Genomic DNA, 113760 nt, shown 5'->3' with positions numbered 1-113760 from the left:
GATGCAGGGCATCATGGCCTATCTGCGCCAGAACCCGGAACAGGGCCGCGCGATCATGCGCGAGAACAAGAGCTACGTCTTCTTCCGCGAGCTGACCGGCGCGGGGCCGCTGGGCGCGATGGGCTATCCGGTGACCGGGCGCGGCAGCGTCGCGGCCGACCCGAAGTTCGTGCCGATGGGCGCCCCCGTCTTCCTCTCGATGGACCGGCAGGACGCGACCGGCATCTGGGTCAATCAGGACACCGGCGGCGCGATCAAGGGCAGTAACCGCTTCGACACCTTCTGGGGCGCGGGCGACGATGCGCGCGCGATCGCCGGCGGCATGTCGGCGCGCGGCACCGCCTGGTTGCTGTTGCCCAGGGGAACGCTCGCGCGCCACGGCGCGGACTGACCGATGAACAGACCGCCGCGAACGATGACGCCCGAGGAACGGGCGCTGTGGGCGCGCGTGATCGCCACGGTGACGCCGATTGCGCGCGAGCCGGTCTCGGCCAAGGCGCCGCCGCCCAGGGCGCCCGTGCCGGCGGCTTCCGAACCCGCGCCGGTCGCGCGCGTGAAGGGGCGTGTGCCGCCCTCGCCGTCGCCGAGGCCCAGACCCGCTCCTCCCCCCGCCGATACGCTCGACGCAAGCTGGGACCGCCGGCTGAGTCGGGGACTCGTCGCGCCGGAAAGCGCGATCGACCTGCACGGGCACACGCTTGCCAGTGCGCATGCGCGGCTCGACCGCGGCCTGGAGGGGGCGATCGCGCGCGGCGACCGGGTGCTGCTGCTGATCACCGGCAAGCCGCCGCGGCCCGAATCGGAGCGGCCGCATGCGCGCGGCGCGATCCGCGCGGCGGTGGGCGACTGGCTGGCGGCATCGCGGCATGGCGACCGGATCGCGGCCGTGCGGGGCGCGCATCCGCGGCATGGCGGGCAGGGGGCACTCTACATTGTCCTGAAGCGTCAAAGGCCCGTCCCGGCGCAGAAATCTTAACCCTTTCGGACCTATATCGGCCCCTCGTCCGCAACCGGTCGGTAATCTTGGGGGACCACGCAGCCGCGATGAACGGGTTTTCGCTCAAAAATCGCGCGATCGTATTTGCGATCTGCGCCGGAGCGTTCGTGTTCATCCTCGCGCTCGCAGCCACCTCGCGCGGGCATTTCGACACCGAGAACGCCGGGCGCGCGCTGATCGCGGCGATCATCTGCGCAGCGATGTGCTGGGCCTATGCCGAGCGGACCATCGCCTCCACCGCGGCGGCGATCGATGCCGCGATCGAGCGCCTGGCAAGCGCCGCGAACGGCGACCTGCAGAGCGAGATTCCCTCCGAAGTGGCGGAATGCGTGCCGCCGCTCGCCGAGGCCATGGACGCGCTGTTCCGCCAGCTCCACTCGAACCTGGAGAGCGTGCAGCGGCTGGCGCTGTTCGATCCGGTCACCGCCTTGCCGAACCGCATCCACTTCCGCCGCAGCTGCGAGCGCGTGCTGACCGAGCTTCCGCCCGAGACGATGGCGGCGCTGTTCTTCATCGATCTCGACCGGTTCAAGGCGGTCAACGACACGCTCGGCCATGCGATGGGCGACCAATTGCTGGGCATGGTCGCCAACCGGCTGCGCGCCGTGGCCGACCGGTTCACGGTGGAGGGCGAGCTGCGTCAGCCGCTGATCGGCCGACTGTCCGGAGACGAGTTCACGATCTTCTTCCCGGCGATCGCCAATATGCGCGATGCCGACCGGATCGGCCGCGGGATCCTGTTCGCGCTGTCCGAGCCGTTCGACCTTGCCGATCAGGAAGTGAGCATTGGCGCGTCGGTGGGCATTGCGATGCGGCCCGAGCACGGGACGACGCTGACCGATCTGATGCGCGCGGCGGACGCCGCCATGTATCACGCCAAGGGCAATGGCCGCGGCCGCGCGGAGCATTTCTCCGATCAGCTCGCGACCGAGATCGCCGAGCGCGCCCAGCTGGAGACCGATCTGCGCGGGGCAGTGGAGCGGGATCAGTTCGCGCTGGTCTATCAGCCCCAGATCAGCGCCGGCGACGGCCGGATCGTCGCTGCCGAGGCGCTGTTGCGCTGGAAGCACCCCGAGCGCGGCCTGTGCCTGCCCGGCAGCTTCATCGGCCGCGCCGAGGAAACCGGCCTGATCGTCGAGATCGGCGAATGGGTGGTGGAGAATGTCGCCAACACCATCGCCCGCTGGGGCAAGCTGGGCGTCGAGCAGCGCATGGCGGTCAATATCAGCCCGCGCCAGCTCGACCATGCCGCCTTCTTCCGCCGGCTGCGCGATGCGATGCAGGCCGCGGGCGCACCCGCGCGATTGCTGGAGCTGGAGATCACCGAGACGCTGGCGATGCACTGCTCGCGCGAGGTGATCGACGCGATCGCCGCGCTGCGTGCCGATGGCGCGAGCATCGCGATCGACGATTTCGGGACGGGCTATTCCAACCTTGCTCGGCTGCGCGACCTGCCGCTCGACCGCGTCAAGCTCGACCGCAGCCTGGTCGAGAATGTCGCAACCGACGCCGAGGCGCGGACCATCGCGCAGGCGGTGATCGGCCTGCTCCACGGCATCGGTTGCGAGGTGGTCGCCGAGGGGATCGAGACTCAGGGCCAGCTCGACGTGCTGCGCGTGATCGGTTGCGACGTGCTGCAGGGCTATGTCATCGCCCAGCCGATGACCGAGGACGACTTCATCGCCTGGGCACGGCAAGCGCCCCGCCTCGAGGCGAGGATCGCCGGCTAGGCGTAAACCCGCCGCAACAGATTTTCGTAGATCGCCGTCAGCCGGTGCAGGTCGTCCAGCGCGACCGCCTCGTCCAGCTTGTGCATCGTCGCGTTGAGCAGGCCGAACTCGACCACCGGGCAGATGCGCGAGAGGAAGCGCGCGTCGGAAGTGCCGCCGCTGGTCGACAGTTCGGGGCGGATGCCGGTCTCGGCCTCGATGGCGTCGCTGACCAGCGCCGACAGCGTGCCGGGCTCGGTCAGGAACGCCTCGCCATAGACGCGGCCGCGGACGATGGCGGCGGGGGCGTGGACATGGGCGATGCGCTCGATCCGCTCGATCAGCGCGTTGCCGCGATGCCGGTCGTTGAAGCGGATCGAGATGCGCGCGGCCGCCTTGCCGGGAATGACGTTGGTGGCCGGGTTGCCCACGGCCAGATCGATCACCTCGATGTTCGAGGGCTGGAACCAGTCGGTGCCATCGTCGAGCACGATCGCGTCGATCTCGGCCAGCGCGCGGACGAGGCGCGGCACCGGATTGTCGGCAAGGTGGGGGTAGGCGACATGGCCCTGCCGCCCCGGGACCTCGATATCGATCACGGTCGATCCGCGGCGCCCGATCTTGATCGTATCGCCGAGCCGGTGCGCGGAAGTGGGTTCGCCGACCAGGCACATGTCCGGGGTCAGGCCGGCCGCGGCCATCCGCTCCATCAATGCGAGCGTGCCGTAGGTCGCCGGGCCTTCCTCGTCGCCGGTGATGATCAGGCTGAGGGTGCCGGTGGCGGGAAGCGCGGCCACCGCCGCGGTGAAGGCGGCGATCGCCCCCTTCATGTCCACCGCGCCCCGCCCGTAAAGCAGGTCGCCGCGCACCTCCGGCTCGAACGCGTCCGAGGTCCAGCCCTCGCCCGGCGGCACCACATCGAGATGGCCGGCAAAGGCGAAATGCGGGCCGGGGCCAGCGGTGCGAACGGCGAGCAGATTCTCGACCGGGCCGTCGGGCGCCTCGCCCGCGACGAAGCGGTCGACGGCGAAGCCGAGGGGCAGAAGCGCGGTTTCGAGCACGTCGAACACCGACCCCCGCGCAGGCGTGATACTGGGCGCGGCGATCAGGGCCTTGGTGAGTTCGACGACGTCGGGCAAGATGGCCTCCAATCTTTGGAGGCTCCATTGCCCAAGCTCTATCTCGACACAATCCCGCAGATCAATGCGACCGGCTATCCGCCCGAATATGCCGGGGTGGTGCAGGAGCGCTGGTATCGGCGGCTGGCACCCGCGGCGGGCCTGAGCGACTTCGGCGCGAGCCATGTGGTGCTCAAGCCCGGCGCCTGGTCAGCGCAGCGCCACTGGCACGCAGGCGAGGACGAGCTGGTGGTGATGATCGCGGGCGAGGCGGTGCTGGTGGACGACGATGGCGAGACGCCGCTGCGCGCGGGCGACGTCGCGGCTTTTCCGATGAACGACGGCAACGGCCATGTGCTGCAGAATCGCGGCGATGCCGATTGCGTCTATGTCGCGATCGGCAAGCCGTCGGTCACCGACTGCCATTATCCCGATATCGACCTGCACCTGTTCCCGGGCGAGGGCTTCCGGCGCAAGGACGGGAGCGCGTTCTAGGCGCCGTTCGGCGTCTGCTCGAACTGCTCCAGCACCCATTCCTCCTCCTGCGCCGCCGCGATCCAGTCCTGCATGAAGGGGTGCTGAAGCACCGCGGTCATATAGGCCGGGGCGAAGCGAGCGACCGGGAGCGAATAGGTGACGAAGCGCGTGACGACCGGCGCGAACATCACGTCCGCCGCGCCGAACTGGCCGAACAGGAACTCGCCCTCGCCGCCGAAGCGCGCGCGGGCCTGCGCCCATAGCTCCATGATGCGCTGGATGTCCTGCATCACATCGTCGTCGGGGGTCTTGGGCTCATAGACCTGGCGGATGTTCATGCTGTGCTTGCGGCGCAGCGCAGCGAAGCCCGAATGCATCTCCGCCGCCATCGAGCGCGCCATCGCGCGCGCCGCGGGATCGGCGGGCCAGAATTTGTCGCCGCCCGACTTCTCGTTGAGATACTCGACGATGGCGAGGCTGTCCCATACCACCGCGTCGCCGTCCCACAGGATCGGCACCTTGCCCGAGGAGGGCGCGAACTCGTCGCCCTCGCGGCGCTTGTCCCAATCCTGGTCATAGAGCGGGACCACCACTTCCTCAAACGGCAGGCCCGAAAGCTTGCAGGCGAGCCAGCCGCGCATGGACCAGGAGGAATAGGCCTTGTTGCCGATGATGAGCTTGAGCATGGCCGGGGGATAGCGGCGGGGCGGGGCCGGGGCAACGCTGTTGGATGTTCCGGACAGGTGCGGCATGGCCGCGGATAATAAGAACGCGTCCGGACGGGTGTCCGGACGCGTTCCGCTCAACCGCTCAGGGCGGCAGGATTCAGTTCGTCGTCGTTGCGGCCGGCGCGACTTCCACGGCTGGGGCGGCGGGCGGCGGGGCGGCGGGCGCTGCCACGACGGGCAGCACGATCGGGATCGCGGCGGTGGTATGGACCTTGAGCTCGCGACCCTGCTCGACCACCGCGCTGCGGCCGGTGACGAACAGGCCGCCGATCACGCCGGCGGCAGCCACAGCGCCGACCGCCGCGCCGGTGTTGCCGCTGCCCTCCTGCCGGAACTCGCCCGAGACGGGGACGCGCTGTCCCTCCAGCTCGAGGCTGTGGAACGAATAGGTCATCTTGGCGCTCTTGCCGAACGCGCCCTTGCCGGTGCGCCAGGTGACGACCCCGTTGGCAGGCGTTCCCTTGCGGATCACCACCATGTTGCCGAGCATCACGTCCTGCGCCACCGAGGCGACGAACAGATCGCCTTCGCGCGCCTTCTTCGAGTTGAGCTCGGCGTTCATCTTGAGGACGATCTCGGTGTTGGCGGGCAACACCGCGTCGGCGGCAACGGTCGGCGTGGCGGCGACAACGCCGACTGGCCAGGTGAGCGTGACGGTCTTGATCGCATCCTTGGGCGCGGTGACGCTGGCCACGGCCTCGGCCACCTTTACCGCCTCCTTGTCGGGCTTCTTGTCCTTGGCGATCGCCGGCGCGGCGATAATAACGAACGCAGCCGCAGTCGCGGCCCAAAATGCCTTCTTCATGAAATACCCCCTCCGAATCGCCTCCCCCCGGAGGCGATGGAGAAACTATTGTTCGCGTTAACTATGCGGGCAACACTATTCTGCGCGTGATGCGAGACTAGACGCTGACCGCCTCAAGAACCGCGGCGCGCAGCTCGGCGATTCCGTCCGCCTTCTCGCTTGAGGTTGCGAGGATGTCGGGATGCGCGGCGGGGCGCTTGCGTGCTTCGGCGATCGTGCGCTCGGTGACTTCGGCAAGCTCGGCCGGCTTGATCTTGTCGGCCTTGGTCAGGACGATGCGGTAGCTCACCGCCGCCGCGTCGAGCATGTCCAGGATATCGCGATCGACCTCCTTGATGCCGTGGCGGCTGTCGATCAGCACCAGCACGCGCTTGAGCACGTCACGCCCGCGCAGATAGTCGTTGACCAGGAAGCGCCACTTCTTGACGATGTCCTTGGGCGCCTTGGCGAAGCCGTAGCCGGGCATGTCGACCAGCCGGAACCTGAGCGGATCGCCGACATCGAAGAAGTTCAGCTCCTGCGTCCGCCCCGGCGTGTTCGAGGTGCGGGCAAGGCCGTTGCGGCCGGTCAGGGCGTTGAGCAGCGACGACTTGCCGACATTCGATCGGCCCGCGAACGCAACTTCCGGCACCGTGGGATCGGGCAGGAAGTGAAGCGCGGGCGCGGATTTCAGGAACGCGACCGGGCCGGCGAAGGTCTTTCGCGCGGCCTCGATCGTTTCGGGATCGAACTGCGTCACTTCTTCCCCGGTTTCGCCGGTGCCGCGACCACCGGTTCCTTGAGCGCCGGGTGGCGCATGTAGAGGAACTTCTGCTGCGCGATGGTGAGCAGGTTCGAGGTGATCCAGTAGATCTGGAGACCCGCCGCGAACGGCGCCATCACGAACATCAGCACCCAGGGCATGATCGCGAAGACCTGCTTCTGCATGTCGTCCATCGGCGCCGGGTTGAGCTTGAACTGCGCCCACATCGACAGGCCGAGCAGGATCGGCAGCACGCCGATCGCCAGGAATGCCGGCGGGTTGAAGTCGAGCAGCCCGAACAGGTTGAGGATGTGCAGCGGGTCGGGCGCCGACAGATCCTTGATCCACAGGACGAAGGGCTGGTGGCGCATCTCGATCGAAAGCATCAGCACCTTGTACAGCGCGTAGAGGATCGGAATCTGGAGCAGGGTAGGGAGGCAGCCCGCGAGCGGGTTCACCTTCTCGTCCTTGTAGAGCTTCATGATCTCCTGCTGCTGGCGCGGCTTGTCGTCCTTGTAGCGCTCCTGGATCGCCTTCATCTTTGGCTGGAGCGCGCGCATCGACGCCATCGAGGCGAACTGGCGCTGCGCGATCGGGAAGAGCAGCAGGCGGACGGTGAGCGTCAGCAGGATGATCGCCACGCCGAAATTCTCCACCATCCGGAACAGCCAGTGGAGGTAGTGGAAGATCGGCTTCTCGAAGATTTCGAACCAGCCCCAGTCGATCGCCTTGCCGAACTGGCGGATTCCGCCCTTTTCCTCATAATCGTCGAGCAGGTTGATGTCCTTGGCGCCCGCAAAGAAACGCGAAGTCTGAGTCACCATCTGTCCTGGGCCGAGCTGGCGTGCGGTGGCCGGCTCGAACTGCGCCTGGGTCGCGGTGCCGCCGGCCGGGCGGAATTTGAGACTCGTCGCCATCCCCTGATCGGGAATCAGCGCGGTCAGCCAGTAAATGTCGGTATAGCCGATCCAGCTCCCGCCGGCCGCGTCGAACTTCTGCTCGCCTTCCTCCGTTACGGTGCTGTAGTTGACGTCGTAATTGACCTTGCCGGGATAGGCGGCGACCGGGCCGGCATGGATCGTCCAGGTGTCGTGGTCCTTGCCCGGGCCGTAGCGGTAGAGATAGCCGTAGCCCGCGACGCTGATCGGCTTCTCGCCCAGGTTCGCGACGCGCTGGCGGACGGTGAACATATAGCCCTCGTCCACCGACAGCTCGATGATGAAGCGCTGCGTGCCGTTGCTGGTGGTGAGCCTGACCGGCGTGGTCGGGGTCAGCTTGGTGCCGCTGGCGGTCCACACCGCGTCGGCGGCGGGAGCGGTTAGGCCGGTGCCCGACCAGCCGAAGCCCGCGAAATAGGCGTCCTGCGTGCCGGAAGGCGAGAGCAGGCGGATCGGCGGGCTGTCCTTGGCGATCGTCTCCTTGTGCTTGACCAGCACCAGATCGTCGATACGCGCGCCCTTGAGATTGATCGATCCGCGCACGGTCGGGGTCTCGATCTGCACGCGCGGGGTCTCGGCGATCACCAGCTTGCGGTCGCGGATCGCAGTCGGGGTGTCCGCCGCGGGATCGGCGCCGGGGTTGGCGACGACCTCGGTCTTGCCGCCCTTGATCTCGGTGACCGGCGGATTGGCGGTCGGGAACAGCCAGCCGGTGACCATCGGCCAGCCGAACAGCAGCAGCGCGGCGAGCACGGCGAAGAGCAGGAAATTCTTCTGGTCGTCTTTCACGTCAGTCCCCGGTTCAGGAAATCAGGGCACGGGATCATAGCCGTGCCCACCCCACGGATGGCAGCGAAGGATGCGCCGGAGCGCGAGCCATCCGCCCTTGAGCGCGCCATAGCGGGAGAGTGCCTCGATTGCATAGGCCGAACAGCTCGGCGCATAGCGGCAGCTGGGCGGAAGGATGCGCGACGGGCCGATCTGCCAGCCGCGGGCGATCAGGATGAGGGCGCGGGCGATCATGTGCAGCCCCTTCCCAACCCGACTCCGTCATTCCCGCCCTTCGACTGCCTGCAAGGCAGGCGCTCAGGATTAACTTCGGCCAATGGCCGAAGGCGGGAATCCATTGCTGCTGCCGGTGCGGCCCTTGCGAGAAGCCAGCCGGAATGGATCCCCGCCTGCGCGGGGATGACGGCTGTTGGAGTGGAATGTGGAGTGGAATGATGGCACGTCGTCATCGCCGCACCTTCGCCAAAGCCTTGGTGAGGTCGGCCTTGAGCGCCGCGAAATCGCGTTCGATGCCCAAGTTGCGGCCGATCAGCACATGATCTGCGCCTGCGATGCCCTCGGCGGGCAGGATCGCGCGCGCGAGCTCGCGGAAACGGCGCTTCATGCGATTGCGCACGACCGCGTTGCCGACCTTCCTGGATACGGTGATGCCGATTCGCATGAGCGTGTCGCCGTCCGCGCGATCGCGGACGAGCAGCACGAATCCCGGTGTCGGAGCGCGCTTCCCCGCATTGGCCGCGAGATAGTCGCGGCGCTGCGTGATGCGCGTCAGGCTTACGCCGACAGCTTGTTGCGGCCGCGGGCGCGACGGGCGCGAATCACCTTGCGGCCGCCCGGAGTCGCCATGCGCGCGCGGAAGCCGTGCCGGCGCGCTCGCACCAGGTTGCTCGGCTGAAAGGTCCGCTTCATCGCTCATTCCCTGAAATCTAGAAACTAAAAGGGCCGCCACAGGGGCGACCGCGTGTGCAGGGCCGTTAGCCAAAGGTGCAGGCAAAGTCAATTCGCAGCCAGCTCTTTCGCGCGCTGGCGGCGCCTTTTGGCGCTGGCGCGGATCAGGATGCGGTCGATAAAGGCGCCGACGCGCGGCCAGCGCGCCTTCCACCGCACGAACCGGTGCCGTGCCCAGCGCGAATTGCGCAAGATCAGCACGATCCCCAACGCCGCGACCAGCGTACCGCCCGGGCCGGGCAGCGGAGAGATGAGGGGCGCCACCACGCAGAACAGCAACACGCCCGTTACCAGCAGGGCGATTCGCACGATCGGATGCGGTTTGCGGCGCATAGCCAGGAGGTGGGGGCGTGTGTTGCTGATACAAGACGCGAGTGCGATGAACCGTTGCACCCTTGTTGTTACGGCACCGGCGCGCTCCCCCGCCCGGCCACCCGTATGATACTGCCGTTGGGTGGCGGGGTGGGGAGTGGGCCGGCGCCGTGTTTGAAAACGCTCTTCCGCGTTTTCAAACTAGCGCTAGAGTGCGAACAAATGGGGGGCATATGGTCGCGAGCGTATCCACGGTTGCGTATCTCGGACTGGAAGCGCGCGCCGTCGAGGTGCAGTGCAACCTCGTTCCCGGCCTGCCCAATTTCGTCGTGGTCGGCCTGCCCGACAAGGCCGTGGCGGAGAGCCGCGAGCGCGTGCGCGCGGCGATGGCGGCGATCGGGCTGGCGCTGCCGCCCAAGCGGGTGATCCTCAACCTCTCGCCCGCCGACCTGCCCAAGGAAGGGTCGCATTTCGACCTGCCGATCGCGCTGGCGCTGCTCGGCGCGATGGGCGTGGTCGATGCCGAGGCGCTGAGCGAGCATGTCTTCGTCGGCGAGCTGAGTCTCGACGGGCGGATCGCGCCGTCGCCGGGCGTGCTGCTCGCGGCGCTGCACGCGGCGGAAATGGGGAAGGGGCTGGTGTGCCCGGTCGCGCAGGGGCCGGAAGCAGCCTGGGCCGGGACGACGGGCGTGATCGCCGCGCCCGACCTGATCGGCCTGATCAATCACTTCAAGGGGCAGCAGCTGCTCGGCGCGCCGCAGGCGGGCGAGGCCGAGGAGGTGCTGCACGGCCCGGACCTGCGCCAGGTGAAGGGGCAGGAGACCGCCAAGCGCGCGCTTGAGATCGCCGCGGCGGGCGGGCACAACCTGCTGATGGTGGGGCCGCCCGGCGCAGGCAAGTCGCTGATGGCGAGCTGCCTGCCGGGCATCCTCCCGCCGCTCAACGCCGCCGAGGCGCTCGAGGTGTCGATGGTCGCCAGCGTCGCGGGGACGCTGCAGGGCGGCAAGCTCACGCGGATGCGTCCGTTCCGCTCGCCGCATCACTCGGCGTCGATGGCCGCGCTCACCGGTGGCGGGCTCAAGGTCAAGCCGGGCGAGGTCAGCATGGCGCATCTCGGCGTGCTGTTCCTCGACGAATTGCCGGAATTCCAGCGCGCGGTGCTCGATTCGCTGCGCCAGCCGCTGGAGAGCGGGACCGTCAGCGTCGCGCGGGCCAACGCGCACGTCACCTTTCCCGCGCGCGTCCAGCTGGTCGCGGCGATGAACCCGTGCCGCTGCGGCCATCTCGGCGATCCCGCCTTGGCGTGCGCCCGTGCCCCCAAATGCGCCGCCGATTATCAGGCGAAGGTCTCGGGACCGTTGCTCGACCGAATCGACCTTCACGTAGACGTGCAGCCGGTCACCGCCGCGGACCTGGTGCTGCCGCCGCCTGCCGAAGGATCGGCCGAAGTCGCGGCACGCGTCGCGGCGGCACGCAGGGTGCAGGCGGCGCGCTACAACGGATCGGGCACCCGCACCAATGCCGAGGCGGACGGCCCGCTGCTCGATGCCGCGGCGACCCCCGACGAGCCGGGCCGCAAGCTGCTGGCGCAGGCGGCGGAGGCGATGCGGATGTCGGCGCGCGGCTATACCCGTGTGCTGCGCGTCGCGCGGACGATTGCCGACCTGGCCGGCAACGAGACGGTGGGGCGCATTCACGTCGCCGAGGCGTTGAGTTACCGTCGCCAGGTGCCGCGTTCCTAGGCGGCCGCACAAAAGGGGGCGTGATGCGCTGGGCGCTTTTGCCGTATCGACGCTATTTCGAGTTTCGAGGGCGTTCGCGCCGCATCGAATTCTGGGCATTCTTCCTGTGGTGGCTGATCGCCTCGATCGTGCTCCGGCTGATCGAAGGCCTGTTCGGCCTCGACGCACTGGCAGCGGGCTTGCTTCTCATATTGCTGTTCATGCTGGGCAGCTTTATCCCCGGGCTGGCGGTGACGGTTCGCCGCCTGCACGATGCGAATCGCACCGGCTGGTGGGCGCTGCTTCCGTTCACCACCTTCTTCCTCGCGTTCGCCGCGGTGGCCTTTGGCGTCGAGGAAGACGAAAGGGTGTCGATCACGATCGGGACTGCGGTGGTGTTGTGCCCCCTCGCGCTGCTGGTCATGCTGGCATGGAAGGGAACGCGGGGGCCGAACCGCTTCGGCGAGGACCCCGACAATCCCGACATCGATCTGGAAGCGGTGTTCGGCTAGCCGCTATTCCGCAGCCACTGTCACGGGCCGCGCCCGCCGCGTCGGCCTGGGCCTGGGCCGCTTGAACCAAAAGGTCCACACGGCGAAGCTGCCGAGCATCGCGAGGACCAAGCCGGACGCGGCGATGGCGAGCTTCCACAGGATGCCGCCCACCTTGCCCGCATGGAGCGGATAGAGCGCGTTGTAGGCGCGGATGCCCGCCGGCATCGCCTGAACGTTGCGCGTATCGACCAGCGCGCCGTTCTCGGGCCGGAACCAGACGAGCGTGCGGCCATTGGGCAGCCATTCGGGCGGTTGCCGCAAGCGCATCTGGATCAGCCCGCCGGGCTTGCGCGGCAGCGAGACGAGGCGGATCTCGGCGCCGGGATAGCGCGCGCGGGCAGCGGTGAACATCGCCGCCCAATCCAGATCGGGGGACAGCGCGCCGCCCTCCACCTTGGGCGGCACGAACGGCGCGGACAGTGCATCGCCGCCCTGGCCGGGGACGAACAGCGCGTTGGTGATGGGTTTCAGCACCATCAGCATACCCGTCGCCATCGACAGGAACAGCAGCGGCGCGAAGACCACGCCGATGTCGCGATGATGGGTGACGATCGCCGGGCGGCTCAGGCGCTTGGGGAACAGTCGGAACTTGAAGGTCTTGCGCAGCCGCCACCACAGGATCGCGCCGGTGACGACGAATAGCAGGCCGATCAGCGCGACGATGCCAGCGACGGTCTCCCCCGCATCGCCGAAGAACAGGTGATGGTGGAAATCGAACAGCCACAGCTCGACCCGGTCCCATTTGCCGCCCCATTCCGCGACGATTCGGCCTGACTGGTCGGCATAGGCGCCCGCGCCCTCGCCGAGCGACAGGCGGGCGAGGCCGAAGTCGTGCGTCGGGAAGAGGATCGATTGCGGCGGGCCGCCCGGCGCGGCCATCGCAGCGTTGATTTGCGCTACCAGCGCCGGGATGTCCTGGTGCTGCGCATCGCCTGCACCGGGCAGCCAGGCCAGCCACCACGTCTTGAACGCGAGGATCGCGCCGGTAAGGCCGAGCAGCCCGAGCACCAGCCCGATGATCCCGCCCGTCCAGCGGTGGAGAAGGTCGATCCACTTCATAGCCGCGGCAGTCCTCAGAAGCGATAGTCCCAGCCGAGCGTAAAGGTCCGCCCGCGACCCGCGAACACCGCATAGACATCGGTCGGCAGGCGCGTGTCGCTCGAATAGTCGATATATTGCTTGTTGAAGAGGTTCTGCACGCTGAGGCGCAGGCCGCCGAGACCGGTATCGTAGCGCACGGTGGCGTCGGTGACGTTGTAGCCGCCGAAATTGTTGCGCTGATCCGGGCGCGGCTTGCCGGCGTCCGCGCTGAAGGTGCGTGCCAGATAGAATTGCGACTGCACCAGCATCGACAGCGGGCCGCGATCGAAGCTAGCCGTCAGGTTCAGGCGATCGGGCGAGATGTTCACGCCGTCGAGGTCGGTGTCGACGATCCCGTCGGGCGCGTTGCGATTGGCGTCGCTGTCGAACCGGCCCTTGATGTGCGCATAGCCGATGCCGAGCTTCAGCCCCTCGATCGGCGTCGCGACGCGCAGGTTGAGCTCGAGTCCTTCGAGCTCGATGCGCAGCCGCTGGACGTCGAAGATGCGGTCAACGCCCTGCACCAGCAGCTGGCCCTTGTCGCTCGACGACCAGAAATAGGTGGCGCTGGCGTCGAGCGGGCCGCGCTTCACCTCGATTCCGATCTCGCGGTTGTTGGAGACGATCGGCTCAATATCGAGGAAATTGTCGAGGTCGATGTTCGGGGTGCCGATCGCACGGGTGATGCGGCCGACATCGGGAACCGTGTAACCTTCGGCATAGCTCGCATAGGCGCGGATGCCGGGCAGCGGCTCGACGATCGCGCCGCCGTTGAAGAGGACATCCTCGAAGGTCGGCTTGCCGCCGCCGACATCGACGCCGCCATAGGTGGAGGGGCCGCATGGCGTGACCGGCGCGGCGGGCGGGGTAGTGCAGGCGACGAAGGTGGTCGACGCGATCGAATGATAATCGCCGATCTTGATCTGCACATTCTCCCAGCGCGCGCCGCCCGCAAGGCGGACCAGGCCATCGAACAGCTTGAGGTTGAGCTGGCCGAAGGGCGCGAGGCTGCGGAAGTCGGTCGGCGGCACATAGGTGCGGTCGGTTGCGATCAGCCTCTGCTCGGTGCGATCCCACAGCGCATCGAACCCGATCGTCGCAGTCAGCGCCTCGAACCCCGGGACCGCGCGCTCGTAGCTCAGCTTGGCGCCGATCTTGCGCGAGCGGTTCTCGGTCTGGTCGAACAGCGTGCCGATCGGGGCGATCGCCGGGTCTTGCTGGCTGATCTGCGGATTGACGTCGGCGCCGAACGTGTCGCGCGTGCGGCTGACGAAGACCTGACTGACGAAGTTGCCGCCCCACAAATCGCTGTCGGTGAGCGACAGCGCCGCGCTTTCGGCGAGGTTGGCGGCGGGCTTGAGCGGTGGCGTGCCGCGCTTCGCGCTGGTCGGCACATCGGTGAGCTGGCTGCCGAGCGGGCGGCGGACGCCGGGCACGGGCACGTAGCGGTGGTTGCTCTCGATATCGAAGCGCGAGAGGATCAGGTCGAGCCGTGCCGTATCCGACAGCGCATAGCCGAAGCGCCCGAACAGCGATAGCGCCTCGGAATCCATCGTCTCGCCCTGGGTCAGGTTGTTGCCGACCGGGCGGCCCTCGGCATCGTAATAGAGGCCGCGATCCTCATAGGCCGCGCCGATCGATGCATCGAACCGTCCCGCCTTGTACTGGACCAGGCCCGCCAGCTTGCCGCCGAAGCCTTCGTCATCGAAGTCGTTGCTCGCCGTGCCCTGCACCAGCACGCGGCCCGACAGGCCCTCGCGCTTCGGCGCACCCAGCGTCACCTGATTGACGATGCCGCCGGTGCCGCCGATGCCCTGCAACGCGTTCGAGCCGTAGATCAGCTCGACCCGGTCGACGAAGAAGCCGTCGATGGTGAACCCGTCGCGGCTGCCGTCGCGCAGCGGTGTCGACTGGGGGATGCCGTTGATCGCATAGAGCGGCGAGCGACCGCGCAGCGTCTCGCCCGCGCCCGACAGCTTCTGGCGGGTGGGGGAGAAGGAGGGGGTGAGCGTAGCCACCGCATCGGTGACCGAGCCGGAGATCGCGATCTGCTGGTCGAGCGTCTCCTTGTCGATCACGTCGATCGTCAACGGCAGCGCGTTGGGCGGCAGCACGGTGCGCGCCGCGGTGATGACCACCTGGCCCTCGTCCTCCGCGTCGCCCGGTGCCGCAGCTTCGGTAGTAGCCGCGGTCTCATTGGCATGCGCGACGGTAGGCGCGAGCCAGACCAGCGCGACGAGGGGTAACGACGAACGCAGACGGATCATTGGAGTCTCCCTTTGCTGCGCCCGCTAACAGCGAAAGGAAGGTAATGCAAACTAGTCGCATTAACTGCGTTGGACCGGTCCGGTATTCCAGCACGATGGGCCAGCAGATCGAAGCGGCCGCCGCCCGCCCATTGGACGACGGCCGATATCGCGCAGTGTGGATTAGAACCGGCGCGTATAGACCCAGTCGAACGCGGTGTAGTTGCCCTGACCGTCGGTGACCGTGATCGGGATGATCTCGGGGCCGTAGCCGATCGAATAGATGGTGGTCACCGAGTCGCCGACCCCACTCACGCCTGGTCCCCAGGAGACGGAATAGATCGTCAGCTGATCGCCATCGGCATCGGTGCACCATTCATCGACGTAGAAGCCGACATCGGCATACATGCCGGTGTTGGTCTGCGGATCCTCGAACGAGCCGCTGCAGACCGGTGCCTCATTGGCGCTGGCGGCTGCGGGCACGAATGCGGCAAACGAAGCTGCCGCGGCGGCGAGAACAGAAACTGCTTTGCGCATCTGATCACCTCTCCTGTTTTCGGTCGATTTGACCCAGGCGAAGGTGAGCGGTGCTTAAAACAGATGCAATCCATTTTACGGGATTGAGTCCCATATAATGAGTCAATTGGCCATTAGCTTAGTGTGGGAGGACGCTTTGCGATGCGCGGGATCGGACGCTGCAAGGTAGATCACCCAAGAAAAAGCCGCCGCCCGGGCTTCCGGGCGGCGGCTCATTTCACTCAGCGCGACCGCTGAAACGGAGCGATTACTCGCTCTCGTTCAGGTAATCGCCTGCGGCCTCGTCGCTGCCGTCTCCCGAGACTTCGACCTTCTCCAGTGCGTCGCTGGTGGCCATCGCCTCGATCGGGTCCTGCGCCAGCTCGGCTGCATGCTCCTCGGCGGCCGAGCTCGGCGCGATGAGGGCTTCCTGCAGCTTGCGCTGCTGCGCACGGAGCGCGGCGTCGCGGCTGGTGGCCGCGATGCGCATCCGGTTCATACCCGCGCCGGTGCCGGCGGGGATGAGACGGCCCACGATCACGTTCTCCTTGAGACCGATCAGGGTATCTTGCTTACCCTGCACGGCGGCTTCGGTGAGAACTCGCGTGGTCTCCTGGAACGACGCCGCCGAGATGAAGCTGCGGGTCTGCAGCGACGCCTTGGTGATGCCGAGCAGGATCGGCTTGCCCTGTGCGGGGGCCTGGCCGGGCTCGAGCTTGGCATTGGTCTCGTCCATCTCGTCGCGGTCCACCTGCTCGCCGGGGAGCAGGGTGGTGTCGCCGGCGTCGGTGATCTCGACCTTCTGCAGCATCTGGCGAACGATCACCTCGATGTGCTTGTCGTTGATCTTCACGCCCTGGAGTCGATAGACTTCCTGGATCTCCGACACGAGATATTCCGCGAGCGGCTCGATGCCGAGCACCTCGAGGATGTCGTGCGGATCGGGCGAGCCGCCGATCAGGTTGTCGCCACGCTTGACGTAGTCGCCTTCCTGAACGTCGATCACCTTCGACTTGGGCACCAGATACTCGACGACCTCGCCGCCATCCTCGGGCTGGATGCCGATCTTGCGCTTCGCCTTATAGTCCTTGCCGAACACGACGCGGCCCGAGACCTTCGCGATGATCGCGTTCTCCTTGGGCTTGCGTGCCTCGAACAGCTCGGCGACGCGCGGCAGACCGCCGGTGATATCGCGGGTCTTGGCGCTCTCGCGGCTGACACGCGCCAGGACGTCGCCGCCCTGAACCACCGCGCCGTCCTCGACCGAGATCACCGCACCCGGCGCCAGCATGTAGCGCGCAGCCTCACCCTCGCTGTCCCCGGTCAGGGTCAGGCGCGGACGCAGGTCTTCCTTCTTGGCTGCAGCGCCGCGGTTCTCGATGACGACGCGCTGGGCGATGCCCGTCGCTTCGTCGACCTGCTCGGTCAGCGTCTTGCCGTCGATCAGGTCCTGATACTTCACGACACCGCCGGTTTCCGTGATCACCGGCATGGTGAACGGATCCCACTCGGCCATACGGTCGCCCTTGGTGACGACATGGCCGTCGTCGAACATCACGTATGCACCGTACGGGATGCGATGCACCGCAAGCTCGCGGCCGTCCATGTCGAGGATCGCCAGCTCGGCCGAGCGCGAGGTGACCACGCGGCGGCCACGCTGATCGACGATGATGCGGACGTCGCGGAACTCGACCTTGCCGTCCACAGGGGCTTCGAGGTTCGACTGCTCGTTGAGCTGCGCCGCGCCGCCGATGTGGAAGGTACGCATGGTGAGCTGCGTGCCCGGCTCGCCGATCGACTGCGCCGCGATCACGCCGACCGCCTCGCCGATGTTCACCGGCGTACCGCGGGCGAGGTCACGCCCGTAGCACTTGGCGCATACGCCGATCTTGGCCTCGCACACCAGCGGGCTGCGGATCTTCATGCCTTGGATGCCCAGCGCCTCGATCTGCGTGATCATCGCCTCGTCGAGCAGCGTGCCGACCGGGATCGCCACCTCGCCCGTCTTGGGATCGACCACGTCCTCGGCCGTGGTGCGGCCCAGGATGCGCTCGCCTAGCGACGCGATGGTCGAGCCGCCCTGCACGATCGCCTTCATCTCCAGCGCGCGCTCGGTGCCGCAATCCTCCTCCATGACGACGCAGTCCTGCGACACGTCGACGAGGCGGCGGGTCAGATAACCCGAGTTCGCGGTCTTCAACGCCGTGTCCGCGAGACCCTTGCGGGCGCCGTGGGTCGAGTTGAAGTATTCAAGGACGGTCAGGCCTTCCTTGAAGTTCGAGATGATCGGCGTCTCGATGATCTCGCCCGACGGCTTGGCCATCAGGCCGCGCATGCCGGCAAGCTGCTTGATCTGCGCTGCCGAGCCACGCGCACCCGAGTGCGCCATCATGTAGATCGCGTTGGCGGGCTTCTCACGGCCGGTCTCGGGGTCCTTCTTGACCGCCTTGATCTCGTCCATCATCGCAGCCGCCACCTGGTCGCCGCAACGGCTCCAGGCGTCGATCACCTTGTTGTACTTCTCCTGCTGCGTGATCAGGCCGTCCTGATACTGCTGCTCATAATCCTTCACGAGCGCGCGGGTCTCGTCGACCATCGCTTCCTTGGCGCCCGGAATGATCATGTCGTCCTTGCCGAACGAGATGCCCGCCTTGAACGCGTGGCGGAAGCCGAGCGCCATGATCGCGTCGGCGAACAGCACGGTCTCCTTCTGGCCGGTGTGGCGATAGACCTCGTCGATCACGTCGCCCACGTCCTTCTTGGTGAGCAGGCGGTTGACGACGTCGAACGGCACCTTGTGGCTCTTGGGCAAGCACTCGCCGAGCAGCATGCGGCCCGGCGTGGTCTCGAAGCGCTTCATATAGGTGTTGCCGTCCTCGTCCGTCTGCGGGACGCGGCTGACGATCTTCGAGTGCAGCGTCACGGCACCGGCGAACAGCGCCTGATGCACCTCGGCCATGTCGCCCAGGATCATGCCTTCACCCGGCTCGTTCTCCTTCTCCATCGAGATGTAGTAGAGACCGAGGACCATGTCCTGCGAGGGCACGATGATCGGCTTGCCGTTGGCGGGGGACAGGATGTTGTTGGTCGACATCATCAGGACGCGCGCTTCCAGCTGCGCTTCAAGCGACAGCGGGACGTGCACGGCCATCTGGTCGCCGTCGAAGTCGGCGTTGAACGCCGAGCAGACCAGCGGGTGGAGCTGGATCGCCTTGCCCTCGATCAGCACCGGCTCGAACGCCTGGATGCCCAGGCGGTGGAGCGTCGGCGCGCGGTTGAGGAGGACCGGGTGCTCGCGAATGACTTCGTCCAGGATGTCCCAGACTTCCTTGCGCTCCTTCTCGACCCACTTCTTCGCCTGCTTGAGGGTCATCGACAGACCCTTGGCGTCGAGGCGGGCGTAGATGAACGGCTTGAACAGCTCGAGCGCCATCTTCTTGGGCAAGCCGCACTGGTGCAGCTTGAGCTCCGGACCGGTCACGATGACCGAGCGGCCCGAATAATCGACGCGCTTGCCGAGCAGGTTCTGACGGAAGCGGCCCTGCTTGCCCTTGAGCATGTCGGACAGCGACTTGAGCGGCCGCTTGTTGGCGCCGGTGATCGTGCGGCCGCGGCGGCCATTGTCGAACAATGCGTCGACGGCTTCCTGCAGCATGCGCTTCTCGTTGCGGACGATGATGTCCGGCGCGCGCAGCTCCATCAGGCGCTTCAGGCGGTTGTTGCGGTTGATCACGCGGCGGTACAGATCGTTCAGATCCGAAGTCGCGAAGCGGCCGCCGTCCAGCGGCACCAGCGGGCGCAGCTCGGGCGGAATGACCGGAACGACGTCGAGGATCATCCACTCCGGGCGGTTGCCGGATTCGATGAACGATTCCACGACCTTGAGGCGCTTGATGATCTTCTTGGGCTTCAGCTCCGACTTGGTCGTCGCCAGCTCTTCCAGAAGCTCCTTGCGCTCACCCTCGAGGTCGAGGTCCATGAGCATGATCTTGACCGCCTCGGCGCCGATGCCGGCCGAGAAGGCGTCCTCGCCATATTCGTCCTGCGCGTCGAGCAGCTCGTCCTCGGTGAGGAGCTGGAACTTCTCGAGCGGGGTGAGGCCGGGCTCGGTGACGATGTAGCTCTCGAAGTACAGCACGCGCTCGAGCTGCTTGAGCTGCATGTCGAGCAGCAGGCCGATGCGCGAGGGCAGCGACTTCAGGAACCAGATGTGCGCGACCGGGGCGGCGAGCTCGATATGGCCCATGCGCTCGCGGCGGACCTTCGAGACGGTGACCTCGACGCCGCACTTCTCGCAGACGATGCCTTTGTATTTCATGCGCTTGTACTTGCCGCACAGGCACTCGTAATCCTTGATCGGACCGAAGATGCGCGCGCAGAACAGGCCGTCACGTTCGGGCTTGAACGTGCGGTAGTTGATCGTCTCGGGCTTCTTGATCTCGCCGAACGACCACGAGCGGATGCGGTCAGGCGACGCAATGCCGATCTGGATCTGGTCGAAGGTCTCCGGTTTGGCGACCGGGTTCGCGAAGTTGGTCAGTTCGTTCATTCTCTGTGTCCCTCTGGAGGGTCAAATTCGTCGGGCGGGGAGGGGACGGAGCACTGTGATGTCAACACAGCGCTCCGTAGCACCCGTTACTCCGCCGCCTCGGCCAGGTCGTCGCCGTCCTCGATCTCGTCGAGATTCTTGAGCTCGACGTTGAGGCCCAGCGAGCGCATTTCCTTGACGAGAACGTTGAAGCTCTCCGGAATGCCGGCCTCGAACGTGTCGTCGCCCTTGACGATCGCCTCATAGACCTTGGTGCGGCCGACCACGTCGTCGGACTTCACCGTCAGCATTTCCTGCAGCGTGTACGCCGCGCCATAGGCCTGGAGCGCCCAGACCTCCATTTCACCAAAGCGCTGGCCGCCGAACTGCGCCTTGCCGCCCAGCGGCTGCTGGGTGACGAGCGAGTAGGGGCCGATCGAACGCGCGTGGATCTTGTCGTCGACCAGGTGGTGGAGCTTCAGCATGTAGATGATGCCCACCGTGACCTTGCGGTCGAACGCATCGCCCGTGCGGCCGTCGAACAGCACCGACTGACCCGAGGTGTCGAGGCCAGCCAGCTCCAGCATCGCCGACACGTCGCTCTCGCGCGCGCCGTCGAACACCGGGGTGCCCATCGGGATGCCCGTGCGGACATTCTCGATCAGCTCGGCGACCTGCTCGCCGCTGCGCGCCTTGATCTCCTCGGCATAGTGATCGCCATAGATCTCGACGAGGCGATCCTTGACCGCGGCCGGCATCTCGCCCGCCTTGGCGTCCGGATTGTTCTCGCGCCACTCTTCGAGCTGCGCGGCGACCTGCATGCCGAGGTTGCGCGCGGCCCAGCCGAGATGCGTCTCGAAGATCTGCCCGACATTCATGCGCGAGGGCACGCCCAGCGGGTTGAGCACGAGATCGACCGGCGTGCCGTCCTCGAGGAACGGCATGTCCTCGACCGGGAGGATGCGCGAGATGACGCCCTTGTTGCCGTGACGGCCGGCCATCTTGTCGCCCGGCTGCAGCTTGCGCTTCACCGCGACGAAGACCTTGACCATCTTGAGCACGCCCGGGGGCAGCTCGTCGCCGCGCTCGAGCTTCTCGCGGCGGTCCTCGAACTTGTCCTTGATGCGCTTCACGGCCTCGTCATACTGGCCCTTCACCGCTTCGAGGTCGCCCTGGACCTTGTCGTCCTGCACCGCGAACTTCCACCATTCGTGGCGGTCGACGCTGTCGAGCAGATCCTCGTCGATCACCGAGCCCTTCTTGAGGCCCTTGGGCGTGCCGGTCGCGGTCTGGCCGAGCAGCATCTCGCGCAGGCGCGACCAGGTCGCGCGGTTGAGGATGTTGCGCTCGTCGTCCGAGTCCTTCTTCAGGCGCTCGATCTCCTCGCGTTCGATCGCCATCGCGCGCTCGTCCTTGTCGATGCCGTGACGATTGAAGACGCGAACGTCAACGATCGTACCCGACACGCCCGGGGGCAGGCGGAGCGAGGTGTCACGCACGTCGCTGGCCTTCTCGCCGAAGATGGCGCGGAGCAGCTTCTCTTCCGGCGTCATCGGGCTTTCGCCCTTCGGCGTGATCTTGCCGACCAGGATGTCGCCTGGCTCCACTTCGGCGCCGATGTACACGATGCCCGCCTCGTCGAGGTTGCGCAGCGCTTCCTCGCCGACGTTGGGGATGTCGCGGGTGATGTCCTCGGGCCCGAGCTTGGTGTCGCGGGCCATCACCTCGAACTCGTCGATATGGATCGACGTGAACACGTCGTCCTTCACGATCCGCTCGCTGATGAGGATCGAGTCCTCATAGTTGTAGCCGTTCCAGGGCATGAACGCGACGAGCGCATTGCGGCCCAGCGCCAGCTCGCCGAACTCGGTCGACGGGCCGTCGGCGATCACGTCGCCCACGTTGACGACGTCACCCACCTTCACCAGCGGACGCTGGTTGATGCAAGTGGACTGGTTGGAACGCTCGAACTTCATCAGCGTGTAGATGTCGACGCCGCTCTCCTCCGCCGACACCTCGCCGGTGGCGCGGATCACGATGCGCGACGCGTCGACCTGATCGACGATGCCGGCGCGCTTGGCAGCGATCGCGGCACCTGAGTCACGCGCGACGGTCTCTTCCATGCCGGTGCCGACGAACGGCGCTTCCGCCTTCACCAGCGGGACGGCCTGGCGCTGCATGTTCGAGCCCATCAGCGCGCGGTTGGCGTCGTCATTCTCCAGGAACGGGATCAGCGACGCGGCGACCGAGACGAGCTGCTTGGGCGAAACGTCCATCAGCGTGATCTGGTCGGGCAGCGCCATCAGGAACTCGCCCGCCTGACGCGCCGAGACCAGTTCCTCGGTGAAGCGGTTGTCGCCATCGACCTCGGCCGAAGCCTGGGCGATGGTGTGCTTGGCCTCTTCCATCGCCGACAGATAGACGACCTCGTTGGTCACCTTGCCGTCGATCACCTTGCGGTACGGCGTCTCGATGAAGCCGTACTTGTTGACGCGCGAGAACGACGCCAGCGAGTTGATCAGACCGATATTCGGGCCTTCCGGCGTCTCGATCGGGCAGATGCGGCCATAATGGGTCGGGTGAACGTCGCGGACCTCGAAGCCGGCGCGCTCACGGGTGAGGCCGCCCGGCCCGAGCGCCGACACGCGGCGCTTGTGGGTGACTTCCGAAAGCGGGTTGGTCTGGTCCATGAACTGCGAGAGCTGCGACGAGCCGAAGAACTCGCGCACCGCGGCGACCGCAGGCTTCGCATTGATCAGGTCGTTCGGCATCACGGTGGACACGTCGACCGAGCTCATGCGCTCCTTCACGGCGCGCTCCATGCGGAGCAAGCCGACGCGATACTGGTTCTCGAGCAGTTCGCCCACCGAACGCACGCGGCGGTTGCCGAGATTGTCGATGTCATCGACCTCGCCCTTGCCGTCCTTGAGGTCGACCAGCGTCTTGACCACGGCGAGGATGTCCTCGGTGCGCAGCGTCGTCACCGTGTCCTCGGCGTCGAGGTCGAGGCGCATGTTGAGCTTGACGCGGCCCACGGCCGACAGGTCGTAGCGCTCCGGATCGAAGAACAGGCCGCCGAACAGCGACTCCGCGGTCTCCAGCGTCGGCGGCTCGCCCGGGCGCATGACGCGGTAGATGTCGGACAGCGCCTGCTCGCGCTCCTCGGCCTTGTCAGCCTTGAGCGTGTTGCGGATCCACGGACCTGTCGAGACATGGTCGATGTCGAGCAGCTCGATGCGCTCGATGCCCGCCTTGTCGAGCTTCTCGAGGTTTTCGGCCGACACTTCGTCGCCCGCCTCGATATAGATCTCGCCGGTCGACTCGTTGATCAGGTCGAACGCGCTGTAGCGGCCGAAGATCTCCTCGGTCGGGATCAGCAGCGTCTCAAGGCCGTCCTTCTGCGCCTTGTTGGCGGCGCGCGGCGAGATCTTCTGGCTGGCCGGGAACACCACTTCGCCGGTCTTGGCGTCGATGATGTCGAACGCCGGCTTGGCGCCGCGCCAGTTCTCGGGCTGGAAGGGGATCTGCCAGCCGTTCGGACCGCGCACGAAGGTGACGGTGTTGTAGAAGTGGTTGAGGATCTCTTCGCTGTTCAGGCCCAGGGCGTAGAGCAGCGAGGTCACCGGCAGCTTGCGCTTGCGGTCAATGCGGACGTTGACGATGTCCTTGGCGTCGAACTCGAAGTCGAGCCACGAGCCGCGATACGGGATCACGCGCGCCGCGAAGAGGTACTTGCCCGAAGCGTGGGTCTTGCCGCGGTCATGGTCGAACAGCACGCCCGGCGAACGGTGCATCTGGCTGACGATGACGCGCTCGGTGCCGTTGATGAAGAAGGTGCCGTTGCCCGTCATCAAGGGCATGTCGCCCATGTAGACGTCCTGCTCCTTGATATCGAGCACCGACCGGGCTTCCGTATCGGGATCGACCTCGAACACGATCAGGCGAAGGGTCACGCGCATCGGCGCGGCATAGGTGATGCCGCGCTGGCGGCATTCCTCGACGTCGAACTTGGGCGGCTCGAGCTCATAGGTGACGAAATCGAGCTCGGCGGTGCCAGCGAAGTCGCGGATCGGGAACACGCTGCGCAGCGTCTTCTCGAGGCCCGACACATAGCCGATCGAAGGATCGGACCGGAGGAACTGCTCGTAGGATTCGCGCTGAACCTCGATCAGGTTCGGCATCTGCACCACTTCGTGGATGTCGCCGAACACCTTGCGGATGCGGCGCTTTGCGGTGCCGCCTTCGATCGCCTTGGTTGCCATGGGTGTATTTTGCCTCGTCAGCCTGAAAATCGTCCCGGTATCCGCCGGTGCAGGCACGCGGACAGACGCCAAAAGGGCCGAGCAACTTCCTCCTCGAAAAAGAAGAAAAGCTCAGCCTCTCAAGCGTCTATGATCCCCGGCGGCCAATTCGTCCGATGCGCTGCGCGACGGCACATCATTTCCCGACCGATCAGGGGAAGGGGAGATATAGGAAAGCGAGCGGGCGCTGTCAAACGCCCGCCTTGATCGTTGAGCCGACAAAGGCGAGGATATCGTCGCGCACCCGCTCGTGATGCGTGGCGAACAGGCCGTGTGGCGCGCCCTCATAGACACGGAGGCTGGCGCCGCGAATGCCGGCAGCAGTCGGACGGCCGGTGATGTCGATCGGGGCGGAGGCGTCCTTGGTGCCGTGGATCACCAGCGTCGGCTTGTCGACGCGGGCGAGCGCGGGGCGCAGATCGGTACCGATCAACGCGCGGTTGCACTCGATCGCCGCGGGCAGCCAGGTGTTCAGCATCATCACCTTCATCGCGTCCATCGTCTCGACCGAGGTTTCGGGAGTGAAGAACGGCGCCTTGTTCGCCTCGATCCATTTGGGAAAGTCCCTGCGCCATTCCGCCCGGATCGCTTCGTAGAACGCTTCGGGGGCGCCCACCGCGTTGTCGGTTGTCTTGAGCAGGAAGGGGGCGACCGGGGCAAGCAGCACGATCCGGGCGATGCGGGCGGTGCCGTGCCGCTGGGCGTAGCGCAGGATCTCCGCAGCGCCCATCGAATGGCCGACCAGGATGACGTCGCGCCGGTCGCCGATCACCGCGGCAAGATCGTCGGCGAGCGTGTCCATGTCATAGCCCGAAGGGGGCGCATCGGAACGGCCATGACCCCGGCGGTCGAAGCCGATGCACTCGAAGCCGCGCTCGGCGAAATCGAGGAACAACCGGCTCCACATCGTGCTGTCGAGCGCCCAGCTGTGCGTGAAGACGATCGGCCGGCCCCGGCCCCAGCGGCGGATCGCCAGCCGGGTGCCGTCACGCGCGGCGACATGAGCCGGAGCGCGCGCCTGCGCCGCACGCGCCTCGGCAGGGGCGGCGAGGGTGGTGGCGATCGTTCCGGCGGTGAGTGCGAGCAAGAGATTGCGGCGGTGCATCTGGGCCTCCTTGGTTGCGGGAGATCGGATAGGAGCAGCCGGCGCAGCAGGCGATTACGTCGGAGGTAAAGGCGGTTGCCCGCAACGCCCGCATCGTCTAGCGACGCAGCCTCGCGACGGGCCCCTGTGGCGAAATGGTAGACGCAGTCGACTCAAAATCGACCGCCGAAAGGCATGCTGGTTCGAGTCCGGCCAGGGGCACCAAGGCAAGAGGGCCGGCGGTCACCCACCGGCCCTTTCGCTTCTCAGCCCGCGACGGGGCCGGCATAGGGGCGGCGGGCGTAATAGCCGAACCCCGCGATGATCGCGTAGCAGACCGCAGGCAGGATCAGCGCCAGCCCGAGGCTGCCCGTCGCATCTGCCAGCGCGCCCGTTGCCAGCGGCACCACAGCGCCGCCGAAGATCGCAATATTGATGATTCCCGATCCATCCGCTGCACGGCCGCCCAGCTTCTCGCACGCCAGGCTGAAGATCGTCGGGAACATGATCGAGTTCATCAGGCCGATGGCGAGCAGGCTGTAGCCAGAGACGCTGCCGGCCGTGTTGGTCGAGATCAGGATCAGCGCGACCGCGCCGATAGCGACGAAGGCGAGCAACTTGCCAGGGCTGACCACCCGCATCAGGCCCGAGCCGATGAAACGGCCCACCATCGCGCCGCCCCAATAGAAGCCGATCAGCTTCCCTGCGGCCTGCTCCTCAAGCCCCATCACGCCGGGCTGCATAAGGTAATTGACGATCAGCGAGCCGATCGAGACTTCCGCGCCGACATAGAGGAAGATGCAAAGCGCGCCGAAACCGAAACGCTTGCGCCCGAGCAGGTCGAGGCCAGCAAGCCCGGTGCTCGCCTCGTGCCTCTCCCCCTTGAGACGATTGCGGAACAGCCAGACGACTCCGGCCACGATTGCCAGGGCTGCCGCGATTCCGAGATAGCCGTGCATGATCGCCTTGCTCTCGGCAACGCGATAGGCTTCGAGCGCGGGGCCGGAAAGCTGATCGGCCGTGACCGTTGCGAGGCTGCCGAGGATCAGGATCGAACCGACAATCGGGAAGACGGTAGTGCCCAACGAGTTGAAAGCCTGGGCGAACGTCAGGCGGCTGTGTGTCGTCTCGGGCTTGCCAAGCAGCGAGATCAGCGGGTTGGCGACGACCTGGACGATCACCACGCCGCTCGCCAGCACGAACAGGGCGAAGAGGAACAGGCCGTAGGTGGCATTCTGCGACGCAGGAATGAACAGCAGGCAGCCCACCATCATCGTCAGCAACCCTGCCACCGCGCCGCGCATGTAGCCGAGCTTCTTGACCAGTTTCGCGCCGGGAATGCCGATCACCAGATAAGCGGTGAAGAAGCAGAACTGCACCAGCATCGCCTGGGTGTAGTTAAGCGTGAACAGCTCCTTGAGCTTGGGGATGATCACGTCGTTGAGCGAGGTGATGCCCCCGAAGATGAAGAACAGCGCGAAGACGAAGACCTGGAGGTCAGGAGCGTTGATGCCCTGGGCGGTTCCCTCGCCGGGTGCCGGGTCGGTCGAGCTCAATTGTGTGACGGGTGCGGCCAACGCCCCTCTCCTGTGATAACGTTGTCAATTGCGCGACACATACCGCGCACATGGCGAAAGGCGAACTGAAAATGCCGCCAACGATGCGTGATAGCGATAAAATGGTGCCGGGCTGCAGAACTGAATGCGGCGCCGAGCGGGCGGAAACCTGCGTCGCAAGGAAGCGCTGGATCCTCCCTTCGGGCGAGGGTCGGGAGACTTAGCGCTCCCGCGCTGCTGTCGTGCGGATCTCGTCGATCGGGCTCAGCAGATAGGCGGCGAGCGAGCGGCGGCCGGTGCGGATGTCGGCGGTGACCGCCATGCCGGGGGTGAGCGGGACCTTCGCTCCATCTCGCAGGATCGTCGCCCGGTCCAGCACGACCCGCGCGGTGTAGATCAGTCCGCGTTTCTCGTCCTGCACCGCGTCCGAGCTGACCTGCTCGAGCCTGCCCGGCACGGTGCCGTAGCGCGTGAAGGGGAAGGCCTCGACCTTGAGCGCGACCGGCTGGCCGGCGCCGACGAAGCCAACATCCTTGTTGGCGATCGCTACCTCTGCGACCAGCTCCCCGCGCGCGGGGACGATGACCATGATGGGCCTGGCCGCCTCGACCACGCCGCCGACGGTGTGGACGGCCAGTTGCGTGACCGTGCCGTCGACGGGGCTGACAAGGCGCTGGAGGCTGCCGCGCTTCACCGCCTTGGTCAGTTCCTCCCTGCGGAGCCGCGCGTCGCTCTCGGCCTTGGCGAGATCGGCGAGGAGGCGCGCGCGCGCTTCGGCGGCGGACTGGCTGGAATTGCCGCCGGCCACGGCAATCTGCGCTTCGGCCTTGCGCGCCGTGGCGAGCGCGGCGTCGCGATCGCGCGCCGCGGCGAGGCGTTGGCGGCGCATCTCGATCACACGCAGTTTCGAGACATAGCCTTTCTCGAGCAGCTTCTCGTTGGCGGCGATCTGCTCGTCGAGCAAGGGCAGCGTCTCGTTGAGCTTGGCCGCCTGGATCTGCGCCTCGGCACGGGCGGCGCGGGCGGAATCGGTGTCGGCGGCACGCGTCTGGGTGCCGGCCCTGATCTCGGCAAGCTGGGCGCGGGCGAGCGCGATCTGGGTGGCGACGACGTCCGCGCCGGTGCCCGCCGGCGGGTTGAAGTGCAGGCCCTGGCCGTCGAGCGCGGAGAGGATCGCACGCAAGCGTGCGGCGTCGAGCGCAGCGGTCTCCAGCGCCTTGCGAGCTTGCGCCGTGTCGGCATCGGAGACGGTGGGATCGAGCTCGACCAGAGGCTGGCCAGCACGGACGCTCTGGCCGTCGCGGACCAGTATGGCGTGGACGATCCCCGCCGCGCCAGGCTGGATCAGCTTGACGTCGTCGGCGGGGACGAGCTTGCCCGGCGCCGAAGCGACGACGTCGACCCGGCCAAGGACGAGCCAGAGCAGCGCGGCTGCGAGCAGGCCCAGCAACAGCCAGGTTGTGACCCGCGCGGTCGGCGATACCGGGCGCTCGACGACTTCGAGCGCGGCGGGAAGGAAATCGGTCTCCTCGGTGCGCAGAGCCGTGCGGGCTCGGGCGCGCTCATTGTCGAGCGCGTCGCGGATTGCGGTCCAGTGATGGGTAAGCGCGTTCATACCACTGCCCCCGTCTGGGCGCCGATCTGGCGGCGGTGGAGCGCGGCGTAGCGGCCGCCGAGATGGAGCAGCTCGTCATGCGTGCCGCTCTCGACGATATGGCCCCTGTCCATCGTCAGGATGCGGTCACACTGGCGGATCGCCGAGAGGCGGTGGGCGATGATCAGCACCGTGCGGCCCGCGGCGATCGCCTTCAGATTGCGCTGGACGATCTCCTCGCTCTCGGCATCCAGCGCGCTGGTCGCCTCGTCGAGGATCAGGATGCGCGGGTTGGCGATCAGCGCGCGGGCGATGGCGAGGCGCTGGCGCTGGCCGCCCGAGAAATTGACGCCGCGCTCCTCGACGATCGTGTCATAGCCTTGCGGAAGCGCGAGGATGAAATCGTGCGCGCCGGCCAGCCGCGCGGCGGTCATCACCCGCTCGATCGGCATGGCCGGATCGGAGAGCGCGATATTCTCGCGGATCGAGCGATTGAACAGAATATTCTCCTGCAGCACCACGCCGATCTGGCGCCGCAGCCAGGCGGGATCGATCTGCGCCAGATCGACTCCGTCGACCAGCACCCGGCCGCTTGCCGGAAGATAGAGCCGCTGGAGCAGCTTGGTCAGCGTCGACTTGCCAGAGCCCGAGGCGCCGGCGATGCCGAGCGTGGTGCCGGCGGGCAGATCGAGGCTGATCTCGTCGAGCGTCCAGGGACCGTCGGCGGCATAGCGGAAGCGGACATTCTCGAAGCGGACATGGCCGGCAAGCGCGGGCAGCGCGGTGCGCGATCCCGCGCCGGGCTCGGCGCTCGCATTGAGGATGTCGCCCATCCGCTGGACCGAGAGGCGGACCTGCTGGAAGTCCTGCCAGAGCTGCGCCATGCGGATCACCGGGCCTGAGACGCGTTGGGCGAACATGTTGAACGCGACCAGCCCGCCGATGGTCAGTGCGCCCGCGATCACTTGTTGCGCGCCGAAGAACAGAATCGCGGCGAGGCTCAGCTTGGAGATGAGCTGGACCGCCTGGCTGCCCGAATTGCCGAGGTTGATCACGCGCTGGTTGGCGGCGCTGTAGGCGGCGAGCTGGCGCTCCCAGCGTTCCTGCCATTGCGGCTCGACCGCGGCGGCCTTGAGCGTCTGTATGCCCGAGACGCTCTCGACCAGCAGCGCATTGTTGGCGGCGCCGCGCGCGAACTTCTCGTCGAGCCGGCGGCGAAGCGGCCCGGTGACGAGCAGCGAGACGATCACATAGGCAGGGAGCGTCAGGGCGACGATGACGAAGAGGAGTGGCGAATAGAGCCACATCGCCACCAGGAAGACGATCGTGAACAACGGGTCGACCAGCACGGTGAGCGAGGCATTGGTCATGAACTCGCGCACCGTTTCCAGCTCGCGGACGCGGGTGACGGTGTCGCCGACGCGGCGGTTCTCGAAATAGGCGAGCGGCAGGCGGAGCAGGTGGCGGAAGAGGCGGCTGCCCAGCTCGACGTCCAGTTTCTGGCTGGTCTCCGAATAGAGCCGGGTGCGCAGCCAGCCGAACGCGACTTCCCAGAGCGAGACGATCACCAGCCCGATACTGAGCACCTGGAGCGTGGCGAGGCTGTTGTGTGCGAGCACCTTGTCGACGACGTTCTGGAAGAAGAGTGGTGCGGCCAGGCCGAGCAGGTTGAGCGCCAGGGTGATCAGCAGCACTTCGCCGATCAGTCTGCGATATTTGACGATTTGCGGGACGAACCAGGTGAAGTCGAAGCGCTGGGCGGCGACCTGCGCGGATTCGCGGGTGGTGACGAGGAGGAGGCGGCCGTTCCAGCGCGCGTCGAGCGCGGCACGGTCCCAGCGTTCGATTGCGGCGCCCGGGCGCTGGACCGCGACCGCGTCCTCGCCGACCCGGCCGATCACGAACCAGCCCTCCGCCCCGCTCGCCAGCACGGGCATGGGCAGGCGGCGGAGGCGCTCGAAATCGCCAGTGGTGGCGCGGGCCCGGACGCCTTCCATGCGCTTTGCCAGGCGAAGCAGGTCGCCGGTGCCGATGGGTTCGGCATGACCCAGCGCATGCCGCAACTCGGCCGGATCGGCGGCGACGTGGTGCATCGCGAGAATCAGCGCGAAGGCGGCGAGCCCGTTGTCCTCCGGCTGTGGGGCGGGGTCGAAGGACAGGCCCTGCTTCACGGATCCCTCCTCTGGATAGGGGCTCAGCCGTCGGCCATCTGCGGCGTACGGCGGGCCAGGGCCGTCGCAAACGCCTCGGCACGGCTGGTCGCACGCAGCAGCCCCGAATAGTCGCCCGTCCACTGGTCGGCGAAGCCGGCGACCTTGCCGTAACTGTTGTCGAGCAGCACGTGCGGGATATCGAGCAGCAGCGAGAGGATGTGCGCGTGCAGCCGGTCGGTGACGACCAGCTCGCCCGAGGACAGCATTGCGAGGCCACGCTGGAAACGCCATTCGGCGAGGCGGCGCTGGCGCGCGGCGCGCTGCGCCATCGGATCCCGGATGAAGAGCTTCCCAAGCTTCAATGAGACGCGAAGCTTGCGCTTCTGGGCGGGATCCTCCTCCAGCCAGTCGTCGGCCACCACGCCGGCGGGCAGCGCGGCATCGTCGGCGGCGCGCTCGTGATCGGTGCGCAGTAGCGCGAAGACCGGGACGGCGGCAGGGCCGCGCTGCTGGCGGCCGAGCATCAGCGCCGCGTCGGGGCAGAGGTGGATCGGGCAGTCGAAATGCGCCTGCGCGAAGGCGAGCGACCGCGCGTCGCGGACCAGCAGGGTAAACCGGCCGTGGTCGCGGATCGCCCCGGCCATCTCCTGCGCGGCGGCGGGATCGGCATAGTGGATCGACTCCGGCATCTGGACGATCGGCCGGTCGCGATGCGCACGCAGCAGGTGCAGGCGGAACGCTTCGTGCTTGGGCCAGAGCGTGCCCATATTGCCGCCGCCATGGATCAGGATCGGGCCGCCGCCGATCGCCGCGCGGCAGGCCGCATCGTCGAAATCGGCGATCGCGGAATAATAGGAGGGGAGCCGCCCGCGCCGGCGCAGATAGGCCATCTCGCCGAGCCAGATCGCGGAGTCGCCGACATTGGAGTGATCGGGAAAATCGACCAGGGCGAGCTTGCCCGGGGGCAGCACGCCGTCGAGCACTTGCGCGAAACGCTGGGCGAGTTCGCCGACAAGCTGATCTGCGGTCTTGATGGTCATATCCGGCCCTTTCTGAGGCGTCTGGACAGGGTCAGGAGGCGGCCGCGCCACGGCCGCGAGATGGCGAGCAGCAGAACGGCGTAGAGCAGCCCGCCGAGCGCGGTGAGCAGGAGCAGCAGGCTCCAGCCCGAAAGACGGGTGTCGAGCAGCCGCATCGTGATCGCCAGCGTCACGCCCATCAAGGTTGAGGCGATCAGCGGTGCGCCGACCGCGCGCCAGGTATCGGCCGGGCGGATGCCCGAGGCGCGGCGGAGCAGCAGTATCTGCATCGGCAGGGTGAGGTACGCGCGGCCGACATAGGAGATGGCGACAGCGAGCAGGCCATAGGGTAGCGCCGCCAGTGTCAGGATCACGCCCAGGATCAGCTGCGTCGTCGACAGTGACATCAGGCTGCGCGAGGCGCCAAGCACGCTCAGTGAGGGCGAGGCGAAGAAGTTGAGCGTGAAGGGCACCGCCATGAACGCGAAGATCTGGGCGAGTTGCCCGGCCTCGCCCCATTTCGCGCCGAACACGGTGGGGATCGCGACCGGCGCCAGCGCGCCGAAGCCGACCAGCGCGGGGAAGGAGATAGCCGAGGCCTGGGCGATCATCCAGCGATAGGCGTGGCGCAGTTCGGCCGGATCGTCCTTGACGCGCGCCAGCGTCTGCACTGCGACCTGGGTGAAGGGCTGGATCGCGCCGCGGCCGATCAGCTCGACGGTGCGCCAGGCGGTGCGATAGACGCCGACGGCGGCCAGGCCGATGCCCGCGCCGATCGCCATCTCCTGCACGCGCACGGTCGCGAGGAAGACGAGTTGGACATAGATCAGGCTGGCGTTGAGCATCAGGTTTTCGCGCAGGATCGGGAGTTCGAACTTCCAGCCCGGTCTCCAGTCATAGGAGGCGCGCGAGAGGAATGCGCCGACGATCTCGGTGACGAGGCGCTGGATGACCAGACTCCACAGGCCGAGTCCGGCGAACGCCGCGACCACCGCGCAGGTGCCGCCGATCAGCCCGCCGGCCACCGAACGCAGCGCAGTCGTGCGGTGGCCGAATTCGCGCAGGCGCAGGGCAAGATGGGTGCCGCCGAAGGACGAGATCGGCAGCACCAGGCTCATCACCGCGAGCGGCAGGGCGATGTCCGGCGCGCCCATCAGATCGGCGATCGGCTGGGCGAGTGCAGCGATGAGCGCGGCGGAGAGGAAGGAGAAGCCCTGCTGCGAGCGATAGATGGTGTCGAGAAAGGCAGGGGTGAGCGCGCGCTGCCGGGCGATCGTCTGGACGAGGCCAGCGGTGGAGACGATGCGGAAGGCCTCGGCGGTGACCGCCATCACCGCGAAGGCGCCGATGTCCGCGCGCGTGAGCAGGCGCGCAAGGATGACGAAGACGATGAAGGAGAAGAGCTGGTCCGACAGGAAGCGCATGATCGTCCAGCCGATCGAGCTGCGGCTGCGCGCGCGCAGGCCGTCATCGAAGCGCGCGGGAGGCTCAGCGTTCAAGCAGGCGCCTCGCTTTCAGCATCCGCATCCGCGTGCGCTCGACCTGGCGCCAGGCCCTTTGCCGCAGCGAATGGTAGAGCGGATCGCTCTTGGGCGCGAAGCGGGCGGCGCCGATGTCCGATGCGACCGCCGCCTCCAGGATCGGCGCGGGATAGAGGGCGAGATTGGGCAGGCCGTGTGCCCAGGAGCGGTCCATCTCGTCGTCGATCGGGCGGCGGACGCTGGCGCAATGCGCGGCCAGCCGGCGCGCGCCTTCCAGCGTGATCGCATAGCCCTGGGTGCCGTAGGCGGGGCCGACCAGTTCGACGATCGTGCGTGAATGCTGAAGGAAATCGCGCCGCACCACGCGCTGCCAGGTGGGCCGCTTGGCGTAGAGGCGGAGATAGTCGATGCCGAGCGCGTGGAGATCGGCGCGGGCGAGCGGCTCAAGATAGGCCCAGTCGACCACCGTGTCGTCCTCGAGCACGATCGCCTGAGGAATGCCGCGCGCGACGAGGTCCTGCCAGATCGAGAAATGGCTGGCATAGCAGCCGATCTCGCCCCGGGTCATCGGCCGGCCCTTGTTCCGGCGGATCGCCGGCTCGTCGAGCGTCATGCCCGGCGCGGGGGCGGTGCACGCATCGAAGAAGCGCCAGGCGAGCGACGTGCCCGCCGCACGCGCGGCAAAGGCGGCGCGGCGCGCCTCGGCAGTTTCGAGCGACACCACCAGAATCTCGGCGGCGGCGCCCATTTCGGGCAGAGACTCACCCATACGCACACGCCTCCTGCTCATAGTCGCTGCAGTGCTTTTGCAGTGCAGCAATCTGAATCCTCCGGCGCGATCCTTGGTAGCGGCCAAAGCTGGGAGAACGAAGGCATCGGCTGCTCCGGTCGTCGGAGCAAAGGGGCAATTCAGCGTTCGCAGGCGCGGCATAAGGTTGACCCGGGCGTCGCCGCGGGCTGTCTGGCAACGACTGCACCGAACAGGCGTATCTATGTTTCAAGCAGCTGTCGTCATACCCGTGTGGAACGGAGAAGCGGTGATCGCCCGCTGCCTGGACGCGATTGCCCGGCAGACTCTGCCGCGCGATGCGTTCCAGATCATCGTCGTCGATAATGGGTCAAGCGACTCCACTGCCGAGATCGTGCGCAGCTATCCTGGCGTCGAGCTGCTGGCGGAGAAGCGGCCCGGCTCCTATGCCGCGCGCAACCTGGGGATCGGGCGCGTCCAGGCACCGGTCACGGCCTTCACCGATGCCGATTGCGCGCCCGCGCCCGACTGGCTCGAGCAGGTGCTGCGCGCGGCGGCGGCGAATCCAGGCTTCGGCGTACTCGCCGGCAAGATCGAGCTGTTCGACGAGATCGCGCAGGAGCGCGAGGTGTTCGGCGATTACGAGCGGCTGTTCAGCTTCCCCCAGGCACATGCCGCGCGCGGCAATTGCGCCACCGCCAATTGGGCGAGCCGGACGGCGCTGCTCCGTGCGCTGGGCGGGTTCGACGCGGCGCTCAAGTCCGGCGGCGACCGACAGATGGCGTTGCGCATCCGCGATGCCGGGCACCCGCTTGTCTATGTGCCCGAGATGGTCGTGCGCCATCCGGTGCGCGCGAGCCGGGCCGAGCTGGTGCGCAAGCGCCAGCGGCTGAGCGGCGGGCGCTGGGACCGTACCGCCCGCCGGCCGCGGCTGGCGCATGTGCTGGGCATCACTGCGATCGACACGGTCCGGCGGCTGCGCCGGGCGGCGATCTCGCGCGAGCTCTCGCTGCAGCGGCGGCTGGCGGTGATGCTGCTGACTCTCGAGCTCGCCGGGGTGGCGGTGCGCGAATTCCTTCATCTCGCCGGGGGGCGAAAGGCAGCAAGGGACTGATGACCACGCCTCGCTTCTCCGTGGTGATGCCGCTCTACAACAAGGCCGGGCATGTCCGCGCGGCAATCGAGAGCGTGCTCGCCCAGACGATGCCCGCGCACGAGATTCTGGTGATCGACAATCGCTCGACCGATGGCGGGCGCGAGCTGGTGGCAGGGATCGGGCACGAGCGGATTAAGCTGCTCGACCTGCCGACGCCGGGGCCGGGCGGCTATGCCGGGCGCAACCTCGGCATCCGTTCGGCAAATGGCGACTGGATCGCGTTCCTCGACGCGGACGACCTGTGGTCGCCCGGGCATCTCGCGGTGCTGGCCCGGGGCATCGCCGCCGATCCCGGAGTGCGTGCGGCGGCGACGCGGTTCGACCATGTCTTTGCTGACCGCAGCCAGAAGCAGCGGATCGCGCGGGCACTGGAGCAGCCGGTCACGCTGGGCCTCGCCGGGTTTCTGGAGGCCTGGCTCGCGGTACGGGAATGCCCGATGTGGACGGGCGCGATCGCGATACGGCGCGACACGCTGTTCGAGGCCGGACTGTTTCCCGAAGGCAAGGCGGTGCGCGGCGGCGACAAGGATCTGTGGCTGCGCGTGATGGGGCAGGGGCAGCTGCGCTATGATCCTGGGGTCACGGCGGTGTTCCACCGCGACTCCGAGAACAAGGTCAGCAAGTCGACCAGCACGCTGGGACTGCCGTGCTTGGTCGATACCGCGCGCGGGATGATGGCTGGCGCGAGCCCGCGCGAGGCGGCGCTGTTGCGGCGGCTGGTGAACCAGGAGATCGCCCATTATGCGCGCTACGCGATGAAGCATCCGGGGCGGACGGCGATCCGGCTGGGCGACGTCTATCTGCCCGAAGGGGTCGGCACCGCGGCGCTGCTGCTAGCTGCCAAGCTGGTACCCGCCTCGCTGCGACAATCCGGTCATGCCCTGCGCAACCGGCTGCTCGCCCGCGCGTGAGGCTGGCTCGCAACCTGGGTTACCTGCTGATCGGCGGGGGATGTCTGGCCGCGTGGCTGGCACTTGCGGGCGCATGGGTGCCGCCGCTCGACGCTCTGGCATCGTTCCTGCCCGTGTTCGGCATGGCGATCCTGCTGGGATTGCCGCTCGCGTGGCGACAGGGCCGCTGGATGATCGCCGCCGCGCTGCTCGGCCTCGTCCCGGTGGCGTTGCGGGTGGTGCCCGAGCTGATCCGCGACGTGCCGATGGCGCGTTCGGGGACGGCACAGGTGCGCGTGCTCACCCACAATGTCTGGCAGCGCGACGACAGCCCGGCCGATACCGCGCAAGCAATCCTCGACGCCCGGCCCGATATAGTGACGCTCCAGGAGGTGGACGGCAGCTTCCGGCCGATGCTGGCGGCGCTGCGCCAGCATTTCGCCCATGGCACCGCCTGCCCCCCCGGCTGCGACCTCGCCATCTTCTCGCGCTGGCCGATCACCAACAGCGACTATTTCCTGAAGGACCGTGCTGGCCGCAAGTTCGGCCCGCCCATGCTCTGGGCGCGGATCGCCGGTCCGGATCAGCGGCCCTTCACCGTGATGACGCTCCACTATCCGCGGCCCACCTCGCGCGATCAGGCGTTGCGCCGGCGGGCCGTGGCGCAGGCGCTGGCACGGATCGATCGCGGCCCGCTCATCGTTGCAGGCGACATGAATCTCACGCCCTGGGCTGCAGCGATGAACGCGCAGGACCGCGCGCTCGCGCCGCTCGCGCGCATGACGCGCGCGCTTCCGAGCTGGCCGCGGGCGGTTCCCTTCCTGCCGATCGACCAGCTCTATGCGGGACCGGACTGGGGGCTGGTGGCGGCGAGCCAGCTGCCGGCGACCGGATCGGATCATCGTCCGCTGCTCGTTACGCTGGCGCGCCGGTGAGGCAGGCAGCGTTCCTCGCGCTGCTCGGCAGCTGCGCGTTCGCAGCGCCTGCGCTCGCGCAGCAATCGGATGCGACCGACGGACTCGGCTCGGTAGAAAGCGAGAACCCCTTCGGGCGCGATCGCAACGTCAGCGTGCTCGAGCGCCGCCGGCCCGACTATGCGCCTGAGCCGGTCCGCATCGGCACGATCGAGCTGATGCCACGGATGGCGGTCGGCGCAGGCTATGACGACAATCTCTACGCCCAGCCCGACGACAGGATCGGCGACGCTTACCTTCGCATCCGCCCCAAAATCTCGCTGGTGCGGCCCTCACCCAATCTGAAGCTCTCGCTCGATGGCGAGCTGGACCTGCTACGCTATGCCGGCCGCACGAGCGAGAATGCGACCCAATATGCGCTGAACGCGGGTGCGCTCTACACGATCAGCAAATCGGACACGCTCAACCTCAGCGTGCGCAACGGGCGCTACAGCCAGGAACGCGTCTCGCCCGATTCGCCCACCCAGGCATCGCGGCCGATCCGTTTCACGCTGAGCGAGGGGACGGCGACCTATACCCATGTCTTCAACCGGTTGCGGGTGCGCGGCGTGCTCAATGTCGAGAACCGCAACTATGCCGACAGCGTGACGCCGGGCGGCGCCCCGATCGACCAGGATTTCCGCGACCACACCACCTATACCGGCACCGCGATCGGCGAGTATGCGCTGAGCCCCAGCATCGCGCTGTTCGTGGCGGGATCGCTCAACCGGCGAGACTATCGCGAACGGGCAGGGCCGGTGCCGGCGCGCGATTCGAGCGGGTTCGAGCTGGCGGGCGGGGCGAGCTTCGAGCTGGGGCGCAAGGCGCGCGGCGCGCTGCGGCTCGGCTATCTCCGCCAGGACTACAAGCCGGCGGCTTTCGAGGACGTCTCCGGCTTCCTGGTGCGCGGCGAGCTCGCCTATTTCCTGACGCCGCTGGTGACGATCACCGGCACGATCGGCCGGGGCATCCGCGAGACCGGAGTCAACGGCGCGACCGGCTATCTGGCCACCAACATGACGTTGCGCGCGGACTATGAGCTGCTGCGCAACCTGATCCTGGGCGTTGGCGGCGAGCTGGAGAAGCGCGACTTCAACAATATCGACCGGCGGGACGATCGCTGGACCTGGCGCGCCAGCGGCTCCTACCTGTTGAGCAAGCGGATGGCGCTGCGGCTCGACCTGCAGCGGCGCACCCAGTCGAGTTGGGGGGCGACGGCGGGGCGGCGCTTTGCCGACAATCGGATTTCGGTGGGGGTGACCTTTTCAGGCCTATGACGGGAGCCTTGCCATGCCTACGCTCTATATCTCGCCGACCGGCAGCGGCTCGGGCGACGGCTCGAGCGCCGCGAATGCCGCCACATTGGAGGATCTGCCGCAGCTGATCGCGGCGGCGGGGCCGGGCGGGCAGGTGCTGCTGCTCGCCGACCAGGGAGCCTATGCCGCGCCGACCGGGGCGCTGGCGCTCGTCTCGGGCGGAACCGCGAGCGCACCGGTGACGATCCGCGGGGTCGACAGCGCGGGCAATGCGATGGCGGCGACGATCGCCGGCACGCGGCTTGAGCCGTTCGATCCGGCCGCTCCATCGGGCGAGGAAGTGTTCCGGCTGCTCGGCGGCGCGAACAATCTGCGCTTCAGCGACCTCGCCTTCCAGAATGTCGGCACGGCCTTCCGCGTCGGGGCGGACGTGAGCAACCTGGCGATCGAGCATGTCGACGCCACCAACGTCTCCCGCTTCTTCGACAATATGGTCTCGGGCGCCAATGCCAGCGCGACGATCTCCGGGCTGACCATCCGTGACGTCGCGGTGAATGGCTATTCCAAGGGCGCGATCCGTATCCAGTATGACAGCAACAATGTGCTGATCGAGGATGTGCGCGGCGACAGCCAGTTCCAGGACGGCGACAATTTCGCGATCGGCGTCCACATCACCGGCACCGCGCACGATGTGACGATCGATCGCGTCGCCATGCGCAACGCGCTCGACACGGTGAACGACTATCGCAACGGGGACGGCTTCGCGACCGAGCGCGGCACTTACAACATCACGCTGCGGAACGTGATCGCCACGGGCAACAGCGATGGCGGGCTCGACCTCAAGAGCGACAATATCGTCGTCGATGGCGCGATCGTCTCGGGCAACGGCCGCAACATCCGGCTGTGGGGCACGGGCGCGCAGCTCAGCAACATCGTCAGCCTTGACGCGGGTGCGCCGCTGGCGGGCGGCAATCGCGAGCATATCTGGCTGGCTGAAGGTGCAAGCGCGACGATCGACGGGGCGTTCTTCTCCGACCCCGGCTCGCCGACGCTGTTCAACCTCGCCGAGAGGAACGGCACGCTGACGGTGCGCGACTATGGCCTCGCCACCGGTGCCGGCACGGTGACGTCGAAGAAGGGCTCGGGATCGGTGCTGGTCCTGGACGGGCAGCGCGTGGTGGTCACGGCGGGGACGGCGGGAGACGATCTGATCGGCGGAACGGCGGGCGCGGATGCGCTGCTGGGCGGGGCAGGCAATGACATGCTGGTCGGCAATGCCGGCGATGATGCGCTGTCCGGCGGTGCGGGCGCGGACATATTGGTCGGTGGCGCCGGGCGCGACCTGCTCAGCTATGCGGGCAGCGCGGCCGCGGTGCAGGTCGATCTGACACGGCTCACCGCCAGCGGCGGCGATGCCGGGGGCGACCTGTTCGACGGATTTGAGGATGTCGAGGGCTCCGCCTTCGCCGACACGCTGGCAGGCGACGCCGGCGCGAACCGGCTGTTCGGCGGAAACGGTGACGACGTGCTTTCGGGCGGCGGCGGGGACGACCTGCTCGATGGCGGCGCGGGCGCGGACCAGCTCGATGGAGGGGCCGGGATCGACCGGGTGGATTATGGCAGCAGCGGCGCGGGTGTGGTGGTCGACCTGGCCGATGGCGCGGCGAGTGGCGGCGAAGCGGCGGGTGACCGGCTGGTCGGGATCGAGGCGGTGGATGGGTCGACCTTTGCCGATACGCTCGCCGGCAGCGAAGGTGCGGACTGGATCGGCGGCGGTGCGGGCGACGACCGGATCGACGGACGGGGGGGAGACGATCTCCTCGTGGGCGGGGCAGGTGCCGACACGCTGATCGGCGGCGGCGGGTTCGACAGCGCCGACTATTCGGGCAGCGGCGGCGCGGTCACGATCGATCTCGTCGCGGGCACTGGCAGCGGCGGTGACGCTCAGGGCGACCGCCTTGAGGGGGTCGAGCGGCTGATCGGCTCGAGCTTTGGCGATGCGCTGACCGGCGACGGCTTCGACAATGTGCTGGTGGGCGGCGCGGGTGCAGACCGGTTGACCGGTGGTGCCGGGGTCGACGCCGCCGATTACTCGGCAAGCGGCGCAGCGGTGAACGCGGTGCTCGGCGCTACCGGCAGCGGCGGCGACGCCCAGGGCGACGTGCTGTCGGGGATCGAGAATCTCGTCGGCTCGGGTTTCGGCGATGTGCTGGTCGGCGATGGCGCGGCCAATGCGCTGTCGGGCGGCGGTGGTGACGACCGGCTGGCCGGCAGGGGCGGGGCGGACCGGCTCGACGGTGGAGCCGGTATCGACATCGCCGACTTCGCGACCAGCGCGAGCATGGTGACGGCGGACCTTGCGGCGGGCACGGCGTCGGGCGGGGTGAGCCTCGTCGCGATCGAGGGCCTGATCGGCTCGGCGTTCGACGATGTGCTGAACGGGGATGCGGGCGGCAACCGGCTGGTCGGCGGCAAGGGGGCGGACCTCATCAATGGGCGCGATGGCCTCGATACCGCCGACTATTCGGGTTCGACGGCGGCAGTGCAGGTCGATCTTGCCCTGTCGGTGCAGGGCGGCGGCGATGCTGCGGGGGACCGGCTGACGGGCATCGAGGCGCTGGTCGGCTCGGCCTTTGACGATGTGCTGGCCGGGGTGGGCGAGGCCGAAGCGCTGTATGGCGGCACGGGCGCGGACCGGCTCGAAGGGCGCGGCGGCGACGATCTGCTCCAGGGCGGCGCGGGCGCCGATGTGCTGATCGGCGGGGACGGCATCGATACGGTCGACTACAGCGCCAATGCAGGTGCGATCTCGATCAACCTCCAGACGGGTGCGAGCAGCGGCGGCGATGCCGGGGGCGACCGGTTCGACGGGATCGAGCGCTTCATCGGCACCGGCTTCGCCGATACGATCATCGGCGACGGGGCAGACCAGATATTGGTCGGCGGCGCGGCGGGCGACCGGCTGGATGGTGCCGGCGGCTTCGACATCGCGGTCTATGCGGGCAGCGCCGCGGGCGTGAAGATCAACCTGGCGACCAATGCCCTGTCGGGCGGCGATGCGCAGGGCGATAGCCTTGCTGGGATCGAGGGGCTCGTGGGCAGTGCCTTCGCCGACACGCTGACGGGTGATGCGAACGCCAACCGGATCGAGGGCGGCGCGGGCAATGATACGCTCGACGGCGGCGCGGGCGCGGATGTGATGATCGGCGGCGGCGACGACGACTCCTATGTGGTCGACAATGCCGGCGACCAGGTGATCGAGACGGTCGGCGGCGGGCTCGATATCGTGCGCACCAGCCTGTCCTCGCTGACGCTCGCCGACGGGGTCGAGGACTTGAGCTACACAGGCGGCGGCGGCTTTGCGGGGACCGGCAATGCGCTCGACAACAGCCTCTATGGCAAAGCGCTGAATGACGCGCTCTACGGGCTCGACGGCGACGACAAGCTGGTCGGCGGCGCCGGCGCTGACCTGCTCGACGGCGGCGCGGGGCGCGACCAGGTCGATTACACCAAGTCCGCCGCGATCACCGTGAACCTTGCCACCAATGTCAATCGCGGCGGCGAAGCCGAAGGAGACCGGCTGGTCGGCATCGAGACCGTGATCGGTTCCAACTATGCCGACAGCATCACCGGCAGCGACGATCCGCTGGCCGGCGACACGCTCTATGGGCGGGGCGGCGACGACGTGCTGGCCGGCGGCGCGGGCGACGACCAGCTTGACGGCGGCAGCGGCAACGACGTGCTGCGCGGTGGCGCCGGCAACGATCTCTATGTCGTCTATGAGGCCGGCGATCAGGTGATCGAGGCGGCGGGGGAGGGGCGCGACCGCATCCGCACCGCTGCGAGCAGCTACACGCTCGGCGCCAATGTCGAGGAGCTGGTCTATACCGGGACGATCGGAGCGACGATGACCGGCAATGCGCTGGACAATTTCATCGTCGGCAGCGGTGGTGAGGACCGGCTGGCCGGGGGAGAGGGCGCAGACGTGCTGCGCGGCGGGGCGGGCGGCGATGTGCTCGACGGCGGCGCGGGATCGGACACCGCGGAATATGCCGGATCGCTCGGCGGCGTGCTGGTCAATTTGCGTAGCCAGACTGCGACTGGTGGCGATGCCATGGGCGACAGGCTGGTGAGCATCGAGAATGCGCAGGGCTCGGCTTATGCTGATGTGCTGCTGGGCAGCGCCGGGGCCAATGTGCTGACCGGCGGCGAAGGCGACGATGTGCTCTCGGGCGACGACGGCAACGACACGCTGCGCGGCGGTATCGGCGTCGACCGGCTCGATGGCGGCAAGAACGAGGATGCGCTTTACGGCGAGGACGGCGACGACACGCTATACGGCGGGCAGCAGACCGACCGGCTATATGGCGGCGCGGGCAAAGATCTTCTGGTTGGCGATACCGAATGGATCTCGTCGCTCGCCGCCAGGGACACGCTGGATGGCGGCGACGGCGATGACGTGCTGATCGGCGACGGGATGAGCATGACGGCGAACGGAGTCGGTGGCGCCGACACGCTGATCGGCGGGCTCGGTAACGACGTGCTGCATGGCGACGCCATGACGATGGCGGCCGGTGCGCGCGGCGGCAATGACAAGCTGACCGGCGGCGGCGGGAGCGACCGCTTCGTCTTCACCCGGGGATCGGGAGCCGACGAGATCACCGATTTCACGCGCGGCGGCGTCGAGGCTGACCGGATCGACCTCAGCGCCTTCGACGTCGCCTATGAGGCGCTACGCTTCACCACGAGCAGCGCGGGCGTGACGATCCAGCTCGGCGGCGCCGACACGATCTTCGTGCGTGGCGTCACGTCGCTGGATCAGAACGACTTCGTTTTCGGCTGATCCTGGACCCAGCCGTGCAGCGCGCCGTCGCACGCGGCGAGCAGCTCGGGCGGGGCCAGGCGGTTGATATAGCCGTCCGACCCTTGGTCCGAGAGCAATTTGGCGGGGATGCCGCCGACCACGCCGCGCTCGGGCACGTCCTTGGTCACCACGGCATTGGCGCCGATCGCCGCTTCTGCGCCGACCTGAATCCCGCCGATCACCTTGGCGCCCGAGCCGAGGAAGGTGCGGTCGCCGATCACCGGGGCGCCGCGCTTGGCACCGCGGTTCATATAGCCGAGCACCACGCCATGCGTGACGTTGACGTTGCTGCCCAGCACGGTGTCGCCATGGAAGTAGAAGCCGCCGAAGCGGTTGAGGAACAGGCCCGGGCCGATCTCCATATATTCGGGGATGGCGAAGCCATATTTGTACCGCGCGCGCAGCAGCAGCCACTTGGCGAACGGATAGAGGCCGAAGGCCTTGGCGGGCTTGAGCTTGAGCCAGCCGGCGGTGCGCATCAGCACGGTGTATTTATAGCCCGGCGTGAAGGCATAGTGTTTCGCGAAGGCGCCGAAGCTGACGCGTCCGGCATAGCGATAGAGATCGGCGGCGAGCAGCGCGCGGAGCTTGGCGAAGCTGACCGGGCAGCCGCGCAGATGGGGCTTGCCGCTTTCGGGCAAGGGCTCTTCGAGCGCGGGCGCGAGCGATGCAGTGGCCATGTCCATCAGAAATAGCGCTCGCCGAAGCGGATCGTGTCGCCGGGCAGCACGGGGAAATCGGCGCTCATCGGATAGGCGCGCTCGCCTGCCTCGCCCGCGCGCTTGAGGAAGACGCGCTTCTCGTTGGCGCGATAGGTGAAGCCGTCGGCCTTGGCGACCGCGCCACGGATGGTGAGTCCCTGGGTATAGGGATATTCGCCGGGCTTGTTGACCTCCCCCAGGATGTAGACCGGGCGGAAGCTCGCGACCTGCACCGTGACCTTGGGCTGGAGCAGATAGCCGTCGAGCAGCTCGGTCTCGATCGTCTTGGAAAGCTGGTCGGGCTGGAGGCCGGCGGCCTTGATCTCGCCGATCAGCGGGAAGGCGATCGTCCCGGCGGGCGAGACCTCAAAATCGCCGCTGAGCGCGACCTCGCCATAGGTTGCGACCTTGATCTTGTCGCCGGGCGACAGGGTGAAGGCGGCGGCGGCGGGCGGCGGGGTGCCGCTGCCGGCGAGCGGAGTCTGGCCGGCACATCCGCCGAGCAACGACAGTGCCCCGGCCAATGCGATCTGCATATGCCATTTCATGAACTTACTCCCGAACGCGACGGTGCATGGTCTCTGGGCCGGGGCGCGGGGACGGGCGACGCGGCAAGCGCTGCCTCGATCCGCGCCCAATAGTTCGCGGCGGCCTGCTCGACGCCGTAAGCGCGCGACCGGGCGATAGCGTGCGCACCGCAGGCGCTGCGGCGTGGCTCGGCGAGCACCCGGAGGAGCGCCGCGGCGAAACTTGCAGGGTCATCCGTGGGGACCAATGCTCCGGCATCGACATCGATCCCGCCCGCGACAGCATTTCGGGGAAGATCGGCCAGGATCTCGGACGGGCCAGAGGCGCAGTTGGTGGCGACGACGGGGACACCGCAGGCCATCGCCTCGACCAGCCCGTTGGGAAACCCCTCGGCATTGGAGGGCATGGCATAGACTTGGGCGCGGGCGAGCAGCGCATAGGGATTGGCGAGGAAGCCCGGCATGTCGATCCGGTCGGCGATGCCCAGCGTCGCGGCCAGCGCTGCGAGCGCGGCGCGCTCCGGCCCCTCGCCCAGGATGACGAGGCGCTCGGCAGGGTTCGCCTGCGCATAGGCGCGCAGCAGCAGGGCGAAATTCTTGTTGGGCACCAGCCGGCCGGCGGCGACGACATAGGGGCCGGCCGGAGTGAAGGCGGGCGTTTCGGCGGCGAGTCTGGCGATCTGCGCGTGGTCGACCGGGTTGGCGATCGCCGACATGCGCGCGCGCGCCACGCCGAAATTGCCGGCGAGATCGTCGACCACGCCTTCGGACACGGCGATGACGTGAGCGGCGCGAGGATAGGTCATGCGGACCATCGCCTTGGCGGCGATCGCCCCACGCCCCTTGCCCAGATGCGCGCTGGTATTGACGCGCTCGCTGATCAGCCAGGGCCGGCCGCGCCCCGTCATCGCCCAGGCGTTGGCGACATTGGCGCGGGTGAGGAAGCTGAGCGTGGCGTCGGGCGAGATCCGACCGATCAGCGTGCGCAACTGGTGGAGGCTCGGCAGCAACCGGTGGCGCGCATCGAGCTGGTGGACCTTGACCCAATCGGGCACGGCATAGGCGCGCGGCTCGTCGTCGAGCAGCGCCAGATGCATCTCGTAGCGCGCGCGCCACGGCGCCGAGCCGCCGAGCAGCGTGGTAAGCACGCGCTCTGCTCCCCCACCTGCGAGCGAGTTGATCGCGAACATGATCCGCTTTCTCTCCGGCATCGTTCCTCGCTGGCGTTTCATGCGGAATCCGGCTCCGGTGGAAAGGCCTATCACGCGAATTTGTTGCGATGCACCATGTGCTGACCCGCTCTGTCGTCCGGGAGGGGCGACTGGCCGATTAGCGGGCGCCGCGCGGTAGTTTCACCGCGCTGGGCGGCTATCACCGGCGCATCCAGGAACGGCGGCGGAGATGCACGATGGGCATGGGACGAGTCGACACGCGGCGAGTCGAGTGTCTCGATGGTTTGCGCGGCTTGGCCGCACTCTGGGTGCTGATCGGACACATGATGATCCTCACCGGCTTTCGCCTGCCGCTGGTGAGCAAGCCCGATCTGGGCGTCGACCTGTTCATCCTGCTCTCGGGCTTCCTGATGGTATTCCAGTACCAGCTGCGCGCGGACCGCGAGGACTGGAGCGCGCCCGGCACCTGGACGGCGTTCTGGACGCGCCGCTTCTTCCGCCTCGCACCGCTCTTTTACGTCACGCTGGCGGTAGCGCTGATCGCGGGACCGGCCATCTATGAGAGCCGGGCGGCGATCGACAGCTTTATGGGGCAAGCGCTCCAGCCGCGCGAGCGCTATGCCGATTCGAGCTTCGCCAATGTTGCGGTGCATGTGAGCTTCGTGTTCGGGCTGCTGCCCGGCTATGCCTTCCGCACCCCGCTGCCCGACTGGAGCTTGGGGCTGGAGATGCAATTCTACGCGCTCTTTCCCTTCCTGGTGCTGCTCGCCCGGCGCACCGGCTGGGTGCCGGCGGCACTGATCGCGGGAGGTGTCGGCGCGGTGGCGGCGCTGGCGGTGACGGCGGCGGGGCTCGACTATCCGATGCCGTCCTTCCTGCCGCTTAAGCTCCACCTCTTCCTGTGCGGTATGCTGATCGCGGCCGATCCCGGGCGGGGGAGGCGGATTTGGTTGCATCTCGCGGCGGCGGTGCTGCTTGCCGCGATCCCGATCGGCGGCGATCAGGATCTGCTCCACTTCGCGGTGCGCGAGCTGCTCGTGCTCGGCTTCTTCGCATTAGTCCATCTGCGCACGCTCGGCGCCGTCGAGCGCGTGGCGCGGCTGCTGGGGAGCCGGCCTTTCTACTGGCTGGGCGAGCTTTCCTATGGCAGCTATCTGATCCACTTGCTGATCCTTCAGCCCGTCGCAGCGGCGGTGATCAGCCGGTTCGGCACCGGACTCGGCGCGATCGAGCGGTTCGCGCTGACTGGCATGATCGTGGTGCCGGTCACCTATGGCCTGGCTTATGTCACCTATCGCCTGGTCGAGCTGCCGGGGCAGCGGCTCGGCAAGGCGGTGATCCGGCGCGCGACGGGCAACGCTACCCGTTCGCGCCAGACGGTGCCGGAAGAACTCGCCGCGCCCTGATCCTGCGAGAGAGGGCGAGTCAGCCGAATATGAAATCGTTCGGGCCGAAGCTCTGCGCGCCGCGGACGAAGATGCTGTCCGTGCCCATGATGATGCGGACTCCGTCCGTGCCCGTCGTGAAACCGAGTTGCTCATAGGCGATGTCGAAGGCGCTGAGATCGACAAGGTCCGCGCCCGAGGTGAAATCGCTGATCTCGTCGGCGCCCGAGCCCGGCGCGAATACGAACCAGTCGGCACCCGTGCCGCCCACGAGCAAATCGTTGCCGCCGCCGCCGATCAGATAATCGGGGCCGTCTCCGCCATAGAGCTTGTCGGCGCCGCCGGCCACGGTCGCAGCCGACTCCCGGCCGTCGCCATAGAGCCAGTCATTGCCGTCGCCGCCCTCGAGCGTGTCGGCGCCGCCCTTGGCACTGTCCGTCATTACGTCGCCATCGCCGATCAGGATGTCATCGCCCGCGCCGCCAGTCAGCCGGTCGCTGCCCCCCTTGCCGCTGCCATAGATATTGGTCGCATCGCCAATCAGCAGGTCGGCATCGTCGCCGCCCTCGAGCCGGTCGTTGGCGCCCTGGCTGCTCAGCCATTCCTGGTCACCGACCAGTCGGTCCGCGCCCGTGCCGCCGACAAGCGTGTCCGACTGCCAGCCGCCGGTCAGCGTGTCGGAGCCCGATTGGCCCCGGAGCAGATCCTCGCCATTTCCGCCCGCGAGCGTGTCGTCACCCGAATTGCCGGCGATGTCGTCATTGCCGCCCAGCCCGCCCAGCGTGTCGTTGCCCGCGCCGCCGATCACCGCGTTGGCGAGCGCGTTGCCGCTGCCAGTGAAATCGGCGGCACCGCGGCGGATGAGCTGCTCGACATTGCCGGCCAGCATGTAGCTGTCGAGTGTCGTCTCGACCCGGTCGAACCCGGCGCCAGTGGCCTCGGTGATCCGGTCGCCGGCGTCGTCGACCAGGAAGATGTCGTCGCCCGCGGTGCCGAGCAGCGCGTCCGCCGTGGCGGTGGCGGGCAGGGGAAGCAGCGCGATATACTCGATGGCGCCGGGCGAGGCCTCACCCTGATCTACGGTCAGCGTCTCGCGGATCGTCTCGACACCGATGAGGCTGGGGAGCGAATCGCGCGTAGCGAGCGTCGAGAGCTCGGACCGGGTGATCTCGACGTCCTGCAAGATGAGTCGTCCCTGCGAAGAGATCACCTTAGTGCGCGATCCGGCGTCGTCGAAGCGCCCGCCGATCACGGTGACCTCGGCGGCGCTGTCAAGCCAGAGCTGGTTCTGCTCGGAGATGCCGCCCCGCAGCACCGGGTTCAGGCCGACTGAGTCGATCAGCGTCGCCTCGGCCCAGAGCCGGTAGTTGCGGCCATTCTCCTCGCTGAGCGCACGGACGACCACGGTGCCGCTCGACTTGAGATCGTAGCCGCCGTCGCTGTTGCCCCGCGCGACCGTGTCGATGAAACGCACGTCATAGACGCCGCGCTCGCTCGCGAATCCATCGCCGTTAAAATAGGCGCCGGAGGTGCTCTGGACATTCTCCATCACCACCCGGCTGAGCGTGACGTTATGGACGGTGTCGTCGAGATGGACACCCGCGGGCAGGTCGTCGCCCGCCTGCCCGGCCATATTCGCCGTGACATTGTCGATCACGACGTTGTTGGTGTCGTACTGAAGGCGGATCGCGGTCTTGGAGAAGCCCTGCACGTTGACGTCACGGATCGTCAGCCCGGTGATCGTGGCGGTGCCCAAGGGCGCGCTGGAATAATCCTCGAAGAAGCGGCGGACATTGTTCGCGTCGATATCCTCGATGTGGAGGTTGGCGAGGTCCGCGGTGACGCGGAAGGCTGTGCCGACATTGTCGATCCGCAGGTCACGGAATTCGAGATTGTCCGCGCCGGTGCCGAGTTTGAACAGCTCGTTGCCGGAGGCATCGCCCGCCTGCCAGTCGGCCGGGCGCGAGCCAGTGAAATGCGCGGCCATGGCATTGCCTTCGGAATCGATGCCACGCACGATCACCGGCTGACCCTCTGCCCCACCGCGCGTGATGCCGAGTATGCCGGTGACGTTGTAGGCGCCCTGGTCGGCCAGCAGCAGCACCTCGCCCCCCGGGCCCGCCCTTCCGATCAGCGTATTGAGCGAACCGATCGACGCTGCGTTGTTGATGTCGCTACCGCTTTTGTCCCCCGATCCGGCGGGCGAGATGTACAGGCTTGGCATGGCGAACGATCCCTTGCTGTTGTGGCGAGCTGTACATCGATAGCATCATGTTGCGCCGCAGCATGGTTAAGCCGCTATTATGCTGACTACCGGTGAGGTTATTGCGATGGACCGTCGTCAACTTCTGACTTCGATTGCAGGGCTTGCAGGCACTAGTGCGTGTAGCGCACAGGATCCTAGACGCGAAGGGGCTGGACGGCCGCCGATGGCGATCGATGCAGATGGGCAGGGGCGCTGGCGGATACGCAGCTGGGCGTGGAGCGGGGATGCATGGCGGCCCGCGATCGCGCATGCGGTGCAGGGTGCGGCAGGGATCGAGATTTCAGGAAGGATCGGGGCGGCGGACCGTGCGGAGGTGGCGGCTCGGCTGGCCGTGTAGCTTGCCCCGTTTTGGGAACGGGGTGGGAGAGGGCCTGTACTGCATGGCCCCCTTTGCCTTCAAATGAGATGCCCCCCTGAAGAGAGAGAGTCGGGTTTAGCCTTTGACGACACCTGGCTTCCCGGAAGCCCGGGGCACCGCCCTGGTCTGGGCCAGCGTGCTGCGATAGACTGCCAGCGTGTCCTCCGCCGCCTTGTCCCAGCTGAAGCGGGCGCGGACGGTGTCGCGATCAACCAGAAAATCCGCGCAATTCATGTCCAGCCGCTGCGTGAGCGCCGCGACGTCGCCGACCGGGAAGTAATTCCGCGGGTCGAGTCCGATGTCGAGGTTGGCGGGTATGTCGCTCAATAGCATCCGCGCGCCGCAGCTCGCGGCCTCCAGCGCCGCGATCGGCAAGCCTTCGTGATGGGAGGGCATCACGAACAGGGCGCAATGTTCGTAGAGGCATTTGAGCGTGGCGCGGGATTGAACCCCGGCGAAGATCACCCGATCGCTGGCGCGCTCCTGCAGCGCGCGTGCATAGTCGCTCTCGTGATCAGTGGCACCGGCGATCACCAGTTTCTCGGAGCAGTTCGATGCCTCGAAGGCGGCGATCAGGTCATGCAGGCCCTTTTCGGGGACCAGCCGGGCGACGGCCAGCAGGAAGCCGCCGCGCTCCACCCCGATACGCTCCAGCACCAGATCCGGATCGGCGTCGCCGGGCAGGTCGGACGTGCCGTTCGGGATATAGCTGATCGTTTGGGCGCGGGCCGGGAAATTGCGCTTGAGCTGGGTCGCCAGCGAAGGCGAGACGGCGATTACCCGGTGTGCGAAATTGACCGCCAGCCATTCGCCCGCGCGCAGGGCATTGCGCGCGAGCAGGCCCCATTTGGCGCGGTGATAATCGGTGCCGTGATGTGTCACGATCACTTTCAGGCCGAGAAGCCAAGCAAGCGGCGCCATCAGCCCCGGGCCGATCGCATGGATGTGGATCAGGCTGGCGCCGCGCCGCCAGGCGGAAAGTACCGCGAGGAAGGTGGCGATGATCGCTTCCAGACTCTGCAAGCGCGGGCAGGGTATGCCGACGATCTCGACGCCGCGATGTTCGGTCTCGGGCTCGGGCAGGTAGGGTGCGCGGCCCAGCACGATCGATCGGTGATCGGGCCACAGCGCCTTGATCCGCGGCAGCAGCTCCTCGCAATGACTCTCGACCCCGCCCATTACGTGCGGGAAGCCGCGCAACCCCGTTACGCAGATGGTGGGCGCCCTTTCGGAATCGCCGGTATGCACGCTTGTCCGTTGCAGCATGTTGATACTCCGCACGCGCCCTGCCGGATTCCCCGGCTCAGGCCACCGCTGCCATCGGCCCTCTCCCACCCTGTTCGATTTCACTAAGATACCAGTCGACGAACCGCTCGATGCCGTGGGCGAGTGGAACCCTGGGGCTGTATCCGGTAAGGTCGCGGATCGCCGAAATGTCGGCATAGGTGGCGGTCACGTCACCAGGTTGCATCGGTCGCATCAGCTTGATCGCCGGCCGGCTGAGCGAGCGCTCAAGGATCGCGATCATGTCCATCAGGCCGACAGGATTGCAGTCGCCGATGTTGAGCAGCCGGTGCGCGCCGCTGGCTGGTGGCCGGTCGAGCACGCCGACCACGCCATCCACGATGTCGTCGATATAGGTGAAGTCGCGCGCCATCTGGCCTTCGCCGAACACCTCGATCGGCTGGCCGAGCAGGATCTTCTGCGCGAAGCCAAAATAGGCCATGTCGGGCCGGCCCCAGGGGCCGTAGACGGTGAAGAACCTGAGTCCGCTCTGCGGCAGGCCGTAGAGCGTTGCGTAGCTCTGGCTCATCAGCTCGCAGCTGCGCTTGGTGGCCGCATAAAGCGAGACCGGCGCGGTGCAGGGCTCGTCCTCGCGGAAGCCGGCGCCGCCCAGGGGCCGCTCGCCATAGACCGAACTCGATGAGGCATAGACGAGATGCTCGATATTGCCGGCGTGCCGCGCCGCCTCGAGCACCGCGAGATGGCCCTTCAAGTTGCTGTGCTCATAGGCGAAGGGATTCTCCATGCTGTAGCGCACCCCCGCCTGGGCGGCGAGGTGAACGACACGCCGCACCCCGTTCCCCGCCACCAGCTCCGCAAGCAGCTCGGGGCTGGCGATGTCGCCGCGGACTAGCCGGAAATCGAAATTGTCGATCAACCGCGCGACGCGCGCCTCCTTGAGCGACACGTCGTAATAGTCGGTGAAATTGTCGAGCCCGATCACGCGCTCGCCGCGCGCGAGGAGCCGTTCGGACACCGCGTGGCCGATGAAGCCAGCGGCGCCCGTCACAAGGACGGGGTCGCTGGCCGTCACGCTGCCCGCCTCCGGTTCGAGGTCGTGGCATCCTCCTCGAACTTGCCCGGCCGGCCGACGCTAACATAGCGCAGACCGGCTTCCTCCGCCTGGGCAGGCGGGTAGATGTTGCGCAGATCGACCAGCACCGGTTCGGCCATGACCGCCTTCAGGCGCTTTAGGTCGAGCGCGCGGAACGCGTCCCATTCGGTGACGATCACCGTCGCCGCCGCCCCCTCGGCCACGGCATAGGCGGATTCGGCATATTCGACGTCGCTGAGCATCGCCTCTGCGGCGGCCATCCCTTCAGGATCAAAGGCGCGGACCTTCGCGCCCGCATCCTGCAAGGCCCGGATGATCGCGATTGATGGCGCATCGCGCATGTCGTCGGTATTGGGCTTGAAGGTGAGGCCGAGTACCGCGACCGTACGGCCGCGCACGCGCCCGCCCATCGCGGCGATCACCTTGCGGCCCATCGCGCGCTTGCGCTGCTCGTTGACTGCGACCGTCGCCTCGATCAGGCGTAGCGGCGCATCGTGATCCTGCGCGGTCTTCATCAGCGCGAGCGTGTCCTTGGGGAAGCAGGAGCCGCCATAGCCAGGCCCGGCATGGAGGAAGCGGGCGCCGATGCGATCGTCGAGTCCGATGCCGCGCGCCACTTCCTGCACGTCGGCGCCGACCTGCTCGCACAGGTCCGCCATCTCGTTGATGTAGGTGATCTTCATCGCGAGAAAGGCATTGGCCGCGTACTTGATCAGCTCGCTGGTGCGGCGGCTGGTGAACAGCACCGGCGCCTTATTCAGCGAGAGCGGGCGATAGACTTCCTCCATCGGCGCGCGGGCACGCTCGTCCTCGATGCCGATCACTACCCGGTCGGGCCGCTTGAAATCCTCGATCGCGGCGCCTTCGCGCAGGAACTCGGGATTGGAGGCGACAGCGAAGTCGGCTGCGGGATTGCATTCGCGGATGATCCGCTCGACCTCGTCGCCGGTGCCGACCGGCACCGTCGACTTGGTGACGATTACGGTGAAGCCATTCAGCGCACCAGCGATCTCGAGCGCGGCGGCATGGACATAAGAGAGGTCGGCATGGCCGTCGCCGCGCCGGCTCGGCGTGCCGACCGCGATGAACACGACATCGGCCTGGCCAACCGCCTCCGAAAGCTCGGTGGTGAAGACGAGGTTGCCTGCTGCGACGTTGCGCGCGACCAACTCGTCCAGCCCGGGCTCGTAGATGGGAATGCCCCCGGCGCGAAGGCGGGCGATCTTGTTCGCATCCTTGTCGACGCAGGTCACGTGATGGCCGAAATCGGCAAAGCACGCGCCCGAAACCAGCCCGACATAGCCGGACCCGATCATCACGATACGCATTTGCGCTGCTCCTAAATACGCGGAGACGAGATTTTCTGCTGCGTTTGCGAACACTCGACTTGCGCGCTCAAGGCGTCAACTTGCCAGCTTCGAGGTGAGGGAAATCGGCGGCGAAATGATTTTCGCCAGAATCGAGGTCACAACTTCGCTGCATTGCGCAAAAAGGATGACTTCGCAAGGAACAGCTTCCGCCGCTGCTGGAACGGTGCCGGGGCGATTTGGGTCCCATGCGTCGAAACGATTCGACTTGAACTTGCCACGGATCGGCGACGGAGTAGAAGATCGTGCGACAAGCCGTGGGAACGAAGAGGATGCTCGAAGCGCAACGCGCTGCATTTTTCGCCGAGCTGCCGGTGCCGGCGGCGATTCGACGCGATCGGCTGCAGCGGGTCGCCCTGATGATCGAGCAGAACGCGGACGCGCTGTGCGCCGCGCTTGCGGTCGACCAGACGAATCAGGATGCCGAATCGGCGATGCGTACTGAAGTCGCGCCGGCACTGGCTGCGCTCCGCGACGCGCAGGGCAATGTCGCAGGGTGGATGCGGCCGGAAGGAAAGAGCGCACTGCGTGGCTGGTTGGGGCTGGGCGGCGAGTATGTCGAATATCAGCCGCTGGGCGTGGTCGGCATCGCGGCGCCCGCAGCGCTGCCGCTGCTCCGGACGGCGATTATCCTGGCAGGTGCGCTGGCGGCGGGGAACCGGGTGATGCTCCGCTTCGACGGCGCATCGCCGCAACTCGCCGGGCTGTTCGAGTCGTTGGCGCCCGACTTCTTCGATCCACTCGAGCTGGCGGTGATGCCTGCCGAGTCCGGCCCGGGCGTTGCCGGCCTGGGCTTCGACCTGCTGGTGGCCGATGCGCCGATTGGTAAGGGGATCGTGCTCGCGCGCTCGGGCAAGTCGCCGGTGATCTTGGGACGCTCGGCTGATTTTGCCCGGGCGGCGGCGCGCGTGGTCACGGACAAGCGGGTGAAGGGCGGGAAATTCCCGCTGGCGCCAGATTACCTGCTCGCGCCCGAGGAGCAGGAGGAGGCGATCGCCGCCTGGCTGTGGCGTGCGGCGATGCGCCCGGGCGCAGCGGCGGCGGCGCCACTCTCCGCGGGGGAAGGCGACCGGCTCGCGCGGCTTCTGGATGACGCGCGCGCGCGCGGGGGCCAGGTGATGACCGCCGAGCCGCGCGGTGCGGGTATGCCACTCCATATCGTCCGCCACGCCACCGAGGACATGCTGGTGATGCAGGAGGAGATCGAGGGACCGATCCTTCCGCTGTGCAACTATGCGCGCATCGAGGAGGCGATCGCGGCGATCCATCGGCGTCCGCCTCCCGCCGCCATCTATTATTTCGGGCGTGACACCGTCGAGCGCCGGCACGTGCTGGGGCGCACGCTTTCCTCGACGATCGTGATCGGGGGTCGCGCGCCCACCAAGGTTCACAAGGGAAATGCGGGCATGACGCTCGGCGTCGGCGAAGGAGAGGCGGGCTTCCGCCGTTTCAGCCGGGCACGCCACGTCTATCGCCGGCCTTTGCTGAGCATAGGCCGCCCCGCGCCACGCGAAGCCGGAGAGGAACTGGGCGGCGCGGCGCCGGCATTGCACTGAGCACGGAGGCGCCACGCCGCATCGCATCGCGCTGGCCTCGCCGCTTTCCTCCGGCTAGCGGCCATGGTCGGCATGAATTCTCGCTTTCCAATGAGCCCGGCCCGGATCGCCGCCGAAGGCGAGCCAGTCTATGTCGTACGCTCAGGCGCAGCCTATCGCGGCGTACATGCACGTGATGTCGGCAACGGGCTGTTCGTGATACGCGACTCGGTCCGCAGCGTGCAGATCTCCGATGTTGAAGTTGTCGGCGGCTACCGGGTGATCGAAAACACCGCTGTGCCGCGCGGAGCTGGTGCCGATTGCGTGGGCCTTCGCGTGCGCGGCGCCAAGGCGAAAGGCCTCCGCCGCAGTTTCGCCCGCATCCGCTATGCCAGCCATGACGGCGTGATCGAGGACGTGACCGCCAGCGGCATGCTTACCACCGGCGCGCACGACCTGCCGGTGGGCATTTCCTTCGCCGACACCGCGCACGATTTCCGGCTGGAGCGCTGCACGATGCGCGGCTTCCGCTGGAAGCGCGGCGAGGGCAAATACTGGAACGGCGATGGTTTCTCGACCGAGCGTGGCAATGCGCGAATCCTGTTCCGCCGGTGTGCCGCGTGGGACAACAGCGACGGCGGGTTCGACCTGAAATCCACCGGGAGCGTGCTCGACGACTGCATCAGCGGACGCAACGCGCGCAACTTTCGGCTCTGGTCGAGTATTCGCGCGACGCGGCTGACCAGCGTCGACCCGCGAAAGATCGGTGGAATCGGCGACACGAACCATTTTTCGATCATGGCGGCGCAGGGACTGCGCACTCCGCTGGTGATCCATATCGAGCATCTGACGGTGAAGAGCGACCAGGCCTGGCCGATCTTCGATGTGCATGACGGGCCGGCCCGGATCATCATCGGCTCGCACGACATCCAGGTGCCGCCCGGCACGCCGCTCGTGCGCCGGCGCGGCAAGGGCTCGGTGCCGGGGGGAATCAGCTTCGCGGGAACTCCGCCGAAGCTTTGAAGTGGGCCGGACGCAGTTCGGACACGTTTCGACGCCAGCCTCTTGCTGCAATGCAGCGCGAAGGCGCAGCGTCTGTTTGTCAGGACGTGGCGATCGTGTTGGCGATCCGGCTTGCCCTCTTTGGGCAGCGTATCCGCGAGGTCGTCTCGTCCTAACGGGTGATGCTGGTCTTCCGGGGGGGACCCAGCAACCAGGAAAGGGTGGAAGATGCGAAGAGTACGCAAGGCAGTTTTCCCCATTGGCGGCCTTGGAACCCGGTTCCTTCCGGCCACCAAATCGATGCCCAAGGAGATGCTTCCGGTCGTCGACCGGCCGCTGATCCAATACGCCGTCGACGAGGCGCGCGAGGCAGGCATCGAGCAGTTCATCTTCGTCACCAGCCGCGGCAAGAGCCTGATCGATGATCATTTCGATCACGCCTTCGAGCTCGAGGAGACCATGACGCGGCGCGGCAAGTCGCTCGAGATACTCGATGGTACGCGAACCGCGCCGGGCGACATCACCATCATCCGGCAGCAGGAGCCCCTGGGGCTTGGCCATGCGGTGTGGTGCGCACGCCGTATTGTCGGCGACGAGCCGTTCGCGGTGCTGCTGCCGGATGATCTGATGATCGGCGAGCCGGGCTGCCTGAAGCAGATGGTCGACGCCTATGCAGAGCTCGGCGGCAATCTGATCTGCACCGAGGAGGTGGCGCCGGAGGACACGCGCAAATACGGTATCGTCACGCCGGGCACGCGCGCCGGCGCGCTGACCGAGGTGCTGGGGCTGGTCGAGAAGCCCGCCCCGGACGTGGCACCTTCCACGCTGGCGGTGATCGGCCGCTACATTCTCCAGCCCGAGGTGATGGACATATTGGGCAGCCAGGAGGAAGGCGCAGGCGGCGAGATCCAGCTTACCGACGCGCTGGCGCGGATGATCGGCCAGCAGCCGTTCCACGGCGTCACCTTCCAGGGCAGGCGCTATGACTGCGGCGACAAGAGCGGCTTCGTGACCGCGACGATCGCGTTGGCGCTGGCCCGGCCGGACATCGCACCCGCGGTGCGCGCCTTTATGGCCACGGCGTGATATGGACGCGATCACCCGGCGCCTGCCGCCGCGTCGTGATGCAGACCCGCAGGTCGATCGCGGTGCGTTGATCGACCTGCGCCATGTCGGCGCCATCCTGCGGCGGCGCTGGATGATCCTGTGCGCGGCGATGATCACGGCGATCGTGGTGGCCGCAGCGGCCTATCTGGTCGCCGAACCGCGCTATCTGGCGACCGCGCAGGTGGCGCTGGAGCGGACGGCCGAACGCGTGATCAACGTCGATTCGGTGGTGCCGACGACCGATCCGGATTCGGCGGCGGTGGATACCGAGGTGCAGGCGTTGCGCTCGCCCGAGCTGATCGGACGCGTGGTCGATCGGCTGCACCTGGATCGCGACCCCGCCTTCAACAAGGCCGCCGTGCCGGGCCAGCCCGCCCCGGCGCAGCCCGACCTGATCGGGCGCCAGCATGCGATCGGCACGCTGCTGGGCGGCCTCACGGTGAAGCGCGACGGGCTCTCCTATTCGATCAGCGTCTCGTACGAGGGTGCCACGCCGGTCCAGGCGGCGCAGGTCGCCAATGCGCTGATCGACGACTATGTCTCCGGTCAGGCGGGTGCCAAGGCCGAGGCGACGCAGCGCGCGCGAAGATTCCTTGAACAACGGCTGCAGCAGTTGCGGGCGCAAGTGCTCAGCGCAGAGCGTGCGGTCGCTGACTACCGTTCTAAGAACGATCTATTCGCCGTCTCCAATGCGAGCACGGTCACCCAGCAAGAACTGTCCGGCCTCTCGACCCAACTCGCCCAAGCCAGGGCGGAGAATGCTGCGGCGCAGGCACGACTCGCGGCGGCACGAGCGCAACTGCGCGGCGGGCGGAGCGGCGAAGAGCTCGGCGATTCGCTCGATTCGCCGGTGGTCAGCCAGCTGCGGGCCCAGCGTGCCGAGGTGGCGCGCGAAGCCGCAGCGCTGGAGAAGCGCTACGGCCCGCGCCATCCGGACCTTGTCCGCGTGCAGGGCCAACTTCGCGCCGCCGACCAGGCGATCGCCGCCGAGGTGCAGCGCATTGTCGCCAATGTTTCCATTCAGGCGAACATCGCCAGTCAGCGGGCGGCCTCGCTTGCCGGATCGGTGGCGCAGTCACAGGGCAAGCTCGCCAATGACAACGAAGCGTCAGTCCGGCTCAACGAGCTGGAGCGCAACGCCGAATCGTCGCGCACGCTCTATCAGGCGTTCCTTGACCGCTATCGCCAGACGGTGGCGCAGTCCGGCCTGGAGCAAAGCGATTCCTACATCGTCAGCCGCGCGCGAGTGCCCGGCGCGCCGAGTTCGCCGAACGCGCTGATCTATGCGGCGATGGCTTTGGTCGGCGGACTCGGTGTGGGCGTGTTGCTCGTGGTGCTGCTCCAGTTGCTCGAGCGCGGGCTGGAAACCAGCGACGCGATCGAGGAGATGCTGGCGCTGCCGACGCTCGCCTCGATCCCCGATGCGAACACGCTGCCCGGCTATCGCAAATCGGGCCTGCCCGCGCCGCCGGCCGAACTGCCGCTCAAGCGGCCACAATCGACCTTCGCCGAGGCTTTCCGTACCTTGCGCACCTCGATCCAGTTCGCCGACGCGACCAAGCCGATCCGCGTCGTCGCGATCACCTCCTCTGTGCCCGGCGAAGGCAAAACCACCACCGCGATGGGCTTGGCGCGCGCGGTGGCGGTGGCCGGCGGCAAGGTGCTGCTGATCGATTGCGACGCGCGCCGGCGCGCGTCCAGCCGGCAGTTCACCGACAATGTCACGCTGGGGCTGGACGAGGTTCTCGCCGGCCGCGCCACACTGGAGCAGGCGATCGTCAAGGACAGCCTGTCCGATGCGTGCCTGCTGCCGCAGCGGCTTGATTCCAAGGGCATCAGCCTGGCCGAGAGCCCGCGGCTGGCCGAGCTGATCGAGCAGGTACGCGAGCGCTACGACCTGGTGATCCTCGACACCCCGCCGGTGCTGCCGGTCGACGAGGCGCGCGTGATCGCCAGCATGGCGGATGGCGTGGTGTTCCTCGTGCGCTGGCGCAGGACGCCGGCCAAGGCCGCCTCGGTGGCGCTCAGGCGGCTCTACGACGTCCATGCCGAGATGCTGGGCGCGGTGCTGACGCTGGTGGACGTGCGCGAGCAGGAGCGCGCCGGATACGAGCATGGCGGCAGCTTCATGAAGGCCTACCGCCATTATTATGCGGACTGACCGGGCGGGGGCATGAACCCGCAGGCGCTGCCCTACGGCCCGGCCTTCGGGCTCGGCGTTCTGGTTCCGGTGACGGTGTTGCTGCTGGTGCCGCTGGTGATCGCCGCGCGGCGGGCGGGAAGCGTCGCCGGCACCTTCGTCGTGGTGGCATTGTGGCTGCGCTACACCGCCGGGGCCTACCACCTCTATATGTTCAAGCCGCTCGCGGTCGGGCTTTCGGGCAATGCGCTGCTCTCGATCGGCGTGACCGCGTTCGGGCTGATCTTCGTGGTGCGGCCAGCCAATCTCGCGCTCAAATGGCTGCTGCCGGTCTATGCGCTGGTCGTGCTGGCGCTGGTCAGCGCGGCGCTCAACGGCGATCCGGCAGGCGGCGTCAATATGGGCGTCAAATACGCCTATATGACCGTGATCGTCATCGCGGTGTTCCAGGCGCTGCGCTGCGATCCCGAGGCGCGGTTCCTCAGCTGGGCGATGATCTCCTTCCTGCCGCTGCTGGTATTCCAGGCGTTGTCGCTGGCGCTGCATCTGCCCAAGGGATCGGAGGATGGCGACGGGCTCGTGTGGATCGGCGGCTACAACCACGAGGCGGCCTTCTCGGTCGCGATGATGACCGGATTCCTCGTCGGCTGCTTCGCCAGGTCGGCGCCGCCTGTGGTGCGCGTCGCGTTCCTGGCGGCGACATTCCTCGGCATCGTGCTCGCGGGCTATCGCACGACGATCCTCGCATTCGCCCCTCTGGCGCTGGCGACCTTCCTGAGCGGACTCACATTGAGCGTGCGGCGCGACCAGCGCGTATCGATGGCGGTGACGGCGGTGGTGGCGGGCGTGCTGCTCGTCTCGGTCGGGGTGCTGCTCTACAGCGCCAGCTTCGCGGATCTGGGCGCATTTCTTTCGGACCCGGCCGGGCTGATCAAGCCGCCGCGCGACTTCGACTTACTCGAGCGCCGGGTGATGTCGGCGCGGCCGCTGATCTGGAGCAGCTATATCTATGCCTGGGCGGAGGGCACACCGCTCCAGCATCTGCTGGGCTTCGGGCCCGAGAGCTGGGAGGGTTTGTTCAAGGTCTATCCGCACAACACCCTGGTCGGCACGCTCTATGAGCTTGGCTGGTTCGGCGTGGCGGCGATGATCACGCTCTGGACGGTGATGTTCGCGGCGGCAGCCGCATCCCGCGGCGAGCGTTTCAAGCTGATCGCTGCGCATTTCGCCTTCTTCCTGCTCAACATGGCGACGATGCCGTTCTGGCAGGTGGAGGGGCTGGCGATGTATGGGCTGCTCTGCGGGTACACCATCTACGCTGCCCGGGCGGCAGCGCGGCCCCGCGCGGCACCGCTGCGTCCCGCCTATCCTTGAGCGACGATGCCGGCGATGGGCTGCCGCGAACACAATGCCCTTGGAATTAGTCCATGCATCGCCCATCTGCGGGAAGCCGTTCGTTAGAGGCGGGGTAGGAAAGGAACGAGGATGGTTAGGCTGTTGGTCTCCCCGGTGGTGGCCGGGATGCTGTGCTGTGTGCCCGCTGCGGCGCGGACGGGCGAAATCGGAAGCGAGATGACGGTAACGGGCGAGCTGCGCGGGGTGACCCGCACGCAGACCGTGTCGCTGCGCGACCTCGACCTGCGCCGCGACGCGCATGTCGGGCGCGCCGAGAGCCGGTTGCGCTTCGCCTCGAAGCAGGTGTGCGACACCAGCGCGACTCACGACCTCTACCAGAAGCGCGAGTACGGCCGGTGCTTCGGCCAGGCGCTGACCAGCGCCCGTAGCGAGCTCGATCGCCACGTGGCGCTGGTGCGGGGCAACTAGCCGAGCGGCGGCCCCGGCGGCAGCGGGAAGCGCGAGCGCGGCCCCTTGCCCCAATCGGGCGCCAGCTTCCTGGGCGCGTTGGCGGCGGGATCGTCGAGATAGGCGGCGATGCGCCGCGCGCTCTGGCGATAGAAGGCGGCGGTCACCGGATCGGCATCGTTCCGGCGCCCGATGCCCGCGCCGAGCTTCGCCAGCGTCTCGAGGATGAACGCGCGCGCTTCGGGCGAGGCAGCCTCGTTCGCGCCCAGCGCCATCATCGCGTCGAGCGCGACCCCCTGGCTCACCCGGCGCAGCGCGCGGGCGGAAGCGTCGCCGTCGCGCGGCGCGTTCCAGGTGCGCGCCAGCGCCGCATCGACCAGCTGCGGTAGCGTCAGCGTGTCGGGCTTGCGCGCCTCGAGCGCCAGCATCCGGTTCGCCCGCGCCGCATCGAACATCGGCTCGAACACCATCGCGGCGAGGATGCGCGCGGCCTTGAGCTGATCGAACGCGGCATCGTCGGACAGATCCTCGAGATTGGTGCCGGGATCGGGCGTCAGCTGCGCGAGCAGGCTTTCGGGCAGCGCCAGGTTGGCCGGCTCGATCGCGTCGAGCAGCAGGCCGAGCGAGTCGCGCTGCACCTCGGTGGGAATGAGCTCGGTCGGCGGGAGCGTGTCGCCCTTGACCACAATGTTCTGGTAGAGCCCGCCGACATATTTGAGCGCGCTCTCGATCGCGTAGCGGTGATGGAGATAGACCATCCACAGCCGCGCATCGCGCAGCGTCCCCACCGGCTCGCCGGGCAGCAGCGCGCTCTGGCCATAGCTCGCCAGCATGATCCGGCGCGCGGCCATCGCCTCGCGCAGATTCTCGCCGGGCGTGGCGCGGTCGTCGTACCAGGTCCAGCGCGGGTCGGTGTCGGGGACGTAGAGCAGGCCCTGGCCGCGCATGTCGGCGATCACGCCGTCGAGTCCCGCCTTCTCCGCCGCGGGCGCGAAGGGCGTATAGGCATAGCGCACCATCATCGTATCATAGGCGCCGATCCCCTTCATGAAGGATTCGGACAAATCGAGCCTGCCGTCCGTCACCTTCACCCGCGGGGTGGGATATTCCATCACCGACGCGCGCTCGTTCAGGCTCGACGCGAAATTATGCCCGAAGCCCAGCGAATGGCCATATTCGTGCGCCATCAGCAGCGCCTGGCGCAGCAGCACCATGTCGCGCTGCCCCGCCGGCATGTTCGCGAACGCGCCCTCGGTCAGCAGGGCGGGATCGGCGACGGTCACGCCCGCGCCGCCGCCGGGCAATCCAGCCACATAGGCGTCCCAGTAATTGCCGATCGTGCGGATGCGGTGCGTGTCCATCCGCACCTTGGCGCCCAGGATCTCGCCGGTGCGCGGATCGCGATAGGTGCCGCCCGACGAGAAGCCGCGCTCGTCACGGTTGATCCACAGGATATAGGCGTAGCGGATGTCCATCGGGTCCATGTCGGCCGGCGCGTCGAGCGCCTCGATCGCGTTGCTGAACCCGGCCGCCTCGAACGACTTGTTCCACCACAGCAGGCCCTGCTTCATCGCGGTGCGGATCGGCGTGGGGATCGCCGGGTCGAAATAGACGCGGATCGGCTTGACCGGGTCGCTGATGGCCGCGGCGGGATCCTTCTTCTCGAGCCGCCAGCGCGTGACCCACGACACGTCGGTGCGATCGCTGAACGGCCTGGAATAGTCGCGGAAGCGCAGCTCGCTGACCCCGATGCGCGGATCGGCCACGCGCGGGACATAGCCGGTCGGAGGCTTGAGGAAGCTGTGGTGGATGCGCAGCGTCAGCGCGCGCGGCTCGGGCGCGACGTTGCGCACCAGCGCGCCGGGCGAGTCGGCGGCGAAGGTGACGATCGTCTCGACTTCGCTATTCTCGGGAAAGGCCTTGATCCGCGGCGCGTAGAAGGTGCTGCGCGCGGGATCGAGCTTGAAGCTGCCCTGGTTGGTGCGGCGCAGCGTCCCCTCGATATTGGCGGCGTCGCGCATGAACAGCGCGGTCGCGTCGACAATCACCTTGCCGCCCGCGCTCGATTCGATCGGCAGGCTTGCGAGGACGGAGGTGGGGAAGGAATCGGCGACGCCCTGCGCGGTCGCCGCGTTGCCGGTCGCGCGATAGCCGGTGTTGGTCTCGACCACGAGCACGCGATTGCCCGCGCGCTGGAAGCGGATCACCGCGCTCTCCATGATGCCGCGGTCGAACGGCAGCTCGACCGATCCGCCGCCGGTCGCCGCCGAGACATAGTAGAGCACATCGGCGTCGAAGGCGGGCACCTGAAGCAGCAGCTTGCCGCGCGCGGTGTCCCAGCTCAGCGGGATATAGCCGTCGGCGAGCGCCGCCTGCGCCGCCTGGGCCGGAGCCGCCTTCACGGTGTGCGGAAGCAGCATGCCTGCCGCCGCGGCGAGCGAAATGGATGCGGCGCCCAGCAACGTCCGCGCCACGGAACGTCGCAGGAATGGCCTGCGCGAGTCGATCCTGGTCATCACTTTCCCCGACAGATGTGGGACGCGACGCTTGCCTTGCTAACGGCGCGGCCCGGTTGCACCTGCCTTTCCCCGTTCAAAGATGACCGGCACGTTTGAACGGCGGGCAACCTCCCTAAGCACGAAGCTGCTCCGGATCCGCGACACATGCGGAAGGTTGGACAGCTCTTCTCGATAGATCTTGTCGTATTCGTCCAGCGAACTGACGTGGATCAGGATCATGAAGTCGGTGTCGCCCGACACGAACCCGCAGAAGGAGACCGAGGGGCATTTGACCACCTCGCGCTCGAACTCGACCAGGATCTTCTCCGCCTGCGAGCTCAGCTCGACCATCACCACCACGGTTCCGGCGAGGCCGAGCGCGCTGAGCGAGAGCTTGGCGGTATAGCCCTCGATCACGCCGGTCTCTTCCAGAATGCGGCGGCGGCGTGCCACCGCGGTGCTGGAAAGATTGATCATTTCGCCCAGCGCGACGTCCGAGATTCGCCCGTCCTCGGACAATGCCTTCAGGATTCGAAAATCGATCGCATCTAGCTCGGAAGGTTGGATATCCATCGAGTAGAGGCATAAACGAGACGAAAATTGAATCAATACCCTTGATTGATCCTCAATTTTAGTCACTATCCATGTAGCGAATCTGCTAGGCTCCATGCCGATCACAGATCGCCGAATGGCTGCGCCGGCACCCGTGCCGGAAGACGGCCGGAACTTTCCGCAGAAGCCCGAACACCAGAACAGTATCGAGAGGATTCCTGGCTGGCCCAATCCAATGATTTGGAGGGCTGTAATGGCTGCGAATAACGATAGAATTCAGGGCGGAAATACCGGATTTTCACGTGCATCGTTGATGGGAACGGCCGCAATCCTGGCGGCGCTCATGCTTCCCGGTCCTGCATTTGCGCAGGATGCGCAGGCCGAGGAGCCCGCGCCGGAACCGGAAGCGCCCACCCCGGAGATCACCGTCACCGGATCGCGCATCGTGCGCGACGGCTATGACGCGCCGACGCCGGTCAGCGTGATCAGCACCAAGGAGCTGAAGGCCGAGGCCCCCGCCAACATCTCCGACTTCGTCAACACGCTGCCGGCGGTGCGCGGCTCGGGCACGGCGGCGAGCTCGAACGGGTCGCTGTCGAACGGCGCCGCCGGCATCAACAGCGTCAACCTGCGCAACCTGGGCGCCAACCGCACGCTGGTGCTGTTCGACGGGCAGCGCTCGGTGGCGTCGACCACCACCGGATCGGTCGACGTCAACACTTTTCCCCAGGCGCTGATCCAGCGGGTGGAGGTGGTGACCGGCGGCGCATCCTCGGCCTATGGCTCGGACGCGGTCTCGGGCGTGGTCAACTTCATCCTCGACAAGGGCTTCACCGGCTTCAAGACCGAATATGAGCATGGTGTCACCACCTATGGCGACGGGCCGAACCACAAATTCTCCGCCACGGGGGGCGCGAGCTTCGCCGACGGCAAGGGGCACATCCTGCTGTCGGGCGAGTATTTCACCCAGAAGGGCATCCAGTCGATCGACCGCGACTGGAACGACAGCGGCTTCTTCCTGATCAACAACCCGGCCTACAGCACGGCAGCCGGCGGCAATTGCCGTGCGCCCGCAGGCTATGTCGCGGGCACGCCGATCACCGGATGCGGCCCGGAATATCTGATCAGTGCCAATACCGGCACCGGCCAGTTCACGCCGGGCGGCCTCATCTCCACCGGACCGCTGCGCGGCACCTATTTCGGATCGATCAACCCGGCGACGGGCAAGGCGAGCGTCAATCAGCTCAATTTCGGTACGACCAGCGGGCAATGGATGCTGGGCGGCGACCTCGACATCACGACCGAGGGGCATCGCAGCAGTGCGACGCTGCTTCCCGCCGAGAAGCGCGCCAGCGGCTTCGGCCGGATCAGCTACGAATTCTCCCCCGCGATAGAGCTGTTCGCTCAGGCGGCGATCAGCCATTATCGCGGGCAGAGCTACTATCAGCAGACGCCGACCGTGGGCGTGACGATCCAGCGCGATAACGCCTTCCTGCCCGATGCGGTGCGCGCGGCGATGGTGACGAACAACCTTGCCTCGGTGCAGATCGGCACCAGCAACATCTTCCTGCCGCCGCAGGGCAGCGACAACAGCCGCCAGGTCCAGCGCTATGTCGTCGGCGGCAGCGGCGACTTCGCGACCGGCGGGCTCGACTGGCAGTGGGACGGCTATTACCAGCTCGGCAAGACCGACACGGTCGAGCGGCTGACCAATGCCTGGCACATCCAGCGCATGGCCAATGCGACCGATGCGGTGGTCGCCGCCGCGGGCAATCCGGGTGGCTATGCAGCCGGGACGATCGTTTGCCGCATCAACGTCGATGCGAGCGCCGCCAATGACGACCGCGCCTGCGTGCCGCTCAACCGCATCGGCACCAACGGCGCCTCGCCCGAAGCGATCGCCTATGTCCTCCATAACGGCCTGCAGCCGCTGCGCCGCCAGCATTTGAAGCAGCAGGTCGCCGCGCTCAATTTCTCGACCAACAACCTGTTCCGCCTGCCCGCCGGGCCGGTCAGCCTCGCGTTCGGCGGCGAGTGGCGCAAGGAAGAGGTAAGCGGCAGCGTCGACGCGCTGTTCCGCCCGATCGTGTCCGGCGGGGTCACCACCGGCACCTGGATCTACGGCAACTATCTGCCGACCATCGGCAGCTACAATGTCAAGGAAGCGTTCGTCGAGACGATCATCCCGATCATCAAGGGAATGGACTTCAACGGCGCCGCGCGCATCACCGACTATTCGACCTCGGGCAGCGTGGTGACGTGGAAGGCGGGGCTGACCTGGCAGATGATCCCGGACATCAAGTTCCGCGGCACCATCTCCCGCGATATCCGCGCGCCCAATTTGTCCGAGCTGTTCGCGCCCGGCACCGGCCGCACCAACACCGTGAACGTGCCGCAGCCCAACGGCACCGTCGCGGCGAACCAGTTCAACGAATCCACCGTCGGCAACCCAGCGCTCGTGCCCGAGGAGGCGATGACCTATGGCGCGGGCGTGGTGGTGACGCCCACCTTCATCCCCGGGCTCGCCTTCTCCGCCGACTATTACAAGATCGACCTCAGCGGCGCGATCGACTCGCTCACCGCGCAGACGCTGGTCGACCAATGCTATCAGCAGAGCATCGCCACGGCGTGCTCGGCGATCTCGACCACGGGCGGGCGCGGGGTCGTCACGCCGGGCCTTGCGGTCACCAGCATCGAGATCAAGCCGACCAACTTCGTCAGCGTGAAGACCAGCGGCATCGACCTGGAGGCGAGCTACCGCCGCGAGATCGGGCCGGGCAACCTCACGCTGCGTGCGCTGGCGAGCTACGCGTTCGAGCTCAAGACCGAGAACGGCGTGACGCTGGCGACCGATGCGGCGGGGCAGAATACGGGCGGGCTGCCCGACTGGACCTATCGCTTCTCCGCCGGCTACGACATGGACAGCGGCTTCTCCGTCCAGGGGATCGCGCGCGGCGTATCGGGCGGGGTGTACAACAACAACTACATCGTCTGCACGACCGACTGCCCGCTCTCCACGGCGGACCGGCGCACGGTGAACACCAACTCGATCCCGGGCGCCTTCTTCTTCGACCTCAACTTCAACTACCGGTTCGAGGTCAAGAACGCGAAGGCCGAGGTCTTCCTCGCGATCCGCAACATCACCGATCGCGATCCGGTGCTGGTCGGCAACGGCCCCACCGGCAACAATACGCCCGCCTATCCGCAGACCAACCGCGCGCTCTACGACGTGCTCGGCCGCGTGTTCCGCATGGGGTTCAGGCTCGCAATCTGAACGCCCCCCTTCCACGGGAGGCGCCCCCCTGCGCCTCCCGTGGACTTGTCTATCGATATTCATTCAAGATCATCATTCGATCCGGGAGAAGGCCATGTCCAAACTCGTCATCAAGTCGTTCCTCGCCACCTTGCTCGCCACCACGCCGATGTCGGGCGCGCATGCCCAGGCGTCCGCTGCGCTCAAGAAGGAAGTCGCCGCGGGCGTCGATGCCCGCGCCAAGCTCGTCCAGGAGATGGTCGACTCCGTATTCAGCTTTCAGGAGCCGGGGTTCCAGGAATTCCAGACGATGGAGTATCTGACCGCGATCCTCGCGAAGAACGGGTTCACCATCCAGAAGGGCGTTGCCGGCATCCCCAGCGCCTGGACCGCGACCTGGAGCAATGGCGAGGGGCCGACGGTGGCGCTGGGGTCGGACGTGGACGGGCTGCTCGGCCTGTCGCAGATGCCCGGCGTTCCGCAGATCAAGCCGATCGTCCCCGGCGCGCCGGGGCATGGCGAGGGGCATAATGCGGGCATGCCGCTGATCATCGCCGCGGCGCTCGCCACCAAGGACGCGATGACCAAGCACAACATCAAGGGCAAGCTGATGCTGTGGCCCGGCGTCGCGGAGGAGCTGCTCGCGACCAAGGCCTATTATGTCCGGGCGGGGCTGTTCAAGGATGTCGACGTGTCGATCTTCACCCATGTCGCCTCGAGCTTCGGCACGGGCTGGGGGGATTCAGGCAATAACGGCATGGTCTCGGTCGAGTACAACTTCAAAGGCCTGACCAGCCATGCCGCGGGCGCGCCCTGGGCCGGGCGCAGCGCGCTCGACGGGGTCGAGCTGATGAACGTGGCGTGGAACATGCGGCGCGAGCATCTCCCGCTCACCCAGCGCTCGCATTATGTGATCACCAATGGCGGCGGCCAGCCGAACATCGTGCCGGGCGAGGCGACCGTCTGGTACTATTTCCGCGAGCAGAATTTCGATTCGATCCGCAAGCTCTACGAGACCGGCAACGAGATCTCGGAGGCGGCGGCGAAGGCGACCGGGACCACCGTCACCCGCCGCATCCTGGGCTATGCCGCGCCCAACCACGCCAACAAGCCGCTGGCCGAGGCGGCGCAGGCCAATATCGAGCGGGTCGGCATGCCCAAATGGAGCGCCGAGGACCAGGCCTTCACCAAGGCGGTGCAGGAAGGGCTCAAGTTCAAGGTCGAGCCGCTCAAGACCGAGGTGGAGAAACTCTCCACCCCCGACACGCGCGGACGCTCGCTGGGCGGCGGCTCGGACGATATCGGCGACATCATGTGGACGGTGCCGACGATCACCATCCGCTTCCCGTCGAACATCCCCAACATGATCGGTCACAACGTGACGGCAGCGATCGCGATGGCGACGCCGGTCGCGCACAAGGGCGCCGTCGCGGGCGCCAAGGCGGTGGCGATGACCGTGCTCGACGCGATGACCACGCCCAAGCTGGTTGCCGACGCCAAGGCTTATTTCCGCGAGGTCCAGACCAAGGACCAGAAATATGATCCGGTGCTCACCGCGGCGGATCAGCCGGCGATCCATCTCAACAAGGAGGTGATGGAGCGGATGCGGCCGGAGCTGACCAAATATTATTACGACCCGGCCAAATATCCGAGCTATCTCGACCAGCTCGGCGTCAAATACCCGACGCTCGCCCCGATAGAATAGACCAGTCTTTCAAGGCGCTTCCCGCCCGCGCCGGCGGGCGGGAAGCCTGACCCTCGGGTGCGACCGAGCAACGCGCTGCCTCGTTGCACTGACCGCCTCGAAGCGCCGCACGCGTGCGCGCGTCTGCCGCCACGCCCTGACCGAGCATGACCAAGGAGAAACAATGCCCCCGTCAATGATGACGCTGCCGCCTGAAATCGTGACGCACATGATCGAGAATTGCCCGGGCCGCACCGACGAAGCCCTGCAGCCTCGCTTCGGTATCAGCTACAACACCTGGCGCCAGATCGAACGCGGCGCCTCGCTCAGACGATCGCTGGCCGAGCGGCTGATCAGCAGGGTAAGCGCCGAGTTTCCGCGCGACTGAAGCTGAGCGCAGCATAGCTTCGAGATCTCGCTCTGGATTCAAGAGCTCGATGGCGAAGCGAGGATTGTGATGGTGCCGGTTGCAGGGATCGAACCCGCGACCTTCGGTTTACAAAACCGCTGCTCTACCAGCTGAGCTAAACCGGCATTCGTCGAGACCGCGAAACGCGGGCCGCGCGTCTTGAGCCGAAGCCGCCGCCGCGGTCAAGGCCGATTCTGGCACGCAGTCAGGCAGCCAGCTCGGCCTTGGCGGCGTCTTCGCCCGTGCAGAAGGTGAGGCGTGCCTTGCCGCCGAGCTTCGAACGGTACAGCGCAGCGTCCGCGCAGGCGAGCAGCCGCTCCAGCTCGAGCGCGACGTCCGGCGTGGTCGCGATGCCGATGCTGGCCGAAAGATGGACGGTCGCGCCATCGATCTCATAAGGGGCGCCGAGGCCGCGGATGATCCGTCGCGCGAGCATCTCCGCCTCGCTTTCATGCTCGACATTGGCCTGGAGCACGACGAACTCGTCCCCGCCAAGGCGCGCCACGGTATCCTCCGCACGCAGCGAGGATTCGAGCCGCCGCGCGACCTGCTGGAGCACGGCATCGCCCGCCGGATGGCCATAGCTGTCGTTGATCGGCTTGAACCCGTCGAGATCGATGAAATGCACCGCGAGCCGGCCGCCGGTCCGCAACGCGGCCTGGCTGACGTCCTGGAACCGCTCGCGCAGCAGCAGCCGGTTGGCGAGGCCGGTGAGCGCATCGCGCTTGGCGAGCAGCGTCAGATCGTGCTGCGCCGACAGATGCTCGACCGCCGAGTGGTAGAGATGGGAGACGGTGTGGAGGCTGAGCCCGGTGATCATCGCGACCATCACCGCCTCGATCGCGAACAGCTCGACATGAAGATCGACGGCATGCGGCATCAGCGCATGGGCGAGAAGCCCGATCACGGTCGGCACGGTGGCGAGCAACAGGCTGATCACGCAGATCACCGGCCGCACCGAGGTCCGCGACACCACCCCGGCCCCGAAGCCGAACACCAGGCTGACGGTGAGGAGGTGGAGCAGGGGAAAGTGATAGGTCAGCGCGTGGAGGTTCAACCCGGCGAGGAGCAGCGCGATGGCATAGGTGCCGATCGCATAGCGCCGTTCCCACCGGCGCAGGCTTTCCTGGTCCTTCTGCGGGTCCCTAGCATAAGCGTTCAGGAGCAGGAGCCGTGCGACGGTGACGATCACCGCGGCCGCGGCGATCGTAGCGAAGACCGGGTCCCACCAGTGATAGGCGACAAGCGCGGCGAGCCCCGCGAACACCAGCCCCAGCCCGAGGATCGGAAGACGCATCGCGAACAGCGTATCGACCAGCTCGCGATAGACCGGCAGCGGCAAGGGCAGGTGCTCGCCGAACGGGTTCCGCCACCGCCGGCCCCGGACATCCCGATCCGATCGTCTCATGCCCGGAGTCTGCGCCGACAAGGTTAACAGCCGGTGCAGGCCGCCAACGGCTCGTCGCATCGGGGGCGTTCCGCCGGCTCATCCGATGCCGAAGGTCCAGCCCTCGGCCCGGGCGATCTCGGCGGTCAGGGCGGGCGGATTCCACAGATCGGCGCGGGCGGCATTGGCGCGGAGCCAAGCCGCGGCGAGTATCGCATCGGTCGCGTGATCGTCATAGCGGGCGAGCGGTGCATGGGGCCGCGTATCCAGCGCGGCGAGGGCGGCATCGAGCGCGGCGGCGTCGCGCAGCTTGGAGCGGCCCTTGGGCAGCCCGGCGGCGCGGGCGGCGATCGCGGTGTAGATCTCGACCACCACCGCACCGGACGCGGGCAGCGGATCGAACGGCCAGATCGCGACCTTGCCGTCGAGCGCATGAAGCAGGCGCATGCCGGCGAAGCTCGCCTTGGCCACCTGCGCCGCGCCGATCGCATCATAGACGGTGGTGACCTTGCCGCCGCCGCTGGCGTTGAAATGCTGCTCGCAACGGCGGAAGTGCATGAAGCGCGCCTTGGGCCCGTCCGCGGCGCCGAGGTAGAAATGGCGGCCGCGGCGGCTGCCGAGGAAGGAGGCGGCGCCGAGATCCTCGTCCTCGCTCTGGGCGTCGACATAGGCCCAGAAGGCGCGCGCGTCGGTCGCGCTGCTCTCGCCGGGGAGATAGGCGCCGCGGTCGAGGATCGGGGCGCAGAAGCTCATGTCGAAGCCGATCAGCAGCGGATCGGCGGCGCGCTCGAGAATCCAGTCGCGGATGCCGGTGCGCGACCAGTGACGGTCGGGTGGGGAGACCAGTTCGGGCGCGGTGTCGCCGGAATCGCACAAGGCAAGGGCGATACCGGGATGGCGGCTGCCCCTGGCGCCCGACCAGTCGATCGCGGCGAAGCGGGTGAAGCGGCGGCCGTTCATCAGGGCCGGTCGCCATAGGCCCTGCGCTGCGCCACCGTGGCGCGATCCCACCAGGCGCGGGCGATCAGCAGCCGCATCCGTTCGGGATCGGCATGCGCCGCGTTGACCAGCACCGTCGGCCAGCCTTCATATTGCGGCGTCTGCCAGAAGGTGTCGGGATCGGTCTCCTTGAGGACGAAGATCTCCTCGCGGGTGGCGCGGAGGACATAGGTGCCGGGCGCACGACCCTGCGAAATCAGTTGCTGGCCGCGCAGTTGCGGCGAGGTCGAGCCTTTGGCGCCAGCACCCATCGTCACCCCGGGCAGGGTAAGCGCGAACGCCACCGCCTGATCCCAGGAGAAGCTCATGGCCGATCACCGAACGCCTTGCGTTGGGCCGGCCTGACGCGGTCCCACCAGGCACGCCGGATGTAAAGCTCGATCCGCTCGTGGGCATCGGTGCCGTAGCGGACGAGCAGCATCGGATAGTTGCGATAATGGTCAGTCTGCCAGAAGGTCTCCGGGTCGGTCTCGAACAGGATTTCCTTCTCCGCCTTGGTCACCGAGAGCGCGAAGCTGCCCGGCTCGCGACCGGGGGACATGAAGCCCTTGCCGTTGACCTTGGGGCAGGGCGTGCCCCACCACGACGCCATCTCCACATCGGGGAGCGAGAGCGCATAAGCGGAGGCTTCGTCCCAGTCCTTCATTCGAGCGCCTTGAGCACATCGGCAACGAAGCGCGGCGCCTCGAACGCGCTGCCCGCCGGATCCTCGCCGCGGCGGACCACGACGAGGCGGGCGGAGGGAATGACGAAGATATACTGGCCGCGATTGCCCTGCGCGGCGTAGCTGCCTTCGGGCAACCCCTGTTTCGGGCCGAACAGCCATAGCGTCGCGCCATAGCCCGGACCGTCGCCGGCCGGCTGCGGGCCGCTGGGGGTCGTCATGTACTTCATCCACCCTTCGGGCAGGATACGCTTGCCCTGCCACACGCCGTCATTGCGCCAGAACTCGCCCAGCCGCGCAAAATCGCGCGCAGTGGACCAGACCTGTGAGGACAGAACGAAATTGCCCTGCCAGTCGACGCCGGTGGTGGTATGCCACATGCCGAGCGGACGGGTCAGGCGATCGCCCGGGAACTGGCGATAGGCGATTTCGTCTCCGAGCGCCGCACGCAGCGCACGGACCGCGAGCAGCGTGTCGTTGTTGGCATAACGGAAGGTGCTGCCCGGCGGGGAGACCAGCGGCCAGCCCACCGCCTGCTCGGTGACCGACGTTCCGCCGAAATAGATCGCGTCGGTGCGGTTGCCCGCGGTGTCGCTGCCAAGGCCCGAGGCCATGCGCAGCAGCTGATCGAGGGTCACCGCCGCTCGCGGATCGCCGAAGCTGCGCCATTCGGGGATTGGCGCGGGTTTCATGGGGTCGAGCTTGCCGTCGGCGACGGCGATGCCGATCAGCGTCCCGGCGATGCTCTTGGCGACCGACCAGGTGCGGTTGGGCACCAGCGGGCCGAAACCGTCTGCATAGCGCTCTGCGATCACCTTGCCGTCGCGCAGGATGACGACGCCGGTCGTGCGCCCCTTCGACACCGCCGGATCGAAGGCGGCAGCAACCGCCGCTTCCAGCGCTTTTGACGGCTTGGGTGCAATGCCGCCGTCGCCCATCGGCCAGGGGTGGGGATCGGCCGGAAGGGGCATGGCGGGATGGGGGTGGTGCAGCGGCGGGAGGATGCGCTTTCCGCCGACCGGCGCGAGCGAACAGCCGACATGCTGCACCCAATAGGCGAGCCGCGGCGGCATGTTCGGGGCGAAGGGCACGCGGACGCTGCGGTCCTGCCGGTCGCTCGCCGCCGGCAGCTCGGCGACCAGCGCCTCATATTCGGGATAGATGCCGGTCAGCTCCAGCGCCGCGACCTGCTCGGGCGTACGGCCGCCGCCGAACTGGCCCTCGCACAGCATCAGCGCCTTGTAGCCCGCGGCGATGGCGCGCTGGTGCGGGGGGAGTTCCTTGGGCTGTTGTGCGGCGGCGGGCACGGCGAGTGCCATCAGCAGCGAAGTTAACACTCCTGCCTGACAAAGTTGACGAAAACGGCGTGTTTTCACGCGCGGGGTGTCAAGCAACTGCGAGGCGGTCTGGGATGATCCGGTCATCCGTCGATGAGAGCAGATGAAATCCAACATTGGAAGAGCAAGGGAGGACTGATGCCATCGCGCCTCGCCACTCCGTCATCCTGACGCTTCGACTGGCTCAGCGCGGGCTTGTTTCAGGATCCATGTCTCCGCAGCGACTGCGCCGCTGGTGGAAGGTTGGATGCTGAAACAAGTTCAGCATGACGGATGAAGAAGGAAGTGAGCGTGCTTAACCGGGGTCGCCCTTCAGCTCCCGCCGCCGCTCGTCCCACCACGCCATGCGCTCGGCGATGCGCTTTTCCAGGCCGCGGTCGGTGGGGGCGTAGAAGGTCTGCGGCGCCATCTCCTCGGGCCAGTAATTGTCGCCCGAGAAGCCGCCCTCGGCGTCGTGGTCGTAGGTGTAGCCCTTGCCGTAGCCGATCTCCTTCATCAGCCTGGTGGGCGCATTGAGGATGTTCTGCGGCGGCATAAGCGAGCCGGTCTCCTTCGCCGAGCGCCATGCCGCCTTCTGCGCCGTATAGGCGGCGTTCGATTTGGGGGCGGTGGCGAGGTAGAGGCAGGCTTGCGCGATCGCGAGCTCGCCCTCGGGCGAGCCGAGGAATTCGTAGGTGTCCTTAGCGGCGATGCATTGGGTGAGGGCATTGGGGTCGGCGAGGCCGATATCCTCGACCGCGGCACGGGTGAGACGGCGCAGCACGTAAAGCGGCTCCTCGCCCGCCGTCAGCATGCGCGCGAGATAGTAGAGCGCGGCCTGCGGGTCGCTGCCGCGGATCGATTTGTGGAGCGCGGAGATGAGGTTGTAGTGCCCCTCGCGGTCCTTGTCATAGACCGCGACGCGGCGCTGGAGGAAATCGCCGAGCGCTGAGGGATCGAGCGGTTCGTCGAACTGGACCGAGAATAAGGTCTCGGCCTGGTTGAGCAGGAAGCGGCCGTCGCCGTCGGCGCTGGCGACCAGCGCGTCGCGGGCCTCAGAGGTGAGGGGGAGGGGGCGTTGCTCGACGGCCTCGGCGCGGTCGAGCAACTGGGTGAGCGCGGCGTGGTCGAGGCGGCGCAGGATGAGCACCTGCGCGCGGCTGAGCAGCGCGGCGTTGAGCTCGAAGCTCGGGTTCTCGGTGGTCGCGCCGACCAGCGTGACGGTGCCGTCCTCGACGAAGGGGAGGAAGCCGTCCTGCTGCGAGCGGTTGAAGCGGTGGATCTCGTCCACGAACAGCAAGGTGCGCTTGCCGAGCCGGGCATGCTCCTTCGCCTCGGCGAACACCTTCTTGAGATCGGCGACGCCCGAGAACACCGCGCTGATCGCGACGAAGCGCAGGCCGACGGCGTCGGCGAGCAGGCGCGCGATGGTGGTCTTGCCGGTGCCGGGCGGACCCCAGAGGATGATCGACGACAGCTTGCCCGCCGCGACCATGCGGCCGATCGCGCCCTCCGGGCCGGTCAGGTGGTCCTGGCCGACGACGTCCTCCAGCCGCTGGGGACGCAGGCGATCGGCGAGCGGGCCGGCAGGGGCGGTGTCGTCAGGGGCGGTGGCGGCTTCGAGACCGCCGAACAGGTCGGCCATTGAGAGTAGATAGGCGCGGGACGGTGTGGCCTCAATCCTCCCCCGCCAGGAGGAGGTGGCAGGCGCAGCCTGATGGTGGAGACGGATGCGATGCCATCCGGACATTTGAAGCGCGCCGCCGTCCTCCCCCTCCGTCGCCTTCGGCGTCACCTCCCCCTGGCGGGGGAGGATCTTTATCAGAAGGGGGCTTGTGCGGGCCAGATCAAGATATATCTTAGACGCATCACGATTCGGATATGAAAGGTATAGGTATGTTTCGAGGACATCATCGCGGCTGCGGGCCGCGCGGGGGCATGGAATTCGGCGGGTTCGGTCCGCGCGGGCGGCGCCAATGGGGGCCATTCACCGTGGAATGGGACGTGCGCGCCGACGGCATGGGTGGCGGCCGCGGGCGGCGGCGCATGTTCCAGGGCGACGAGCTGCGGCTGGTGCTGCTCAAGCTGATCGAGGAGGCTCCGCGCCACGGCTACGACCTGATCCGCGAGATCGAGGAGCGCACCGGCGGCGCCTATGCGCCCAGCCCGGGCGTGGTCTATCCGACGCTGACCATGCTCGCCGACATGGAGTTGATCGCCGAGCAGGCGAGCGACGACGCCAAGAAGGTGTTCGCGATCACCACCGCCGGCCAGGCGCATCTGACCGAGCGCGAGGAGGAGGTCGAGGCGCTGATGGAGCGGCTGGCCGCGATCGGCACGATGCGCTCGCGCAGCCATGGCAGCCCGGTGCGGCGCGCGATGGGCAATCTGCGCCAGGTGCTCCAGCACCGGCTGGGCGATGGCGAGGTGAGCCAGGAGACCCTACATGCGGTCGCCGACCTGATCGACGAGGCGGCGCGCAAGATCGAGAGGCTGTAAATGAGCGTAAGCGCGAACGGATTTGCCAAGACCGAGAAGGCCAGCCGCTATCTCCAGCAGCTGTGCAAGCATTGGGAACACAACCTCAAGGTCGAGTTCACGGCCGATCATGGCACGATCGTGTTTCCCAAGGATGCGCGCGGTGCGGACTGGCCCGGCGACGGGCTGGTCACGCTGGATGCGAAGCCGGATGGCCTCGCGATCCGGGTGGACGCCAGCGCCGATGGGCAGCTCGAAGGGCGGTCGAGCGGCATGTCGACCGGTTCGCGTTCCGTGAGGCGCCGCTGGCGTACGAGTGGGGGTGACGCTGAATCCTCCCCCGCCAGGGGGAGGTGGCGCGCGCAGCGCGACGGAGGGGGAGGACTCCCAACAATCGTTCTGGCATCCGCCCCCTCCGTCAGCCAAGGCTGACACCTCCCCCTGGCGGGGGAGGATTAATTAGCCGCGCGCCGCCATCACTTCGAGATAGGCGTCGAGCACCGCTTGGTTGATGCGGTCCCAGACATAGGCCTGCATCTTGGCGTGGCCCGCGTCGCCGAAGCTGCGGCGCATCGCTGCGTCGCGGGCGAGCCGTTCGATCGCGTCGGCATAGGCGTTGACGTCGCGAGGCGGCACCAGGAAGCCGGTGGCGCCTTCGTCCACCAGATCGAGCGCGCCGGTCGCGCGTGCGGCGACCACGGGCACGCGGCAGGCCATCGCTTCGGCGGTGACGTTGCCGAAGGTCTCGGTGACCGAGGGGTTGAAGAACACGTCCATCCCGGCGACCGCGCGGCCGAGATCGTCGCCCGACTGGAAGCCGGTGAAGATCGCGTCGGGCACCTGGCTTGCGAACCAGTCGCGCGCCGGGCCTTCGCCGATGACGAGGATGCGGTGTGGCACCTCGCGGCGCTTCAGCTCGCGTGCGACCTCGGCGAAGATGTCGAGGCCCTTTTCGAGCACGAGCCGGCCGAGGAAGCCGATCGCAGGCACGTCGTCGGGTATGCCGAGATCGCGGCGCCAGGCATCGTCGCGGCGCTGCGGGTTGAAGCGGGCGTGATCCACGCCGCGGGACCAGATGCTGATCGGGCTGTGCACGCCCCAGCCCCGGATCAGCTCGGCGATCGAGTCGCCGGGCACCAGCACGCGATCGAACTTGTTGTAGAAGCGCGTCAGGCGGCGGATCAGCCACGGCTCGAGGAAGCCGATGCCGTAATAGCGCGGATAGGTCTCGAACCGCGTGTGGAGCGAGGCGACGTTGGCGATGCCGTTGTCGCGCGCCCAGGCGACCGCGGCATGGCCGAGGAATTCGGGCGCCGAGACATGGACGAGATTGGGGTTGAACGCTTCCAGATCGGCGCGGGGCGCCTTGGGCAGGCCCAGCGCGACCTTATACTCGCCGCGCCCGCCGGGCATCGCGAAGGCGGGGACGCTGACCAGATCGCCCTCCGGCTCGAACGCCGGATGCGCGACCGTGGGGGAATAGACGCGCACCTTCACGCCCGCATCGAGCAGGTGGCGGACGAGCTTGTTCAGCGCCTGGTTCGCGCCGTCGCGGACATAGTTGTAGTTGCCGCTGAACAGCGCGACGCGAAGGTCGGAAGCTTTCATCGCTGCGCCCATAGCGCGGCGATTGCGGCGTTACTATGTCCCGGAAGTTGCTCGATCCAGCTTCGCTGGATGGCGGCCGGTGCCGAAATACACAACGGAGGCTCCACGCATGTCTGATCTCTCGCAATTCCCGATCACGAAGCGCTGGCCGGCGCAGCATCCCGACCGCATCCAGCTCTATTCGCTCAACACGCCCAACGGGGTGAAGGCCGGGATCATGCTGGAGGAGACCGGGCTGCCGTACGAGGCGCATCTGATCGACATCGCGGCCGACGACCAGAAGACGCCCGAGTTCCTGAGCCTCAACCCCAATGGCAAGATCCCGGCGCTGATCGATCCGGACGGGCCGGACGGCAAGCCGCTGGCGCTGTTCGAGAGCGGGGCGATCCTGATCTACCTGGCCGAGAAGACCGGCAAGTTCCTCGATCCTGCGCAGCGCTATGAGACGATCGCGTGGCTGATGTGGCAGATGGGCGGCATCGGGCCGATGTTCGGGCAGGTCGGCTTCTTCCACAAATTCGCCGGACGCGAGTATGAGGACAAGCGTCCGTTGCAGCGATACGTCAACGAATCCAGGCGCTTGCTCGGTGTTCTGGACGGGCGGCTTGAAGATCGCGAGTGGACCATGGGTGATTATTCGATCGCCGACATCGCCTCGCTCGGCTGGGTGCGCAACCTGATCGGCTTCTACGAGGCACGCGATCTGGTCGGGTTCGACGATTTCGGCAATATCGCGGCGTGGCTCGAGCGCGGGCTGGCGCGCCCGGCGGTGCAGCGCGGACTGTTGGTGACGGCGAAGGGGTGATCCTGAAGTCCTCCCCCGCCAGGGGGAGGTGGCACGCGAAGCGCGTGGGAGGGGAGGACGGCGGCATGCTATCGAGCGCCCGCATCCTCCCCCTCCGTCAGCCTGCGGCTGACACCTCCCCCTGGCGGGGGAGGATTAAGCGCGCCTCACGCGGTAACCAGCTCCATATCATTCTCGCAGGCGCGCTGGTGCGCCGGGCGGTTGGCGATCCGTGCGAGCCAGGCGTCGATCGCCGCGCTTTCGGGAAAGGCGTGGCGCGCCCAGGCGATCGTCGATCCGGCCATGACGTCGACCGCGGTGAAGCGATCGCCCATCAGATAGGGGCCGTTGGCGAGCGCGGTTTCGAGGCGGCGGATCACCTGGCCGTAGTTGCGCTCCGCGCGCGGATCGCCGCCACCGCCGCCATAAAGGCGCGAGAAGATCACCGGCTCCATCTCGGTCGCCAGCCACATTAGCCAGGCGAGGAAGGGGCCGCGCTCTGCCGAGCCGATCGGGGCGCCGAGACCGGATTCCGCGGCGAGATCGCTGACGTAGACGGCGATGGCGTAGCTTTCGGAGATCACCACGCCGTCATGGACGATCGCCGGCACCTTGCCGTCCGGATGGACGTTGGCGGAATCGAGGCCGCCGCGGCCGTCCACATGCTCGATCGTGACATAGCGCGTCTCGTACGGGAGACCGCTCTCCTCCATCAGCCACATGGTGCGGCCGGAGCGGGTTTGGGGCGAGTGATAGAAGATGAGCATAGCGGCGTCCTTTCCTCTTCCGCCCGGCGGGTGTCGCCGGCGTCGAAACCTGCTACTGCCATGCTGCTGCCAGCATGATGTCAGCAGTATGGCAGTAGGACTGTCGCCGTCCAATCGAACGGGAATCGACCCATGCGCCGCGCCGATCGCCTCTTTCAGATCATCCAGCTGCTGCGGCGGCACAGCCGCCCGGTGACCGCCGATGCGATCGCCGAGGAGCTGGAGACGTCGAAGCGCACCATCTATCGCGATATTGCGACCTTGATGGCGCAGCGCGTGCCGATCCGCGGCGAGGCGGGGATCGGCTATGTGCTCGACAGCGGGTTCGATCTGCCGCCGCTGATGCTGACCACCGACGAAGTCGAGGCTGCGGTGCTGGGTGCGCAATGGGTGAAGGCGCAGGGCGACCGGGTGCTGGCGCGCGCGGCCGAGGATCTGCTCGCCAAGCTTGCCGCGACGGTGCCCGAGAATCTGCGTGCGCTGATCCTCGAGCCGGTGGTCGCGACCCCGCCGCGCTGGGAGGAGCAGGCCGAGCCGGTCGACATGACGCAGTTGCGCTTGTGGTGCCGGCGCGGGCTGAAGCTCGACCTGGCCTATGGCGACGGGGAAGGACGGCGGTCGCAGCGCACCATCTGGCCGTTCCTGATCGGCTATCGCGACGCGGTGCGGATGGTGTTCGCCTGGTGCGAGCTGCGGCAGGATTTCCGCAGCTTCCGCATCGACCGGATCGAGGGTGCGGAGTTCCGCGAGGAACGCTATCCGGACCGGCCGGGCGCGCTGAAAAGCCGTTGGATCAAGATGCAGGAAGCGAAATATCGGGAGGCGAGGTAGCGGTCCCGCCCACACTTCCGTCATCCCCGCCCTTCGACTGCCTGCAAGGCAGGCGCTCAGGATAAACTTCGGCCAAAGGCCGAAGGCGGGGATCCATTCGCCGTGACGATGCGGATCGAGCCTCGACGGCAGGATGAATGGATTCCCGCCTTCGCGGGAATGACGGGGAAGAGGCGGTGAGACATTCTGCAACGAATGCCTGTTCCTGAATCGTTCCACTGCTGCTAAGCGGGATTCATGGCCAAGCTTCAGAAGCGCTACGTCTGTCAGCAATGCGGATCGGTCGCGTCCAAATGGGCGGGGCAATGCGGCGATTGCGGGGACTGGAACACGCTGGTCGAGGAGGCCGGCGCGGTGGTGACGCCGTTCCAGGCCAAGCATAACCTGCAGGGCGGCGGGCGGATGATCTCGCTCTCCGGCCTCGATGCCGACGTGCCGCTGCCCGAGCGGATGCCGACCGGCATCGCCGAGCTCGACCGCGCGCTGGGCGGCGGGTTCGTGGAGGCGAGCGCGACGCTGATAGGCGGCGATCCGGGGATCGGCAAGTCGACGCTGTTGCTACAGGCCGCTGCGAAGATGGCGTTGCAAGGCCTTGGCGTTGCGTATGTTTCGGGCGAGGAAGCCGCTGATCAGGTGCGGCTGCGCGCGCGGCGGCTGGGCCTCGGCAACGCGCCGGTGCAGCTCGCCGCGGCGACATCGGTGCGCGATATCCTGACGACGCTGGGCGGCGCGGCGGCGCCGCGGCTGCTGATCATCGATTCGATCCAGACGATGCACAGCGACCTGATCGAGGGCGCGCCGGGCACGGTGAGCCAGGTGCGCGCATCGGCGCAGGAGCTGATCCGCTTCGCCAAGGAGCGCGGGACGGCGGTGGTGCTGGTGGGGCACGTCACCAAGGACGGCAGCCTCGCCGGACCGCGCGTGCTGGAGCATATGGTCGATACCGTGCTGGCGTTCGAGGGCGAGCGCAGCCACCAGTATCGCATTCTGCGCGCGGTGAAGAACCGGTTTGGCGGCACCGACGAGATCGGCGTGTTTTCGATGCAGACGGAGGGACTGACCGAGGTCGGCAACCCCTCCTCGCTGTTCCTCACTAGCCGCGACGAGAGCGTGACCGGGACGGTGGTGTTCCCGGCGCTGGAGGGCACGCGGCCGGTGCTGGTGGAGATCCAGGCGCTGGTGGTGCGGCTGGCGAGCGGCGCGACGCCGCGGCGCGCGGTGGTCGGCTGGGACAGCGGGCGGCTCGCGATGATCCTCGCGGTGCTGGAGGCGCGCTGTGGCCTCAGCTTCTCGACCAGCGAGGTCTATCTCAACATCGCCGGCGGCTATCGCGTGCAGGATCCGGCGGCGGACCTTGCGGTCGCGGCGGCGCTCGTCTCCGCGCTGTCGGAGCGCCCGGTCGCGGCCGACGCGGTGGCGTTCGGCGAGATCGCGCTGTCGGGCGAGGTGCGCCCGGTCGCGCATGGTGCGCTGCGGCTCAAGGAGGCGGGCAAGCTCGGCTTCACCCGCGCGCTCGCCCCCGCCGCGCAGGGCAAGGAGGGGACGGTCGCGCTGACCGGGTTCAAGAGCCTGGGCGGGTTCGTCGAGCATATGCTGGGACGGTGATTTTGGTTCACGCGAAGGCGCGGAGGCGCGAAGAGGTCCTATTCGGCGCGAAGCGCCCCTAAAGCGGCAGAACCACCTCTTCGCGCCTCCGCGCCTTCGCGTGAACCAATCTTTCACTGAGGTCTCTCCCTCACCCCTGCGACGACAGCTTCATCAGCACCAGCCCGCCGACGATCAGCACCGCCGCGAGGATGCGCATCGGCGTCGCCTGTTCGCCGAGCACCGCGATGCCGACGACGAACGCGCCGACCGCGCCGATGCCGGTCCAGATGGTGTAGGCGGTGCCGAGCGGGAGCGACTTCATTGCCAGCGACAGCAGGGCGAAGCTGGCGGCCATGGTGGCGAGCGTGGCGATCGACGGGCCGAGCTTGGTGAAGCCATCGGACTGCTTCATCAGAAACGCCCAGGCGATTTCGAGCAGGCCGGCAACGGTGAGATAGATCCAGGGCATGGCAGCTTCCTTTTGAGGGCTGCCGGGCCGTCCCGGACTTGATGCCTGCAACGCAGGGAAGGACGTGGCCTTCGGGCGGTCAGGTAGGACCGGCCGGCATCGGGGTCAAGACGCTACACCGATCGCTTGACCGGCGGGCGGCGCGTGCCGAGCGCGGCGAACACGCCCGATCCGGCGATCACTGCCATGCCGGTGAGGCCCCATTCGTCCGGGACATGGCCGAACACCAGCCAGCCAAGCAGCCCGGCCCAGAGCAGCTGCGCATAGTTGGCGGGGGCGAGGATCGACGCGGGGGCGTGGCGATAGGCGGCGGTGAACAGGAAATGGCCGAACCCGCCATAGACGCCGGTGCTGATCAGCAGCAGCGTCTCGAACAGGCTTGGTTGCGGCCCGCCCATGAACCACGGCGCGGCGATGCCATAGACGATCGTCCCGACCAGTGCGGAGTAGAAGAGCAGGGCGATGGTGCTCTCGCTGGCGGTGAGCACGCGCGACAGGAGCTGGTAGGCGGTCGTGGTCGTCATCGCCACCAGCGCCCAGAAGATGCCCGTCGCGTCGAGTCCACTGCCCGGGCGCGCGATCAGCAGGATGCCGGCGAACCCTGTCGCCGCGGCGAGATAGCCGCTGGTGCTGACCCGCTCGCCGAGCAGCGGGCCGGAGGCCAGGATCACCAGGATCGGCGCGACGAAGATGATCGACATCGTCTCGGCGACGGGCATGCGCTGCAGCGCGAAGCCCGCGGCGAGCGTGCCGAGCGCGAGGGTGCAGGCGCGCAAGATGACGAGGCCGGTGCGCCGGGTCCGCGCCATCTCCCGCCCGTGGAACGGCGCGAGCAGCGCGGTCATGAGAACGAGGTTCACGGCATAGCGGACCGCCGCGATCAACGGCACGGGATAGGATGCGGCGAGATATTTGATCGTCGTGTCCATGCACGCGAACAGCATCAGCCCCGCCATGAAGAGCGCGATGCCGCGAAGCGTGTGATTGGTGTGCATGGCGAAACTCCCCCGCGAGGACCGGTCGAGCGCCGCGCGGGGAGGGGCGGCACGCCTTGGCGCCCTAAAGCAAAACGAGGCTTCGACAAGCCCCGTCCGCCCGGTATGAGGAGCCGGTGACAACGGGGGACTCATGGGACTGACCGCGATCGATATCATCGTGCTGATCTCCGTCGGCGGGGCGGCGGTGCTGGGCGTGATGCGCGGCTTCGTCACCGAAGTGCTGTCGCTGATGGCGTGGCTGCTGGTGGTGGTGGCGCTGAAATTCCTGCACACCCCGCTTTCCGCCGCGCTGGCCGGGGCGGTGGGGACGGTGCAGGGGGCGGCGGTGCTGGCCTTCGCGCTGATCGCCGGGATCACCTTTTTCGGCGGACGGCTGGTCGCCAACGCGATCGGATCGCGCACGCGCAGCGGCCTGCTGGGACCGGTCGATCGCGCGCTGGGCTTCGGCTTCGGCGCGGTCAAGGGCCTGATCCTGGTGAGCCTGGGCTTCCTGCTCGTCACGCTGGCGGTGGACACGGTGGGCGGCGGGCCCTCCGAGCGGCCGGATTGGATGACCCAGTCGCGTACCTACCCGCTGCTCAACGCGACGAGCGCGAGCATCGCCGAGTTCGTCGACAAGCGCCGCCGCGGCGAGCCGGTGTTCGCCGCGGAAGAAGGCAATGCGAGCCTTGCGAACGCGACCGCGCGGGATACATCGGGCGAATGAACGCGCCGCTCTACAATACGCAGATCCTGCGGCTCGCAGCCTCGATCCCCTTCCAGGCGCGGCTCGCCGATCCGATGGCGAGCGTCGAGAAGCGCTCGCCGGTCTGCGGCAGCCGGGTGACGGTCGACGTCGATCTGGACGCGGACGGGCGTGTCGCAGCGATCGGGATGGTGGTCCATGCCTGCGCGCTCGGACAGGCATCGGCATCGCTGATGGGCGCCCATGCCGTCGGCCGCACGCTGGAGGAGCTGGAAACCGCCCGCGACGCGCTCACCGCCTGGCTCGCCGGGGAACGGGGTGCGCCGCCCGAATGGCCGGGGCTCGAGATCTTCACCCCGGCGCTGCCGCACAGCGCGCGCCACCCGTCGATCCGGCTCGGGTTCGAGGCGGTGGCCGAGGCCGCGCGCCTCGCCGCGAAGGTGCGCGTCTGATGGAGCACGGCGCCACCGCCCACAACTATATCGCCGAATATGCGCCGCTGTTCGGCTTCGCGCTGGTGTTCGTGCTGATCTTCCGCCGCATGGGGCTGGGCGCGACGCTGGGCTATCTCGTCGCGGGCGCGCTGGTGGGGCCGCAGTTGCTCGACCTGGTCGGCGACGCGCAATCGAAGATGGTGATTGCCGAGTTCGGCATCGCGCTGCTGCTGTTCCTGGTCGGGCTCGAGCTCAGCCCCGCGCGGCTGTGGCGGATGAAGAACGACATTTTCGGCTTCGGCCTGCTTCAGGTGGTGCTGTGCGGCATCGCGATCAGCGCGGTCGTCGCGTTCGGCGCGGGCTTCTCGCCCGCCGCGGCGCTGGCGCTGGGGCTGCCGCTCGCGCTGTCCTCGACCGCGCAGGTGCTGCCGATGCTGCAATCGGCCGGACGGATGCGCACCCCGTTCGGCGAGCGCGCCTTCTCGATCCTGCTGTTCCAGGACCTGTCGATCGTCCCGCTGATCACGATCATCGCGGTGATGAGCCGCAATCCCGCCGACGCTGGCGGGCCGCCGGGGTGGCTGCTGGGTCTTTACACCGTGGTCGCGATCACCGGCCTGGTGCTCGCGGGGCGCTACGTCCTGCGGCCGCTCTTCCGGCTGATCGGCAATTGGGGCGAGCGCGAGCTGTTCGTGTTCGCGGGGCTGTTCACCGTGGTCGCGAGCGCGGCGCTGATGCAGTCGCTGGGCCTATCGACCGCACTCGGCGCGTTCGTCGCGGGCGTGATGCTCGCCGACAGCCCGTACCGGCACGAGCTGGAGGCAGATATCGAGCCGTTCCGCTCGATCCTGCTCGGGCTGTTCTTCCTGTCGGTCGGCATGCTGCTCGACCTGACGGCGATCGCCGAGCGGCCGTTCTTTGTGCTGGCGATGGCGCTGGCGCTGATCGCGACCAAGGCGGTGGTGATCACCGGCCTCGGCCTCGCCTTCCGCATGGGCTGGCGGCAGGCGCTGGCGCTGGGCCTGCTGCTCAGCCAGGGCGGCGAGTTCGCCTTCGTGCTGTTCGCGCAGGCGCAGGGTGCGCAGTTGATCGCGCCGGAGGCGGTGAGCGTGTTCAGCGCGGTCGTCACGCTATCGATGGCAACCACGCCGTTCCTGATGATGTTCACCCGACGCTTCCGTGCCGAGGAAACCGCGCCGCAGGGGGAGCGCGAGGGGCCGGTGGCGGACGGATCGAACGCGATCATCATCGGCTATGGCCGGTTCGGCCAGACCGTCGGGCAGATGCTCAACGCGCAGGGGATCGCGGTGACGCTGATCGACACCGATATCGAGATGATCGACATCGCCGGGCAGTTTGGCGCCAAGGTCTATTATGGCGACGGCACGCGGCTCGACCTGCTGCGCCAGGCGGGGGCGGGCGAGGCCGAGCTGATCCTGTTCTGCCTCGACGGCGATCAGGTGAGCGCCGAGCTGGTCGAGGCGGTGCACGAAGCCTTCCCGGAGGCGTCGATCTTCGTGCGCGCCTATGACCGGCGCGCGCTGCTCAAGCTCAAGGGCGGATCGGCTGCGGGGGTGGTGCGCGAAGTGCTCGAATCGGCGATCGTTATGGCGCGGCGCGCGATGGACGCGGTGGGCGTCGATGCGCAGGAGATCGACCGCACCGAGGATCTCTACCGCCGCCGCGACCGCGAGCGGCTGCGCCTCCAATATGAGGCGGGCGATATCCGCGCCGCGCGCGAGACGATCATCAGCAACCCAGAGCTGCGTTTCTCGGCGGGACGCGAGAAGCCCGAGCCGCTCGAGCCCAAAGCTTCGTCGGACACGGATTGCGGATGAGCTGGCTGGTGATCCTTGCGGCGCTCTCGGGCGCCATCGCGGTGGGGGCAGGCGCATTCGGGGCGCATGGCGCGAGCGGCGAGGCGCAGGAATGGCTCAAGACCGGCGGGCAGTATCAGCTGATCCACGCGGTCGCGGCGCTGGTCGCGGCGCAGATGGGGGCGAAGGGGCCGGGCTGGTTGTTCGTCGCGGGCGGCGCGCTCTTCGCGGTGACGCTCTACGCAATGGCGCTGGGCGGGCCGCGCTGGCTGGGCGCGATCACCCCGATCGGCGGAACCGCGTTGATTATCGGGTGGTTATGGCTCGCATGGAGCGCGGCGCGCTGACGATGTAGGGGGCAGGATGCAGCGGGGGCTGACCGGGATTGCCATCATATCGCTGACGCCGCTGGCGGCGTGCACCGATCAGGCCTCGAACCCTGCACCGCCGCGCCTCAAGGAGCCGCTGGTCCTCAAGGAGCAGGCTTCGACGATCCGCATTCCCGTGGCGATCCCGATCGCCGAGCTGGAAAGGGCGATCAACGACGAGGTGCCGCAGGTGCTCGAGCGGATCGACGAGCCGCAACAGGCCTGCATCAAGACCAAGAGCAAGCTGCTGCCCGACATCAGCTGCCGGCTGGTCGGCACCGTGCGCCGCGGGCATATCCGGCTGACCGGATCGGGCAACGTCCTGCGGCTGTCGATGCCGATCAATGCGGTGGTGCGTGCCGAGAATATCGGCAAGATCATCAAGCGCGAGACCGCGACCGGGGCGATGAACGTCACCGCGCGGGTGACGCTGGGGTTGAGCCGTGACTGGCGGCCCCACGCCAAGGTCGATGCGGACTACAGCTGGACCAACAAGATCGGGATCGATTTCCTCGGGCGGCGGATCACCTTCGCGTCCAAGGTCGATCCCAAGCTGCGCCAGATCCTGTCGGGGCTTGAGCGCACGCTGCCCCGCCACCTCGACAGCGTGCAGGCGCGCGCGCAGGTCCAGCGCATCTGGGCCAAGGGCTTCACCTCGGTGCGGGTCAAGACCGATCCGCAGATCTGGGCGCGCTTCACGCCGGAGCGCGTCGGCTTCTCGGGCTATTCGGTGCAGGGGGGCAACCTTGTCGTCGGTTTCGCCGCGCAGGCCAGGACCGAGACGGTGCTGGGCGAGCGCCCCGCCGATCCGCCGGTGACGCCGCTGCCCAATCTGATGGGGCACCTGCCGGGGCGCGGGATCAACGTGCATGTGCCGGTGCTGGTGCTCTATGACCTGCTCGAGCGCGCGGCACTGCAGGAGCTGCAGAAGCCGGAGTTTCGCGCGGTGGAGCTCAAGGGCGGGCTCAAGGCGAGCGCGGACTATCATCGCGTCACCATCTACGGCACGCCGCAGAACCAGGTGGCGGTAGGCGTGGACATGACGCTCAGGACCGGGACGGTGACGACCAAGGGGACCGTCTGGTTCGTGGCAAAGCCGGTGATCGATATCGAGAAGCGTGTCGTCGGCATCCGCGACCTCGTCGTAGCGGGGGACACCGACAGCAAGGCGTTCAACCTGCTACTTCAGGCGGTCAACCAGACCAGGCTGCGCGACCGGATGATGGCTGCGGTGCGCTACGACTTCACCAGGGACTATGACGACGGGCTGGCGAAGGCCGATGCCTGGCTGGCGGAGCAGCCGTTCGAAGGCTTCGTGTTCAAGGGCGATATGGGTGAGGCGCATATCCGCAACGTCCGCCTCGCGCCCGAAGGGTTTCTGGTCGAGGCGGATGCCACGGCGACCGCGGCGATGACCCACAATCCGCGCCGCGCGGCAGTGCTGGTCGCCGAACGGCGGGCCAAGCGAGCGGCACGGGAGCGGGCGAAGGCGCTGGAAGCGGCGAAGGGCGGGAGCTAACCCAGCTTCACCAGGTTGAGCGCCGGGAGCGGGCCGCCGGGGAACTGGACCAGCCGCCCGCCGGTGGCGAGATCGCCGAGGTCGATCCCGAAAAAGCCGAGCCGCTCGATCAGCCGCGCGACGTGTGCCTTCGCCCCGGCATCGTCGCCCGAAAAGAACAGCACGCGCCGGCCTCCATCCGCCTGCGGATCGGCGCGCAGCACCGGCGGGGGCAGGTGGTTGAACGCCTTCACCACGCGCGCGCCGGGGACGAGGTCCGCGAACACCGCGCTCGACACGCGACCGCCGAGATCGGCGGGCTCGAACAGCGGCGCTTCGATCGGGTTGTTGGCATCGACCACGACCTTGCCGCCGAAGTCGAGGCTGGCGAGCGCGGCCGGGATCTTCGACCAGGGCACCGCGACGACGACGATATCCTGTTCGGCGGCCTGCTCGACCGTCCCGGCGGTCAGCACCGGGCCGAGCTCGTCGGTCAGCGCCCTGAGGCTTTCCGGTCCGCGGCTGTTGGCGATCACCGCGGGGATCATCGCGCGGCTGAGGATGGTGGCGAGCGCCGCGCCGATCGATCCGGCGCCGATGATTCCGATGGACATGATGCTTCTCCTTGAAACCGAGCTTGAAGTTCAGGCGGTAAGCCCGCCATCGACCACGATGTCTGCGCCGGTGACGAAGGCGGCGTCGGGGCCGGCGAGGAAGGCGACGACGCTGGCGATCTCGGCCGGTTCGCCATAGCGGCCGACCGCGATGCCGGGACCGATGATCGCCGCGACCGGGCCGTCGGCGGGGTTCATGTCGGTATCGGTCGGGCCGGGATGGACGGTGTTCACCGTGATCCCCTTCGGTCCCAGATCGCGCACCAGGCTGCGGTTGAAGCCGGTGATCGCACCCTTGGTCAGCGTGTAGAGCGAGGCGGTGGGGAAAGCGGCGTAGCGAGTCATCGAACTGCCGATATGGACGATCCGTCCCCCCGGCTTCATGTGGCGCACGGCCTCCTGCGTCGCGACGAACACGCCGGTGACGTTGACCGCGATCATCCGCTCATAGCTGTCCATTGACAGCTCCTCGATCGGCCCGCCAAGGCCAAGCCCGGCATTGTTGACGAGGATGTCGATGCCGCCGAACGTCTCGACGGTTTTCGCGACGGCAGCGCGGACCGCGGCGGGATCGCCGGCGTCGGCGCGGATCGCGATCGCCTTGCCGCCTGCAGCCTCGATCTGCGCGACGACTTCGTCGGCCCTTTCGGGTGAAGCGGAATAGGTGAGCGCGACATTGGCGCCGTCCGCTGCCAGGCGGCGGGCGATGGCCGCGCCGATCGAGCGCGAGCCGCCGGTGACGAGGGCGGTCTTTCCGGTGAGGGTCTTCATGGGGTCGGTTCCTTTGCGTGGGTGACGCACCGGATATCGCCTGCTTATTCCATTTTGATTAGTCGGTAATTGCTGTCATCATCTTCAAAGAAGGATTGAAGATGGAAACGCTCGCCAATCTCGAAAGCTTCGTGCGCAGCGCCGATGGCGGCAGCTTCTCCGCGGCGGCGCGGCGGCTGGGCCTCAGCCCGGCGGCGGTGAGCCGCAATGTCGCGATGCTCGAGCGCAACCTTGGCGTGCGGCTGTTCCAGCGGAGCACGCGGCGATTGTCGCTGACTGAGGCAGGGGAGCGGTTCCTGGCCGGGGTGCGCGGCAATCTCGAAGGACTGCAGGCGGCGATCGAGGCGGCGGGGGAGGATGCGGAACCTGCTGGCGTGTTGCGCCTTTCGCTCTCCCCAGCCTTCGGCGCGGCATATATCCTGCCGATGCTGCCCGCCTTCCTCGCGCGCTATCCCCGTGTGCGCGCGGAATGGGTGTTCGAGAACCGCGCGGCCGATCTGGTGGGGGAGGGCCTGGATGCGGCGATCGGCGGCGGGTTCGATCTCGCGCCAGGGCTGGTCGCGCGCACGCTGGCGCCGGCGCATATCGTCGCGGTAGCCGCGCCCGGCTATCTGGCCGGGCGGGACTTGCCGTGCGATCCCTCTGGCCTCAGCGAGATGGACGGAATCCTGATGCGCCCGGCGCGCACCGGGCGGGTGCGGCACTGGGCGATGCGTGATGCGAGCGGGGCGGAGATGCTCGCCGCGCCGCGCGAGAGCGTGGTGTTCAACGATCCAGGCGCGATGGTGCAGGCCGCGGTGCTGGGCATGGGCGTGACGCTGGCCGCGGTGCCGGACGTGCTACCCTATCTGGAGCGCGGCGAGCTGGTGCGGCTCTGCCCCCGCTGGTGGGCGGATGCGGGGGCGATATCGATCTATTATTCGGGCCGCGCCCTGCTCCCGGCGCGCACCCGCGCCTTCGTCGATCACGTTGCGGCGGCGTTCCGCACGCAACGCCTGCCCGAACGGCTCGCCGGGAGCGTGGGTTAGCTCCCCTCGAGTATCCGCGACACCGCCATGACCGTCACCGGGTGGTAGCCCGGCTTCGCTTTCTCGAAGATGGGCTGTGCGATCGGCATGCCCCAGTTGCCCTGCGCCTTGAGTCCGCGGTAGAGCGGGGTCACCAGCAGGTTGCGGCCGACGCGCGTCAGATATTCCTCAAGCGCCGGTACGATCGGATCGTAGCGGTTGGCGATGGCGAGGTCGAACCAGGCGGACTGGATATAGGCGTTGGTCGACCGGGTCAGGCCCAGCGCGTCGTCGAGCTCCTTGAGACGCGCGGCGCTCTGCTGGCGGGGCAGATTGTCGAGCAGCCGCTTCCACTGCTGGGTCTGCCAGCCGTCGGTCTTGATCGCAGAGGCCGGGCCGCCCGCGTTGAACGCCGCCAGCATCGCATCGACCTGCGCCAGCGTCTCCGACTTCACATGCACCGCGTTGGACGGAATGCCCGGCTCGAACACCCAGCGATCGAGCTGGAGCTTGGCCTCGAGCGCGCGGCCTTCTTTGGTTTCGCCCTTGATCAGATGCTTGCGCAGGTCGGCGAGGAAGCCCGCGCTGGTCTGCGGCTGGAAGGCGTGACGGTCGAAATAGCCCTTGAGATAGGCATCCCACTTCGCCCGGCCGACGGTGAACTCGATCGTGCGCAGGAAGGTGCTGCCCTTTAAGTAATCCAGCTGCCCGGCGCTGTCGCCGGGGTCGCCGTGCAGCCGCGTGCTCTTGGCCATGTCGCCACCGGCATTCTTCACGTCGCGGACCATCCCGGCATAGTCGAGGTCGGAGTAGATCGACGCGCGCTCCTTGCCATAGAGCGCCTCCATGATGCGGTTCTCGAAATAGGTGGTGAAGCCCTCGTTGAGCCAGCTGTCCGCCCAGGTCGCGTTGGTGACGAGGTTGCCCGACCAGCTGTGCGCCAGCTCGTGCGCGACCACGTCGGTGTTCGAGCGGTCGCCGGTGAGCAGCGTGGGGGTGAGGAAGGTAAGGTTCGGGTTCTCCATCCCGCCATAGGGGAAGGAGGGCGGGAGGACGAGCATGTCGTAGCGGCCCCAGCGATAGGGGCCGTAAAGGGCCTGCGCGGCGTCGATCATCTTCTCGACATCGCCGAACTCGGCGACCGCGGCGTCGAGCATGCCTGGCTCCGACCACACGCCCGAGCGTGGGCCGATCGCCTTGAACTTGAGGTCGCCCACCGCGATCGCGATGAGGTAGGGCGGGACTGGATTGTCCATCACAAAGCGGAAGGCGCGCTTGCCGCCCGCCACCGGGGTCCCGGCGGGGGTCTCGGCGCGGGCGCTCATCGCCGCGACCAGCCCCTCGGGCACGCGCACCGTTGCGCGCCAGGTCTGGCGGATGCCGGGGCTGTCCTGAGTCGGGATCCAGCTGCGGTTGTTGATCGCCTGTCCCTGACTGAACAGGAACGGCTTGGCCTTGCCCAGCGTCTGCTCGGGGGTGAGCCATTGCAATGCGCTTGCGTTGGGGCCGGAGCGATAGTCGATCCGGATCTTCTTCGCGCCATTGAGTTGAATGGTCAGCGCGCTGCCGTTCGGACCGATCGCATAGGGCAGCGTGCCGCCCTTCCCGTCGGTGATCGACGTAATCTTGAGATCGACTGCGTCGAGCACGATCTCCTTCGCACCCTTTGCCGCCAGCACGTCGAGCGTCGCGGTGCCGCCGATCGTCCTGCTGTCGAAATCGACGTCGAGGTCGAGGTCGACATGCGTCACCCGCGCTTCGGCGGGGCGGGCGTTGGTGAGGACGTCCTTCGCCTCCGGCGTGGTCAGGATCGGCGCGACCTTCTGCGCAAAAGCGGGGGAGGTGGCGGTGGCGAGCAGCAGGGCTGCGAGGGCAAGGTTACGCATGGGCTGTGTTGCTAGGCCGGGTTGGTATCGTTCGCAACCGTGCAGGGTGGCGCCGCGCGGATGGCGGCGATAGGCTCGCGCCATGCAGCACGTCATCCAGCACGCCGCCCAGCAATCCATCCAGCCGGTGGGGGAGCAGCTTCGCCACTGGCGCGCGCGGCGGCGCCTCAGCCAGCTTGACCTCGCGATGGAGGCGGGCATCTCGCAGCGGCATCTGAGCTTCGTCGAGAGCGGGCGCTCGCGGCCGGGGCGCGACATGGTATTGCTGCTCGCCGAGAGCCTCGAGCTGCCGCTGCGCGAGCGCAACCGGCTGTTGCTCGGCGCAGGGCATGCCCCGCATTTCGCCGAACATGCGCTGGAGGACGAGGCGCTGGCCGATGTGCGCGCGGCGATGATGCTGATCCTCAAGGGGCACGAGCCGTTTCCGGCGCTGGTGGTCGATCGCGGCTGGAACCTCGTCGCGCACAACGATGCGGTCGGGCCGTTGCTCGTCGGCGTGGCGCCGTGGCTGCTGGCGCGGCCGTGCAACGTGCTCAAGCTCAGCCTGCACCGCGAGGGGCTGGGGCCGCGTATCGTCAATTATGGCGAGTGGCGGGCGCATATCCTGTCGCGGCTGCGGCACGAAGCGAAGGCGACCGGCGATGCGGCGATCGAGACGCTGCTCGCCGAGCTGGAGGCGATGCCCTCTCTCGAACCGCGCCGCCAGCCGCCCGCGGTGACCGCAAGCCCCGTCGTGCCGCTCAAGCTGCGTACCGAAGCAGGCGACTTGTCGTTCCTCTCGACCACCACGGTGTTCGGCACGCCGCAGGACGTGACGCTGTCGGAGCTAGCGATCGAGGCCTTCTATCCCGCCGACGCCGCGACGCGGGCCGCGCTGGGGCGCTGACACTTCCGCGCCGCTCATGCGTTCTTCTTCGTGAAGGAGAAGTGCGATGAACGATACGATCGACAGCCCGCATCCGATGATCGCGTCGGACCGGGTCGAGGGAACCGCAGTGTACAACCGCAACGGCGACCGGCTGGGCACGGTCGAGCGCTTCATGGTCGACAAGGTCTCGGGTCAGGCGGAATATGCCGTGCTGGCGTTCGGTGGCCTGTTCGGGATCGGCCACCGCCACTATCCGCTGCCGTGGCAGGCGCTGACCTATGAGCCTGAAAGAGGCGGCTATGTGGTCGATGTGACCAAGGAGCAGATCGAAGGCGCGCCGGGCTATGACGCCGAGGGCGAGGAGCCGAAATATGATCAGGCGTATCGGGAGCAGGTCTACACCTACTATGGCTTCCCTTACATCTGATCCTTATGGGGCAACCGCCAGCGGCCGGTCTCCATCCAGCGCAGCAGCGGCTTCAGCGGCAGGATCCAGACGATCCCGGTGAAGACGTAGAAGGCCAGCTGGACGAGCACCGGCCATTGGCCGACGTTGGCGGACAGGCTGGCGACGCCGACGCACCAGATCAGGATCAGCGCGATGATCGCGAAAGCGCCGGCGGGCTTGCGCCACGAAGGGGCTGGCGTCATGCCACCACCTCGCCATAGGCTGCGGCCTCGGTGACCACGCCATGGAGCGCCATGTCCCACGGATCGGTGGCGAGCGCCTGGACCCGCTGGACCGACCAGGCGATCCCGATCCGCCACGCGTCGGGCAGCCGCTCGAACACACGGTCATAGTGACCTGCGCCTTGCCCAAGCCGGTTGAGCGCGGCGTCAAAGGCGAGCAGCGGGGCCAATACGATATCAGGATCGGCCTCGCGCGCCTCGTCCGACGGCTGGCGCAGGCCGAGCGGGCCGTCGATCAGCGGCTGATCGGGCTGCCATTCGAAGAAGCGCACCGGCGATTCGCGACTGGTCACATGCGGAAGGACGATCGTGCAGCCGCGTTCGCGCGCCGCAAAGGCGATCGCGGTCGGGTCGGCCTCGCTGCCGATCGGGACATAGCTGGAGACCGTAACGCCCGGCGCAAAGCGGGCGAGCAGGACGGAGGGCGGCTCTATCACTCCGCCGATCGTCATCGCGAACTCGTCGCGCAGCGCGCGCATCCGGGCGCGAAGGGTCGGTTTATCGTCCATCGCGGAAGTCCGAATGCGTCAGAAACTCGTGTGGCGGGACCACCATGGGCCGTTGGCTGTGATATCCACTGACGCCCAAAACGTCAGGTGGGGACCATATGCTTCAGGCCTGGACCTGGGCAGGGACAGCCCCCGTGGATGATGAATAGCCTCAGGGATGATCGTAAGCTCGTACCGGGCAGAACCCGCCGTCAGCCGATTTAGGGATTTTCGGCGCGATCCTCAAGGGCTGCGGCAACCGATTCGAGCCGGTCGGCAAGATTGTCGAGCAGCACCGGGGAGACGCCGCCGGGCGGATTGCGCTCGGCCTCGTCGTACAGGTCGGCCAGGATCAGCGCGAGGAACAGCATCGTCCGCTCGCCCGAAAGCCCGCCCGAGGCGTGCAGTGCGGTCTCCGCGTGCTTGTTCAGGATGCCTTCGAGCCGCTCGAGATGCACTTCCTCCCCATCGCGGCAGGCGATGGTGTGGCTGCGTCCGGCGACGGTGAGGGTGATCTGCCCCATTACTCGGCCGCCTGCTTCTCGATCAGCGCGTCGAGCGCTTCGATCGCGTCCTCGACTTTCTCACGTAGCGCGGCGTGGCGGCGCGCGAGCGCGTCCGCGTCGAACGCGCGTTTTGCCGCTGCTGCCTCGATCCGCGCGAGCGCGCGCTCGATCCTCCCGAGCGCAGGGGATGCCGCCTCCACCATGTTGGCGTGGATAGGCACGCTTTACCCGCCTCGCAAGCCCTCGCGGTTGACGCGCGCGCCCGCTCGCCCCATTGGCACGCCACATTCGATTCGCCGGGTCAGGCGGGATGCGGGCCCGGCATCAGGGGACTCGCCGTGACCGTTTCGTTCAGTGATCGCGCCAACGCCATCCGCGCGCTCGCGATGGATGCCATCGAGGCCGCCAATTCGGGTCACCCGGGCATGCCCATGGGCATGGCCGACGTCGCCACCGTGCTGTTCAGCGATTACCTCAAATACGATCCGGCCGATCCGAAATGGGCCGATCGCGACCGCTTCGTGCTGTCGGCGGGGCATGGCTCGATGCTGATCTACGCGCTGCTCAACCTCACCGGCTATGCGCGCCCGACGATCGAGGACATTGCCAACTTCCGCCAGGTCGGCAGCCCTTGCGCCGGCCACCCCGAGAATTTCGAACTGCCGGGCGTCGAATGCACCACCGGCCCGCTGGGCCAGGGCCTGGCCATGGCAGTGGGCATGGCGATTGCCGAGCGGCACCTCAACGCCGGCTTCGGCGATGATCTGGTCGATCATCGCACCTGGGTGGTCGCGGGAGACGGTTGCCTGATGGAAGGCATCAACCACGAGGCGATCGGCCTTGCCGGGCATCTCAAGCTCGGCCGCCTGATCGTGCTGTGGGACGACAACAACATCACCATCGACGGCAAGGTGGAGCTGTCGTCGAGCGAGGACATTCCCGCACGCTACGAAGCGACCGGCTGGCATGTCGTGGCGTGCGACGGCCATGACCCGGCGAGCATCAAGGCGGCGTTCGACGCCGCGATCGCCGATGAGCGCCCCACGCTGGTCCGCTGCAAGACGATCATCGGCAAGGGCGCGCCCAACAAGCAGGGTACCTCGGCCACGCACGGCGCGGCGCTGGGTGCCGAGGAAGTCGCCGCGGCGCGCGTCGAACTGGGCTGGAGCCATGCGCCGTTCGTGGTGCCCGACGACATCCGCGCCGCCTGGCTCGACGCCGGCAAGCGTGCTGCGGAGCCTCACGCTGGATGGAAGGATCGTCTCGCAAATCATTCGGATCGTGAAGAGTTCACGCGCCGCATGGCAGGCGACCTACCCGATGGCTTCGCGCTCGATAGCTATATCGAAAGCCTGCTCGCCGATCCCAAGAAGGTCGCGACGCGCACCGCCAGCCAGATGGCGCTCGACGTCATCAACGCGGCGCTGCCCGAGACGATCGGCGGCTCGGCCGATCTGACGCCTTCGAACAATACGCTGACCAAGGGGCTGCAGGACTTCACCGCGCAGAACCGTGCTGGCCGCTATGTCCGTTATGGCATCCGCGAGTTCGGCATGGCCGCGGCGATGAACGGCATGGCGCTGCACGGCGGCGTGCTGCCCTATGGCGGCACCTTCCTCGTCTTCTCCGACTATGCGCGCCCGGCGATCCGCCTCTCGGCGCTGCAGAATGCCCGCGTCGTCTATGTCATGACGCACGACTCGATCGGCCTTGGCGAGGATGGCCCGACCCACCAGCCGGTCGAGCATGTCATGTCGCTGCGCCTGATCCCCAACCTCGAGGTGTGGCGCCCGTGCGATGTGGTCGAGACCGCGGAAGCCTGGAGCGCGTCAGTCGCGCGCAAAGATGGGCCGTCGCTGCTCGCGCTCTCGCGCCAGAACCTTCCGCAGCTGAGCTCGGGTGGCGCGGCGAAGGGTGGCTATCGCCTCCAGGCTGCGCAGGCCGAGCGCAAGGTCGTGCTCATCGCCACCGGCTCCGAGGTCGAGATCGCGGTCGCGGTGCGCGCCGAGCTGGAAGCACAGGGGATCGGCGCCGACGTGGTGTCGCTGCCCTGCTGGTCGCGTTTCGACGCGCAGGGCGAAGCCTATCACGACGACGTGCTGCCGCGCGACGTGCTGCGCGTCTCGATCGAGGCGGGCACGACCATCGGCTGGGAGCGTTACACGGGCATTCACGGGCTGCGCTTCGGCCTCGACCGGTTCGGCGCGTCGGGCCCCGGAGCCAAGCTCTACGAACATTTCGGGCTGACCGCGGCGGCGATCGCTCCCCAGATTATCGAACGACTGAAGGCCTAGGAGGATTTTGATGACGAAGGTTGCGATCAACGGGTTCGGACGCATCGGCCGGCTGGTGGCGCGCGCCATCCTCGAGCGGCCCGACAGCGGCCTCGAGCTGGTGACGATCAACGATCTGGCGGACGCCAAGTCGAACGCGTGGCTGTTTTCGCGTGACAGCGTGCACGGCCGCTATCCGGGCACGGTCGAGGCGCACGGCGACGACATCGTCGTCGACGGCAAGCGCATCAAGGTGACCAAGGAGCGCGACCCCGCCAACCTGCCGCACGCCGCCAACGGCGTCGAGCTGGTGCTCGAGTGCACCGGCTTCTTCACCGACCGCGAGAGCTGCCAGAAGCATCTCGACGCCGGCGCGAAGAAGGTGCTGATCTCGGCTCCGGGCAAGAATGTCGACCTGACCGTCGTCTATGGCGTCAATCAGGACAAGCTGACCGCGGAGATGACGATCGTCTCGAACGCGTCGTGCACCACCAACTGCCTCGCCCCGGTCGCCAAGGTGCTCAATGACACGATCGGCATCGAGCGCGGGCTGATGACCACGATCCACGCCTATACCAATGACCAGAAGATCCTCGACCAGATCCACCCGGACCTGCGCCGCGCCCGCGCTGCGGCGATGAGCATGATCCCGACCACCACCGGCGCCGCGCGCGCGGTGGGCGAGGTGCTGCCAGAGCTCAAGGGCAAGCTCGACGGCTCGTCGGTGCGCGTGCCCGTGCCGGACGGCTCGCTGATCGACCTGACCTTCACGCCCAAGCGCGACACCACCAGGGAAGAGGTCAACTCGATCCTCAAGGCGGCGTCGGAAAGCGGTCCGCTGAAGGGCGTCCTGGCCTTCTCGGACGAGCCTTTGGTGTCGATCGACATCGTCCACACGCCTTATAGCTCGACCGTCGACAGCCTCGAGACCGCGGTGATCGACGGCAAGCTCGTCCGCGTCGTCAGCTGGTACGACAATGAATGGGGCTTCTCGAACCGCATGGTCGACACCGCGGCGACGATGGCGAAGCTGGGGTAATGGGCCGGATCGCCGGCATCGCCCGCCACGCGTTCTCCAAGGCGCCGATGGAGACCATCGATCGCGCCCGGGTGACGCTTGAGAGCGGCATTGCCGGCGATTTCCGCGGCGCGATGAAGGGCAAGCCGCATAAGCGCCAGGTCACGCTGATCGAGGCGGGCGACTGGGCGACGGCGATGGATCTGGTGGGGCACAACATCCCCTGGGAACAGCGCCGCGCCAATTTGCTGGTCGAGGGGCTGGATCTGCCACAGGTCGCGGGCAAACGGCTGCGCATCGGTGACGTGGTGCTCGAAGTGACGGTCGAGACCGAGCCGTGCGAGCGAATGGAGGCGCTGGCCGAGGGGCTGCGCGCCGCGCTGACGCCCGACTGGCGCGGCGGCATATGTACGATGGTGATCGCCCCCGGCGAGATCGCGGTGGGCGACGAGATCAGGATCGAAGAATGAGCGAGCGAGCCTTCAAGACGCTGGACGATATGGGCGACGTCACTGGCAAGCGCGTGCTGGTGCGCGAGGACCTGAACGTGCCGATGGCCGGCGGTCATGTCACCGACGACACCCGTCTGCGCGCCGCGGTGCCGACCGTCAGCGAGCTCGCCGACAAGGGCGCGATTGTCCTCGTCCTCGCCCACTTCGGCCGCCCCAAGGTGCCGAGCCCCGAGTTATCGACCGCGCAGCTCGTCCGCCCGTTCAGCCAGGTGCTCGGCAGCCCGGTCCGCTACATCGACTGGGAAAGCGACATCGAGTCGACCGCGACGCTCCAGCCCGGCGACATCGCCGTCCTGGAGAACACCCGCTTCTTCGGCGGCGAGGAGAAGAACGATCCCAAGGTGATCGACCGCTTCGCCGCGCTCGGCGACTTCTACGTCAACGACGCCTTCTCCGCCGCGCACCGCGCCCACGCCTCGACCGAGGGGCTGGCGCACCGTCTTCCCGCTTTTGCCGGCCGCCAGATGGAGGCCGAGCTCGACGCACTCGACAAGGCGCTGGGCAACCCCCAGCACCCGGTCGCGGCGGTGGTCGGCGGCGCCAAGGTCTCGACCAAGCTCGATGTGCTCAAGCACCTCGTCGGCCAAGTCGACCACCTGATCATCGGCGGCGGCATGGCCAACACCTTCCTCGCCGCGCGCGGAGTGAATGTCGGCAAATCGCTCGCCGAGCATGACCTCGCCGGCACCGCGGAGGGGATCTTCGAGGCGGCCGAGAAGGCGAACTGCACGATCCATCTGCCCTATGACGTGGTGGTGTCGAAGGAATTCGCCGCCAACCCGCCCAGCCTTCGCACCTGCAATGTCCATGAGGTCGCCGAGGACGAGATGATCCTCGATGTCGGCCCGGCGGCGAGCGAGGCGCTGGCGGACGTGCTCAAGAATTGCCGCACCTTGGTGTGGAACGGCCCGCTCGGCGCGTTCGAGACCAAGCCGTTCGACACCGCGACGATGGCGCTCGCTCACACCGTCGCGGCGCTGACCAAGGAAGGGTCGCTGGTCTCGGTCGCGGGCGGCGGCGACACCGTCGCGGCACTCAACCAGGCCGGCGTGGCGGACGACATGAGCTTCGTCTCGACGGCGGGCGGCGCCTTCCTCGAATGGATGGAAGGCAAGGAGCTTCCCGGCGTCGCGGCGCTCAATGGTTGAGGCCGTTTCCGGCGCGAGCGAACCGCGCGTCCGCGCGCTGTTCGCCACGCCGGTGATTGCCGAAATATGGCAGGATGCGCCGCGCTGGAATGCGGCGCTCAAGGCTGCGATCCTGGCGCGAAGCGGTCAGGATCGCGGGGTGAGCAAGTCCAATCTTCACGGCTGGCAATCGGGCACCGATCTCGACCGATGGGGCGGTGAGGCGGCGTTGGCGTTGCGCGATCATGCGATCACACGCTCGCGCGAATATGCGGTCGATGCGCTGGCCGGAACCCGCGAGATCAGCTGGGTCGCCGAGATGTGGGCGAATGTCTCGCGGCGCGGTGCCGCCAATCAGACCCATGCGCATCCGGGCAGCTTCTGGTCGATGGTCTATTATGTCGATGACGGCTATGCCGGCTCGCCGGACAAGGCGTTGGGCGGCGAGCTCTCCTTCCTCGACCCCCGCTTCCCGATGGTGCGGATGGCTGCGCCGGATCTGCGCTATCGCCGCGATGACGGATCGGTGGACAATCAGGAAGTGTGGATGCGCCCGCGCGCTGGCCTCGTTGTGATGTTTCCGTCATGGCTGATGCATTCGGTGCGGCCCTATGCCGGGCAGGGAACGCGTATCTCGATCGCGATCAATATCCTGGCGCGCGACGCATGAGCGCTCCCACGGTGCAGCAATTCTTCGAGGCGCCGCTGATCGCGCAGCAGCTCGAAGCGCCGGATCACGACGCTGTGGTCGTCGCAGCGCTCGCGCTCGCTGAACGCTACACGATGGATGTGAGCCAGCCCGCAGCACCGCGCTTCGTCTGGGCGGCCGATGCGCGTGAGGTCGTGCTGGCCCCTGGAGAGCATCAGCCGCTCGCGACCTCTCCCGGTAATTTCTGGGTTGCGGCCGGTTGCATCGATCCCGGCGATGGCGCAGGCGGTCTGATGATCGAGGATCCCCGGCTCGCTACCGCGGCAGCGGGGGTTCCGGGTCTCGATGTGACGACCGAGCCACCGGCTGAGACGGTCGCGCCCGTTGCTGGCGAGCTGATGCTGTTCCAGGCCTTTCTCCGCCACGGATTCGTCAATCCGGGCGCGGCGCCGCAACGCTGGATACTGGTCGGGTTGCGGCCGAAGGCGGTTCGCTAGACGCGTCGCATCAGGCGCGTTCGCGAAGCAGCGGGACGAGAATCCGGTTGAGGTCGTCGAGGTCGAACGCTGCGGCCTTGGCGTAACGCAGCACCCCAGCGCGATCGATCACGAAGTTGCTCGGCACCGCGCCGCCGATCGGACTGTAGGGGCCGCGGATCGAGCGCGCCGAGGGTATCTGCATCGCGGCGAACAGCGGCTTGAGCTTGTGGATCGGCAATGAGCCTTCGGTGGTGATCGCATAGACACTCAGGCCGGCGTCCTTCTGCAGGCCATAATAAGCGTCGAGCAGCGGCAGCTCGCGCTTGCACGGCGCGCACCAGGTCGCCCAGAAATTGAGGACCACGACCCGCCCGCGCAGCTCGGACAGGCTGACCTTCGTGTCGTCGATCAGCTTGAGCGTGAATTCGGGCGCCGCCTCGCCCACCTTGGGGCGTTTGGACGCGGCCATGCCCGCCGTCAGCAATCCTGCAAGCGGCAATGCGGCCAGCTGAATGGCCATGGAACGCCGGTCGATCATCCGCTTTCCCCCTGCCGGCGAGGGTGGCGGCCGCCTACTCGTCCGTCAAGCGCGGCTTTCCGCCGCTGGCCAGCGTTGTCAGGGTTTTCACCTGCTTGCCGCGCTGCAATAGGCCGGGACAGCCACCTGCGACTCAACGAAGTCGCGATACGAGCAATGCCGCAGAGCAGGGGACGGAGTAGCATGAACACCACCGAGATGACCGCCAAGATCGCGCACGGAAACGGCTTCATCGCCGCGCTGGACCAGAGCGGCGGTTCGACGCCCAAGGCGCTCAAGGGCTATGGCATCGAGGAGGGCGCCTGGTCGGGCGACGAGGAGATGTTCGGGCTGATCCACGCGATGCGCAGCCGCATCATCACCTCGCCCGCCTTCACCGGCGACAAGGTGATCGGCGCGATCCTGTTCGAGCGGACGATGGACGGCACCATCGACGGCAAGCCGACCCCGCAGGCGCTGATCGAGCGCGGCGTCGTCCCCTTCATCAAGATCGACAAGGGGTTGGAGGCCGAGGCGAACGGCGTCCAGCTGATGAAGCCGATGCCGGAGCTCGACGCGCTGCTCGCCCGCGCCCGGGCGCTCGGCGTGTTCGGCACCAAGGAGCGGTCGGTCGTCAACCTGGCCAACCGCGAGGGCATCGCCGCGATCGTCGCGCAGCAGTTCGACGTCGGCCGGCAGGTGCTCGCCGCCGGCCTCATGCCGATCCTTGAGCCCGAGGTGAACATCAAGTCGCCCGAGCGCGCCGAGGCCGACGCGATCCTGCGCGACGAGATCCTCAAGCAGCTCGACGCGATGACGGGCGACGCCAAGGTGATGCTCAAGCTGTCGATCCCCGCCCAGCCCGGGCTGTTCGATCCGCTGGTCGATCACCCGCGCGTGCTGCGCGTCGTCGCGCTTTCGGGCGGCTTCAAGCGCCCCGAGGCCTGCGCCGAGCTGGCCAAGAACCGCGGGATGATCGCGAGCTTCAGCCGTGCGCTGCTCGAGGATCTGCGCCACGGGATGACTGAGGCAGAGTTCGATGCGGCGCTGGCCGAGTCGATCGATGCGATCCAGGCCGCTTCCACTACCAAGGCGGCGCTCGCCGCCTGACTCTTTCCCCTCGACCTTGCGGCGCGGGCGCGGCAAGCTCGCACCCGCATTGCGATTCTGGGGGGACGATGTCGCGACTGATTCTGCTGTGGACGGCCTTGTCGCTCGCCGTCCCCGCCGCTGCTGCGGACCGGACGGACAACAAGACGACGGCGCGCGCCGCTTCGGTCTCCGAAGTCGAGGCCATCCACGCCGAGATGATCGCGTTCGGCGAATGGATGATCCGGCTGGATGCGGCGACCGCCGATGCCATCACCGTGTTCCGCGAGCTCGGGCCGGCATGGAACGCCGCGCTGAGCGGCCCGCCCGAAACGATGGAGGCGCGGTTCAGGCCGACGATGGCGCAGATCGACGGGGCGATCGCAACCGCGCGCGCCCGGCTCGCGGCACTCGACACGCCGACCTTCCCGCGGCTGGAGCTCCCCGCCGATACCGAGCCTGCACGGCTGCGCGACGACATGCAGAAGATGATCGGCAGCATGGAGGGCATCACCCGGACGCTTCCCGGCGTGATGACCGCGATCCGTGCGCGGAACCCCGGCGCCACGCAACAGGCGATGGTGAAGATGCTCGACGCCACGCGCGCATTGTTCCGCGCCCAGGCGGCAATGGCCGCTGCCTGGGTCGCGACGACCGAGGCGGATGATCCGACCGGCCAGTCGCTGCAGTTCGAGCTGCTGTTCTACAAGTCCGGGGTGCGGCTGCTGGAGAGCGTCGAGCGCACGTCGTTGGGCAAGCCGGATCCGGGATTCGGCGGCGAGTTGCGTGCGCTGGCGGATCAGATCGATCAGGTGGTCGCCGCCGGGAACAAGCTGGTCGATGCGCAACGTGCGGAGTTCACCGGCGTGCGCGAAGACCTTGCCGGCGAGAAGGATCCCGACTCGGTGAGTTCGAGGGCAATGGCTGACAAGGTCCTGGCGATGAGCGGGCTGCAGCATGAGGGGTTCACCGTGTCGCAGCGCTACGCCGCGCAATTGCGGCGCACGGCCGATGCGCTCGGCACCGGGCGTGTGTCGATGACGGTCCTCGCGCCGATGATCGACAGCCTGCGCGCGACGCGTTCGGAACTCGACGCGCTCGGGATGCGCATCGCGCAGGTGATGGCGGGAACGCGCTGAACGAGTCAGCGGCTCGCCTGCCGCGCCATCGCTTTCAGTGTCAGCGCGTCGTGGATCGCAGCGGTCTCGGTGTCGTTGTTGAAATAGGCCCAGACCGGTCGGTTCTGCGCCGTCATCCACTCGGCCCAGTCGAGCAGCGCGGCGTCGCTATAGCGCCCGCGATACTTGCCCGCCGCACCGTGGAAGCGGATGTAGACGATGCGTCCGGTGGTCCATCGCGGCGAGGCGATCTGGGGGAAATCGTGGATGACGAACCCTGCGCCGAACCGGTCCAGCAGCTCGGCCGTAGCGTCAACGTACCAGCTCTTGTGCCGAAACTCGAAGGCATGGGCCAGATCGCCCGGCAGGAGCATGAGGAAGCGTTCCAGCCGGTCCAGATCGAGGCCGAGGCTTGGCGGAAGCTGATAGAGGATCGGACCCAGCGTGGCGCTCAGCTGACGCGTCGGCGTCAGCATCCGCGCGACCGGCTCCGCGCAGTTCTTGAGCTTCTTGGCCTGGGTGATGAACCGGTTTGCCTTCACGGCGTAGCAGAAACCCGGCGGGGCCTGGTCGCGCCATTTGGCGAAGGTTTCTGCCTTGGGCAGACGGTAGAAGCTGTTGTTGATCTCGACCGTGTCGAACTGCTCGGCATAGAAGCCGAACCAGCGTCTTGCCGCCAGCTCCTCGGGATAGAAGGTGCCGCGCCAGTGGCGATAGTTCCAGCCTGAACAGCCGATGCGGATCGGGGACGCCATGCGTGAAGAACGCGCCCGGACGGGAAGCGCTGCATCGCTTTGCTGGAGCTGGGCAGCGGTAAGGGCTAGTATCCACCCTGGAAGGTGAAGGCGAAGCGATAATCGCGCGGCTGGACCGCCTTGTCCGTGCGGCGCTCGGGCGTGACCGAGACCAGCGTCAGCCCGCCATCGGCGACCTGCATCGGCTCGCCCAGCGTCAGGTCGATCTCGCGCTGCCATGCGCCGCCCTGCACCCTGGCGCGCAGCACCACGCGCCCCGCCCAGATGCAGCGCGCATTCATCGGGCAGCGGCTGTCCTCGATCACCTTGAGCGGGGTCACGCGCGGGCCGTCGACATAGACGGTCTGGCCAAGCCGTGCCGGACCTTCGGGCGGTTGCGGAGCGGACGGGTTCGCCGCGGTCCCGGCGCAGCCCGCCAGCGCGATGGATGCGATTGCCGCCAGGATGATCTTGCTCGCCATGACAATCGGCTAGCCACTGCTGGCTGACGCGCGCATGAATGGCGAAGAAACAAGGGGTGGATATGGCAGGCATCGCGCTTTCGGACCGACGGCTATGGGCATTCGCGATCGGGGTGGTCGCGGTGACGATCGGCGTGGTGCTGCATCTGCCGATGTTCTGGATGGGCCGATCGATGGGCTTCCACATGGCCGGCATGCCGATGGACGACGGCATGATCGTGGGGATGTGGATGATCGTCGCCGGGATCGGTGTCGCCGCCTATGGCCTGCTCCCGCGCAACCTCGCCGCGCAACGGGCGGCGTCGGAGGGACTGGTGGCCGCCGCGCCCGAGGACGCGCCGCTCTCGCGGGCGCACTGGCAGCTGATGCTGGTGCTGGTGATCGCGCTGGTGATCGACATCATGAAGCCCGCCAGCCTCGGTTTTACCATTCCCGGCATGATCCGCGAATATGGCGTGCCGCGGCAGACCGTCTCGCTGGTGCCCTTCTTCGCGCTGTGCGGCACGGTGGTCGGCTCGTTCCTGTGGGGCTGGGTCGCCGACGTCTATGGGCGCAAGGCGTCGATCCTGCTGTCGGCAGTGATGTTCGTCGGCACCTCGATCTGCGGGGCGATGCCCTCGCTCGCCTGGAATATCGGCATGTGCTTCCTGATGGGCGCCGCGGCGGGCGGCATGCTGCCCGTCACCTACGCGCTGCTTGCCGAGATGATGCCGAGCCGCCACCGCGGGTGGAGCCTGGTGCTGGTCGGCGGACTCGGCGCGGTCGGCGGCTATGCCGCGGCGAGCCTGATCGCCACTTGGCTCGAGCCGGTGTTCAGCTGGCGCATCCTGTGGCTCGCCAACCTGCCGAGCGGGCTGCTGCTGGTGCTGCTGGGCGGCCTCATTCCCGAATCGGCCAAGTTCCTGATGGCGCGCGGCCGCACGGCGGAAGCGCAGCGCGTGATGGCGGCGTTCGGCTCCGCGGTGCAGAAGGTGGCGCCGGCCCAGGTGCCGGCCGCCGCGCGCGGAACCGCCGCGCCGCTCACCGGCCGCGCCTTTACCGGCAAGCTGGTGGCGCTGAGCCTGGTCGCGATCTGCTGGGGGCTCGTCAATTTCGGGCTGCTGCTGTGGCTTCCGGCCGAGCTGGTCGCGCGCGGCTATTCGATGGAGCTGTCGAGCGGCCTGCTCGCCGCATCAGCGCTGATCGCGTTGCCCACGGTGTTCCTCGTCGCGTGGATCTACCATGCATGGAGCACCAAGAACGCGCTGATCCTGTCGATCCTCGTCACGCTGGCGGGGCTGGGCGGGGTGCTGTGGCTCGATCATTCGGGCGGGGGCAGCCCGGTGCTGCCGGTCGCGCTGCTGATCGTCGGGAGCAACGGCATCATCGCGATGCTGCTGCCCTATGCCGCCGAGAGCTTCCCGCTGCGCATCCGCGGCCGCGCGACCGGCTGGATCGCCGCATGCAGCAAGCTCGGCGGGGTGTTGGCGCAGCTGCTCAGCATCGCCGCGATGATCCCGGCGCTCGGCACCTCGGCCTGGATGATCGCGCTGCCCACGGCACTCTCGCTGCTGCTGATCTGGCGCTACGGCAAGGAGACCCGCGGCCGTGACCTGCGTGACCTCGATCCCGGCGGGCACACCTTCGACAAATCAGGCTATTAGCGACGGATCTTCAGCATCGGCAGCACCTTGTCGAGCGGCAGCGCTTCCGATGTGCCGCGGTGGCCCTCGACGGTCTCGGCCTTGAACAGCGCGTTGAGCACCGCTTCCTCGGTCGCCTCGATCGTCGCCTGGAACAGCGGCGAGACGCGCTCATTGGCCAGATCCTCGATCTGCGCCGTCGAATCGCGCCGCGCCGCCGTGCGCCGCACCGCCGGGCTGGTCGAGAAGGCGATGGCATAGTCGCCGGAGCCGTTGGAGAAACTCGATCCCGTGCGCGCGATCCCGGCAAAGGCGCGCTCCGCGACGCGGCGCAGGTTACGGTCGGAGAGCGGCGCATCGGTCGCGATCACGATCACCACCGATCCGTCGGCCTTCTTCGCCTCGACCTGCTGGCGATAGTCATAGCGGCCGAGCTTCACGCCCACCGGCTCGCCCGCGATCGTCAGCACCCCGCCATAATTGGCCTGCACCAGCACCCCCACGGTCCACCCGCCCAGCGAGGCGGGCAGCTTGCGCGACGAGGTGCCGATCCCCGCCTTGTACCCGAAGGCGACCGTGCCCGTGCCCGCGCCGACCGCACCCTCCGCCACCGGGCCGCCGCGCGCGGTCTCGATCGCGCGGCGCGCATCGGCGATCGTCACACGGCGCGCGCGGATGTCGTTGAGCCAGCCGTCATTGGTCTCGCCCACCACCGCATTGACCGAGCGCACTTCGCCATTGCCCGGCTGTGCCAGCGTCCATTCGATCGAAGCCGCCGCGGCCTCGGCGACATTGAGCGTGTTGGTCAGCAGGATCGGCGTCTCGATCTCGCCCAGCTCGGCGACCTGAGTCGATCCCATGAACTTGCCGAAGGCGTTGTACGCGACGAACCCGGCGGGCACCTTGTCCTGGAACAGGTTGCCGCCATGCGGCAGCACCGCGGTGACGCCGGTATTGACGGCACGGCTGCGCGGCAGCGTCACCTGACCCACGCGCACGCCCTCGACATCGGTGATCGAATTTAGCGGTCCCGGCTGGAGGATGCCCACCGTCACGCCCGCATTCCGGGCCCGTGGCCGTTCGCTCTCCTGCGCTATCGCCGAGATTTCGGACAGCGGCAACAGCATGGCAAGGACAAGGCGCATGATCATCAGGTCTCCGGGGAAAGTTGGTGGCGCATCCTGCCGTTTCGCCCCCGCTGCGCAAGTGCCCTCGCGTCCTCCGTGCGAGCGGCTATAAGGCGCGCATGACCGATTTCACCGATGACGAACTGTCGCTCGATCCCCAATTCGCCGAGCGCTTCCAGCGCGACGACAAGCGCCCGCCCTGCCAGCTCTACCTGATCTCTCCGCTCGACGTGGCGGGGGATTTCCGGGGCCGGCTTGCGCGCGCGCTGGACGCGGGGCCGGTCGCGGCCTTCCAATTCCGCGTCAAGGACGTCGATCAGCACGCCGCCGCGCGGCTCGCCGAGCCGCTCCAGCGCATCTGCGCCGACCGCGACGTGGCGTTCATCGTCAACGACAGCGTCAGCCTGACCAGGCGCCTGGGCGCCGACGGCGTGCATCTGGGGCAGGGGGATGGCGATCCGCGCGAGGCGCGGTCGATCCTTGGCCCCTCGGTCCAGATCGGCGTGACCTGCCATGACAGCCGCCACCTCGCGATGGAAGCGGGGGAGGCGGGGGCCGACTATGTCGCGTTCGGCGCGTTCTTCCCGACCGCGACCAAGGAGACGACGCATCGCCCGGATCCCTCGATCCTCTCCTGGTGGACCACGGTGTTCGAGGTCCCCTGCGTCGCGATCGGCGGGATCACGCCGGACAACGCCGCGCCGCTGGTCGCCGCCGGTGCCGATTTCCTCGCCGTTTCAGGCGCGGTGTGGAACACGGACGAAACGGAGGCCGTCCGCCGTTTCGCTGCGTTGCTCGCCGGCGCCTGAGTCAGGAGGCAGAATGCTCGATCGTATCTTCACCATCGTCGCCGGCCGGATCGCGGCGCTTGCCGGCCAGCCGCTCGCCTTCATCATCGCTTTCCTGCTGATCGTCGGGTGGGGCGCGACGGGTCCGATGTTCGATTATTCGGATACCTGGCAGCTGATCGTGAACACCTCGACCACCATCGTCACCTTCCTGATGGTGTTCCTGATCCAGAATTCGCAGAACCGTGACGCGGCAGCGATGCAGGCCAAGCTCGACGAGCTGATCCGTGCGGTGGAGGGCGCGCGCACGCCGTTCATCGGCATCGAACATCGCAGCGATACCGAGATCGAGCTGATCCGTTCCGAGCTGGAAGCGGAATGCGCCGAAGGCGAGGACGGGCATCCGATCGCGGCGATCGAGAGGTTGCGGAACCGCTATTGACGGGAAACTCGGCGCGCGCTTTGTCGTTATCCCCTTGAAAACCATGTGGAGAGCGGGTGTGCGGCGAGGGATTGCGGGAATGATCGGGCTGGCGGTGCTGGGTACGGGCGTCGCGCTCGGCCAGAATCAGGTCCAGCCGGCCGCGCCTGCCAGGAACACGGCCCCGGCGCTGAATCGCGACGTCCTGCACGTTCAGGTGATCCTCGACCAGCTGGGCTTCTCGCCCGGCATTCTCGACGGGCGTGAAGGGCAGTCGCTCACCGCCGCGCTCGAAGGGTTCCAGATTGCGCGCCAGCTGCCCGTGACCGGCAAGATGGATGCGCGCACGCTCCAGGCGCTGCATGCGCACCGCGCGATCCGCCCAACCCGTACGTTGCGCCTCACCGCCGATTCGCTCGCCGGCCCCTTCGTCCGCCCCTGGCCCAGGGACCCGCAGGCGCAGGCCAAGCTCAAGACGATGGGCTATCGCTCGGCGATCGAGAAGCTGGCGGAGATGTTCCACACCACGCCGCAGGTGCTGATCGAGCTCAACAGCCCCGACACCCGCCTTGCGCCCGGCGTGCCGATTCAGGTGCCCAATGCGATCCCCGCGTCGCGCGACTATCCCGCGGACTTGAAGCCCGAATGGCGCAAGACGCTCAATGACCTCAACGTCAGCGCGGTCCAGCCCAAGGCGGGGCGGATCGTAGTCGACAAGTCCGACAAGGTGCTCCGCGTGTTCAACCGGCAGGGCAAGCTCGCCGCGCTGTTCAGCGTCACCACCGGCAGCACGCGCGATCCGCTGCCGATCGGCAGCTGGAAGATTCGCGGCGTCGCGACCAATCCGGAATTCCACTATAATCCCAAGCTGTTCTGGGACGTTTCCGACAAGAAGCCGGCGGCGTTGCTGCCCCCCGGCCCCAACAGCCCGGTCGGCGTGGTGTGGATCGACCTTTCCAAGGAGCATTACGGCATCCACGGCACGCCCGAGCCGCATCTGATCGGCCGGACGCAGAGCCATGGCTGCGTGCGCCTAACCAATTGGGACGCCGCGCGGCTCGCGCTGATGGTCGAGCCGGGGACGGCGGTGATCTTCCAGGAATGAACGTTCCGCGGATCGTCGGCTGGACGCTGCTCGCCTGCCTTGCCGGAGCGGTGGCGTTCCTTGCCGCGACGATCCGCGTGATCGAGCCGCAGCCGGAAACCACTCCATCGCCGGCGCCCGCCGCGACCGACGCGCCCGCACCGGGATTGATCGTGCCCGTTGCCGGGGTCGATGCCGCGACGCTCCGCAGCAACTGGGGCGAGGCGCGCGGCGGTGGCGTCCGCGGGCATCAGGGTCTCGACATCATGGCGCCGGCCGGCACGCCAGTCCTCGCCGCGGCCGACGGCACGGTCGAGAAGCTCTATTTCTCGAAGGGCGGGGGCGGGATCACTCTCTATCAGCGCGCAGCGGGCGGTCGCTGGATGCTCTACTATGCCCATCTTCGCGGCTATGCCGCGGGCGTCGCCGAAGGGCGCGCGGTGCGTGCGGGCGAGACGCTTGCCTATGTAGGGGACACCGGCAACGCCGGGGCAGGCAACCATCACCTCCATTTCGGGGTCGCGGCGATGGCGCCGGGCGAGCGCTGGTGGCAGGGAAGGCCGGTCGATCCCTATCCGCTGCTTGCGGGCGACGCGTCTGCCCGCTAAGGCGCGCGCCGCTTGGAGGGATTCCATTTCCCCGTTCGGGCTGAGCCTGTCGAAGCCTTGCCCTTCTTGAACGATCGAGAAGAAGTGCAGCCCTTCGACAAGCTCAGGGCGAACGGAAGGGGTGGTTCCATCCGCGCGCAAATGGCTCTAAGGGCCCTTCGTCTTTCTCAGCACTGTAGGTTCGATCCCATGAAGATCAGCGGCGTGGACATCCGTCCCGGCAACATCATCGAATATGAAGGCGGCATCTGGCGCGCGGTCAAGATCCAGCACACCCAGCCCGGCAAGGGCGGGGCGTATATGCAGGTCGAGATGAAGAACCTGCGCGACGGCCGCAAGAACAACGTCCGCTTCCGCTCGGCCGAGACGGTCGAGCGCGTGCGGCTCGACACCAAGGATTTCCAGTTCCTCTACCCTGAGGGCGACAGCCTCGTCTTCATGGACAAGGAAACCTACGACCAGACCACACTGCCGCGCGACCTGCTGGGCGACGCCGCGGCGTTCCTGCAGGACGGCATGGACGTGGTGATGGAGCTGTATGAGGAAGAGGCGATCAGCGTCCAGCTTCCCGACACGATCGAGGCGACGATCGTGGAGGCCGACGCCGTGGTGAAGGGGCAGACCGCCTCGTCGAGCTACAAGCCCGCCGTGCTCGACAATGGCGTGCGCATCATGGTCCCGCCGCACATCGCGTCGGGCACGCGCATCGTCGTCGACGTGTACGAGCAGACCTACGTCCGCCGGGCGGACTAAGGCCGAGCGGACGAGACAGATAGCGGAGCTATCTGCCCGATCCGCCGGCCCGGCCGGCGAGCGTAGCTCGCCCGACGCGCGGGCTTTGCCCGCGCCCGCCCGTTGGATTGAAGACTAGGATAGAAAATGGTTTCGCATTCCGGCCTCATCACCGTCATCGAGCGTGCCGCGCGCAAGGCGGGGCCGCGGTTGCGGCGCGACTTCAACGAGGTCCAGCACCTCCAGGTCAGCCGCAAGGGGCCGGCCGACTTCGTGTCGATGGCCGACAAGCGCGCCGAGGACACGCTGATCGAGGAGCTGCGCAAGGCGCGGCCCGACTGGGGCTTCCTGGTCGAGGAGCGCGGCGTGATCGAGGGCGATCCCGACAAGCCGCGCTGGATCATCGATCCGCTCGACGGCACCAGCAACTTCCTCCACGGCATCCCGCATTTCTGCATGTCGATCGCAGTCGAGGACCCGCGGGGTGCACAGGGCAAGCCGGAAATCACCCATGGCTATGTCTATCAGCCGGTCACCGACGAGAGCTTCTGGGCCGAGAAGGGCCGGGGCGCGTGGCTTCAGGGCCAGCGGCTGCGCGTGTCGGCGCGCAAGGATCTGGCGGATTCGCTGATCGGCACCGGGATCCCGTTCCTCGGCCACGGGAATTTCGCCGAGTGGAGCCGCATCTTTGGCGCGATCGCGCCCGAAGTCGCCGGCATCCGCCGCTTCGGCTCGGCCGCGCTCGACCTGGCCTGGGTCGCCGCGGGCCGGTTCGACGGTTTCTGGGAGAGCAAGCTCAACGCGTGGGATATCGCGGCCGGCATCCTGATCGTCAAGGAAGCGGGCGGCTTCGTCACCGACTATCGCGGGCAGGACAATGCGTTCGCCAAGGGCGAGGTGCTGGCCGCCAACGACCAGCTCCACTCCAAGCTGCACAAGCTGCTGGCGAACGCCCTGCGGTGATCCGCGCAACCCGCTCCGCCGGCCTGCGGGCCGACGGAGCGGCGGATTGACCTATTCGGCGGCGTAGACGCGCGTGCGGAACTCGCCGATCAGGTCCGACCAGATGTTGAGCGAATCCGCGAACAGCTCGCGCGGCATGCCGCCGGGCTCGACGTTCACGTCCATCTCGAGCGCCGCATCGCCGTCCTTGTCGATATAGGCGCGGCCGAAGCGCTTGTCCCGGTTCCAGGCATTCGCCCGCGCGAGATCCATCTTGGGCTTCTGGAACCCGGCATAGAATTGCACGCTCTGGCAGTTCTTGCCCTTCTCGCAATTGTAGAAATAGATGCCGAAGGTGCTGCCCGCAGCGGCGCTGGTGATCACCGGATCCTCGCCTTCCTTCTTCTCGTCGACCTTGGCCTGGTAGCCTTCCTTGCGCAGCAGCTCGGCGACCAGCTCGGGGTCGCGGACGTTGATCGTCTGCGCCGCCGCGGGCAGGGCGCAGGCAGTTGCAACGGCAGCCATCGCCGTGATCCGAAACCAGCTCATTGAAGTCCCCCTTCGATTCGTGTCCGGCGATCATAGCGACAGGTCGGGGGCGTCTGCCAAGCCCCTTAGTTGCGAGTGATTCTCAAGGGTTTCCGCCCTTGATGCCCCCCACCCATCGGCCTAAAGCGGCCCCAAGATTCCGCAACCGCGAGAGCCCGTCTTGGTCGATCTGACGCAATATCTGCCGATCCTCCTGTTTCTGGGGGTCGCATTGGTGCTTTCGAGCGCCTTCGTGTTCCTGCCGATGATCGCGGCGCGCTTCACGGGGGCGCATCAGCCGACGCCCGAGAAGCTCACCGAATATGAGTGCGGCTTCCCCGCGTTCGAGGATTCGCGCAGCCAGTTCGACGTGCGCTTCTACCTGGTCGCGATCCTCTTCATCATCTTCGACCTTGAAGCGGCGTTCCTCTACCCCTGGGCGGTCAGCGTGTTCGACCTGGGCTGGGCGGCGTGGATCTCCATGATGATCTTCATCGGCGAACTGGCACTCGGCCTGGCTTATGCCTGGAAGGTCGGGGCGCTGGATTGGGAATAACGCAAGTGAACCAGCCTTCTTCGATCCTCATGCCGCCCACGGGCGGTTCCGTGGTGCAGCCGGATCAGGGGTTCTTCAACGACCTCAACGGCGAGCTCAACGACAAGGGCTTCCTCGTCACCTCGACCGAGGAGCTGTTCCAGTGGGCGCGCACCGGCTCGCTGTGGTGGATGACCTTCGGTCTCGCCTGCTGCGCGGTGGAGATGATCCACGTCAACATGCCGCGCTACGACATGGAGCGCTTCGGCGCCGCGCCGCGCGCCTCGCCGCGCCAGTCGGACGTGATGATCGTCGCGGGCACGCTGTGCAACAAGATGGCCCCGGCGCTGCGCCGCGTCTATGACCAGATGTCGGAGCCCAAATACGTCATCTCGATGGGCAGCTGCGCCAATGGCGGCGGCTATTATCACTATAGCTACAGCGTCGTGCGCGGCTGCGACCGGATCGTGCCGGTCGACATCTACGTCCCCGGCT

103 protein-coding genes, 2 tRNA genes and 1 pseudogene (2 of these 106 running past the window's edge) are annotated in these 113760 nt (G+C 67.5%); 53 read left to right on the top strand and 53 right to left on the bottom strand.

Going from position 1 to position 113760, the window contains the following annotated elements:
• From VGD28_RS12030 to VGD28_RS12020, 3 genes are all read left to right on the top strand, one after another.
• Positions 1–391 carry the final stretch of a murein transglycosylase A gene (locus VGD28_RS12030; RefSeq protein WP_331028576.1) on the top strand. 848 nt of this gene lie to the left of the window's left edge, so only the last 391 of its 1239 coding nucleotides appear in the window; the start codon falls outside the window, past its left edge; its stop codon occupies positions 389–391.
• Between the two features lie 3 nt (positions 392–394).
• Positions 395–976: a Smr/MutS family protein gene (locus VGD28_RS12025; RefSeq protein ID WP_331028575.1), complete on the top strand. Its 582-nt coding sequence runs from the start codon at positions 395–397 to the stop codon at positions 974–976.
• 68 nt (positions 977–1044) lie between these two features.
• Positions 1045–2727 carry a putative bifunctional diguanylate cyclase/phosphodiesterase gene (locus VGD28_RS12020; protein ID WP_331028574.1) on the top strand — a complete coding sequence of 561 codons (1683 nt, stop codon included), beginning with the start codon at positions 1045–1047 and terminating at the stop codon, positions 2725–2727.
• Here VGD28_RS12020 and dapE read toward each other — a convergent pair.
• Positions 2724–3845 carry a succinyl-diaminopimelate desuccinylase gene (dapE, locus tag VGD28_RS12015; protein ID WP_331028573.1) on the bottom strand — a complete coding sequence of 374 codons (1122 nt, stop codon included), beginning with the start codon at positions 3843–3845 and terminating at the stop codon, positions 2724–2726. The genes VGD28_RS12020 and dapE overlap by 4 nt on opposite strands.
• A 27-nt stretch (positions 3846–3872) precedes the next feature.
• On the opposite strand from dapE, the gene VGD28_RS12010 reads away from it, so the two are divergent.
• A complete protein-coding gene (locus VGD28_RS12010; protein WP_331028572.1) occupies positions 3873–4319 on the top strand; it encodes a cupin domain-containing protein in 447 nt (148 codons plus the stop codon).
• On the opposite strand, the gene VGD28_RS12005 is transcribed toward VGD28_RS12010, so the two are convergent.
• From VGD28_RS12005 to VGD28_RS11970, 8 genes are all read right to left on the bottom strand, one after another.
• Positions 4316–4987, bottom strand: coding sequence for a glutathione S-transferase family protein (locus tag VGD28_RS12005; RefSeq protein WP_331028571.1), 672 nt, complete (start codon positions 4985–4987; stop codon positions 4316–4318). The two genes, VGD28_RS12010 and VGD28_RS12005, sit on opposite strands and share 4 nt — an antisense overlap.
• 139 nt (positions 4988–5126) lie before the next feature.
• Positions 5127–5834, bottom strand: coding sequence for a hypothetical protein (locus tag VGD28_RS12000; protein ID WP_331028570.1), 708 nt, complete (start codon positions 5832–5834; stop codon positions 5127–5129).
• 97 nt (positions 5835–5931) lie between these two features.
• The gene (gene yihA / locus VGD28_RS11995; RefSeq protein ID WP_331028569.1) at positions 5932–6573 is read right to left on the bottom strand and encodes a ribosome biogenesis GTP-binding protein YihA/YsxC; all 642 of its coding nucleotides are present in this window, start codon (positions 6571–6573) and stop codon (positions 5932–5934) included.
• Positions 6570–8303: a membrane protein insertase YidC gene (yidC, locus tag VGD28_RS11990; RefSeq protein WP_331028568.1), complete on the bottom strand. Its 1734-nt coding sequence runs from the start codon at positions 8301–8303 to the stop codon at positions 6570–6572. The genes yihA and yidC overlap by 4 nt, the downstream gene beginning before the upstream one ends.
• A 21-nt stretch (positions 8304–8324) precedes the next feature.
• Positions 8325–8537, bottom strand: coding sequence for a membrane protein insertion efficiency factor YidD (gene yidD, locus VGD28_RS11985; protein WP_066576234.1), 213 nt, complete (start codon positions 8535–8537; stop codon positions 8325–8327).
• Between the two features lie 211 nt (positions 8538–8748).
• A complete protein-coding gene (rnpA, locus tag VGD28_RS11980; RefSeq protein WP_331028620.1) occupies positions 8749–9066 on the bottom strand; it encodes a ribonuclease P protein component in 318 nt (105 codons plus the stop codon).
• Between the two features lie 11 nt (positions 9067–9077).
• The gene (gene rpmH / locus VGD28_RS11975; RefSeq protein WP_219239405.1) at positions 9078–9212 is read right to left on the bottom strand and encodes a 50S ribosomal protein L34; all 135 of its coding nucleotides are present in this window, start codon (positions 9210–9212) and stop codon (positions 9078–9080) included.
• A gap of 87 nt (positions 9213–9299) precedes the next feature.
• Entirely contained in the window at positions 9300–9584 is a 285-nt protein-coding gene (locus VGD28_RS11970) for a hypothetical protein (protein WP_331028567.1), read from the bottom strand.
• A 212-nt stretch (positions 9585–9796) separates the two neighbouring features.
• On the opposite strand from VGD28_RS11970, the gene VGD28_RS11965 reads away from it, so the two are divergent.
• Together VGD28_RS11965 and VGD28_RS11960 are read left to right on the top strand one after the other, a co-directional pair.
• Complete coding sequence (locus VGD28_RS11965; protein ID WP_331028566.1) at positions 9797–11305, top strand: YifB family Mg chelatase-like AAA ATPase; 1509 nt, start codon at positions 9797–9799, stop codon at positions 11303–11305.
• Positions 11306–11328: 23 nt separating this feature from the next.
• Positions 11329–11796, top strand: a complete 468-nt coding sequence (locus tag VGD28_RS11960) for a DUF805 domain-containing protein (RefSeq protein ID WP_331028565.1) — start codon at positions 11329–11331, stop codon at positions 11794–11796.
• A gap of 3 nt (positions 11797–11799) precedes the next feature.
• On the opposite strand, the gene VGD28_RS11955 is transcribed toward VGD28_RS11960, so the two are convergent.
• The 6 genes from VGD28_RS11955 to VGD28_RS11930 all read right to left on the bottom strand — a co-directional run bounded on the left by VGD28_RS11955 (position 11800) and on the right by VGD28_RS11930 (position 25614).
• A complete protein-coding gene (locus tag VGD28_RS11955; protein WP_331028564.1) occupies positions 11800–12897 on the bottom strand; it encodes a PepSY-associated TM helix domain-containing protein in 1098 nt (365 codons plus the stop codon).
• Between the two features lie 14 nt (positions 12898–12911).
• Entirely contained in the window at positions 12912–15185 is a 2274-nt protein-coding gene (locus VGD28_RS11950; RefSeq protein WP_331028563.1) for a TonB-dependent receptor, read from the bottom strand.
• 162 nt (positions 15186–15347) lie between these two features.
• Positions 15348–15701, bottom strand: a complete 354-nt coding sequence (locus VGD28_RS11945; RefSeq protein ID WP_331028562.1) for a hypothetical protein — start codon at positions 15699–15701, stop codon at positions 15348–15350.
• 247 nt (positions 15702–15948) lie between these two features.
• A complete protein-coding gene (gene rpoC, locus VGD28_RS11940; protein ID WP_331028561.1) occupies positions 15949–20229 on the bottom strand; it encodes a DNA-directed RNA polymerase subunit beta' in 4281 nt (1426 codons plus the stop codon).
• Positions 20230–20315: 86 nt separating this feature from the next.
• On the bottom strand, positions 20316–24470 hold the full coding sequence (gene rpoB, locus VGD28_RS11935; protein ID WP_331028560.1) for a DNA-directed RNA polymerase subunit beta: 4155 nt from the start codon (positions 24468–24470) through the stop codon (positions 20316–20318).
• A 229-nt stretch (positions 24471–24699) separates the two neighbouring features.
• On the bottom strand, positions 24700–25614 hold the full coding sequence (locus tag VGD28_RS11930) for an alpha/beta hydrolase (RefSeq protein ID WP_331028559.1): 915 nt from the start codon (positions 25612–25614) through the stop codon (positions 24700–24702).
• Positions 25615–25734: 120 nt separating this feature from the next.
• On the opposite strand from VGD28_RS11930, the gene VGD28_RS11925 reads away from it, so the two are divergent.
• Positions 25735–25818 (top strand) — tRNA-Leu (locus VGD28_RS11925).
• A 41-nt stretch (positions 25819–25859) separates the two neighbouring features.
• Here the strand turns inward: VGD28_RS11925 and VGD28_RS11920 are convergent.
• The 6 genes from VGD28_RS11920 to VGD28_RS11895 form a co-directional block, all read right to left on the bottom strand.
• Entirely contained in the window at positions 25860–27149 is a 1290-nt protein-coding gene (locus tag VGD28_RS11920; protein ID WP_331028619.1) for a sugar MFS transporter, read from the bottom strand.
• 220 nt (positions 27150–27369) lie between these two features.
• Complete coding sequence (locus VGD28_RS11915; RefSeq protein ID WP_331028558.1) at positions 27370–28764, bottom strand: HlyD family type I secretion periplasmic adaptor subunit; 1395 nt, start codon at positions 28762–28764, stop codon at positions 27370–27372.
• The gene (locus VGD28_RS11910) at positions 28761–30914 is read right to left on the bottom strand and encodes a type I secretion system permease/ATPase (RefSeq protein WP_331028557.1); all 2154 of its coding nucleotides are present in this window, start codon (positions 30912–30914) and stop codon (positions 28761–28763) included. The genes VGD28_RS11915 and VGD28_RS11910 overlap by 4 nt, the downstream gene beginning before the upstream one ends.
• Before the next feature lie 23 nt (positions 30915–30937).
• Positions 30938–31936: a polysaccharide pyruvyl transferase family protein gene (locus VGD28_RS11905; protein ID WP_331028556.1), complete on the bottom strand. Its 999-nt coding sequence runs from the start codon at positions 31934–31936 to the stop codon at positions 30938–30940.
• Positions 31933–33414: an oligosaccharide flippase family protein gene (locus VGD28_RS11900; protein ID WP_331028555.1), complete on the bottom strand. Its 1482-nt coding sequence runs from the start codon at positions 33412–33414 to the stop codon at positions 31933–31935. Before VGD28_RS11900 ends, VGD28_RS11905 begins: the two co-directional genes overlap by 4 nt.
• Positions 33404–34165, bottom strand: coding sequence for a glycosyltransferase family 25 protein (locus VGD28_RS11895; RefSeq protein WP_331028554.1), 762 nt, complete (start codon positions 34163–34165; stop codon positions 33404–33406). The genes VGD28_RS11900 and VGD28_RS11895 overlap by 11 nt, the downstream gene beginning before the upstream one ends.
• A 223-nt stretch (positions 34166–34388) precedes the next feature.
• On the opposite strand from VGD28_RS11895, the gene VGD28_RS11890 reads away from it, so the two are divergent.
• The 5 genes from VGD28_RS11890 to VGD28_RS11870 are packed head-to-tail and all read left to right on the top strand — an operon-like array spanning position 34389 to position 43242.
• Positions 34389–35258 carry a glycosyltransferase family A protein gene (locus tag VGD28_RS11890; protein WP_331028553.1) on the top strand — a complete coding sequence of 290 codons (870 nt, stop codon included), beginning with the start codon at positions 34389–34391 and terminating at the stop codon, positions 35256–35258.
• Positions 35258–36211, top strand: a complete 954-nt coding sequence (locus VGD28_RS11885; RefSeq protein ID WP_331028552.1) for a glycosyltransferase family A protein — start codon at positions 35258–35260, stop codon at positions 36209–36211. The genes VGD28_RS11890 and VGD28_RS11885 overlap by 1 nt, the downstream gene beginning before the upstream one ends.
• A complete protein-coding gene (locus VGD28_RS11880; RefSeq protein ID WP_331028551.1) occupies positions 36208–37125 on the top strand; it encodes an endonuclease/exonuclease/phosphatase family protein in 918 nt (305 codons plus the stop codon). The genes VGD28_RS11885 and VGD28_RS11880 overlap by 4 nt, the downstream gene beginning before the upstream one ends.
• A complete protein-coding gene (locus VGD28_RS11875) occupies positions 37122–38420 on the top strand; it encodes an outer membrane beta-barrel protein (RefSeq protein ID WP_331028550.1) in 1299 nt (432 codons plus the stop codon). The genes VGD28_RS11880 and VGD28_RS11875 overlap by 4 nt, the downstream gene beginning before the upstream one ends.
• Positions 38421–38433: 13 nt before the next feature.
• Positions 38434–43242 carry a hypothetical protein gene (locus tag VGD28_RS11870; protein WP_331028549.1) on the top strand — a complete coding sequence of 1603 codons (4809 nt, stop codon included), beginning with the start codon at positions 38434–38436 and terminating at the stop codon, positions 43240–43242.
• Here the strand turns inward: VGD28_RS11870 and VGD28_RS11865 are convergent.
• Genes VGD28_RS11865 through VGD28_RS11855 form a run of 3 tightly spaced genes read right to left on the bottom strand, consistent with a single transcriptional unit; the run spans position 43218 to position 45702 of the window.
• Complete coding sequence (locus VGD28_RS11865) at positions 43218–43943, bottom strand: serine acetyltransferase (protein WP_331028548.1); 726 nt, start codon at positions 43941–43943, stop codon at positions 43218–43220. The genes VGD28_RS11870 and VGD28_RS11865 overlap by 25 nt on opposite strands.
• Positions 43944–43948: 5 nt before the next feature.
• Positions 43949–44512 (bottom strand): polysaccharide biosynthesis/export family protein, encoded by a 564-nt coding sequence (locus VGD28_RS11860; RefSeq protein WP_331028547.1) that lies wholly within the window; start codon positions 44510–44512, stop codon positions 43949–43951.
• Positions 44509–45702: a glycosyltransferase gene (locus VGD28_RS11855; RefSeq protein WP_331028546.1), complete on the bottom strand. Its 1194-nt coding sequence runs from the start codon at positions 45700–45702 to the stop codon at positions 44509–44511. The genes VGD28_RS11860 and VGD28_RS11855 overlap by 4 nt, the downstream gene beginning before the upstream one ends.
• Positions 45703–45899: 197 nt before the next feature.
• Between VGD28_RS11855 and VGD28_RS11850 the strand changes: the two genes are divergently transcribed.
• Positions 45900–47069: an acyltransferase gene (locus VGD28_RS11850; RefSeq protein WP_331028545.1), complete on the top strand. Its 1170-nt coding sequence runs from the start codon at positions 45900–45902 to the stop codon at positions 47067–47069.
• 19 nt (positions 47070–47088) lie between these two features.
• Here VGD28_RS11850 and VGD28_RS11845 read toward each other — a convergent pair whose 3' ends face one another.
• Complete coding sequence (locus VGD28_RS11845) at positions 47089–49272, bottom strand: calcium-binding protein (protein ID WP_331028544.1); 2184 nt, start codon at positions 49270–49272, stop codon at positions 47089–47091.
• A 205-nt stretch (positions 49273–49477) separates the two neighbouring features.
• Here VGD28_RS11845 and VGD28_RS11840 point away from each other — a divergent pair, with 205 nt between their 5' ends.
• On the top strand, positions 49478–49651 hold the full coding sequence (locus VGD28_RS11840; RefSeq protein WP_331028543.1) for a hypothetical protein: 174 nt from the start codon (positions 49478–49480) through the stop codon (positions 49649–49651).
• 96 nt (positions 49652–49747) lie between these two features.
• Here the strand turns inward: VGD28_RS11840 and VGD28_RS11835 are convergent, their stop codons facing one another.
• Genes VGD28_RS11835 through VGD28_RS11825 form a run of 3 tightly spaced genes read right to left on the bottom strand, consistent with a single transcriptional unit; the run spans position 49748 to position 53338 of the window.
• Positions 49748–50938 carry a glycosyltransferase family 4 protein gene (locus tag VGD28_RS11835; protein ID WP_331028542.1) on the bottom strand — a complete coding sequence of 397 codons (1191 nt, stop codon included), beginning with the start codon at positions 50936–50938 and terminating at the stop codon, positions 49748–49750.
• A gap of 37 nt (positions 50939–50975) precedes the next feature.
• A complete protein-coding gene (locus VGD28_RS11830; RefSeq protein WP_331028541.1) occupies positions 50976–51989 on the bottom strand; it encodes an NAD-dependent epimerase/dehydratase family protein in 1014 nt (337 codons plus the stop codon).
• Positions 51986–53338: a UDP-glucose/GDP-mannose dehydrogenase family protein gene (locus VGD28_RS11825; RefSeq protein WP_331028540.1), complete on the bottom strand. Its 1353-nt coding sequence runs from the start codon at positions 53336–53338 to the stop codon at positions 51986–51988. The genes VGD28_RS11830 and VGD28_RS11825 overlap by 4 nt, the downstream gene beginning before the upstream one ends.
• A 311-nt stretch (positions 53339–53649) precedes the next feature.
• Between VGD28_RS11825 and VGD28_RS11820 the strand changes: the two genes are divergently transcribed.
• From VGD28_RS11820 to VGD28_RS11795, 6 genes are all read left to right on the top strand, one after another.
• On the top strand, positions 53650–54933 hold the full coding sequence (locus tag VGD28_RS11820) for an aldehyde dehydrogenase family protein (RefSeq protein WP_331028539.1): 1284 nt from the start codon (positions 53650–53652) through the stop codon (positions 54931–54933).
• A 63-nt stretch (positions 54934–54996) separates the two neighbouring features.
• Entirely contained in the window at positions 54997–55935 is a 939-nt protein-coding gene (locus VGD28_RS11815) for a hypothetical protein (protein ID WP_331028538.1), read from the top strand.
• 207 nt (positions 55936–56142) lie between these two features.
• Positions 56143–57000 (top strand): UTP--glucose-1-phosphate uridylyltransferase, encoded by an 858-nt coding sequence (locus VGD28_RS11810; RefSeq protein ID WP_331028537.1) that lies wholly within the window; start codon positions 56143–56145, stop codon positions 56998–57000.
• Position 57001: 1 nt separating this feature from the next.
• A complete protein-coding gene (locus VGD28_RS11805) occupies positions 57002–59182 on the top strand; it encodes a GumC family protein (RefSeq protein ID WP_331028536.1) in 2181 nt (726 codons plus the stop codon).
• Positions 59183–59194: 12 nt separating this feature from the next.
• The gene (locus VGD28_RS11800; protein ID WP_331028535.1) at positions 59195–60535 is read left to right on the top strand and encodes a hypothetical protein; all 1341 of its coding nucleotides are present in this window, start codon (positions 59195–59197) and stop codon (positions 60533–60535) included.
• A 111-nt stretch (positions 60536–60646) separates the two neighbouring features.
• Positions 60647–60985 carry a UrcA family protein gene (locus VGD28_RS11795; RefSeq protein ID WP_331028534.1) on the top strand — a complete coding sequence of 113 codons (339 nt, stop codon included), beginning with the start codon at positions 60647–60649 and terminating at the stop codon, positions 60983–60985.
• Here VGD28_RS11795 and VGD28_RS11790 read toward each other — a convergent pair.
• Both VGD28_RS11790 and VGD28_RS11785 read right to left on the bottom strand, forming a co-directional pair.
• Positions 60982–63480, bottom strand: coding sequence for a zinc-dependent metalloprotease (locus VGD28_RS11790; RefSeq protein ID WP_331028533.1), 2499 nt, complete (start codon positions 63478–63480; stop codon positions 60982–60984). The genes VGD28_RS11795 and VGD28_RS11790 overlap by 4 nt on opposite strands.
• A 39-nt stretch (positions 63481–63519) precedes the next feature.
• A complete protein-coding gene (locus VGD28_RS11785; protein WP_331028532.1) occupies positions 63520–64035 on the bottom strand; it encodes an Lrp/AsnC family transcriptional regulator in 516 nt (171 codons plus the stop codon).
• Between the two features lie 292 nt (positions 64036–64327).
• Here VGD28_RS11785 and VGD28_RS11780 point away from each other — a divergent pair, with 292 nt between their 5' ends.
• The 3 genes from VGD28_RS11780 to VGD28_RS11770 all read left to right on the top strand — a co-directional run bounded on the left by VGD28_RS11780 (position 64328) and on the right by VGD28_RS11770 (position 69339).
• Entirely contained in the window at positions 64328–67288 is a 2961-nt protein-coding gene (locus tag VGD28_RS11780; protein WP_331028531.1) for a TonB-dependent receptor plug domain-containing protein, read from the top strand.
• Between the two features lie 94 nt (positions 67289–67382).
• Positions 67383–68972, top strand: coding sequence for a peptidase dimerization domain-containing protein (locus tag VGD28_RS11775; protein WP_331028530.1), 1590 nt, complete (start codon positions 67383–67385; stop codon positions 68970–68972).
• A 163-nt stretch (positions 68973–69135) separates the two neighbouring features.
• Positions 69136–69339, top strand: a complete 204-nt coding sequence (locus tag VGD28_RS11770; RefSeq protein ID WP_331028529.1) for a hypothetical protein — start codon at positions 69136–69138, stop codon at positions 69337–69339.
• 70 nt (positions 69340–69409) lie between these two features.
• On the opposite strand, the gene VGD28_RS11765 is transcribed toward VGD28_RS11770, so the two are convergent.
• The 7 genes from VGD28_RS11765 to VGD28_RS11735 all read right to left on the bottom strand — a co-directional run bounded on the left by VGD28_RS11765 (position 69410) and on the right by VGD28_RS11735 (position 75371).
• Positions 69410–69485 (bottom strand) — tRNA-Thr (locus VGD28_RS11765).
• A gap of 80 nt (positions 69486–69565) precedes the next feature.
• Positions 69566–70768 carry a GGDEF domain-containing protein gene (locus VGD28_RS11760; RefSeq protein ID WP_331028528.1) on the bottom strand — a complete coding sequence of 401 codons (1203 nt, stop codon included), beginning with the start codon at positions 70766–70768 and terminating at the stop codon, positions 69566–69568.
• A gap of 78 nt (positions 70769–70846) precedes the next feature.
• The gene (locus tag VGD28_RS11755; protein WP_331028527.1) at positions 70847–71707 is read right to left on the bottom strand and encodes a hypothetical protein; all 861 of its coding nucleotides are present in this window, start codon (positions 71705–71707) and stop codon (positions 70847–70849) included.
• Entirely contained in the window at positions 71707–72054 is a 348-nt protein-coding gene (locus tag VGD28_RS11750; protein ID WP_331028526.1) for a hypothetical protein, read from the bottom strand. The genes VGD28_RS11755 and VGD28_RS11750 overlap by 1 nt, the downstream gene beginning before the upstream one ends.
• The gene (locus tag VGD28_RS11745; protein ID WP_331028525.1) at positions 72051–72392 is read right to left on the bottom strand and encodes a hypothetical protein; all 342 of its coding nucleotides are present in this window, start codon (positions 72390–72392) and stop codon (positions 72051–72053) included. Before VGD28_RS11745 ends, VGD28_RS11750 begins: the two co-directional genes overlap by 4 nt.
• Positions 72389–73729, bottom strand: a complete 1341-nt coding sequence (locus VGD28_RS11740) for a serine hydrolase domain-containing protein (protein WP_331028524.1) — start codon at positions 73727–73729, stop codon at positions 72389–72391. Before VGD28_RS11740 ends, VGD28_RS11745 begins: the two co-directional genes overlap by 4 nt.
• A gap of 313 nt (positions 73730–74042) precedes the next feature.
• Positions 74043–75371 (bottom strand): replication-associated recombination protein A, encoded by a 1329-nt coding sequence (locus tag VGD28_RS11735; protein ID WP_331028523.1) that lies wholly within the window; start codon positions 75369–75371, stop codon positions 74043–74045.
• Positions 75372–75664: 293 nt separating this feature from the next.
• On the opposite strand from VGD28_RS11735, the gene VGD28_RS11730 reads away from it, so the two are divergent.
• Together VGD28_RS11730 and VGD28_RS11725 are read left to right on the top strand one after the other, a co-directional pair.
• Positions 75665–76225 carry a PadR family transcriptional regulator gene (locus VGD28_RS11730; protein ID WP_331028522.1) on the top strand — a complete coding sequence of 187 codons (561 nt, stop codon included), beginning with the start codon at positions 75665–75667 and terminating at the stop codon, positions 76223–76225.
• A pseudogene (locus VGD28_RS11725) lies at positions 76226–76530 on the top strand (DUF2218 domain-containing protein). It abuts the gene before it with no gap.
• Positions 76531–76663: 133 nt separating this feature from the next.
• On the opposite strand, the gene VGD28_RS11720 reads toward VGD28_RS11725, so the two are convergent.
• The gene (locus VGD28_RS11720) at positions 76664–77812 is read right to left on the bottom strand and encodes a glycosyltransferase family 1 protein (protein ID WP_331028521.1); all 1149 of its coding nucleotides are present in this window, start codon (positions 77810–77812) and stop codon (positions 76664–76666) included.
• A gap of 109 nt (positions 77813–77921) precedes the next feature.
• Here VGD28_RS11720 and VGD28_RS11715 point away from each other — a divergent pair, with 109 nt between their 5' ends.
• Complete coding sequence (locus VGD28_RS11715; RefSeq protein WP_331028520.1) at positions 77922–78617, top strand: glutathione S-transferase N-terminal domain-containing protein; 696 nt, start codon at positions 77922–77924, stop codon at positions 78615–78617.
• A gap of 146 nt (positions 78618–78763) precedes the next feature.
• On the opposite strand, the gene VGD28_RS11710 is transcribed toward VGD28_RS11715, so the two are convergent.
• Positions 78764–79363 (bottom strand): glutathione S-transferase family protein, encoded by a 600-nt coding sequence (locus VGD28_RS11710; RefSeq protein ID WP_331028519.1) that lies wholly within the window; start codon positions 79361–79363, stop codon positions 78764–78766.
• Positions 79364–79495: 132 nt separating this feature from the next.
• Here VGD28_RS11710 and VGD28_RS11705 point away from each other — a divergent pair, with 132 nt between their 5' ends.
• On the top strand, positions 79496–80194 hold the full coding sequence (locus VGD28_RS11705) for a YafY family protein (RefSeq protein WP_331028518.1): 699 nt from the start codon (positions 79496–79498) through the stop codon (positions 80192–80194).
• Between the two features lie 237 nt (positions 80195–80431).
• Positions 80432–81799, top strand: a complete 1368-nt coding sequence (radA, locus tag VGD28_RS11700; RefSeq protein WP_331028517.1) for a DNA repair protein RadA — start codon at positions 80432–80434, stop codon at positions 81797–81799.
• A 130-nt stretch (positions 81800–81929) separates the two neighbouring features.
• Here the strand turns inward: radA and VGD28_RS11695 are convergent, their stop codons facing one another.
• Positions 81930–82250: a multidrug efflux SMR transporter gene (locus VGD28_RS11695; protein ID WP_331028516.1), complete on the bottom strand. Its 321-nt coding sequence runs from the start codon at positions 82248–82250 to the stop codon at positions 81930–81932.
• Positions 82251–82363: 113 nt separating this feature from the next.
• A complete protein-coding gene (locus tag VGD28_RS11690) occupies positions 82364–83245 on the bottom strand; it encodes a DMT family transporter (RefSeq protein ID WP_331028515.1) in 882 nt (293 codons plus the stop codon).
• Between the two features lie 133 nt (positions 83246–83378).
• Here VGD28_RS11690 and VGD28_RS11685 point away from each other — a divergent pair, with 133 nt between their 5' ends.
• Genes VGD28_RS11685 through VGD28_RS11665 form a run of 5 tightly spaced genes read left to right on the top strand, consistent with a single transcriptional unit; the run spans position 83379 to position 88071 of the window.
• The gene (locus VGD28_RS11685) at positions 83379–83954 is read left to right on the top strand and encodes a CvpA family protein (protein WP_331028514.1); all 576 of its coding nucleotides are present in this window, start codon (positions 83379–83381) and stop codon (positions 83952–83954) included.
• On the top strand, positions 83951–84385 hold the full coding sequence (locus VGD28_RS11680) for an iron-sulfur cluster assembly scaffold protein (RefSeq protein WP_331028513.1): 435 nt from the start codon (positions 83951–83953) through the stop codon (positions 84383–84385). Before VGD28_RS11685 ends, VGD28_RS11680 begins: the two co-directional genes overlap by 4 nt.
• Entirely contained in the window at positions 84385–86205 is a 1821-nt protein-coding gene (locus VGD28_RS11675; protein ID WP_331028512.1) for a cation:proton antiporter, read from the top strand. The genes VGD28_RS11680 and VGD28_RS11675 overlap by 1 nt, the downstream gene beginning before the upstream one ends.
• Positions 86202–86531 carry a DUF423 domain-containing protein gene (locus VGD28_RS11670; RefSeq protein WP_331028511.1) on the top strand — a complete coding sequence of 110 codons (330 nt, stop codon included), beginning with the start codon at positions 86202–86204 and terminating at the stop codon, positions 86529–86531. The genes VGD28_RS11675 and VGD28_RS11670 overlap by 4 nt, the downstream gene beginning before the upstream one ends.
• A 16-nt stretch (positions 86532–86547) precedes the next feature.
• Complete coding sequence (locus tag VGD28_RS11665; protein ID WP_331028510.1) at positions 86548–88071, top strand: DUF4403 family protein; 1524 nt, start codon at positions 86548–86550, stop codon at positions 88069–88071.
• Here the strand turns inward: VGD28_RS11665 and VGD28_RS11660 are convergent.
• On the bottom strand, positions 88068–88667 hold the full coding sequence (locus tag VGD28_RS11660) for an NADPH-dependent F420 reductase (RefSeq protein ID WP_414714496.1): 600 nt from the start codon (positions 88665–88667) through the stop codon (positions 88068–88070). The two genes, VGD28_RS11665 and VGD28_RS11660, sit on opposite strands and share 4 nt — an antisense overlap.
• Positions 88668–88694: 27 nt before the next feature.
• Positions 88695–89435, bottom strand: coding sequence for a 3-oxoacyl-ACP reductase family protein (locus tag VGD28_RS11655; RefSeq protein WP_331028508.1), 741 nt, complete (start codon positions 89433–89435; stop codon positions 88695–88697).
• Positions 89436–89536: 101 nt separating this feature from the next.
• Between VGD28_RS11655 and VGD28_RS11650 the strand changes: the two genes are divergently transcribed.
• On the top strand, positions 89537–90463 hold the full coding sequence (locus VGD28_RS11650; protein ID WP_331028507.1) for a LysR family transcriptional regulator: 927 nt from the start codon (positions 89537–89539) through the stop codon (positions 90461–90463).
• On the opposite strand, the gene VGD28_RS11645 is transcribed toward VGD28_RS11650, so the two are convergent.
• Positions 90460–92328 carry a M1 family metallopeptidase gene (locus tag VGD28_RS11645; protein WP_331028506.1) on the bottom strand — a complete coding sequence of 623 codons (1869 nt, stop codon included), beginning with the start codon at positions 92326–92328 and terminating at the stop codon, positions 90460–90462. The genes VGD28_RS11650 and VGD28_RS11645 overlap by 4 nt on opposite strands.
• An 82-nt stretch (positions 92329–92410) precedes the next feature.
• Between VGD28_RS11645 and VGD28_RS11640 the strand changes: the two genes are divergently transcribed.
• Entirely contained in the window at positions 92411–93214 is an 804-nt protein-coding gene (locus tag VGD28_RS11640) for a helix-turn-helix transcriptional regulator (RefSeq protein ID WP_331028505.1), read from the top strand.
• A 46-nt stretch (positions 93215–93260) separates the two neighbouring features.
• On the top strand, positions 93261–93623 hold the full coding sequence (locus VGD28_RS11635) for a PRC-barrel domain-containing protein (RefSeq protein ID WP_331028504.1): 363 nt from the start codon (positions 93261–93263) through the stop codon (positions 93621–93623).
• On the opposite strand, the gene VGD28_RS11630 is transcribed toward VGD28_RS11635, so the two are convergent.
• From VGD28_RS11630 to VGD28_RS11615, 4 genes are all read right to left on the bottom strand, one after another.
• Positions 93614–93847, bottom strand: coding sequence for a DUF2842 domain-containing protein (locus VGD28_RS11630; RefSeq protein ID WP_331028503.1), 234 nt, complete (start codon positions 93845–93847; stop codon positions 93614–93616). The two genes, VGD28_RS11635 and VGD28_RS11630, sit on opposite strands and share 10 nt — an antisense overlap.
• The gene (locus VGD28_RS11625) at positions 93844–94395 is read right to left on the bottom strand and encodes a 5-formyltetrahydrofolate cyclo-ligase (protein WP_331028502.1); all 552 of its coding nucleotides are present in this window, start codon (positions 94393–94395) and stop codon (positions 93844–93846) included. Before VGD28_RS11625 ends, VGD28_RS11630 begins: the two co-directional genes overlap by 4 nt.
• A 200-nt stretch (positions 94396–94595) precedes the next feature.
• Positions 94596–94898 (bottom strand): cell division protein ZapA, encoded by a 303-nt coding sequence (locus VGD28_RS11620; RefSeq protein WP_331028501.1) that lies wholly within the window; start codon positions 94896–94898, stop codon positions 94596–94598.
• A complete protein-coding gene (locus tag VGD28_RS11615; RefSeq protein WP_331028500.1) occupies positions 94898–95101 on the bottom strand; it encodes a hypothetical protein in 204 nt (67 codons plus the stop codon). Before VGD28_RS11615 ends, VGD28_RS11620 begins: the two co-directional genes overlap by 1 nt.
• Before the next feature lie 117 nt (positions 95102–95218).
• On the opposite strand from VGD28_RS11615, the gene tkt reads away from it, so the two are divergent.
• Genes tkt through VGD28_RS11585 form a run of 6 tightly spaced genes read left to right on the top strand, consistent with a single transcriptional unit; the run spans position 95219 to position 100956 of the window.
• Positions 95219–97174: a transketolase gene (gene tkt, locus VGD28_RS11610; protein WP_331028499.1), complete on the top strand. Its 1956-nt coding sequence runs from the start codon at positions 95219–95221 to the stop codon at positions 97172–97174.
• Between the two features lie 7 nt (positions 97175–97181).
• Positions 97182–98192 carry a type I glyceraldehyde-3-phosphate dehydrogenase gene (gap, locus tag VGD28_RS11605; protein WP_331028498.1) on the top strand — a complete coding sequence of 337 codons (1011 nt, stop codon included), beginning with the start codon at positions 97182–97184 and terminating at the stop codon, positions 98190–98192.
• Positions 98192–98641 carry an MOSC domain-containing protein gene (locus VGD28_RS11600; RefSeq protein WP_331028497.1) on the top strand — a complete coding sequence of 150 codons (450 nt, stop codon included), beginning with the start codon at positions 98192–98194 and terminating at the stop codon, positions 98639–98641. Before gap ends, VGD28_RS11600 begins: the two co-directional genes overlap by 1 nt.
• Positions 98638–99831, top strand: a complete 1194-nt coding sequence (locus tag VGD28_RS11595; protein WP_331028496.1) for a phosphoglycerate kinase — start codon at positions 98638–98640, stop codon at positions 99829–99831. The genes VGD28_RS11600 and VGD28_RS11595 overlap by 4 nt, the downstream gene beginning before the upstream one ends.
• On the top strand, positions 99824–100480 hold the full coding sequence (locus VGD28_RS11590; RefSeq protein WP_331028495.1) for a 2OG-Fe(II) oxygenase family protein: 657 nt from the start codon (positions 99824–99826) through the stop codon (positions 100478–100480). The genes VGD28_RS11595 and VGD28_RS11590 overlap by 8 nt, the downstream gene beginning before the upstream one ends.
• The gene (locus tag VGD28_RS11585) at positions 100477–100956 is read left to right on the top strand and encodes a hypothetical protein (RefSeq protein WP_331028494.1); all 480 of its coding nucleotides are present in this window, start codon (positions 100477–100479) and stop codon (positions 100954–100956) included. Before VGD28_RS11590 ends, VGD28_RS11585 begins: the two co-directional genes overlap by 4 nt.
• A gap of 10 nt (positions 100957–100966) precedes the next feature.
• Here VGD28_RS11585 and VGD28_RS11580 read toward each other — a convergent pair whose 3' ends face one another.
• Positions 100967–101476, bottom strand: coding sequence for a TlpA family protein disulfide reductase (locus VGD28_RS11580; RefSeq protein ID WP_414714494.1), 510 nt, complete (start codon positions 101474–101476; stop codon positions 100967–100969).
• A gap of 183 nt (positions 101477–101659) precedes the next feature.
• Between VGD28_RS11580 and VGD28_RS11575 the strand changes: the two genes are divergently transcribed.
• Positions 101660–102565 (top strand): fructose bisphosphate aldolase, encoded by a 906-nt coding sequence (locus tag VGD28_RS11575; RefSeq protein WP_331028493.1) that lies wholly within the window; start codon positions 101660–101662, stop codon positions 102563–102565.
• A gap of 68 nt (positions 102566–102633) precedes the next feature.
• A complete protein-coding gene (locus VGD28_RS11570; protein WP_331028492.1) occupies positions 102634–103683 on the top strand; it encodes a hypothetical protein in 1050 nt (349 codons plus the stop codon).
• 5 nt (positions 103684–103688) lie between these two features.
• On the opposite strand, the gene VGD28_RS11565 is transcribed toward VGD28_RS11570, so the two are convergent.
• Both VGD28_RS11565 and VGD28_RS11560 read right to left on the bottom strand, forming a co-directional pair.
• Positions 103689–104417 carry a DUF72 domain-containing protein gene (locus tag VGD28_RS11565; protein WP_331028491.1) on the bottom strand — a complete coding sequence of 243 codons (729 nt, stop codon included), beginning with the start codon at positions 104415–104417 and terminating at the stop codon, positions 103689–103691.
• A 65-nt stretch (positions 104418–104482) separates the two neighbouring features.
• Complete coding sequence (locus VGD28_RS11560; RefSeq protein WP_331028490.1) at positions 104483–104878, bottom strand: hypothetical protein; 396 nt, start codon at positions 104876–104878, stop codon at positions 104483–104485.
• Positions 104879–104940: 62 nt separating this feature from the next.
• On the opposite strand from VGD28_RS11560, the gene VGD28_RS11555 reads away from it, so the two are divergent.
• Positions 104941–106521 carry an MFS transporter gene (locus tag VGD28_RS11555; RefSeq protein ID WP_331028489.1) on the top strand — a complete coding sequence of 527 codons (1581 nt, stop codon included), beginning with the start codon at positions 104941–104943 and terminating at the stop codon, positions 106519–106521.
• On the opposite strand, the gene VGD28_RS11550 is transcribed toward VGD28_RS11555, so the two are convergent.
• Positions 106518–107645 carry a P1 family peptidase gene (locus tag VGD28_RS11550; protein WP_331028617.1) on the bottom strand — a complete coding sequence of 376 codons (1128 nt, stop codon included), beginning with the start codon at positions 107643–107645 and terminating at the stop codon, positions 106518–106520. The two genes, VGD28_RS11555 and VGD28_RS11550, sit on opposite strands and share 4 nt — an antisense overlap.
• A gap of 101 nt (positions 107646–107746) precedes the next feature.
• Between VGD28_RS11550 and thiE the strand changes: the two genes are divergently transcribed.
• The 6 genes from thiE to VGD28_RS11520 all read left to right on the top strand — a co-directional run bounded on the left by thiE (position 107747) and on the right by VGD28_RS11520 (position 112223).
• On the top strand, positions 107747–108436 hold the full coding sequence (gene thiE / locus VGD28_RS11545) for a thiamine phosphate synthase (RefSeq protein ID WP_331028488.1): 690 nt from the start codon (positions 107747–107749) through the stop codon (positions 108434–108436).
• A 13-nt stretch (positions 108437–108449) separates the two neighbouring features.
• Positions 108450–108857: a low affinity iron permease family protein gene (locus tag VGD28_RS11540; RefSeq protein ID WP_331028487.1), complete on the top strand. Its 408-nt coding sequence runs from the start codon at positions 108450–108452 to the stop codon at positions 108855–108857.
• Between the two features lie 79 nt (positions 108858–108936).
• Positions 108937–109941, top strand: a complete 1005-nt coding sequence (locus tag VGD28_RS11535; protein ID WP_331028486.1) for a L,D-transpeptidase family protein — start codon at positions 108937–108939, stop codon at positions 109939–109941.
• Positions 109938–110528 carry a M23 family metallopeptidase gene (locus VGD28_RS11530; RefSeq protein ID WP_331028485.1) on the top strand — a complete coding sequence of 197 codons (591 nt, stop codon included), beginning with the start codon at positions 109938–109940 and terminating at the stop codon, positions 110526–110528. Before VGD28_RS11535 ends, VGD28_RS11530 begins: the two co-directional genes overlap by 4 nt.
• 189 nt (positions 110529–110717) lie before the next feature.
• Complete coding sequence (gene efp, locus VGD28_RS11525) at positions 110718–111281, top strand: elongation factor P (protein ID WP_331028484.1); 564 nt, start codon at positions 110718–110720, stop codon at positions 111279–111281.
• 126 nt (positions 111282–111407) lie between these two features.
• The gene (locus tag VGD28_RS11520; protein ID WP_331028483.1) at positions 111408–112223 is read left to right on the top strand and encodes an inositol monophosphatase family protein; all 816 of its coding nucleotides are present in this window, start codon (positions 111408–111410) and stop codon (positions 112221–112223) included.
• 51 nt (positions 112224–112274) lie between these two features.
• Here VGD28_RS11520 and VGD28_RS11515 read toward each other — a convergent pair whose 3' ends face one another.
• A complete protein-coding gene (locus VGD28_RS11515) occupies positions 112275–112751 on the bottom strand; it encodes a YbjN domain-containing protein (protein ID WP_331028482.1) in 477 nt (158 codons plus the stop codon).
• Between the two features lie 160 nt (positions 112752–112911).
• Between VGD28_RS11515 and ndhC the strand changes: the two genes are divergently transcribed.
• Positions 112912–113286: an NADH-quinone oxidoreductase subunit A gene (gene ndhC / locus VGD28_RS11510; RefSeq protein WP_066576035.1), complete on the top strand. Its 375-nt coding sequence runs from the start codon at positions 112912–112914 to the stop codon at positions 113284–113286.
• 29 nt (positions 113287–113315) lie between these two features.
• Positions 113316–113760: the 5' portion of an NADH-quinone oxidoreductase subunit B family protein gene (locus VGD28_RS11505; RefSeq protein ID WP_331028616.1), read on the top strand. Its footprint extends 83 nt past the window's final position; 445 of the gene's 528 nt are visible here — the first part of the coding sequence; it begins with the start codon at positions 113316–113318; its stop codon lies beyond the right edge, outside the window.

It is taken from the genome of Sphingomonas sp. (assembly GCF_036402235.1).
Classification (GTDB): Bacteria; Pseudomonadota; Alphaproteobacteria; order Sphingomonadales; family Sphingomonadaceae; genus Sphingomonas.
The sequence above is the reverse complement of the archived record's forward strand: the minus strand, read 5'-3'. Positions and strand labels throughout refer to the sequence as shown.

Coding starts and splice junctions, on each gene's coding strand:
- VGD28_RS12025 (WP_331028575.1), top strand. CDS start 395: ATGAACAGACCGCCGCGAACGATGACGCCCGAGGAACGGGCGCTGTGG.
- VGD28_RS12020 (WP_331028574.1), top strand. CDS start 1,045: ATGAACGGGTTTTCGCTCAAAAATCGCGCGATCGTATTTGCGATCTGC.
- VGD28_RS12005 (WP_331028571.1), bottom strand. CDS start 4,987: ATGCTCAAGCTCATCATCGGCAACAAGGCCTATTCCTCCTGGTCCATG.
- VGD28_RS12000 (WP_331028570.1), bottom strand. CDS start 5,834: ATGAAGAAGGCATTTTGGGCCGCGACTGCGGCTGCGTTCGTTATTATC.
- yidD (WP_066576234.1), bottom strand. CDS start 8,537: ATGATCGCCCGCGCCCTCATCCTGATCGCCCGCGGCTGGCAGATCGGC.
- rpmH (WP_219239405.1), bottom strand. CDS start 9,212: ATGAAGCGGACCTTTCAGCCGAGCAACCTGGTGCGAGCGCGCCGGCAC.
- VGD28_RS11970 (WP_331028567.1), bottom strand. CDS start 9,584: ATGCGCCGCAAACCGCATCCGATCGTGCGAATCGCCCTGCTGGTAACG.
- VGD28_RS11965 (WP_331028566.1), top strand. CDS start 9,797: ATGGTCGCGAGCGTATCCACGGTTGCGTATCTCGGACTGGAAGCGCGC.
- VGD28_RS11960 (WP_331028565.1), top strand. CDS start 11,329: ATGCGCTGGGCGCTTTTGCCGTATCGACGCTATTTCGAGTTTCGAGGG.
- VGD28_RS11955 (WP_331028564.1), bottom strand. CDS start 12,897: ATGAAGTGGATCGACCTTCTCCACCGCTGGACGGGCGGGATCATCGGG.
- VGD28_RS11950 (WP_331028563.1), bottom strand. CDS start 15,185: ATGATCCGTCTGCGTTCGTCGTTACCCCTCGTCGCGCTGGTCTGGCTC.
- VGD28_RS11945 (WP_331028562.1), bottom strand. CDS start 15,701: ATGCGCAAAGCAGTTTCTGTTCTCGCCGCCGCGGCAGCTTCGTTTGCC.
- rpoC (WP_331028561.1), bottom strand. CDS start 20,229: ATGAACGAACTGACCAACTTCGCGAACCCGGTCGCCAAACCGGAGACC.
- rpoB (WP_331028560.1), bottom strand. CDS start 24,470: ATGGCAACCAAGGCGATCGAAGGCGGCACCGCAAAGCGCCGCATCCGC.
- VGD28_RS11930 (WP_331028559.1), bottom strand. CDS start 25,614: ATGCACCGCCGCAATCTCTTGCTCGCACTCACCGCCGGAACGATCGCC.
- VGD28_RS11915 (WP_331028558.1), bottom strand. CDS start 28,764: ATGAACGCGCTTACCCATCACTGGACCGCAATCCGCGACGCGCTCGAC.
- VGD28_RS11905 (WP_331028556.1), bottom strand. CDS start 31,936: ATGACCATCAAGACCGCAGATCAGCTTGTCGGCGAACTCGCCCAGCGT.
- VGD28_RS11895 (WP_331028554.1), bottom strand. CDS start 34,165: ATGGGTGAGTCTCTGCCCGAAATGGGCGCCGCCGCCGAGATTCTGGTG.
- VGD28_RS11890 (WP_331028553.1), top strand. CDS start 34,389: ATGTTTCAAGCAGCTGTCGTCATACCCGTGTGGAACGGAGAAGCGGTG.
- VGD28_RS11885 (WP_331028552.1), top strand. CDS start 35,258: ATGACCACGCCTCGCTTCTCCGTGGTGATGCCGCTCTACAACAAGGCC.
- VGD28_RS11870 (WP_331028549.1), top strand. CDS start 38,434: ATGCCTACGCTCTATATCTCGCCGACCGGCAGCGGCTCGGGCGACGGC.
- VGD28_RS11865 (WP_331028548.1), bottom strand. CDS start 43,943: ATGGCCACTGCATCGCTCGCGCCCGCGCTCGAAGAGCCCTTGCCCGAA.
- VGD28_RS11860 (WP_331028547.1), bottom strand. CDS start 44,512: ATGAAATGGCATATGCAGATCGCATTGGCCGGGGCACTGTCGTTGCTC.
- VGD28_RS11855 (WP_331028546.1), bottom strand. CDS start 45,702: ATGCCGGAGAGAAAGCGGATCATGTTCGCGATCAACTCGCTCGCAGGT.
- VGD28_RS11850 (WP_331028545.1), top strand. CDS start 45,900: ATGGGCATGGGACGAGTCGACACGCGGCGAGTCGAGTGTCTCGATGGT.
- VGD28_RS11845 (WP_331028544.1), bottom strand. CDS start 49,272: ATGCCAAGCCTGTACATCTCGCCCGCCGGATCGGGGGACAAAAGCGGT.
- VGD28_RS11840 (WP_331028543.1), top strand. CDS start 49,478: ATGGCGATCGATGCAGATGGGCAGGGGCGCTGGCGGATACGCAGCTGG.
- VGD28_RS11835 (WP_331028542.1), bottom strand. CDS start 50,938: ATGCTGCAACGGACAAGCGTGCATACCGGCGATTCCGAAAGGGCGCCC.
- VGD28_RS11825 (WP_331028540.1), bottom strand. CDS start 53,338: ATGCGTATCGTGATGATCGGGTCCGGCTATGTCGGGCTGGTTTCGGGC.
- VGD28_RS11820 (WP_331028539.1), top strand. CDS start 53,650: ATGCTCGAAGCGCAACGCGCTGCATTTTTCGCCGAGCTGCCGGTGCCG.
- VGD28_RS11815 (WP_331028538.1), top strand. CDS start 54,997: ATGGTCGGCATGAATTCTCGCTTTCCAATGAGCCCGGCCCGGATCGCC.
- VGD28_RS11810 (WP_331028537.1), top strand. CDS start 56,143: ATGCGAAGAGTACGCAAGGCAGTTTTCCCCATTGGCGGCCTTGGAACC.
- VGD28_RS11805 (WP_331028536.1), top strand. CDS start 57,002: ATGGACGCGATCACCCGGCGCCTGCCGCCGCGTCGTGATGCAGACCCG.
- VGD28_RS11800 (WP_331028535.1), top strand. CDS start 59,195: ATGAACCCGCAGGCGCTGCCCTACGGCCCGGCCTTCGGGCTCGGCGTT.
- VGD28_RS11795 (WP_331028534.1), top strand. CDS start 60,647: ATGGTTAGGCTGTTGGTCTCCCCGGTGGTGGCCGGGATGCTGTGCTGT.
- VGD28_RS11790 (WP_331028533.1), bottom strand. CDS start 63,480: ATGACCAGGATCGACTCGCGCAGGCCATTCCTGCGACGTTCCGTGGCG.
- VGD28_RS11785 (WP_331028532.1), bottom strand. CDS start 64,035: ATGGATATCCAACCTTCCGAGCTAGATGCGATCGATTTTCGAATCCTG.
- VGD28_RS11780 (WP_331028531.1), top strand. CDS start 64,328: ATGGGAACGGCCGCAATCCTGGCGGCGCTCATGCTTCCCGGTCCTGCA.
- VGD28_RS11775 (WP_331028530.1), top strand. CDS start 67,383: ATGTCCAAACTCGTCATCAAGTCGTTCCTCGCCACCTTGCTCGCCACC.
- VGD28_RS11770 (WP_331028529.1), top strand. CDS start 69,136: ATGCCCCCGTCAATGATGACGCTGCCGCCTGAAATCGTGACGCACATG.
- VGD28_RS11760 (WP_331028528.1), bottom strand. CDS start 70,768: ATGAGACGATCGGATCGGGATGTCCGGGGCCGGCGGTGGCGGAACCCG.
- VGD28_RS11755 (WP_331028527.1), bottom strand. CDS start 71,707: ATGAACGGCCGCCGCTTCACCCGCTTCGCCGCGATCGACTGGTCGGGC.
- VGD28_RS11750 (WP_331028526.1), bottom strand. CDS start 72,054: ATGAGCTTCTCCTGGGATCAGGCGGTGGCGTTCGCGCTTACCCTGCCC.
- VGD28_RS11745 (WP_331028525.1), bottom strand. CDS start 72,392: ATGAAGGACTGGGACGAAGCCTCCGCTTATGCGCTCTCGCTCCCCGAT.
- VGD28_RS11740 (WP_331028524.1), bottom strand. CDS start 73,729: ATGGCACTCGCCGTGCCCGCCGCCGCACAACAGCCCAAGGAACTCCCC.
- VGD28_RS11735 (WP_331028523.1), bottom strand. CDS start 75,371: ATGGCCGACCTGTTCGGCGGTCTCGAAGCCGCCACCGCCCCTGACGAC.
- VGD28_RS11730 (WP_331028522.1), top strand. CDS start 75,665: ATGGAATTCGGCGGGTTCGGTCCGCGCGGGCGGCGCCAATGGGGGCCA.
- VGD28_RS11720 (WP_331028521.1), bottom strand. CDS start 77,812: ATGAAAGCTTCCGACCTTCGCGTCGCGCTGTTCAGCGGCAACTACAAC.
- VGD28_RS11715 (WP_331028520.1), top strand. CDS start 77,922: ATGTCTGATCTCTCGCAATTCCCGATCACGAAGCGCTGGCCGGCGCAG.
- VGD28_RS11710 (WP_331028519.1), bottom strand. CDS start 79,363: ATGCTCATCTTCTATCACTCGCCCCAAACCCGCTCCGGCCGCACCATG.
- VGD28_RS11705 (WP_331028518.1), top strand. CDS start 79,496: ATGCGCCGCGCCGATCGCCTCTTTCAGATCATCCAGCTGCTGCGGCGG.
- radA (WP_331028517.1), top strand. CDS start 80,432: ATGGCCAAGCTTCAGAAGCGCTACGTCTGTCAGCAATGCGGATCGGTC.
- VGD28_RS11695 (WP_331028516.1), bottom strand. CDS start 82,250: ATGCCCTGGATCTATCTCACCGTTGCCGGCCTGCTCGAAATCGCCTGG.
- VGD28_RS11690 (WP_331028515.1), bottom strand. CDS start 83,245: ATGCACACCAATCACACGCTTCGCGGCATCGCGCTCTTCATGGCGGGG.
- VGD28_RS11685 (WP_331028514.1), top strand. CDS start 83,379: ATGGGACTGACCGCGATCGATATCATCGTGCTGATCTCCGTCGGCGGG.
- VGD28_RS11680 (WP_331028513.1), top strand. CDS start 83,951: ATGAACGCGCCGCTCTACAATACGCAGATCCTGCGGCTCGCAGCCTCG.
- VGD28_RS11675 (WP_331028512.1), top strand. CDS start 84,385: ATGGAGCACGGCGCCACCGCCCACAACTATATCGCCGAATATGCGCCG.
- VGD28_RS11670 (WP_331028511.1), top strand. CDS start 86,202: ATGAGCTGGCTGGTGATCCTTGCGGCGCTCTCGGGCGCCATCGCGGTG.
- VGD28_RS11665 (WP_331028510.1), top strand. CDS start 86,548: ATGCAGCGGGGGCTGACCGGGATTGCCATCATATCGCTGACGCCGCTG.
- VGD28_RS11655 (WP_331028508.1), bottom strand. CDS start 89,435: ATGAAGACCCTCACCGGAAAGACCGCCCTCGTCACCGGCGGCTCGCGC.
- VGD28_RS11650 (WP_331028507.1), top strand. CDS start 89,537: ATGGAAACGCTCGCCAATCTCGAAAGCTTCGTGCGCAGCGCCGATGGC.
- VGD28_RS11645 (WP_331028506.1), bottom strand. CDS start 92,328: ATGCGTAACCTTGCCCTCGCAGCCCTGCTGCTCGCCACCGCCACCTCC.
- VGD28_RS11640 (WP_331028505.1), top strand. CDS start 92,411: ATGCAGCACGTCATCCAGCACGCCGCCCAGCAATCCATCCAGCCGGTG.
- VGD28_RS11635 (WP_331028504.1), top strand. CDS start 93,261: ATGAACGATACGATCGACAGCCCGCATCCGATGATCGCGTCGGACCGG.
- VGD28_RS11630 (WP_331028503.1), bottom strand. CDS start 93,847: ATGACGCCAGCCCCTTCGTGGCGCAAGCCCGCCGGCGCTTTCGCGATC.
- VGD28_RS11625 (WP_331028502.1), bottom strand. CDS start 94,395: ATGGACGATAAACCGACCCTTCGCGCCCGGATGCGCGCGCTGCGCGAC.
- VGD28_RS11620 (WP_331028501.1), bottom strand. CDS start 94,898: ATGGGGCAGATCACCCTCACCGTCGCCGGACGCAGCCACACCATCGCC.
- VGD28_RS11600 (WP_331028497.1), top strand. CDS start 98,192: ATGGGCCGGATCGCCGGCATCGCCCGCCACGCGTTCTCCAAGGCGCCG.
- VGD28_RS11595 (WP_331028496.1), top strand. CDS start 98,638: ATGAGCGAGCGAGCCTTCAAGACGCTGGACGATATGGGCGACGTCACT.
- VGD28_RS11590 (WP_331028495.1), top strand. CDS start 99,824: ATGGTTGAGGCCGTTTCCGGCGCGAGCGAACCGCGCGTCCGCGCGCTG.
- VGD28_RS11585 (WP_331028494.1), top strand. CDS start 100,477: ATGAGCGCTCCCACGGTGCAGCAATTCTTCGAGGCGCCGCTGATCGCG.
- VGD28_RS11580 (WP_414714494.1), bottom strand. CDS start 101,476: ATGATCGACCGGCGTTCCATGGCCATTCAGCTGGCCGCATTGCCGCTT.
- VGD28_RS11575 (WP_331028493.1), top strand. CDS start 101,660: ATGAACACCACCGAGATGACCGCCAAGATCGCGCACGGAAACGGCTTC.
- VGD28_RS11570 (WP_331028492.1), top strand. CDS start 102,634: ATGTCGCGACTGATTCTGCTGTGGACGGCCTTGTCGCTCGCCGTCCCC.
- VGD28_RS11565 (WP_331028491.1), bottom strand. CDS start 104,417: ATGGCGTCCCCGATCCGCATCGGCTGTTCAGGCTGGAACTATCGCCAC.
- VGD28_RS11560 (WP_331028490.1), bottom strand. CDS start 104,878: ATGGCGAGCAAGATCATCCTGGCGGCAATCGCATCCATCGCGCTGGCG.
- VGD28_RS11555 (WP_331028489.1), top strand. CDS start 104,941: ATGGCAGGCATCGCGCTTTCGGACCGACGGCTATGGGCATTCGCGATC.
- VGD28_RS11550 (WP_331028617.1), bottom strand. CDS start 107,645: ATGCGCCTTGTCCTTGCCATGCTGTTGCCGCTGTCCGAAATCTCGGCG.
- thiE (WP_331028488.1), top strand. CDS start 107,747: ATGACCGATTTCACCGATGACGAACTGTCGCTCGATCCCCAATTCGCC.
- VGD28_RS11540 (WP_331028487.1), top strand. CDS start 108,450: ATGCTCGATCGTATCTTCACCATCGTCGCCGGCCGGATCGCGGCGCTT.
- VGD28_RS11535 (WP_331028486.1), top strand. CDS start 108,937: ATGATCGGGCTGGCGGTGCTGGGTACGGGCGTCGCGCTCGGCCAGAAT.
- VGD28_RS11530 (WP_331028485.1), top strand. CDS start 109,938: ATGAACGTTCCGCGGATCGTCGGCTGGACGCTGCTCGCCTGCCTTGCC.
- efp (WP_331028484.1), top strand. CDS start 110,718: ATGAAGATCAGCGGCGTGGACATCCGTCCCGGCAACATCATCGAATAT.
- VGD28_RS11520 (WP_331028483.1), top strand. CDS start 111,408: ATGGTTTCGCATTCCGGCCTCATCACCGTCATCGAGCGTGCCGCGCGC.
- VGD28_RS11515 (WP_331028482.1), bottom strand. CDS start 112,751: ATGAGCTGGTTTCGGATCACGGCGATGGCTGCCGTTGCAACTGCCTGC.